Annotated in this window: 100 protein-coding genes, 1 tRNA gene and 1 riboswitch (2 of these 102 only partly in view); of the genes, 55 read left to right on the top strand and 46 right to left on the bottom strand. The window is 55.6% G+C overall.

Translation table 11 applies throughout. The annotated features are described in order from the left end of the window. On the bottom strand, positions 1-2,383 hold the 5' portion of the coding sequence (locus CLV58_RS02035; protein WP_106136087.1) for a response regulator. It extends 1,163 nt beyond the left edge of the window; 2,383 of the gene's 3,546 nt are visible here — the first part of the coding sequence; the start codon lies at positions 2,381-2,383; its stop codon lies off the left edge, out of view. 183 nt (positions 2,384-2,566) lie between these two features. Between CLV58_RS02035 and CLV58_RS02030 the strand changes: the two genes are divergently transcribed. The 3 genes from CLV58_RS02030 (at position 2,567) to CLV58_RS02020 (ending at position 5,374) form a co-directional block, all read left to right on the top strand. Further along, complete coding sequence (locus CLV58_RS02030; RefSeq protein ID WP_106136086.1) at positions 2,567-3,781, top strand: acyl-CoA dehydrogenase family protein; 1,215 nt, start codon at positions 2,567-2,569, stop codon at positions 3,779-3,781. 87 nt (positions 3,782-3,868) lie between these two features. Next, positions 3,869-5,005 (top strand): TlpA disulfide reductase family protein, encoded by a 1,137-nt coding sequence (locus CLV58_RS02025; RefSeq protein ID WP_106136085.1) that lies wholly within the window; start codon positions 3,869-3,871, stop codon positions 5,003-5,005. Between the two features lie 69 nt (positions 5,006-5,074). Next, positions 5,075-5,374: a GNAT family N-acetyltransferase gene (locus tag CLV58_RS02020; RefSeq protein ID WP_106136084.1), complete on the top strand. Its 300-nt coding sequence runs from the start codon at positions 5,075-5,077 to the stop codon at positions 5,372-5,374. A gap of 65 nt (positions 5,375-5,439) precedes the next feature. Here CLV58_RS02020 and CLV58_RS02015 read toward each other — a convergent pair whose 3' ends face one another. Continuing rightward, on the bottom strand, positions 5,440-5,868 hold the full coding sequence (locus tag CLV58_RS02015) for a response regulator (protein WP_106136083.1): 429 nt from the start codon (positions 5,866-5,868) through the stop codon (positions 5,440-5,442). 231 nt (positions 5,869-6,099) lie between these two features. Further along, complete coding sequence (rho, locus tag CLV58_RS02010) at positions 6,100-8,433, bottom strand: transcription termination factor Rho (protein ID WP_106136082.1); 2,334 nt, start codon at positions 8,431-8,433, stop codon at positions 6,100-6,102. Positions 8,434-8,923: 490 nt separating this feature from the next. On the opposite strand from rho, the gene CLV58_RS02000 reads away from it, so the two are divergent. Genes CLV58_RS02000 through lptC form a run of 3 tightly spaced genes read left to right on the top strand, consistent with a single transcriptional unit; the run spans position 8,924 to position 11,606 of the window. Next, the gene (locus CLV58_RS02000) at positions 8,924-9,736 is read left to right on the top strand and encodes a type III pantothenate kinase (RefSeq protein ID WP_342748892.1); all 813 of its coding nucleotides are present in this window, start codon (positions 8,924-8,926) and stop codon (positions 9,734-9,736) included. Further along, a complete protein-coding gene (gene bamG, locus CLV58_RS01995; RefSeq protein WP_211300806.1) occupies positions 9,693-11,003 on the top strand; it encodes a BamG family beta-barrel-assembly machinery protein in 1,311 nt (436 codons plus the stop codon). The genes CLV58_RS02000 and bamG overlap by 44 nt, the downstream gene beginning before the upstream one ends. A 42-nt stretch (positions 11,004-11,045) precedes the next feature. Next, positions 11,046-11,606, top strand: coding sequence for an LPS export ABC transporter periplasmic protein LptC (gene lptC, locus CLV58_RS01990; protein WP_106136080.1), 561 nt, complete (start codon positions 11,046-11,048; stop codon positions 11,604-11,606). 34 nt (positions 11,607-11,640) lie between these two features. Here lptC and CLV58_RS01985 read toward each other — a convergent pair whose 3' ends face one another. The 10 genes from CLV58_RS01985 to CLV58_RS01940 form a co-directional block, all read right to left on the bottom strand. After that, the gene (locus CLV58_RS01985; protein ID WP_106136079.1) at positions 11,641-12,069 is read right to left on the bottom strand and encodes a c-type cytochrome; all 429 of its coding nucleotides are present in this window, start codon (positions 12,067-12,069) and stop codon (positions 11,641-11,643) included. Next, complete coding sequence (locus tag CLV58_RS01980; protein WP_106136078.1) at positions 12,066-12,743, bottom strand: SCO family protein; 678 nt, start codon at positions 12,741-12,743, stop codon at positions 12,066-12,068. The genes CLV58_RS01985 and CLV58_RS01980 overlap by 4 nt, the downstream gene beginning before the upstream one ends. Then, on the bottom strand, positions 12,700-13,158 hold the full coding sequence (locus CLV58_RS01975; RefSeq protein WP_146141342.1) for a viral A-type inclusion protein: 459 nt from the start codon (positions 13,156-13,158) through the stop codon (positions 12,700-12,702). The genes CLV58_RS01980 and CLV58_RS01975 overlap by 44 nt, the downstream gene beginning before the upstream one ends. A gap of 40 nt (positions 13,159-13,198) precedes the next feature. Then, positions 13,199-14,872, bottom strand: a complete 1,674-nt coding sequence (recN, locus tag CLV58_RS01970; protein ID WP_106136076.1) for a DNA repair protein RecN — start codon at positions 14,870-14,872, stop codon at positions 13,199-13,201. Between the two features lie 149 nt (positions 14,873-15,021). After that, positions 15,022-15,933: a type IX secretion system protein PorD gene (gene porD / locus CLV58_RS01965; protein WP_106136075.1), complete on the bottom strand. Its 912-nt coding sequence runs from the start codon at positions 15,931-15,933 to the stop codon at positions 15,022-15,024. Beyond that, a complete protein-coding gene (gene coaBC, locus CLV58_RS01960) occupies positions 15,930-17,144 on the bottom strand; it encodes a bifunctional phosphopantothenoylcysteine decarboxylase/phosphopantothenate--cysteine ligase CoaBC (protein WP_106136074.1) in 1,215 nt (404 codons plus the stop codon). Before coaBC ends, porD begins: the two co-directional genes overlap by 4 nt. A 197-nt stretch (positions 17,145-17,341) precedes the next feature. Then, positions 17,342-17,656: a DNA-directed RNA polymerase subunit omega gene (locus CLV58_RS01955; protein ID WP_106136073.1), complete on the bottom strand. Its 315-nt coding sequence runs from the start codon at positions 17,654-17,656 to the stop codon at positions 17,342-17,344. Positions 17,657-17,696: 40 nt separating this feature from the next. After that, on the bottom strand, positions 17,697-18,605 hold the full coding sequence (locus CLV58_RS01950) for an outer membrane protein assembly factor BamD (RefSeq protein WP_106136072.1): 909 nt from the start codon (positions 18,603-18,605) through the stop codon (positions 17,697-17,699). A gap of 120 nt (positions 18,606-18,725) precedes the next feature. Further along, entirely contained in the window at positions 18,726-19,379 is a 654-nt protein-coding gene (locus tag CLV58_RS01945) for a T9SS type A sorting domain-containing protein (RefSeq protein WP_106136071.1), read from the bottom strand. 95 nt (positions 19,380-19,474) lie between these two features. Continuing rightward, positions 19,475-21,223, bottom strand: a complete 1,749-nt coding sequence (locus tag CLV58_RS01940; protein WP_106136070.1) for an OstA-like protein — start codon at positions 21,221-21,223, stop codon at positions 19,475-19,477. A 32-nt stretch (positions 21,224-21,255) separates the two neighbouring features. On the opposite strand from CLV58_RS01940, the gene tilS reads away from it, so the two are divergent. The 4 genes from tilS to CLV58_RS01920 all read left to right on the top strand — a co-directional run bounded on the left by tilS (position 21,256) and on the right by CLV58_RS01920 (position 28,164). After that, positions 21,256-22,626 (top strand): tRNA lysidine(34) synthetase TilS, encoded by a 1,371-nt coding sequence (tilS, locus tag CLV58_RS01935; RefSeq protein ID WP_106136069.1) that lies wholly within the window; start codon positions 21,256-21,258, stop codon positions 22,624-22,626. A 214-nt stretch (positions 22,627-22,840) separates the two neighbouring features. Then, a complete protein-coding gene (locus tag CLV58_RS01930; protein ID WP_106136068.1) occupies positions 22,841-25,126 on the top strand; it encodes a carboxypeptidase regulatory-like domain-containing protein in 2,286 nt (761 codons plus the stop codon). A gap of 127 nt (positions 25,127-25,253) precedes the next feature. Next, positions 25,254-25,982 (top strand): SDR family NAD(P)-dependent oxidoreductase, encoded by a 729-nt coding sequence (locus tag CLV58_RS01925; RefSeq protein WP_106136067.1) that lies wholly within the window; start codon positions 25,254-25,256, stop codon positions 25,980-25,982. A 61-nt stretch (positions 25,983-26,043) separates the two neighbouring features. Continuing rightward, positions 26,044-28,164 carry an outer membrane protein assembly factor BamB family protein gene (locus CLV58_RS01920; RefSeq protein ID WP_106136066.1) on the top strand — a complete coding sequence of 707 codons (2,121 nt, stop codon included), beginning with the start codon at positions 26,044-26,046 and terminating at the stop codon, positions 28,162-28,164. A gap of 12 nt (positions 28,165-28,176) precedes the next feature. On the opposite strand, the gene CLV58_RS01915 is transcribed toward CLV58_RS01920, so the two are convergent. Further along, on the bottom strand, positions 28,177-28,683 hold the full coding sequence (locus tag CLV58_RS01915) for a DinB family protein (protein ID WP_106136065.1): 507 nt from the start codon (positions 28,681-28,683) through the stop codon (positions 28,177-28,179). 107 nt (positions 28,684-28,790) lie between these two features. Then, positions 28,791-29,579 carry a glucose 1-dehydrogenase gene (locus tag CLV58_RS01910; protein WP_106136064.1) on the bottom strand — a complete coding sequence of 263 codons (789 nt, stop codon included), beginning with the start codon at positions 29,577-29,579 and terminating at the stop codon, positions 28,791-28,793. Positions 29,580-29,696: 117 nt separating this feature from the next. Between CLV58_RS01910 and CLV58_RS28940 the strand changes: the two genes are divergently transcribed. The 7 genes from CLV58_RS28940 to CLV58_RS01880 all read left to right on the top strand — a co-directional run bounded on the left by CLV58_RS28940 (position 29,697) and on the right by CLV58_RS01880 (position 35,134). Continuing rightward, positions 29,697-29,822 (top strand): hypothetical protein, encoded by a 126-nt coding sequence (locus CLV58_RS28940; RefSeq protein WP_281257879.1) that lies wholly within the window; start codon positions 29,697-29,699, stop codon positions 29,820-29,822. Next, a complete protein-coding gene (locus CLV58_RS01905) occupies positions 29,819-31,534 on the top strand; it encodes a sodium:solute symporter family protein (protein ID WP_106136063.1) in 1,716 nt (571 codons plus the stop codon). Before CLV58_RS28940 ends, CLV58_RS01905 begins: the two co-directional genes overlap by 4 nt. 165 nt (positions 31,535-31,699) lie before the next feature. Continuing rightward, positions 31,700-32,221: a Rieske (2Fe-2S) protein gene (locus CLV58_RS01900; protein ID WP_106136062.1), complete on the top strand. Its 522-nt coding sequence runs from the start codon at positions 31,700-31,702 to the stop codon at positions 32,219-32,221. Between the two features lie 36 nt (positions 32,222-32,257). Beyond that, the gene (locus tag CLV58_RS01895; RefSeq protein ID WP_106136061.1) at positions 32,258-32,701 is read left to right on the top strand and encodes a thioredoxin family protein; all 444 of its coding nucleotides are present in this window, start codon (positions 32,258-32,260) and stop codon (positions 32,699-32,701) included. Beyond that, positions 32,702-33,670, top strand: coding sequence for an FAD:protein FMN transferase (locus tag CLV58_RS01890; protein ID WP_106136060.1), 969 nt, complete (start codon positions 32,702-32,704; stop codon positions 33,668-33,670). A gap of 17 nt (positions 33,671-33,687) precedes the next feature. After that, the gene (locus tag CLV58_RS01885) at positions 33,688-33,915 is read left to right on the top strand and encodes a DUF4266 domain-containing protein (RefSeq protein WP_106136059.1); all 228 of its coding nucleotides are present in this window, start codon (positions 33,688-33,690) and stop codon (positions 33,913-33,915) included. 7 nt (positions 33,916-33,922) lie between these two features. Next, entirely contained in the window at positions 33,923-35,134 is a 1,212-nt protein-coding gene (locus CLV58_RS01880; RefSeq protein ID WP_106136058.1) for a DUF3570 domain-containing protein, read from the top strand. Positions 35,135-35,202: 68 nt separating this feature from the next. On the opposite strand, the gene CLV58_RS01875 is transcribed toward CLV58_RS01880, so the two are convergent. After that, entirely contained in the window at positions 35,203-36,099 is an 897-nt protein-coding gene (locus CLV58_RS01875) for a DUF2911 domain-containing protein (RefSeq protein ID WP_106136057.1), read from the bottom strand. 77 nt (positions 36,100-36,176) lie between these two features. Between CLV58_RS01875 and CLV58_RS01870 the strand changes: the two genes are divergently transcribed. Both CLV58_RS01870 and CLV58_RS01865 read left to right on the top strand, forming a co-directional pair. Continuing rightward, the gene (locus tag CLV58_RS01870; protein WP_106136125.1) at positions 36,177-36,737 is read left to right on the top strand and encodes an NUDIX hydrolase; all 561 of its coding nucleotides are present in this window, start codon (positions 36,177-36,179) and stop codon (positions 36,735-36,737) included. Between the two features lie 85 nt (positions 36,738-36,822). Further along, on the top strand, positions 36,823-37,221 hold the full coding sequence (locus tag CLV58_RS01865; RefSeq protein ID WP_106136056.1) for a hypothetical protein: 399 nt from the start codon (positions 36,823-36,825) through the stop codon (positions 37,219-37,221). A gap of 140 nt (positions 37,222-37,361) precedes the next feature. Here CLV58_RS01865 and CLV58_RS01860 read toward each other — a convergent pair whose 3' ends face one another. From CLV58_RS01860 to CLV58_RS01840, 5 genes are all read right to left on the bottom strand, one after another. Next, positions 37,362-39,014 carry a S8 family serine peptidase gene (locus CLV58_RS01860; protein WP_106136055.1) on the bottom strand — a complete coding sequence of 551 codons (1,653 nt, stop codon included), beginning with the start codon at positions 39,012-39,014 and terminating at the stop codon, positions 37,362-37,364. Further along, on the bottom strand, positions 38,968-39,636 hold the full coding sequence (locus CLV58_RS01855) for a hypothetical protein (protein ID WP_245882174.1): 669 nt from the start codon (positions 39,634-39,636) through the stop codon (positions 38,968-38,970). The genes CLV58_RS01860 and CLV58_RS01855 overlap by 47 nt, the downstream gene beginning before the upstream one ends. 234 nt (positions 39,637-39,870) lie before the next feature. Then, on the bottom strand, positions 39,871-40,926 hold the full coding sequence (locus CLV58_RS01850) for an acetate and sugar kinases/Hsc70/actin family protein (RefSeq protein WP_106136053.1): 1,056 nt from the start codon (positions 40,924-40,926) through the stop codon (positions 39,871-39,873). Positions 40,927-41,045: 119 nt separating this feature from the next. Then, the gene (locus tag CLV58_RS01845; RefSeq protein ID WP_106136052.1) at positions 41,046-42,077 is read right to left on the bottom strand and encodes a hypothetical protein; all 1,032 of its coding nucleotides are present in this window, start codon (positions 42,075-42,077) and stop codon (positions 41,046-41,048) included. Between the two features lie 157 nt (positions 42,078-42,234). Continuing rightward, positions 42,235-42,975 carry a hypothetical protein gene (locus tag CLV58_RS01840; protein WP_106136051.1) on the bottom strand — a complete coding sequence of 247 codons (741 nt, stop codon included), beginning with the start codon at positions 42,973-42,975 and terminating at the stop codon, positions 42,235-42,237. A gap of 246 nt (positions 42,976-43,221) precedes the next feature. Between CLV58_RS01840 and CLV58_RS01835 the strand changes: the two genes are divergently transcribed. The 6 genes from CLV58_RS01835 to rplT all read left to right on the top strand — a co-directional run bounded on the left by CLV58_RS01835 (position 43,222) and on the right by rplT (position 49,195). Beyond that, entirely contained in the window at positions 43,222-44,121 is a 900-nt protein-coding gene (locus CLV58_RS01835) for an RsmD family RNA methyltransferase (protein WP_211300805.1), read from the top strand. 50 nt (positions 44,122-44,171) lie between these two features. Beyond that, positions 44,172-45,419 (top strand): tetratricopeptide repeat protein, encoded by a 1,248-nt coding sequence (locus CLV58_RS01830; RefSeq protein ID WP_211300804.1) that lies wholly within the window; start codon positions 44,172-44,174, stop codon positions 45,417-45,419. 144 nt (positions 45,420-45,563) lie between these two features. Further along, on the top strand, positions 45,564-47,507 hold the full coding sequence (thrS, locus tag CLV58_RS01825) for a threonine--tRNA ligase (protein WP_106136049.1): 1,944 nt from the start codon (positions 45,564-45,566) through the stop codon (positions 47,505-47,507). A 197-nt stretch (positions 47,508-47,704) separates the two neighbouring features. Next, positions 47,705-48,262, top strand: a complete 558-nt coding sequence (gene infC / locus CLV58_RS01820; RefSeq protein ID WP_106136048.1) for a translation initiation factor IF-3 — start codon at positions 47,705-47,707, stop codon at positions 48,260-48,262. 284 nt (positions 48,263-48,546) lie between these two features. Continuing rightward, a complete protein-coding gene (rpmI, locus tag CLV58_RS01815) occupies positions 48,547-48,741 on the top strand; it encodes a 50S ribosomal protein L35 (RefSeq protein WP_106136047.1) in 195 nt (64 codons plus the stop codon). Between the two features lie 109 nt (positions 48,742-48,850). After that, positions 48,851-49,195 (top strand): 50S ribosomal protein L20, encoded by a 345-nt coding sequence (gene rplT, locus CLV58_RS01810; RefSeq protein WP_106136046.1) that lies wholly within the window; start codon positions 48,851-48,853, stop codon positions 49,193-49,195. A gap of 102 nt (positions 49,196-49,297) precedes the next feature. Here rplT and CLV58_RS01805 read toward each other — a convergent pair whose 3' ends face one another. After that, positions 49,298-49,810 carry a nuclease A inhibitor family protein gene (locus CLV58_RS01805; RefSeq protein WP_106136045.1) on the bottom strand — a complete coding sequence of 171 codons (513 nt, stop codon included), beginning with the start codon at positions 49,808-49,810 and terminating at the stop codon, positions 49,298-49,300. A gap of 126 nt (positions 49,811-49,936) precedes the next feature. Between CLV58_RS01805 and CLV58_RS01800 the strand changes: the two genes are divergently transcribed. From CLV58_RS01800 to CLV58_RS01775, 6 genes are all read left to right on the top strand, one after another. Beyond that, positions 49,937-50,506, top strand: coding sequence for a DUF937 domain-containing protein (locus tag CLV58_RS01800; protein ID WP_106136044.1), 570 nt, complete (start codon positions 49,937-49,939; stop codon positions 50,504-50,506). A gap of 276 nt (positions 50,507-50,782) precedes the next feature. After that, positions 50,783-52,711: a molecular chaperone DnaK gene (gene dnaK / locus CLV58_RS01795; RefSeq protein WP_106136043.1), complete on the top strand. Its 1,929-nt coding sequence runs from the start codon at positions 50,783-50,785 to the stop codon at positions 52,709-52,711. Positions 52,712-52,951: 240 nt separating this feature from the next. Then, complete coding sequence (locus CLV58_RS01790; RefSeq protein WP_106136042.1) at positions 52,952-55,147, top strand: PAS domain-containing sensor histidine kinase; 2,196 nt, start codon at positions 52,952-52,954, stop codon at positions 55,145-55,147. A 75-nt stretch (positions 55,148-55,222) separates the two neighbouring features. Beyond that, complete coding sequence (locus CLV58_RS01785) at positions 55,223-56,278, top strand: alpha/beta hydrolase (protein ID WP_106136041.1); 1,056 nt, start codon at positions 55,223-55,225, stop codon at positions 56,276-56,278. 40 nt (positions 56,279-56,318) lie between these two features. Continuing rightward, positions 56,319-57,800, top strand: coding sequence for a leucyl aminopeptidase family protein (locus CLV58_RS01780; protein WP_106136040.1), 1,482 nt, complete (start codon positions 56,319-56,321; stop codon positions 57,798-57,800). A gap of 111 nt (positions 57,801-57,911) precedes the next feature. Continuing rightward, the gene (locus tag CLV58_RS01775) at positions 57,912-59,120 is read left to right on the top strand and encodes an ATP-grasp domain-containing protein (RefSeq protein WP_106136039.1); all 1,209 of its coding nucleotides are present in this window, start codon (positions 57,912-57,914) and stop codon (positions 59,118-59,120) included. Between the two features lie 3 nt (positions 59,121-59,123). On the opposite strand, the gene CLV58_RS01770 is transcribed toward CLV58_RS01775, so the two are convergent. After that, positions 59,124-59,372, bottom strand: a complete 249-nt coding sequence (locus tag CLV58_RS01770; RefSeq protein ID WP_106136038.1) for a hypothetical protein — start codon at positions 59,370-59,372, stop codon at positions 59,124-59,126. Between CLV58_RS01770 and CLV58_RS01765 the strand changes: the two genes are divergently transcribed. Continuing rightward, complete coding sequence (locus CLV58_RS01765) at positions 59,371-60,450, top strand: tetratricopeptide repeat protein (RefSeq protein ID WP_106136037.1); 1,080 nt, start codon at positions 59,371-59,373, stop codon at positions 60,448-60,450. The two genes, CLV58_RS01770 and CLV58_RS01765, sit on opposite strands and share 2 nt — an antisense overlap. A gap of 132 nt (positions 60,451-60,582) precedes the next feature. Here the strand turns inward: CLV58_RS01765 and menD are convergent, their stop codons facing one another. Further along, positions 60,583-62,328, bottom strand: coding sequence for a 2-succinyl-5-enolpyruvyl-6-hydroxy-3-cyclohexene-1-carboxylic-acid synthase (menD, locus tag CLV58_RS01760; protein ID WP_106136036.1), 1,746 nt, complete (start codon positions 62,326-62,328; stop codon positions 60,583-60,585). Positions 62,329-62,573: 245 nt separating this feature from the next. Between menD and CLV58_RS01755 the strand changes: the two genes are divergently transcribed. The 3 genes from CLV58_RS01755 to trmB are packed head-to-tail and all read left to right on the top strand — an operon-like array spanning position 62,574 to position 65,488. After that, positions 62,574-63,518 (top strand): energy transducer TonB, encoded by a 945-nt coding sequence (locus CLV58_RS01755; RefSeq protein WP_106136123.1) that lies wholly within the window; start codon positions 62,574-62,576, stop codon positions 63,516-63,518. Beyond that, positions 63,519-64,817, top strand: a complete 1,299-nt coding sequence (locus tag CLV58_RS01750; RefSeq protein WP_106136035.1) for a bifunctional folylpolyglutamate synthase/dihydrofolate synthase — start codon at positions 63,519-63,521, stop codon at positions 64,815-64,817. 5 nt (positions 64,818-64,822) lie between these two features. Then, positions 64,823-65,488, top strand: a complete 666-nt coding sequence (gene trmB / locus CLV58_RS01745) for a tRNA (guanosine(46)-N7)-methyltransferase TrmB (protein WP_106136034.1) — start codon at positions 64,823-64,825, stop codon at positions 65,486-65,488. Positions 65,489-65,572: 84 nt separating this feature from the next. On the opposite strand, the gene gap is transcribed toward trmB, so the two are convergent. Beyond that, entirely contained in the window at positions 65,573-66,568 is a 996-nt protein-coding gene (gap, locus tag CLV58_RS01740) for a type I glyceraldehyde-3-phosphate dehydrogenase (RefSeq protein WP_106136033.1), read from the bottom strand. 1,147 nt (positions 66,569-67,715) lie between these two features. Between gap and CLV58_RS01735 the strand changes: the two genes are divergently transcribed. Further along, a complete protein-coding gene (locus CLV58_RS01735; RefSeq protein ID WP_106136032.1) occupies positions 67,716-68,531 on the top strand; it encodes a 2,3,4,5-tetrahydropyridine-2,6-dicarboxylate N-succinyltransferase in 816 nt (271 codons plus the stop codon). A gap of 169 nt (positions 68,532-68,700) precedes the next feature. Continuing rightward, positions 68,701-69,180: a helix-turn-helix transcriptional regulator gene (locus CLV58_RS01730; protein WP_106136031.1), complete on the top strand. Its 480-nt coding sequence runs from the start codon at positions 68,701-68,703 to the stop codon at positions 69,178-69,180. A 750-nt stretch (positions 69,181-69,930) separates the two neighbouring features. Here CLV58_RS01730 and CLV58_RS01725 read toward each other — a convergent pair. The 4 genes from CLV58_RS01725 to parS form a co-directional block, all read right to left on the bottom strand. Next, positions 69,931-71,388: a tetratricopeptide repeat protein gene (locus CLV58_RS01725; RefSeq protein ID WP_106136030.1), complete on the bottom strand. Its 1,458-nt coding sequence runs from the start codon at positions 71,386-71,388 to the stop codon at positions 69,931-69,933. Between the two features lie 147 nt (positions 71,389-71,535). Next, the gene (gene gyrA / locus CLV58_RS01720; RefSeq protein WP_106136029.1) at positions 71,536-74,082 is read right to left on the bottom strand and encodes a DNA gyrase subunit A; all 2,547 of its coding nucleotides are present in this window, start codon (positions 74,080-74,082) and stop codon (positions 71,536-71,538) included. A 260-nt stretch (positions 74,083-74,342) separates the two neighbouring features. Continuing rightward, positions 74,343-74,813 carry an RES family NAD+ phosphorylase gene (locus CLV58_RS01715; RefSeq protein ID WP_106136028.1) on the bottom strand — a complete coding sequence of 157 codons (471 nt, stop codon included), beginning with the start codon at positions 74,811-74,813 and terminating at the stop codon, positions 74,343-74,345. Between the two features lie 8 nt (positions 74,814-74,821). Then, positions 74,822-75,205, bottom strand: coding sequence for a type II RES/Xre toxin-antitoxin system antitoxin (gene parS / locus CLV58_RS01710; protein ID WP_106136122.1), 384 nt, complete (start codon positions 75,203-75,205; stop codon positions 74,822-74,824). Between the two features lie 170 nt (positions 75,206-75,375). Here parS and CLV58_RS01705 point away from each other — a divergent pair, with 170 nt between their 5' ends. After that, complete coding sequence (locus CLV58_RS01705; RefSeq protein ID WP_106136027.1) at positions 75,376-76,575, top strand: glycosyltransferase family 2 protein; 1,200 nt, start codon at positions 75,376-75,378, stop codon at positions 76,573-76,575. A gap of 1 nt (position 76,576) precedes the next feature. On the opposite strand, the gene CLV58_RS01700 is transcribed toward CLV58_RS01705, so the two are convergent. The 5 genes from CLV58_RS01700 to CLV58_RS01680 form a co-directional block, all read right to left on the bottom strand. Beyond that, complete coding sequence (locus CLV58_RS01700) at positions 76,577-77,158, bottom strand: class I SAM-dependent DNA methyltransferase (protein WP_106136026.1); 582 nt, start codon at positions 77,156-77,158, stop codon at positions 76,577-76,579. A gap of 96 nt (positions 77,159-77,254) precedes the next feature. Further along, entirely contained in the window at positions 77,255-77,998 is a 744-nt protein-coding gene (locus tag CLV58_RS01695) for a PIG-L deacetylase family protein (RefSeq protein ID WP_106136025.1), read from the bottom strand. Continuing rightward, on the bottom strand, positions 77,982-79,163 hold the full coding sequence (locus tag CLV58_RS01690) for an acyl-CoA dehydrogenase family protein (RefSeq protein ID WP_245882173.1): 1,182 nt from the start codon (positions 79,161-79,163) through the stop codon (positions 77,982-77,984). Before CLV58_RS01690 ends, CLV58_RS01695 begins: the two co-directional genes overlap by 17 nt. Positions 79,164-79,203: 40 nt before the next feature. Next, positions 79,204-79,755, bottom strand: coding sequence for an RNA polymerase sigma factor (locus CLV58_RS01685; protein WP_106136023.1), 552 nt, complete (start codon positions 79,753-79,755; stop codon positions 79,204-79,206). Positions 79,756-80,132: 377 nt separating this feature from the next. After that, a complete protein-coding gene (locus CLV58_RS01680; protein WP_106136022.1) occupies positions 80,133-81,989 on the bottom strand; it encodes a M61 family metallopeptidase in 1,857 nt (618 codons plus the stop codon). Positions 81,990-82,096: 107 nt separating this feature from the next. On the opposite strand from CLV58_RS01680, the gene CLV58_RS01675 reads away from it, so the two are divergent. The 4 genes from CLV58_RS01675 to CLV58_RS01660 all read left to right on the top strand — a co-directional run bounded on the left by CLV58_RS01675 (position 82,097) and on the right by CLV58_RS01660 (position 89,626). Further along, on the top strand, positions 82,097-85,273 hold the full coding sequence (locus CLV58_RS01675) for a tetratricopeptide repeat protein (protein ID WP_106136021.1): 3,177 nt from the start codon (positions 82,097-82,099) through the stop codon (positions 85,271-85,273). Positions 85,274-85,365: 92 nt separating this feature from the next. Then, positions 85,366-87,039, top strand: coding sequence for a hypothetical protein (locus CLV58_RS01670; protein WP_106136020.1), 1,674 nt, complete (start codon positions 85,366-85,368; stop codon positions 87,037-87,039). A gap of 18 nt (positions 87,040-87,057) precedes the next feature. Continuing rightward, on the top strand, positions 87,058-88,206 hold the full coding sequence (locus tag CLV58_RS01665) for an HU domain-containing protein (protein WP_106136019.1): 1,149 nt from the start codon (positions 87,058-87,060) through the stop codon (positions 88,204-88,206). Positions 88,207-88,381: 175 nt separating this feature from the next. Then, entirely contained in the window at positions 88,382-89,626 is a 1,245-nt protein-coding gene (locus CLV58_RS01660; RefSeq protein WP_146141341.1) for a BamA/TamA family outer membrane protein, read from the top strand. 68 nt (positions 89,627-89,694) lie between these two features. On the opposite strand, the gene CLV58_RS01655 is transcribed toward CLV58_RS01660, so the two are convergent. The 5 genes from CLV58_RS01655 to CLV58_RS01635 form a co-directional block, all read right to left on the bottom strand. Beyond that, positions 89,695-90,558 carry a sigma-70 family RNA polymerase sigma factor gene (locus tag CLV58_RS01655; protein WP_009282104.1) on the bottom strand — a complete coding sequence of 288 codons (864 nt, stop codon included), beginning with the start codon at positions 90,556-90,558 and terminating at the stop codon, positions 89,695-89,697. Positions 90,559-90,636: 78 nt separating this feature from the next. Beyond that, positions 90,637-92,772 carry a polyribonucleotide nucleotidyltransferase gene (locus CLV58_RS01650; RefSeq protein ID WP_106136018.1) on the bottom strand — a complete coding sequence of 712 codons (2,136 nt, stop codon included), beginning with the start codon at positions 92,770-92,772 and terminating at the stop codon, positions 90,637-90,639. A 159-nt stretch (positions 92,773-92,931) separates the two neighbouring features. Beyond that, positions 92,932-93,207 (bottom strand): 30S ribosomal protein S15, encoded by a 276-nt coding sequence (gene rpsO, locus CLV58_RS01645; RefSeq protein WP_106136017.1) that lies wholly within the window; start codon positions 93,205-93,207, stop codon positions 92,932-92,934. A gap of 234 nt (positions 93,208-93,441) precedes the next feature. Beyond that, complete coding sequence (locus CLV58_RS01640; RefSeq protein WP_106136016.1) at positions 93,442-94,959, bottom strand: LptF/LptG family permease; 1,518 nt, start codon at positions 94,957-94,959, stop codon at positions 93,442-93,444. A 103-nt stretch (positions 94,960-95,062) separates the two neighbouring features. Further along, the gene (locus CLV58_RS01635) at positions 95,063-95,458 is read right to left on the bottom strand and encodes an START-like domain-containing protein (protein WP_106136015.1); all 396 of its coding nucleotides are present in this window, start codon (positions 95,456-95,458) and stop codon (positions 95,063-95,065) included. A gap of 117 nt (positions 95,459-95,575) precedes the next feature. Here CLV58_RS01635 and CLV58_RS01630 point away from each other — a divergent pair. The 3 genes from CLV58_RS01630 (at position 95,576) to CLV58_RS01620 (ending at position 97,532) form a co-directional block, all read left to right on the top strand. Then, positions 95,576-95,652: transfer RNA gene (locus CLV58_RS01630), tRNA-Met, on the top strand. A gap of 874 nt (positions 95,653-96,526) precedes the next feature. Continuing rightward, entirely contained in the window at positions 96,527-97,024 is a 498-nt protein-coding gene (locus CLV58_RS01625) for a hypothetical protein (protein WP_106136014.1), read from the top strand. Positions 97,025-97,085: 61 nt separating this feature from the next. Beyond that, positions 97,086-97,532 carry a hypothetical protein gene (locus CLV58_RS01620; protein WP_146141340.1) on the top strand — a complete coding sequence of 149 codons (447 nt, stop codon included), beginning with the start codon at positions 97,086-97,088 and terminating at the stop codon, positions 97,530-97,532. Between the two features lie 27 nt (positions 97,533-97,559). On the opposite strand, the gene CLV58_RS01615 is transcribed toward CLV58_RS01620, so the two are convergent. Beyond that, positions 97,560-98,285 carry a beta propeller repeat protein gene (locus CLV58_RS01615; RefSeq protein WP_106136012.1) on the bottom strand — a complete coding sequence of 242 codons (726 nt, stop codon included), beginning with the start codon at positions 98,283-98,285 and terminating at the stop codon, positions 97,560-97,562. Positions 98,286-98,474: 189 nt separating this feature from the next. Beyond that, positions 98,475-98,571, top strand: a riboswitch (TPP riboswitch). An 89-nt stretch (positions 98,572-98,660) separates the two neighbouring features. On the opposite strand from CLV58_RS01615, the gene thiS reads away from it, so the two are divergent. From thiS to moeB, 7 genes are all read left to right on the top strand, one after another. After that, on the top strand, positions 98,661-98,864 hold the full coding sequence (thiS, locus tag CLV58_RS01610) for a sulfur carrier protein ThiS (RefSeq protein ID WP_106136011.1): 204 nt from the start codon (positions 98,661-98,663) through the stop codon (positions 98,862-98,864). A 2-nt stretch (positions 98,865-98,866) separates the two neighbouring features. Further along, positions 98,867-100,735: a phosphomethylpyrimidine synthase ThiC gene (gene thiC / locus CLV58_RS01605; protein WP_106136010.1), complete on the top strand. Its 1,869-nt coding sequence runs from the start codon at positions 98,867-98,869 to the stop codon at positions 100,733-100,735. Then, positions 100,732-101,520: a hydroxymethylpyrimidine/phosphomethylpyrimidine kinase gene (locus CLV58_RS01600; RefSeq protein WP_106136009.1), complete on the top strand. Its 789-nt coding sequence runs from the start codon at positions 100,732-100,734 to the stop codon at positions 101,518-101,520. The genes thiC and CLV58_RS01600 overlap by 4 nt, the downstream gene beginning before the upstream one ends. Further along, the gene (locus CLV58_RS01595; protein ID WP_106136008.1) at positions 101,517-102,149 is read left to right on the top strand and encodes a thiamine phosphate synthase; all 633 of its coding nucleotides are present in this window, start codon (positions 101,517-101,519) and stop codon (positions 102,147-102,149) included. Before CLV58_RS01600 ends, CLV58_RS01595 begins: the two co-directional genes overlap by 4 nt. A 78-nt stretch (positions 102,150-102,227) precedes the next feature. Beyond that, a complete protein-coding gene (locus CLV58_RS01590; RefSeq protein ID WP_106136007.1) occupies positions 102,228-103,004 on the top strand; it encodes a thiazole synthase in 777 nt (258 codons plus the stop codon). A 1-nt stretch (position 103,005) separates the two neighbouring features. Beyond that, positions 103,006-104,145 (top strand): 2-iminoacetate synthase ThiH, encoded by a 1,140-nt coding sequence (gene thiH / locus CLV58_RS01585; RefSeq protein WP_106136006.1) that lies wholly within the window; start codon positions 103,006-103,008, stop codon positions 104,143-104,145. Further along, a complete protein-coding gene (moeB, locus tag CLV58_RS01580; RefSeq protein WP_106136005.1) occupies positions 104,136-105,203 on the top strand; it encodes a molybdopterin-synthase adenylyltransferase MoeB in 1,068 nt (355 codons plus the stop codon). The genes thiH and moeB overlap by 10 nt, the downstream gene beginning before the upstream one ends. A 31-nt stretch (positions 105,204-105,234) precedes the next feature. Here moeB and CLV58_RS01575 read toward each other — a convergent pair whose 3' ends face one another. The 3 genes from CLV58_RS01575 to CLV58_RS01565 form a co-directional block, all read right to left on the bottom strand. Beyond that, positions 105,235-105,819: a thiamine phosphate synthase gene (locus tag CLV58_RS01575; RefSeq protein WP_106136004.1), complete on the bottom strand. Its 585-nt coding sequence runs from the start codon at positions 105,817-105,819 to the stop codon at positions 105,235-105,237. Positions 105,820-105,840: 21 nt separating this feature from the next. Beyond that, positions 105,841-107,739: an AAA domain-containing protein gene (locus tag CLV58_RS01570; protein WP_106136003.1), complete on the bottom strand. Its 1,899-nt coding sequence runs from the start codon at positions 107,737-107,739 to the stop codon at positions 105,841-105,843. A 64-nt stretch (positions 107,740-107,803) separates the two neighbouring features. After that, entirely contained in the window at positions 107,804-108,739 is a 936-nt protein-coding gene (locus CLV58_RS01565; protein ID WP_245882172.1) for a S1/P1 nuclease, read from the bottom strand. Positions 108,740-109,201: 462 nt separating this feature from the next. Between CLV58_RS01565 and CLV58_RS01560 the strand changes: the two genes are divergently transcribed. After that, complete coding sequence (locus CLV58_RS01560) at positions 109,202-109,435, top strand: hypothetical protein (protein ID WP_106136001.1); 234 nt, start codon at positions 109,202-109,204, stop codon at positions 109,433-109,435. Positions 109,436-109,677: 242 nt separating this feature from the next. Beyond that, positions 109,678-110,580 carry an alpha/beta fold hydrolase gene (locus CLV58_RS01555; protein WP_106136000.1) on the top strand — a complete coding sequence of 301 codons (903 nt, stop codon included), beginning with the start codon at positions 109,678-109,680 and terminating at the stop codon, positions 110,578-110,580. A 104-nt stretch (positions 110,581-110,684) separates the two neighbouring features. On the opposite strand, the gene CLV58_RS01550 is transcribed toward CLV58_RS01555, so the two are convergent. Next, the gene (locus CLV58_RS01550; protein WP_106135999.1) at positions 110,685-111,260 is read right to left on the bottom strand and encodes a hypothetical protein; all 576 of its coding nucleotides are present in this window, start codon (positions 111,258-111,260) and stop codon (positions 110,685-110,687) included. A gap of 141 nt (positions 111,261-111,401) precedes the next feature. Next, positions 111,402-113,810, bottom strand: a complete 2,409-nt coding sequence (locus CLV58_RS01545) for a TonB-dependent receptor (protein ID WP_106135998.1) — start codon at positions 113,808-113,810, stop codon at positions 111,402-111,404. Positions 113,811-114,098: 288 nt separating this feature from the next. Here CLV58_RS01545 and CLV58_RS01540 point away from each other — a divergent pair, with 288 nt between their 5' ends. Continuing rightward, positions 114,099-115,100, top strand: coding sequence for an LLM class flavin-dependent oxidoreductase (locus CLV58_RS01540; RefSeq protein WP_106135997.1), 1,002 nt, complete (start codon positions 114,099-114,101; stop codon positions 115,098-115,100). A 205-nt stretch (positions 115,101-115,305) separates the two neighbouring features. On the opposite strand, the gene CLV58_RS01535 is transcribed toward CLV58_RS01540, so the two are convergent. Beyond that, positions 115,306-115,343: the final stretch of a M48 family metallopeptidase gene (locus tag CLV58_RS01535; RefSeq protein ID WP_106135996.1), read on the bottom strand. Its footprint extends 787 nt past the window's final position; 38 of the gene's 825 nt are visible here — the last part of the coding sequence; the start codon falls outside the window, past its right edge; its stop codon occupies positions 115,306-115,308.

Here is a 115,343-nt window from a genome sequence, read left to right as displayed (position 1 = left end):
CGACGATCAGCACCCGGTCGAGACCGGTGATAATCGCGCAGTCGAGCGGCTCGCCCGGCTCGGCCCGGAACAGTACGTCGAAGAAAAAGGTACTGCCTTGATTTTCAACGCTCGTCAGTTGTAGGTGACTACCCATCAGACTCAGCAACTTGTTGGAGATGGTTAGTCCCAGCCCCGTGCCGCCGAAACGTCGGGTCGTCGATGAGTCGGCCTGCGCGAAGGCGTCGAAAATCTTCTGCTGATGTTGCGGAGCAATGCCAATCCCGCTGTCCTGCACTTCGAACCGGAAAGCGATCTGATCGGCAGTAGGGCCAGGCCGCACGTCGACGCGCAGTTCGATTTCGCCGTATTCGGTAAACTTGACCGCGTTACCCAGCAGGTTGACCAGAATCTGCCGCAGCCGGACCGGGTCGGTCCAGATGTAGCGCGGTACGTCGGGGGCAATGTTCAGCAGCATTTCCAGTCCCTTCTGGTGCGCCTGGTACTTGATCATGTCCGCTACCTGACTGCCGATGTCGTAGAGGTCTGTTTTTTCGATCGACAGGTCGAGCTTGCCTGCTTCAATTTTTGAGAAGTCGAGGATGTCGCTGATTACGTCGAGCAGGGAGTTGGCCGAGTGGTACACCGTCGACATATATTCCTGCTGTAGAGGGTCGAGCTGGGTGCGCATGAGCAGGTCCGTAAAACCGATTACCCCGTTGAGTGGCGTACGGATTTCGTGGCTCATATTCGCCAGAAACTCCGACTTCGACCGGCTGGCTTCTTCGGCATGCTGCCGCGCCCGGATTAGCTCGGTTTCGCTGTGCTTGCGGGCGGTAACATCCTGAAAATAACCGTGCCAGAGCGTACTGTCGGCCAGTTGTTCGGGTACGGAATCGGCATGAATCCAGCGCTCCCCCTGCCGGGGTAGCACGACCCGGAAGTCGGCATTCCAGTTGGTAAGCGTCGTGCGCGAGAGTCGGGAGGTCTCTATCAGAGCCGGCATATCCTCTGGATGAATGCGCGACAATAGGGTTTCGGCGACTGTATCGGTGGCGTTCAGGTCGAGTTCGAACAACTCCGTCGCACCGGTCGACAGGTAGGGGAAGGCGATATGGCCATCGTCGAACGACTGAAACAGATACAAACAGCCCGGCACCCGATCCGAAAGCTTGCGGAGCATATCCGCCGATTCCTGCGCCAGTCGCTGCGTACGTTTCTGCTCGTCAATATCCTGAAACGTGCCTATCAGCGCCACACACTGTCCGTCGACAAACTTACCCTGGCCGACGGCCCGCACCCACAGTTCCCTGCCTGTGTAGGTGCTGATCTGCAAATCGAGCGCGTACGGGGTGCCCTGTTCGATGCAGGTGGCAACGGCTTTGGTAATCGTATCCCGGCTGTGACCTTCCTTGTAAAAATTAATGGCCGTCTCCAGCGTGGGTACGTAGTCGTCGGGTACTTCGTGGATTTCCCGGGTGATGCGGGAGAAGTAGATATCCTGTGTTTGCAGGTTCAACTCCCAGCCGCCCACTCGGGCAACCTGGTTGGTCCGTTCCAGCATGTCGGAGGTGCGCTGGAGTTCGAGTTCGGCCTGCTTGCGCGCGGTGATGTCGAGACTGATACCCAACAGGCCGGCCGGCTTTCCCTGCTCGTCGTAGAGCGGAATTTTAGAACTTAAAAACCAGCAACTGTCGTGGCCATGCCGGGCGTTCAGCGTTTCCTGACCAAGCATCGGTATGCCACTGTTCATCACCAGCTGATCTTCCAGAATCGACTGGCGGGCCGACTCCGCCGGATAAAGCTCATAATCGCTCTTGCCGATGATGTCGCGGGCACTGGTGGCACCCATGTACATGTACTCCGCCCGGTTGACAAACAGCTTTCTGGATTCCGTATCCTTTATGTAGATAAGAATCGGCAGGCTGTCCATGATGGTCCGGAGCAGCGAATTGCTCGTGACCGTGTGGAGCAGCGAATCCAGGGGGGCGGTGGGCAGCGCGGGCGTATCCGCACCGGCAGGCTGGGCCGACTGGCTGGTGGGCAGGCAGGTACAGGCCGTCAGTCGGCGGGCCGACCCATCGGGGCCACTGAGCAGTCGCGTCCGGGTACGTACGGTCACCCGATGGCCGGCCTGGTGGGTAACCTGATGAACGGCTTCGCGCTCCGACTGCGTGGCCAGCGCCGTGTCCGTAGCCAGTAGCGACGCCAGTAAGCCGGGGGGCAAAGCGGTAGCATACCCCAGGGCAGTCCAGAACGCCGGACTAACGTAGGCATATGCCGAATCGGCCGGATTGTCGTAGATAAATCCGTGCAGCCCGTAGCGTTGACTGAAATCGAAAAGGGAAATATCCCCGCTCAGAAGTGTAACAAACTCCTGCTTAACCGCGCCCGTCGTTATCAATGTGTAGTAGTGCGTTATGGATGGCTTACCTGTAAAACCACCGTTTTAGTAGGCTATTTAGGGGCTGTACAAATATTGTGCAACTCGCCAATTGTGCCGTAAAATAGCCCGGCGGTTAGTGGGTATTGCCGAAAAAAGCGTATATCGCTTAACATCTGATGACCCTACCTGGTTGACGTGTTTATGCAAGCTCAGACCCCTTCTGCCACTACGGTGCGCGGCAAAACCGACCTGTTTGACGCCCCTGATTTTTACTGCCTTGACGACTTGCTAACGGCCGAGCACAAACTGGTTCGGTCGGCGGTGCGCGATTTTGTCAAGCGTGAAATGACCCCTATCGTCGAGGAGTACGCCCAACGTTGTGAATTTCCCCGGCAGCTCGTACCAAAGTTTGGCCAGATCGGTGTGTTCGGTGCGACCATTCCCGTTGAATATGGCGGTGGTGGACTCGACCAGATTTCCTACGGACTGATGACGCAGGAAATCGAACGGGGCGATTCGGGGATGCGTTCCTGCGTATCGGTACAAAGCTCGCTGGTGATGTACCCGATCTGGGCATTCGGGTCGGAAGACCAGAAGCGCAGATACCTGCCCGATCTGGCGAAAGGTAAATTGCTGGGCTGTTTCGGCCTGACGGAGCCGAACCACGGCTCTGACCCCGGCAGCCTGGAAACCAACTTTATTGAACGCAGCGATTACTACGTGCTGAACGGATCGAAGCTGTGGATTACCAACGCCCCCCTGGCCGACATTGCCATCATATGGGCGCGCAACGAGCAGGGTAAAATCCGGGCGTTGATCGTTCCCTGCGACAGCGACGGCGTTACCGTTGGCGATATTCCGAATAAATGGTCGTTACGGGCCAGCAGCACGGGGCAGCTTTCGTTTCAGGATGTGCGGGTACCCAAGGAAAACCTGCTGCCCGAAGCCTACGGGCTGAAAAGTGCGCTCAGGTGTCTCGATCAGGCCCGCTACGGCATTGCCTGGGGATCGCTGGGCGTAGCGATGGAATGTTACGAGGTCGCCCGGCGCTATGCCCTGGAACGGGTGCAGTTTCGCAAGCCGATCGCCAGTTTTCAGCTCGTTCAGAAAAAGCTGGCCGAAATGCTGACGGATATCACCCAGGCGCAGCTACTCTGCTGGCGGCTGGGGACCCTTAAAAACGAAGACAAGGCAACGACGGCCCAGATCTCGATGGCCAAGCGCAACAACGTGGAAATCGCCCAGCGGGTGGCGCGGGAAGCCCGGCAGATTCTGGGCGGCATGGGCATCGTCGGTGACTATCCGATCATGCGGCATCTGATGAACCTTGAATCCGTCAGCACCTACGAAGGCACACACGACATCCACCTGCTGATTCTGGGGAGCGAAATCACCGGAATACCGGCGTACAAGTAACGAAACAGGGTAAAGATAGGGGCGGGTGCGCCAGGTGTCCGGCCGAATCGCGTACTTGCCCGTCTAATCAGTAACCAAATAACGACCATGAAATTTCAGTCAACCGTACTGCTGCTTGCTTGTCCACTGCTTGTATGGGCACAAAACGGCTCATATACGGTGAACGGCAAACTAAACGGGGTGTCGGCACCGGCCAAGGCCTACCTGCGGTATGGGGCCGGACCGGCCATGAAACTGGATTCGAGCCAGATTCAGAACGGTACCTTCTCGTTCAAGGGAACCGTCGACAAACCAACGCAGGCAACCATCCTGATCGATCGGGTGGGTACAGGGTTCAGTAACCGGCGGCCTACCGCGTCGGAGATGATCTACCTGGAGCCCGGTACCATCATGATCACCAGCCCGGACTCGCTCGACAATGCCGTCCTGAGTGGTACACCCTTAAACACCGATTACCAGAAACTGCGTGTGGCGCTGAAGCCGTCGATAAAAAAAATGGCGCTGCTCATGAGCGATTACCAGAAAGCTACTCCGCAGCAGCGGACTGACAAAACGTTCCGCGAATCGCTCGACAATCAATACGAGGTAATCGAAGCCGAGCAACGGCAGGTGCGGGCTGATTTCATCAAGGCTAACCCCAACTCCCCCGTTAGCTTGTACGCCTTGCAACGCTACGGGGGCTATGCACCGGACTATGCCGACCTGAAGCCGAAATTCGATGGTTTGTCAGAAGCAGTCCGTACCAGTGCCGACGGGCAGGCATACGCGAAAACGCTGACGACACTGAAAGCAACGTCGGTCGGTGCGATAGCCCCTGATTTTACGCAGGCCGATACGCTGGGTAAAGCGGTTTCGCTGCGTGATTTCCGGGGAAAATACGTGCTGGTTGATTTCTGGGCGAGCTGGTGCGGTCCCTGCCGACAGGAAAACCCCAACGTTGTGAAAGCCTACAATCAGTACAAAGACAAAAACTTTACCGTACTGGGCGTATCGCTTGACCGGCCGGGGGCAAAAGATGCCTGGATCAATGCCATTCACAAGGATAACCTGACCTGGACGCAGGTGTCGGACCTGAAATTCTGGGACAACGAGGTAGCGCGGCAGTATGGTATCCGTTCGATTCCGCAGAACTTCCTGATCGGTCCCGACGGAACGATTGTCGCCAAAAATATACGGGGTGAAGCGCTCAGCAAGAAAATAGCCGAAGTAACGGGCGGCAACTAAACCGATTGGTACGGGTTATTCAGTACACGGATCATCCGTCCCGATTTTCGTACACAACGTTACCAACAAATGAGCACAACAGCCCTCACTAAAAACGAGTCGACGCGCCGGTTCGAACTGACCGTGGACGACAAGCCCGCCTTTATCGTCTACGAGCCCCTGGGCGACTCGGTCCTGGCGCTTACGCACACCGAAGTCGATCCGGCCCTGGAAGGCAAGGGTGTAGGCTCGAAACTGGTTGAAGAAACGCTACAGTATATCGACAACCAAGGTATGCGAATTGTACCGACCTGCCCGTTCGTGAGTGCGTACATCAAACGCCACCCCGACTGGAAACGGTTGCTGGCCGACGATAACGCAGTTTTTTAAGTAAGGCCAGTCGCACACCGTATCCGTCACAGCCCTGAGCAAGTCAGTTGCTCAGGGCTGTGACGTTAGCATTGACTTGCGTTGTTTGTGTCGGCATCCTGCCGGGCGATGGCTACTCCCCGGTCAATGATCAACCGCAACTGACTGTAGCTGGGCGGCTTGACCAGGTAGTCGTCTGCGCCTAGCCTGGCCGTTCGCTGCCGATCGCGCATATCATCGGATGTGGTCAGGACCACGACTGGAATCGTCTGCCACGCATTATTTTCCTTGATGACCTTAAGCGTGGCAAAGCCATCCATACGCGGCATGTTCAGATCCAGCAGGATCAGATTGGGGTAAGCGCCGGTAGTTGTTTGGGTTAAGCGGTCAATGATGCCTACACCATCCGTAAATTCGTCAATTCGGCAGGGGGTAGTATGCTGTTGGAAGGCCTGCCGCAACAATAGACGGTCGTCTTCGTCGTCGTCAACCAGGTAGATCAATAGGTCATTCATTGTTGGATAAGTTCGGTGAGTAGGGTGTCTCTCAAGGAGACAAGGGGACTGGAGCAGGCCAAACGGCCAGGCTGTAAAAGTACGTACAGTTGTATGGTATACCGGTCAATCAGAAACGTAGATGACGGACATTTCGTATGTAATTTGTTGAATTGATCTTGGAAAAATAGTATAAAAAAACCGGGAAAGCGCCTGTCTTTCCCGGTTTTTTTATGCTTGTTGCTACGGCTTCTAGCGATTCATCGAGATCAGGAATTCTTCGTTGCTGCGCGTGCCTTTCATACGTTCCAGCAGGAAATCCATGCTTTCCATCGAATTCATGTCGGCCATGTGTTTCCGCAGAATCCAGACGCGTTGCAGGGTTTCTTTATCCAGCAGCAGATCTTCCCGGCGAGTACCCGACGCTAGTACGTCGACGGCTGGGTAAACGCGTTTGTTGGCCAGTTTGCGATCGAGCTGCAACTCCATGTTGCCCGTTCCTTTGAATTCTTCGAAGATCACTTCGTCCATCTTCGAACCGGTATCGATGAGCGCCGTGGCAATGATGGTCAGCGAGCCGCCGTTCTCGACGTTGCGGGCTGCGCCGAAGAACCGCTTGGGCCGGTGCAGGGCGTTGGCGTCGACACCACCCGACAGAATTTTACCGGACGACGGGACAACGGTGTTGTACGCGCGCGCCAACCGGGTAATCGAATCGAGGAGGATAACGACGTCATGGCCGCACTCGACCATGCGTTTGGCTTTTTCCAGTACCATGCTCGATACTTTCACGTGCCGGTCCGCCTGCTCATCGAATGTAGAGGAAATAACTTCGGCGTTGACACTCCGCGCCATATCGGTCACCTCTTCGGGCCGCTCATCGATCAGCAGTACGATCAGGTACACCTCCGGGTGGTTGCGGGTGATGGCGTTGGCAATTTCCTTCAGCAGCACCGTTTTACCCGTTTTGGGCTGCGCGACGATCATGCCTCGCTGGCCTTTCCCAATGGGTGCGAACAGATCGAGCACGCGCGACGAATAGTTTTCGGGCTTGTTGCTCAGGTGCAGCTGCTCTTCCGGAAAGAGCGGAGTCAGGTATTCGAACGGAATCCGGTCGCGGATTTCCTCCGTCGTCTTACCGTTGACGGTCGTGATGCGCAGCAGGGCAAAATACTTCTCTCCTTCCTTGGGCGGACGAATCGCGCCCTGTACCGTATCGCCCGTCTTCAGACCAAACAGTTTGATCTGCGAAGGCGACACGTAAATATCGTCCGGACTGGCGAGATAGTTGTAATCGGCCGAGCGCAGGAATCCATAGCCACCGTCGGACATGATTTCCAGTACGCCCTGATTTTCGATGATTCCATCGAACTCCCGAATGTGCTGGTTATACTGCCGCCGGATGCGGTTCTGGTATTCCTGGGCCTCCCGGGATAACTGGGGTGCCGCTGGCTGAGCGGCCGTGCTGGCTGCGTCGGTTGGTTGATCCGCCTGTATGGGCTGCGCGGGTTGTTCGGCTCCATTCGCGGGCGTATCGTTCTGGGCCGGGGTGGCCTGCTGCTGATTGCCGGCGGTGTCCGCGCTGACGACTGTTGGGGTCAGGAAATCGTCCTCGGTCTGGGTGTTGAGTCGATTTGCCGACTCGTCGGTGACGGCCCGTTGCGTACGGGGCCGCTGATCGCGGTCGCGCCGGGCGAACGTGTCGCGTTGCTGCGTGTTGTCGCGCTGCTGCGTCGCATCCCGGTTGTCGCGGTTATCCCGCTGCGTATTGTCGCGCTGATCGCGGTCGCGGGGGTACCCGCCGGTAGCGTCCTGCCGAAACCGGTTGTTGTCGCGCCCGTCCCGTCCGTTACCCGATTCCCGTCCATTGCCAGCTGGTGATTGCTGACCATCCGTTCGTTGGTTACGCTGCCGGTTCTGGTTTTGATCGTTCCGCGTCGACGAATCGCGATTGACTTCATACCGCTGCCGGTTCGGATTCGACGGATTCTGATTACCTGCTCGATTGTCGACTCGGTTTGTGGGCGCAGTAGCTGGTGCCGTCGGTTGCTCAGTCTGAGCCGGTTGCGCGTCTTCCGGAAATGTGCCTGGCTTCGTTTCGACAGCCGCTGCATCCACCGTAGCAGTCATGCCGTCTTCCGGTGTCGGTGCCGGATTGTCCGACGCATCAGCGTCGCGCCGTATACGTTGCCGGGTTCGGACGGTTGGCTCGCCTTCGCCGGTTGGCGTCACGGCGGGTGTTGATGGCGCTTCGGCAACGGCTACCGGTGCTGTTTCTGCGATGGTCGGCTCCGGTGCCGGCTGGGGCGTGGCTACTTCCACAGCGGCAGTGGAAGCAGCGGTTGTGGGAGCCGCGCCCGCATCGGTAGTCGAGACTGGTTTTTTTCGGCTTCGTTTAGCCGGTGTCGTAGCCGGTTCAGCGGGGGCAGCTTCGGATGCTGCTGCTGGGTTAACCGACTGTTGGTCAAGGATTTTGTTAACTAGTTCTTTCTTCGGAAGCTTGGTGGCGTCGCGAATGCCAACTTCATCGGCAATGCCGCGAAGCTCAGAAACCAGCTTCATCGTCAAGTCGTCAATGGTATACATACAGTGCTAGGAGCAGTAAATCGTACAGAGGTGCGGTCGCACGGCGGTAGAATGAATGAAAAGGTCGAACCGGATTCGGTAAAAGAGCGGGTAAAAACAGCGAACTGACCGCATACCTGTAACAGGCAATCAGCAGCCGACATGCCCAACCACTCGCTGAGAGTCAGGTGCGTACGCAGGGGAAACGGGTCAAAGTGAAAATGTGATTTGTCTGATCCGAATATGAAAGGCTAGTGCAGCCAGACACGGACGTTGACAATGGTTGGGAAGTCAGTAGCGACAGATACGTGCGGGGCGGGATCGCTACGCGTATCATACTGACAAAGGCAAAGATAGGTTATGGTGATACGTTTGTCAATAGAAACACCGGACATGAGAAAAAGTTTGTGTCGCTCTGGAGGGTGATTGTCATGCTATTACCCTTAAAAAAGCTTAAAACGGCAAATTTTGATATGGTTTGTACCCATGTCCAGCGTTAGCCTACCGATATTTGCTGCTGGTAATTGAGCGTACGGACCATTACGGTAGCATGAATCTGGTAGTCGATTGGGGCAATTCAAGGCTGAAAGCAGGCTGGTTCGACACAACGGAATTGGTCAGGACAGACCATTTCGGTACGGCAGAAGCAATGCTGCAGGCCCTGACAACGCCGGGTCGTCCGCAGCCGGACCAGGTCATCGTATCGTCGACGAGTCGGTCGGAAGCGAGTATCCGGCAGGAACTGGCTCGGTTAACCGATACTTTGTACGTCTTTGACAACCGGATGCCGGTGCCGATTCAGAATGGCTACGAGACGCCCCAGACGTTAGGAGCCGATCGACTGGCGGCTGCGGTAGGGGCGACCGCGCTATTTCCGGACCGCGCCTGTCTTGTGCTGGACCTGGGCACGTGTCTGACGGCCGATCTGGTCGATGATACGGGAACGTTCCGGGGTGGGTTGATTGCCCCCGGACTGCACATGCGGTTTCAGGCGATGCACGAGCATACAGCCCGGCTCCCGCTGATCGAGAACCCGCTGGCTGACGCGGACTGGCCTGCGCTTACGGCCCGTACGACCCGTGATGCGCTGCGGAGCGGGGTACTGAATGGGCTTGGCTTTGAACTAAACGGCCTGATCGGTGCCCACCGGGACGTCTGGCCTGATTTAGCCGTACTGTTGTGCGGGGGCGATGGGCCGGTTTTGAGAAGTCGGCTGAAAGAGCCGATATTTGCAGTGCCGGAACTGGTACTGATTGGACTGAATCGAATTTTACGCCATAATGTTGAGAATTTACGCACGGGTAGGCCGGCTAATTGGAAGTAGTGTACTGGCAATAGTACTGGTATCGTCGCTGGCACACGGACAAGGGCTGGGTAACACACCCTATTCGGCGCTTGGGCTGGGCGATATGTATCCGGTAGGCAATGCCGCAAACCTCGGAATGGGGGGCGTCGGTATCAGCAACCCAAACCCATTTTACCTGAACCTACAGAATCCGGCTTTGCTGGCAACACGCCCGCCAGTTACCGTATTTGAGGTTGGTTTGCAGGGGCTGTCCCGTTCGCTGACGCAACAGACGGGTACGAGTACGCAGAATCAAAAAAACTTCGGGGCCAACCTGGGGTATCTGGCCGTGGCGTTTCCGGCCAATCCGCGCTGGAGCATGTCGATTAACCTGCGCCCGTTTACCTATGTCAACTACGCCACGGCGCAAACCCAGCTGGTGCCGGGAACGAACCGAACGGGTGTATATACGTACGAAGGGTCGGGTGGTCTGAACAAGGCTTCGTTTGCGACGGGGCTGAAGTTGTTCGAGAAAAAGAACGTATACATCGGTGGGGAGGCTTCGTTCCTGTTCGGAAACATTACCAACTCATCGTCGGCGTACGTGCTGATCAACGGTAACGGCACCGACACACAGATCAACCTCCTGAACCGGGTCAACTACGGCGATGTGGTGTTCAAGCTGGGGGCTGCCTGGCGTCCGAAGCTAAGTGAGAACTGGACGCTCAACCTGGGAGCAACCTACGATCCGGAAACACGGGTGCGGGGTACGCAGACCGATATCTATCAACTTACGCAGGGCGCTTCCCCGCTGGCCGTTCCCGATACGGCTCGCATCAATGCGTCGGGTAAATCAACGCTGCCGCAGCAAATCCACGGGGGCATCAGTATCGAGCGGAACAACCGCTTTACGGCAGGTGTCGACGTAGGCTATCAGCAGTGGAGCCGGTTTACGAACGCCAACAGCGTGAATGCTGGTTTGCTGGACGCCATCACGACAGCCGTTGGGTTTGAACTGACGCCTAAACCAAACTCAACCCGCTACCGCGACCTGATTACGTACCGGGCCGGTGCGCAGTATAACCAAATGCCTTACGAGATTGCGGGTGCGCGCATTAAAGACATGAACGTGAGCGCCGGCTTTTCGCTGCCGCTGGGTCGCTACCGCGTCAATCAGGTGACGATGTCGCTGATCTATGGACAGCGTGGCATGCTGGTTCCGAGTCAGGTGCGCGAGCAATACCTGCGTGTTGCGCTCGGTTTCTCACTCGCTGATCGCTGGTTTATCAAACGGGTTATCGATTAGTGTTGTTAGGTAGACGATAGCTATCAACGCGAACGAGTTACCATGTTACAAAACCACACGAAACGAGGAGTAGTGGCTGGTCTGCTTACCGGCCTGCTCATAACCCTGTTTGGGTGCGAGGAAGCCAAGACAACCAAGAAAGTAGTGCCTTTCAACGGCCCCATCGAGACGATCAACAACGTTGAGATGCACTACAGCGAGGCTGCACAATTGAAGGTGACGCTGAAAACGCCCAAGCAATTACGGTACCTAAACGACGACCGCAAGTACCCCCAGCAGGTCAATATCGTCTTTTACAACCCGGCTGGGCAACCTGTTACGACGCTGCGTTCCGACTCCGGTCGGTACGACAAGGCCAAGGATTTGTACACGGTGATGGGAAACGTTGTCGTAATCAACACGCAAAAACAGGAAAAGCTGCTGACGCCCGCGCTCAACTGGAAGCCCAGTACCAAAAAAGTATATACCGAGCAGCGCGTCACGATTATCAGCCAGCTCACGGGCGAAAAGCTGTATGGTATCGGTATGGATGCGAACCAGGATTTTTCGCAGTACTCGATCCGCAAACCCACCGGTATCTTCAACGTAGACGGCGGTATTTAACGAGGTGCCCCGGACCGTAAGCGCCGGGGTATTTTTATTGCTTCGGACGGCAGTTCTCCAGTTGGGGTTTCACCGTGTTCAGGCTGGTCAACTGCGTCTCCTTACCCCATTCATTGTAAATGTAGGTAACCAGTTCGGCTACTTCGAGGTCACTCAGCTGGGGCTGGGCAGGCATCACGCGGTTATACGTCTTGCCATTCACAACGACCGGACCCTGCATGCCGTACCGAATCAGGCAGATCACGGAGTCTTTATGCTGGAGATAATCTGAGTTGGCAATGGGGGGATAAAGAGCCGCTAACCCCTGTCCCTTGGGCTGGTGGCAGTTCGCACAGTAATTCTGGTAAAGCAGAATTCCCTCGGTAATGTATTTCTGCCGCTTGATTTCTTCATCACTCTGGCAGGAAACAAACCCCATGGTCAGGAATAACGCACTAACGAACGCGCAAAGAAGCTTCCTCATGATTTGTATTCGGTCAATAGCCGGTCTATGTCATTCAGTAGCTTGTCGGTACCGGCTGCGGTCGTGCCATCGTAAATGCCTCGTATGTGCCGGTCTTTGTCGACCAGAATAAAGGCTCCGCTGTGAACGACGCCCCCCGGTACCGACGAATCCTCCTGCGCAGTAACCATGTAGCTGTTCTGGCCAATGTCGTATATCTTGTCGCGATCACCCGTGAGGAATAACCATTGCTTACCGGTCACGCCCAGATTAGCCGCAAATTCGTTCAGCACAGAAACGGAATCGTGCCGTGGGTCGATCGAATGCGAAAGCAGCATCACGTCGGGATTTCCTTTGTATTTCTCGTATACCCGCTTGAGCTGTACTTTCATTTTCGGGCAGATGGTGGGACAACTCGTGAAAAAGAAGTCGGCCACGTAAATCTTCCCGGCTACCGTCTTCGCCGTAACCGTGTCGTTGTACTGATCGACAAAGGCGAAGTCCGGAATCTGGTGCGCTACTGAATCGGTTACGGTTTTACCGTCGACAGTGCGGGTAATGACTTCTTTTTCCCCCAGAACAGGCAACTTGTCGCCGGCTGAATTACAGGCAAACACACAACACAATAGACTGGCAGACAGCAGGCTGGCTTTAAGGGGTCGCCAGAAACTGGCGGGTATGGTCGAGACTTTCATTGACTTTGTTTTTAACGTCGGTAATGCTGGCTTTTTGCTGGTCGAGGTACCGAAGAGCCTCGTCGGTGGGTAGGGTAGCCAGTGTATCGTAGCGGTACTGCGCCATCCAGTGGGTCATCAGGCTGTCGGCTACGCGTAGATCGCGCAACAGTCGCCGGGCCTGACTACGCTCTTCGTCGAGCCGCAGGGCACTCGACGCCGTACCGGTTTCTGCCGTACTGTCGAGCGTTTGCAGCCGACTCGCCAACTGCCGTTGTGCGCGGGTAAGGTCGTCCATCTGCGGCATGACAGCATCGTGAATGGACAGTACATCTTTTTCCGCCTGGTCAACGGCTGGTCGATCCGTGTCAGAGCAGGCTGTCAGCCAGCATGCCGTCAATACTGCGGCAACCGGCAACCCTAATCGAGTGGACATAAACCAATAAACTGTATTCGAATGGTGGTAGGGGTATGCATTATTTCGCTGACACGCTGCTGCGCTGTTTCAGAATCTCGCGGGCGTTTTTCAGTGCACTCGCCGACGGGTTTTTCCCGCCGATCATCTGCGCAATTTCGTGCACCCGTTCGTCGAAGGTCAGCTTTCTGATACGGCTGACGGTTTTATCGGCCGAATGGTCCTTATAGACGAAGTAGTGCGCCGTGCCCTGCCCGGCAATCTGGTGCAGGTGTGTAATGGCAATAATCTGGTGACTACTCGACATATCGCGCATCATATTGCCCATCTTAATCGCGATTTCGCCGGAAATACCCGTGTCGATTTCGTCGAAGATAATCGTCGGAAGGGATCGTTTGCTGGCCAGAATGTATTTGATCGCCAGCATGAGCCGGGAAAATTCACCACCCGACGCGACGGCCTTAAGCTGCTGGGGCTGAATGCCTTTGTTGGCACTGAACAGAAACGAAATGGTATCGATACCAACCGGGCCGGGCTTACTGGTTTCAGCCTTGATATGCAGCGATGCGTTGGGCATACCCAGGTCGTTGAGCAAACTGCCAATCTCGGTTTCGATCAGCGGGAGTATACCCAGCCGCGATTCCGACAGTTCGTGCGCCCCTTCCATCAATTGCTTGCGGGCGGCTTCGGCTTCGGCTTTCGCTGCCGCCAGGTTGTCGTCCAGATTTAGTACCGTGTTGACTTTACGACCCAGTTCCTCGCGCAGGGTTATCAGATCGGCGACGGTAGCCGCCTGGTGCTTGGTCTGCAACTGGTAGAGCAGGTTCAACCGCTCCCGAATCGTATCGGCGCGGGTATCGTCGACCTCGACGTTGTCCTGTTCCGTGCTGATTTCAAGCGCCAGATCGCGCAACTCGATTAGCGCGCTCTGCGCCCGCTGCTGCAACTGTTCGTACTGATCCGACAATTTACTGATGTACGACAGGTTGCTCACCGCGCCCTTCAAAAAGTCGATGACCGACTGTTCGGCGTTATCGAGGTACTCGTACGCCAGTTGTAGCCGTTCCTTGATGTCGCCGGCGTTTTCCAGGATGGTCAGTTCCTGCTCCAGCGTTTCCTGCTCGGTAGCCTGTAGCTGCGCTTTAGTCAGTTCGTCGTACAGGAAGCTATTATAATCGAACTCCTTACGCATGGCTGCAGCCTCCGACTGAAGCTTGTCGTAAACAGTACGGGCGGTCCGATACGCCTGATAATCCGTGCGATACCGGCGCAACTGCGTTTCATTTTGCGCGTAGGTATCGACTATTTCCAGCTGATAGTCGTTGGAGCCCAACAGCACCGAGTCGTGCTGCGAGTGGATATCCATCAACTCACTCGTGACGCGTCGGAGAATTTCCAGATTAACGGGGGTGTCGTTGACGAAGGCGCGGGACTTTCCGCTGACGCCAATTTCACGACGAACAATACATGTATCGGAGAAGTCGAGTTCTTCCTCGTCGAAGATCTGCTCGATGCGATACCCTGAGACGGCAAACGTACCCTCGATAACGCATTTCTTGTCCGGGTTATAGAGCACGCGTGTGTCGGCCCGGTTGCCCAGCAACAGCCCGATTGCCCCCAACATGATCGATTTGCCAGCTCCGGTTTCCCCCGTGATAATGTTCAATTCACGGTCGGGGCGAAGTTCAAGCTCGTCAATCAGCGCATAATTCTTAATCAGTAGATGCGACAACATAAAGGAAGGGGTCTCACTGTATCAACACGTCGGGAAGGAGCACGGTTCAAAAACGGTATACGGTTTACAGTTTTCGGTGTGTCCCGGTTAGTAGCCCTGCTATGCTTGGTTAAACCATAAACCGTATACTGAAAACCCCAATCCGAAACCTATCCCCCAATCAACTTACGGTACGTCTCGGTCTTTGACGGGTCCAGGTACGATAACAGGTCGAATGCCTGCTTGCGCTCGGCGGGTGTGCCCTCAAACAGAATGTTGTACAGCTCCGTCGACTTTGCATCGAAGAACGAGTTAATCAGCACAGAATTAGGTAGTTGCAGGCCAATTCGGCGAATCGTGCTGAGCATGTCGAGCGTCTGCTTCCGCATTTGAATCGGGTTGGCTGCGAACTGATCCAGGCCGAGCCGGTGATACGTGTACTGCGCGTCGCGAAAGGGGAGCAGCTGCTGATTTTGCATGTTTTCGATCAGCCAGAAGCGATTTCGCCGGTCACCCCCGGTTTGCCAGGCCCCGTTCGCAGACCCCTGTTGAGCGAGGTTGGTGATGGCGTAGGCACGCTGAATGAATAGGTTACCGCCCTGCTTGCTGAAAGTGTCGTAATCCGTCGCCAGAATGACATTCGCGTAAAACCCCAGCAACGACGTCAGGTCGTCGGAATACTGGTTCTCCCGAAAATAAACCGGTGTCGTGGGCAGGTAGATGAAATTGAAGGCCCGGTCGACGTAGCTGAGCGTCGTCGTTTCGTAGTTGGTCCCGTACACGGGGCGTGTCACGACAATCTGGGCTGTAGCTTCGAAAGCGCCCTGCGTCAACGACTTGATCAGGTTAATATTCAGCGAGCAGTTGATGCGTTCGGAGGGCGTAAACTGATCGTTGCTCCACCGGCGTGTGTTCATGAACTCGCTGATGATCCCTTTCAACTGGTTGACGTAGGAAAAATCGGTTTTCTGCTGCGCGAACAACTGGTCGGAATTGACTGTCACCGTGCAGTTCAATTCCTGGGCCTGCACCGAACCGATGGTCAGGCCAAGCAGCAAACAAAGTGTACGAAGTGTTTTCATGCGGAGGGGGCCGTCATTGCCCTGGCAACAAGATCGAGCAAATCCTGCGCCACAGCATCTTTCGATTTCAACGCAAACTCATGCGTTTGGCCGGCCTTATCCATAACGGTAATCTTGTTGGTGTCGTATCCGAAACCCGCGCCGGTGTCCCGTAATGAATTCAGCACAATCCAGTCCAGGTGCTTGCGTTGTAGCTTGTCCAGGGCATTGGCATGCTCGTTGTCGGTTTCGAGTGCGAAGCCCATCAGCCACTGACCAGGCTGCTTCCGCGCACCCAGCGTAGCCGCAATATCGGTGGTTCGGGTCAGATCCAGCGCGAATTCTGATTCTTTCTTTTTGATTTTCAGATCGGCTACGTGCAGGGGGGTGTAATCGGCAACGGCTGCGTTGAGAATCAACAGATCAGCGCCGGGAAATTCCGCAGCCGTGGCGTCAAACATGTCCTTTGCCGAACGAACGTCGATCCGTCGAACGCCCGGTGCGGGTAGGGGCAGCGCCGTCGGACCACTAACGAGGGTCACCTGTGCGCCCGCCAGGGCGAAGGCTCGTGCAATGGCGTAGCCCATCTTTCCCGTCGAATGATTACTGATGTAGCGCACAGGGTCGAGTGGCTCCTGCGTTGGCCCCGCCGTGATCAGAATGTGTCGCCCGACCAGTTCGGGACGCCGGGAGAAGTGCGCCGTCAGCGTCTGTACGATGGTTTCCGGTTCGGCGAGTCGTCCTTCGCCAACCAGTCCGCTCGCTAGTTCACCGTATTCAGCATTAATGATCTGATTCCCAAACGAGCGTAGCCGAGCCAGGTTGCCCGTGGTGGCGGGATGCTGGTACATGTCGAGGTCCATGGCTGGTGCAAAAAACACCGGACAGCGCGCCGACAGATACATGGCCGACAACAGATCGTCGGCCAGGCCATTGGCGCACCGAGCCAGTGTGTGTGCCGAGGCCGGTGCGACGACCAGGACGTCGGCCCACAGCCCCAGCTCGACATGGTTTGTCCATTCACCGGTTTGTGCGTTGGCGACGAACTGCGTCAGAACGGGACGTTTCGATAGTGTTGCCAGGGTGAGTGGCGTGATAAACGTTTGCGCTGACTCGGTCATAACGACCTGTACGTCAGCGCCAGCCTTGACCAGTAGCCGAACCAGAAGGGCTGATTTGTACGCCGATATACTCCCCGTAACGCCGAGTAAAATTCGTTTTCCAGCTAACATGGGGGGGAAGAAAGAAGTGAGAAGAAAGAGAAAAGACGTTAGATGGGAGAAGGTTATTCCAAGCTGGCAGCGATAGGCAAACTGCCAATCGCTTTGTCTCCGCTTTCTTCTTTTCTCTTTCATCTACCATCTTTCGTCTAAAAAAGAACAACCGCCCGACAAGGATGCCGCGCGGTTGCCGAAACGAAGGAAGCTGACTACTGCTGTGGCTCTTCGTCGTTGTAACGCCAGTAGACTTTGCCTTCCAGAAACTCGTCGGTAGCCGTCGAGGTGGGCTTGGGCATGCGCTCGTAAAATTTCGAGATTTCGATCTGCTCGCGGTTTTCGAACACTTCTTCGAGGTTATCGACAGCTGACACGAACTCCGACAGCTTACTGCTTAGTTCTTCTTTATTTTTTACGGCAATCTGACGAGCCCGTTTCGAGATGATTGAAACCGATTCGTAGAGGTTGCCCGTTTCCTTCGCGATTTTGTCGTTGTCGCGCGTAATGATCGATTGGTTGGTTGCCATAGTCGCTGATTATCAATGCGTAGTTAATGTCGGCCTGTGCTTACTGCCGGGCGGCCGTTACTTTACCGGGGCGGTCGGCAGGGGCTTGTTTTTGCAACTGCTTTTCCTTGGCCCGCTCTTTTTCCAGTTTGGTCAGCCGATCGATTTCTTTCTGGCTTGACTCAAACATCTTTTCGGCCTGTTTCAGGTATTTACTACTTGGGTACCGGTCGATGAATCCCTGGTAGTAATTCATTGTCTCCTGATAACGTTCCTTTTGCTTTGTTTCCAGACTGTTTTTCGCCAGGCTATACTCGGCGTCGACTTTCAGGAATGCCAGTTCTTCGTTGTACTGCGAATCGGGAAAATCGCGCTGAAAATTGTTGATCGAAATAACCGACGACTTGTACGAAGCGATGTTGAAGCCGCTGGTCTTAAAATACAGCTTGGCTTTTTCATAGGCCTTACGTTCCAGTTTCTGCCGCAAATCCAGAATCATCTTCGTGGCGTCGTCGCGGTATTGACTGTCAGGATAGTTGTTGATAAAATCCTGCAAGGCTGAAGTGGCCGTCAGTGTGTTCGACTGATCGAGGTTATAGTCCGGCGCGTCTTTGTACAGCGAATAGGCGTACATATACATCGCTTCCTGTGCGTGTTCACTCCGGGCAAACGTTTCGTAAAACTTCTTGAACAGGGTAGAGCTCAACAGGTACTGCTGCTGCCTGAACTGGGTGTAGGCATAGTAAAACTGCGCCATTTCCGATTCGGTACTACCTTTCAGTACCGGAATCAGTTCTTCAAACAGAAGGCCAGCATGGTACCAGTCCTTCTTTTCATAATACTGAAGGGCGGCTTTATATTTCTGGTCGTCGGTGCCGGTTTTCTGAAGCTTGTTGAATGAGCTACAGGAAACGAGTAGGCCAAAACAACAGACGATGGCCAACAGCCGGGCAAAACGAAGGTGTTGCATGCGAGCAAAGTTACGAAAAAATACGGGCTACACCCCTAAAACGTTGGTGCAGCCCGTATAGTGCGGCCCGAACGGGCGACTAACCGTTCCGTTATGATTTTTTAAGAAGTATGGACAAGCTTACTGATGGCGCACCAGGAGTTTTTTGGTGGCCACTTTCTTTCCGTCGACTGACAGCTGGTAGAAATAGTAGCCGGTCATCAGATCGCTCGTCGCGATGCGCAGTTTGCGGTCGTTCTTCGCCAGTTCGTATTCGCCGATGGGCGAGCCCAAAACGTTAATCAGTACCAGTTTGGCTTCATTGGCCGAGCCCGTATACTGATACGAGATCTCTGCGTAATCGTTCGCTGGATTCGGGTAGATGTTCGAGACAACAATGTGTTCGTTAGCAAACATCAGGTTGTCGTCGCGGCCTTCTGCCTCAGCAGCTATCTTGGCTTCGGCAGCACTCGCAGATTCTGAACCAGCCGAGGAGCGGGACGGCGTTTTTGCGCCCGCCCGGCCTACCAGTAACGATCGGTAATATTCATTGATCGGGGCATTCTTGCTCACCGAAATAGAGCGATCCAGCGATGGAGCAGCCGGTTTTTTCATCAGCGAAAACCGCTGATTGGGAAGGCCGGCTGCGGTCGGTTTGCGCCCACCGCCCGTCCGGCCCAACTCCAGCCGACTACCCTTGTGGGCATCGGAGTCGCGCGGGGCAAGCTGCGCCCGGAGCGGGGAGTTGACCGACAGTAAGCCGGCGAGTAAACCAAAAAGTATAATTTGTTTCATGAACAGTCGTTTCAGATACACACGTACTCACCGCAAACCTATCAGGCACAAAAGAGAAAGTCAACGTGCGTCTAATTTAAATATTGTTAAATCCGTTAATTTATACTCCTTGGAACCTCTTTTTTAGCCAAAGGTTTAATGGCCGGTTTCTTTTTAATGAGTCGGCGGGTCGCCGGCTTTTCCTGCGGTGGTGTTTCCAGCCAAAGCACCTGATTCTTCGTTGGTTTTTCTTCCTCGCGCCAGCGGAATCCATCCAGTTCCTGTGTATCCGAACTGAACTCCTGCGGTGGAACAAACTGCGCGTCGGGACGGCCGTAGAACCGGATTCGTTTCACCTTGTTGTCGGCAAACTCCAGGTTCATGCGACTACATTCCACATGATTCATGCCAATGAGTTTGTTTTTGTCGTCCAGCGCGAAGTAAATGCTCTGTCCGTTCCCGTCGACTAAGACCCGTTCCAGCTCGGTGCGCTCCTGCTGACCGATCGTTACGGACCGTACCGGCGTTGTTCGGGAGGCAGGTACCGACTTACCCGCGCGTCTGGCTGTTGTCACGTTCGTTGGTTTGGCTGTCACCGGTGTCAGTTTCGTGGCGAACAGCGCGGTAATCGTTCGTCCCTTTACCTGATTGAAGTTGTTCAACGTATCGAGCGAAATCGAGAAGGCATGTCCCCGCAGAAACATGGTGTTGATCTTATCGTTCTTCATCAATGCACGCATCGAATCCGCTTCCATCTGATAACGATTCTGACTCCAGATAATCGGCTTTTTATAGAAATACAGCGTGGAGTCGATGGTATCGTAGATCAACGAGTCACACTTACTCTGCAAATCCGTTTTGTAAACGAAGACGTTTTTCTGGCCCAGCAAGCGCCGGGCATTGGTTACCTTGTTATCGAAGGAAAACAGCGTGTCGGCCCGCATGTACAGCGTGTCGTTGCTGACAACGCTCTTCGCTACGGGGTGCCCCGTCACCCGCGATACCCCGGCTTTGCCGTTGTAGCGTACGTGATCGCCCGTAATGACCGCCTTTTTGTCTTTTGCTACCATGATTACATGCCCGTTGGCAATACCCAGATCCGCCAGATTGTCGTAGTAAAGCGTATCGCCCGTCAGCCGGTATTTGGGCGTTTCGACAGTGGCCCGGCGCTGAAAATTGGAGATACCACTAACGGTATTGTACTGTCCCGCCACAGCCGTCAGCACGCCATCCTTATTGACGATACGCGTCGGGCCTTGAAACGTTGCAATTCGGGTGGTGGAATTGTACAATAACGAGTCTGCGGTCAGGGTTCCCTTGGGGTTGACCAGCTTGACATCCTGCCGGAACGTAAAGAGTTTTGTGCGCGTATCGTAAAAACCTTCCCGACTGGTCAGCACGTTTTCCTTGTCTACGATACGGCCCGGTGTGGGATAATGCGCGATACCGGAAATCAGATCGTAATCGAGTTTAGCGGTTGTTAGCGTCATTTTCCGGTCGCGCAGCACCACATGCCCACTCACGTTCGCCTGCCGCACGTTACCGTAGTAAAACATAGTGTCGCCCCGTACGCTAACCGTATCGCCCTGTACCAGTCGTACATTGCCGTAAGCCTCGATTACGTTCGTCGTTGCGTTCTGAACGGCCAGATCGCAGTACATTAGCATGCCTTTCTGACGAAACTGCACGTTGTTGTACACCCGCTTGATGACCTGACCGGGCACGTTGACACCGACCAGACTGTCGGCCCGCAGTAACTCGATCTTGTCGCCGGTTGGTCGGCCCGGCTGCGCCCTGACAATCGGCGATAGCCCGGCCAGTAGCAACAAAAGCAGAACCGTGATGCGGAATGAGTAACGTACCATAGTACAAAACTACGGCTTCGGCCTGAAACCGGATGTTTGAGCGGGATTTTTTAGGATTTATTAACGATAACCAGCTGGCTGACAGCACCACGCAGACGCTCCTGGCCGTTAGTGGTGGCCTGGATTCGACGGTGATGGCTGCGTTGTTTCAGCAGGCTGGTCTGCCCTTTGCCATCGCTCACGTCAACTTCGGCCTTCGCGGGCAGGAGTCGGACGATGATGCGCTATTTGTAGAAGAACTGGCAAACCGCTATCAGGTTCCCTTTCACACGATTCGTTTTCAGACGGCGCAAGTCGCTGTCGAGCGGGGAGAGTCCATTCAGATGGTAGCCCGTGAACTGCGTTATCAGTGGTTTGGCGAGATACGCCGACAATACGGGTACGACAGCGTTGCAACGGCACACCACCTGAACGATGTGCTGGAGACAATGCTCCTTAACCTGACGCGGGGTACGGGACTGGCTGGCCTGCATGGAATTGCCGTCCGGCAGGAACACCCGACGGTTGGGGCACTGATTCGGCCGCTGTTGTTCGCCAGCCGTGAACAACTGGAAACGTACGCAGCCGCGCGCAGCCTGAAACACCGCGACGATCGATCGAATGCCGACGACTACTACGCCCGTAATCGAATCCGCCACCACGCCGTCCCTGCATTGACTGGTATCAATCCGGGTTTGTGGGCGACGCTGCCGCGTACGGTGGAACGGCTCCGGGCGGCCGAACAACTCATGCAGCTTGAACTGAATCGCTCGTGGCAACAGCTGATTCAGACCGAGCCGGACGGCGCGATTCGCCTGCCGATCAATGGCTTACTGGCGCTGGAAGAAGGAGCTTTTCGATTGTCGGAGTGGCTACAGCCGTACGGATTTACCCGTGAGCAGAGCCGACAAGCCTGGGCGATGCTGATGCGTGAGCCGGGGCAACAGTTGCGTTCTGCTACGCATCAGCTTACGCACGAGCGGGGTTTTCTGTTACTTTCTTTGGTGAAGGTAACGGTGTTAAGTAGCTGTAAAACAACGATTCAGGGATTGTTAGAGACTCGTAACAGGCGGGTATGTGGTCAACTGATCTGTTGCTCATACCACAGTAAGCCGGATGGCTTTGTGCCAGAAACCGACAAGGCTGTTGCCTGGCTCGATGCTGACCGGCTGATCGATCCACTGACCATCCGTGTCTGGCAGCCGGGCGACCGATTTCGACCACTGGGTCTTGCCGGCACCAAACTGGTGAGCGACCTGCTGAATGAGTTAAAACTGGAACAACGCGAGCGGGCGCAAACGCTCGTGCTTGTATCGGGCGATACCATCGCGTGGGTCGTGGGTTGCCGGATTGGGCACCAATTTCGCGTTCGGGCCGGTTCCCGCCGACTGATCCGGCTGGCAGTAGCATCGACCGGTGAGTAGGATAAGCTACCCAATGCATAAAATCTATAGACCCAATTGTAACCTGCTCGCTCGGTTACGGTCAATAGAGCAGTAGGTAGTTTGGCCGTTCGCCGGCAAAAAACCGCAAACTGGCATTTTATTTGATACGTCTAGCCAGTACTTAGTAGCTAGTTCATACCGGGTAATCCATACCGTATAGTTCATACTGGGTACACCATCGTTTACTGCACACATGAATCAAATTTTCCGCTTCGTTTTGTTAATAGGGTTGGGCTTTAGCTCGCTCAGCGGCTATGCGCAAAGCGCCCGATTACGTACGGCCAACCGGCAGTTCGATAATCTGAGCTATGTGAGCGCCGTACGGGCTTACGAAGACTTCCTCCGTGTCGACCGCAAGAAAGAGCCTGCCGAGACGCGCGAAGCCCTGACCAAACTAGCGTACAGCTACCGGAAACTGGAAGATACCCGTAATGCCGAGCGCGTTTACGCGGATCTGATCAAGGAATACCCGGACCTCGACAGCGAAATCTATTTGTACTATGCTCAGGCGCTGGCGGCCAACGGTAAATACCGGGAATCGCAGAAATACTACAGCCAATACGGTGAAAAGCAAAGTCAGGACCTGCGCGGAAAACGATTTGCGGTGTCGTATATGGACATGGGGCGGTTTTATCAGGACTCCTCGTCGTACCGGGTGAGTAGCTTGCCAATCAACTCCCGCCAGGCCGATTTCAGTCCGATGTACTATAAAAACGGGCTTGTATTTGTATCGGCACGGGACGAATCGGGCGTTGTCAAGCGGGTATTCAGCTGGAACCAAACGCCCTTCCTCGATCTGTATTTCCACCCCGACACGGTTCAGCTGCGTGTCGCGCCGGCCGAGACCGTACGCAATCCGGGCACGGCTGTACTGGGTGGTGGTAACGAACCCAGCCTAACGATGCCCGAAGCGACGACCGCTGAAATGCAGACGCTTACCAAAGCGCAGGTTTTCAGCCGGACGCTGAATACGAAATACCACGAAGGGCCCATGACGTTTACCCGTGACCAGACAACGATCGTCTTTACCCGCAACAACGCCAGCAAGGGTAAATCGGGCAAGAGTTCGGACGGGATTCGGAAACTGAAGCTGTATACGTCAGTCAATCGGAACGGCAAGTGGGTCGATATTCAGGAAGTGCCGTTCAACAGCAACGAATATTCGGTGGGGCACCCCGCCTTTGCCCCCGATGACAGCAAGATGTACTTCGTATCGGACATGCCGGGTGGCTACGGTGGTACGGACATTTACGTGGTTGAGTACAACAACGGTCAGTGGGGCACGCCCGTCAACATGGGTAAAGACATCAATACGGAAGGCAACGAGATGTTTCCGTATGCCGATGCGGCCGGCAACCTGTACTTTTCGTCGGATGGACACGAAGGGCTCGGTGGCCTTGACGTATTCCTGGCTGAACTGAAAGATGGTGTTGCCTACCGGGGGGTGCAGAACCTGGGCGCCCCCATCAACTCGGACAAAGACGATTTTGGTTTTATCGCCGATCGGGGCCGTACGTCGGGGTACTTCAGTAGTAACCGAAAAAAGGGGATTAGTGATGATGATATTTATTCGTTCCGGCGTGCCTGTAAGCAACTCAATATCTTTGTCTACGATAAAAAGACGGGAGCGCCCATCGAACTGGCCGATGTTCGGATTCTGCGGAATGGCTCGAATCAGGAGTTGCAGGTAACGAACAGCGAAGGAAGTACCAACCTATGTCTGGAATCGAATACGGAGTATGAATTCCGGGCGGTGAAAGATGGTTATGCGCTGAATAGTGTCCGTTTCTCCACCCTTACGCAGTCGCCACAACCGGTGATGAGCGTATCGATCTACCTGACGAAGAGCGAGAATACCCTGGTTCGTGGGGTGGTAAAAACGGAAGTAAACCAGAAGCCAGCGCAGGGCGTGAAGGTGACCCTTCGCAACGACCGCGACAAAAGCGAACAAAGCGTAATCACCGGACCGGATGGCGGCTACGAGTTTACGACCAAGCCGAACGCGCCGTATACGATCACCGCACAGAAAGATAAGTATGCTACCAAAAAAGCACCGCTTGCCAAAGGGAAGCGTACCGGTCGGGCCGTGACGGACTCGATCGGGCTGTACGGCGTGGGCGATGTGTTTCAGTTGAAAAACATCTACTACGATCTGGATAAGTTCTTTATTCGGGCCGACGCAGCCCGCGAACTCGATCATGTGCTGGCGATTCTGAAAGAGTATCCGAAGATGAAAATCGAACTGCGCTCTCATACCGATGCGCGCGCAACCGACACGTATAACATGCGTTTGTCGGAAAACCGGGCACGGGCAGCCATGGACTATCTGGTCGCACGGGGCATCACGCCCAGCCGGCTGTCGGCGCACGGCTACGGGGAAAGTGAGATCGTCAATGGCTGCGTCGACGGGGTTGCCTGCGCCGAAAGCGAGCACCAGAAAAACCGACGGACCGAATTCAAGATTCTGGCCGTCGAGTAAAAACGACCTGACCCGTTCAGGACAGCCGCCCGATTTGGTAACGACCGAATCGGGCGGCTGCTTTTGTTCCCTATAACGGCAAACACTTGCCTGACATGACCCGTTTGTACAGAAAACAACCTGAAAAATGCGTTTTACAAACAAAGTGTGCATCGTCACCGGTGCAACGTCGGGAATAGGTCGGGCCACGGCCGAGCGAATGGGTGAGGAGGGCGGTAAAGTGGTTGTGGTCGGGCGCGCCGACGATCGGGGACACGAAGTTGTTCAGTATATCGTGGACAAAGGCAGTGACGCGTTTTTTGCCGACATCGATCTCAGCGATCCCAGCCTGATTCAGAACGTCGTCGACGAGACGATCGCACGCTGGGGGCAAATCGATATAGTCGTCAACGATGCCGCCATGATGACTTTCGACCCCATCGTAGACCTGTCGCTTGAGGACTGGGAAAAGGTGCAGACGGTGAACATGCGGTCGGTTTTTCTGCTCTGCAAACTGACAATCCCGCACATCAACGGCGGGGCCATCGTCAATGTCAGTTCGGTTCACGCGTTTCAGACCACGGCCAATGTGGTGCCGTATGCGGCCAGCAAAGGAGCGATGGAAGCCTTTACGCGGGGTCTGTCGCTGGAAAACGACATTGCTAAAGTCCGGGTCAATTGCGTAGCGCCCGGTGCCGTCGACACGCCTATGCTGTGGGACAATCCGAATGTAAAGAGCGGTAAAGAGAAAATTACCGGTGCTATCGGTAAGCCGGAAGACATTGCTTCGGCGATCTGTTACCTGGCGTCGGACGAAGCCCGGTTCATCAACGGTACGACGCTGGCTGTCGATGGCGGGCGATTAGCACAGTTGTAACCGAACCCGATCCGGAACGGTAGCAAAAGCCATCGGTTTACTTTTGGGGTAAAGAACCGACATGAACCGCATCGCTATACTCGGCGCTTTGCTCTGCTCGCTGGGGATGACTGCCTGGCTGACAGGCCGCGAACCCGACCCGGCCACGGAATGGCCTGAATACCTGGGCGGACCCGACCGCAATCATTATTCGACGCTGCGTCAGATCAACACCGACAATGTCAGTCAGTTAAAGCCAGTCTGGGAGTTTCACACGGGCGACTCGGGGCAGGTTCAATGCAATTCGATCATCGTCGGTGGTATGTTGTACGGGGTTACGGCGTCCAATCAACTATTCGCGCTGGATGCGGCTACTGGCAAAGAACGCTGGCGGTTTGCTGAGTCGGGAGGGGCGTCGTCGCTGAGCACGAATCGGGGGGTGGTATACTGGCGGAGCAGCAAGCCGGGTGATACTACTCCGGCTCGTATCCTGTATGCGTACGGTTCCAGCTTGTACGCCATCAATGCCAGTACCGGCAAGCCCATCGGCGACTTCGGCAGCAACGGACACATCAGCCTGAAGCGTGGTCTGGGGCCGACGGCCGAGCATAAATTCGTTATTTCCAATACGCCCGGCACGCTGTTCGAAGACCTGATTGTCATGCCGTTGCGTCTATCGGAAGGGGCCGATGCCGCGCCGGGCGCTATTCAGGCATTCAACGTCAGGACGGGAAAACTGGCCTGGGTATTCCACACCATTCCGCGACCGGGCGAGTACGGCTACGAGAGCTGGCCTAAAAACGCGTATAAGAACACCGACGTTGGCGGGGCAAACTGCTGGGCGGGGATGTCGGTCGATCGGAAGCGGGGTATCCTATACGTGCCGACCGGATCGGCTGCGTTCGACTTTTACGGCGGGAATCGCGCCGGTAAAAACCTGTTCGCCAACTGCCTGATCGCGCTCGACGCCCGCACGGGAAAACGGCTCTGGCACCAGCAACTCGTTCACCACGACATCTGGGATCGCGACTTGCCTGCACCGCCCAACCTGTTGACTGTCAAACAAAACGGTAAGCCCGTAGATGCCGTGGCGCAGGTGACCAAGCAGGGCTATGTGTACCTGTTCGACCGCGTCACGGGTAAGCCGCTGTTCCCGATTCAGGAAGTGCCCATGCCCAAATCAGCATTACCCGAAGAAACTACCTGGCCTACCCAGCCGATCCCGACGAAGCCGAAACCGTTTGCCCGCCAAACCCTGACCGAAGCGGACATTAACCCGTATTCCGACGACCGTGATTCTCTGCTGGCGCAGTTTCGCCGGGCGCGTAAGGGGGCTTACGTGCCGCTAAGTCTGACGCCAACGTTGGTGTTGCCGGGCGCCGACGGGGGCGCGGAATGGGGGGGAGCCGCTGTCGACCCGGACGGAATCCTGTACGTCAATGCGAACGAAATGGCCTGGCTGTTCAGCCTGCGCCCGACGCCCAAAGCCGATGAGCTGGCACAGTTGAGCCCCGGCCACCGCCTGTATACGATTAATTGCCAGACCTGTCACGGCCCCGAACGGAAGGGAAATGTTGCGAGTGGCTACCCATCGTTGGTGGCCATCGGCCAACGGCGCGACCGGGCGTATGTGTCGAACCTGATTGGGCACGGGAAGGGCATGATGCCGGGTTTCCCAACGCTATCAGCTGGGGAAAAACAGGCGCTGCTGGCGTTTTTGTTTGGCGATGAAAAAAGTGAAGCTACCCCAGTTGCAGCGGGGCAACAGGAGCCGTACGTTCCCTACAAATTCAACGGCTACAACAAATTTCTGGATAGTAAAGGCTACGCCGGTATCAAACCGCCCTGGGGTACGCTGACGGCGATCGACCTGAACACGGGCGAACATCGCTGGCAACTGCCATTAGGCGAACTGCCCGAGTTGACCGCGAAAGGTATTCCGCCAACGGGAACCGAAAACTACGGCGGCCCGGTCGTGACGGCGGGCGGGGTTCTGTTTATTGCCGCTACGAAAGACGGCATGTTCCGGGCTTTCGATAAAAAAACGGGTAAACTCCTCTGGCAAACAGCCCTGCCGGCGGCTGGCTTCGCTACGCCAAGCACCTATGCTGTCAACGGAAAACAGTATGTCGTGGTGGCCTGCGGAGGGACTAAGCTGGGTACAAAAAAAGGTGACAGTTACGTCGCCTTCGCGCTGCCATAGTCTGACCGACAGTTAGTTGTCGGGGAGTAGCCGTGCGGTGACGGATAACTGGCCCACGTGGCGCATGGTATGTTCGGCGGCATGGACCAACAAACCTAGCACCGTCGACGGGAGTTGCTGACGGCCCACGCCCCGCCAGTCGGTCAGCGTTGTTTCGTCCGTGCTTTTCAACTGCTGCATCGCCCGGTCGACCTGTTGGCTAAACCGCTCGACCAGAGCCGCTACGGGTATATCCGCCGGTGTTCCCTCCGCCGTCAACGCGTCGAGTTGGGCTGGCGAGAGGGCTTCGGCGCGGGCGTAGGTAAACGTGCGGTCGAGGACGCCGGTCAGGTGTTGCAGGTGGAAGCCTACCGAGGCTACCTCGCCACCCCGCCCGCGTGGCCGAACCCAGCTCAGTTCGTCGGGAAAGCCGGTCATCAGTTCCGCAATTTCCTCGCGGGCCTGCAATAGCGCATGTGCCACTGGTTGTAACAAAGGGGGCACATCCGGTAGCGGCCCCCGCATCCATACTTCAGGCATATAGTCGGTAGTCGGTTTTCGGTTTACAGTTTACGGAGTGCCGACTTGTGGTTGTAATTTCGGTCAGGATACAACCGTAGACTGCAAACCGAAAACTGTAAACCGGTTTAAATTACTGTGCCGCCGTCGGCGTAAAACACGGAGCCGGTGCTGTACGATGAAGCCTGTGAGGCCAGAAAGAGCGCCAACGGGCTGATTTCGTCGGTCGTGCCCATGCGGGCGATGGGTAGTCGGCCAACGAAATGATCCAGGATTTTTTCGTTTTGCCAGAGTGCCTGCGAAAACTTGGTTTTGATCAGGCCGGGCGCGATGGCGTTGACACGAATACCATCGGGGCCCCATTCTTTCGCCAGTACCTTCGTCAGCATGTTCAGCGAGGCTTTACTGACACTGTAGATGCCCAGGCCGGGGTCGGGGGTGTCGCCGGCGATGCTGCTCATCATGATAATGCTGCCCCCGCCCCGCGCCTTCAGGCTGGGGTAGCATAGCTTGCTCAGCTCGAACGGCGCTTTCACATTAGCCAGCATGATTTTGTCGAAGGCCAGCCCATCGCAGTCGAGCGAGGGGCCGAATACCGGGTTTGAAGCCGCATTGTTGACCAGAATATCGATGCCACCGTACGTAGCGATGGTCTTGTCGACGAGCTGGGCGAGCTGATCCATGTCGCCAACGTGAGCCGCGATACCAGTGGCGTCGCCCCCCTGCGCCCGAATGTCGCTGGCCAGCTCGTCGAGGGCGTCCTGCCGGCGACTGCTGACCACGACTTTCGCACCGAAGCGGGCGAACAACCGGGCGATATCTTCGCCGATGCCTTTGCTGGCACCGGTGACGATGGCTACTTTGCCACGCAGATCGAACAGATGCTGTTCGGCGGCAGAAACGGATTGTGGGGTCATGGGCGTATCGACCGGGCAAATGCCGGCTTGCTAACCTAGATCATTTTACCACGAATTCAAAGGATATGCCCCGATTGCCGTATTTTCGGCGTTCTATTTGCTGAACCTCGCCTTGCCATGACTGAAACCCCCGACGACCTGCCGCCCTTCGCCCGTTCGTGGCCCCACCTATACGCGATCGTGCTGGGTAGCCTGGTACTCGAAATCGGTCTGTTTTACGTACTGATGCACTGGCTGTCATGAGTACACTCGACTGGGGGGTGTTAGGTGCCACGTTGCTGGGGCTGGTGCTGTACGGGGTGTTACGAAGCCGGGCCGAACGCGCGCGCAACGGCCAAAACCTGGATAGCTACCTGCTGGCCGGGCAGTCGCTGCCGTGGTATCACGTTGGGTTGTCGGTCATGGCGACGCAGGCCAGCGCCATCACGTTTCTGTCGGCACCGGGGCAGGGGTTTACCGATGGCATGCGGTTCGTGCAGTTCTACTTCGGATTACCGCTGGCGATGGTGGTGCTGTCGATTACGTTTGTGCCGATTTTTCACCGGCTAAAGGTGTTTACGGCCTACGAATACCTCGAAACCCGGTTCGACACCCGCGTTCGTACGCTGACGGCGGGTCTGTTTCTGCTGCAACGGGGCTTGTCGACGGGCTTGTCCATCTACGCACCGGCGCTGGTGCTGTCGACCATTCTGAACTGGAATATTTACTGGACCAACATCATCATCGGCGGGCTGGTGCTGGTGTACACAGTGGCGGGCGGGGCAAAGGCCATTTCATACACGCACCTGCAGCAGATGGCAGTGGTGGCGTTTGCGATGGTACTGGCCGGCTATCTGACAGTCAGACTATTACCCCCCGACGTGGGTTTCGTCGATGCGTTGCACGTGGCGGGGAAAGCCGGCCGGATGAACCTGATCGACCTGCATTTCGACCCCAACAGCCGGTACAACCTCTGGTCGGGGCTGATCGGCGGTTTTTTTCTGCAACTGTCGTACTTCGGTACCGACCAGTCGCAGGTGGGGCGTTACCTGACGGGCGAATCGATCGGGCAGAGCCGGCTGGGACTGCTGATGAACGGGCTGCTTAAAGTACCGATGCAGTTTCTGATTCTGCTGGTGGGCATCCTGGTATTTGTGTTCTACCAGTACAACCCGTCGCCCGCTTTTTTCAACCGGCAGGAAACCGATAAGCTACGGAACAGTCCCTACGCCAGTGCCTATCAGGTCGCCGAAATCAAGCATCAGAACCTGACCAATCGGCGGCAGCGGGCGGTGCTGGACTTACAGTCGGCGCTGAAGACGGACGACGAAGCCGGGCAGGACCAGGCGGGCGACCAAATCCGGCAAACCGACGAGGCCCTGAAAACCGTCAAGGCCGACATTGTTGGGCTGATCAAGAAAAACAACCCTTCGGCCGATACCAACGACGTCAACTATGTCTTTCTCCGCTTCGTCCTCGACTACCTGCCCCACGGCCTGATCGGCCTCCTGATCGCCATGATCTTTCTGACCTCGATGGGATCGGTCGCGTCGGCGTATTCGTCGCTGGCATCGACATCGGTGGTCGACGTGTACCGGCGACTGATTCAACCCAATGCCAGCGATGCCCACTACCTCAATGCCTCCCGCTGGTCGACTATCGGCTGGGGCGTTTTCTGCGTCATTGTCGCGCAGTTTGCTAATCAGTTCGGCAGCATGATCGAAGCCGTCAACGTGCTGGGCTCCTTGTTTTACGGGGTCGTGCTCGGCGTATTCGTCGTTGCTTTCTACGTCAAGTCCATCGGCGGTACGGCCACGTTCTGGGCCGCGATCATCGCCGAACTATTCGTTATCCTGAGCTGGTATTTCGACCTGACAGCTTTTCTGTGGCTGAATGCTATCGGTTGCCTGCTCGTCGTCGGCATCGCCATGGTGCTACAGCAGTTTGTACGACAGCCTGCTGATTCGCAGCGCTGATCACATTTATGGCTGTGAGCCGGCAGTCGGCGCTACAAATGGGGCTGTGCGATAGTGTAAGCTGAGGGGACGGCTACTCCTGACAAATTTTTAACGGCGGCCAGTGCAACGCTGGTGAGTAGAACTACGTATTAACAGTAACAGGTTACTGCCTGTCATCTGCCTATGAATCGCTTTGATTTTTTGAAATCGCTCGGCTTTACGGGGGCTGCCCTGATGGCTGCCATGACTTCCTGTATCCGTGAAGAAGATACGGTTGTCGATGCACTGACCATTCCGGGACCACAAAGTACCGCACCGACAACGTCCACGGGGACGAGCGGCACGGCGACGTCACCTGGCTCGACAACGGGTACGACCAGCGCAGGAGTCGACCTGAGTACGATCACGAATCGCTTGCTGACGATCAACCTGGGTACGACGACCGCACTGAAGACGGTAGGCGGCTACGTTGCGCAGAGTGGTATCGTTGTGGCACAGGTTAGCACGGGCGTCTACGTGGCCGTTACGCAAACATGCAGCCATGAGCCGCAAAAGGCCATTATTTTCAACAGAACCGAGTTTTATTGCACAAAACACGGGGCGCGCTTCGACCTGACCGGTAAGGGACTGAACAGCTTCGGTAGTCGGGGACTTACCGTATACAAAACCGCTACGGATGGCAGTACACTGGTGGTGTACAGCTAGACGCTGAAAAAAAACGTCTGTTTACCTTTTCGCACGATGAACGCTTTTATTCTCCAACTACTGACCTTGCTGACGATGACAACGTCTGGCTGGCAGCTTAATTTCGAACAGGCCAGAGTCGAAGCCGAGCAGCGACATAAACTGATTCTGCTGAATTTTTCGGGCTCTGACTGGTGTGGGCCCTGCATCAAACTAAAAAAAGATGTGTTTGAGTCGGCCGAGTTTACGCAGTTTTCCGAAGAGCACCTGGTGCTGGTTCGGGCCGATTTTCCTCGTTCCTCGAAAAACAAACTGGACGCCCGGCAGGAAGCGCACAACGAAGCGCTGGCCGAAAAGTACAACAGGCAGGGTAAGTTCCCGTTTACGGTTCTGCTCGCGCCGGACGGCCGCGTGCTGAAGGAATGGGATGGCTACCCGCAGTCGCTGACGGTGGACTCATTCGTGGCGTCCATCCGGGCCGTAACGCCCGCCAGGAACTAGATGGAACCAGCCGCGCAGATCCACCAATGGGTGGGGCGACTGATGGGAAACCGGTTCGAAATCAGCGTCATAAGTCCTGATGCTGGCTGGGCGAACGAACGCCTTGCCGATGCCGTAGCGGAAATCAGCCGTATCGAACGGCTGCTGACGACATTCGACGACGCAAGCCAGACCAATCAGATCAATGCCAACGCCGGTATTCGTCCGGTGCGGGTCGATGCCGAGGTGTTCGCACTGATCGAGCGATCGCTCCGCCTGTCGGCGCTGACGCAGGGGGCCTTCGACATCACCTACGGCTCGCTGGACAAGCGGCTGTGGAATTTCGATACCACCATGACGGCGTTGCCCGACCCGGCGACGGCCCGGCAGCTGGTCCGGCTCATCAACTACCGAAACGTGGTGCTGGATCGGGGAGCGTCGACCGTATTTCTGAAAGAACGGGGGATGCGTATCGGCTTTGGCGGCATTGGCAAAGGCTATGCCGCCGAACAGGCGAAACGACGGTTACAGGCGCTGGGCGTCGACCACGGCATCGTCAACGCAGCTGGTGACCTGACAACCTGGGGGCGACAGCCAAACGGACAACCCTGGACCGTTGGCATTGCCGATCCTGATCGGCAGGGAACAGCCATGCGGGCCTTTTCGTATCTGAATATCAGCGATATGGCCATCGCTACCTCGGGAAACTACGAGAAGTATGCGCTAATCAACGGCCGACGGTACGCGCATACGATCGATCCGAAAACGGGCTACCCGGTTTCGGGCATTAAAAGCGTAACCATTATCGCGCCGAACGCCGAACTGGCCGATGCACTGGCAACGCCCGTTCTGGTGATGGGGGTAAGCGTTGGACTCGATCTCATCAACCAGTTGCGTCACGTCGCCTGTATCATTATCGATGAGGCTGACCGGCTTCACACCTCGGCTACCATTCGACTGGTGACCCAGCCGAGCATTCCGACCCACTAACAATACCGAGACTACCCATGATAAACCAAACAAAAACAGCCGCGCTGCTCGTGGTTGCGCTGGCAGGAACCGCGTTGACGGGCTGCGTTTCTGTCAAAGAATATCAGAAAAGCCGGATCAACGACGCAGACATGGAACTGTCGGCGCGTAAGTCGGAAAAGTTCGAACAGAATTTTTACCTCTACCGCGAAGGGGCTGCCGGTGCCAACGGGGGGAAAAGTGGCGGGGGCTGCGGCTGTAACTAAACGCTATATGAAAAAAATCTGCCTGTCAGTAGGAATGTTGCTGAGTTTGTGGCGGGCCGGATATGCCCAGCAAACGGCAGCGCCTGCCTACGAAAAACGTAAATTACAGGTCGCTGAAGTCAATCTGGTATCGAGTTATTACGAGCAGGGGGGCAAAAATTCAGCCGTGACGGGCGGCATCGGGTCGGAATACCTGCGGGATTATGCCCAGTCGTTCGACCTGGTACTCAAATCGACCGACCGGCGAAATCGGGAACATACCGTCGTATTCGATTTTAACCTGGATCATTACACGTCGGCTTCGTCCGATCAGATCGATCCGCTCACGGTTTCGTCCGCTTCCCGGAGCGATACGCATATTTACCCGGCCATTTCCTGGAACGTGCGCGATGATGTCAGGCGGGTGACCAAAGGGATTTCGCTGGCCTATTCAACTGAATACGATTACAAGTCGTATGGCGTCAACCTGAATTTTAGCAAGCTGTCGGCCGATAACAACCGGGAGGTATCGCTGAAAGCCGGGGCCTTTTTCGATACCTGGACGGTAATTTTACCCGCTGAGCTACGCCCGGAAGGGTATGGGTCGGGGGCGCACGGCGATCGTGATCCGGTCGACCATAAACCGCGTAACTCGTACAACCTGGGGCTGTCGGTCTCACAGGTTATCAACAAGCGATTACAGGCTTTTTTCACGGTCGAACCGGCGTTTCAGCAGGGCCTGCTCAGTACACCTTTTCACCGGATGTATTTTAACGATGGCTCGGAAACCGTAGAACGGCTGCCCGGTTCACGACTGAAACTGCCGGTCGGTCTGCGCCTGCATTACTTTCTGGGCGATCGGTTCATCGTCAGAACGTTCTACCGCTATTACATAGACAACTGGGGGATGAAAGCCCATACAGTTAACCTTGAACTGCCCATTAAAGTAACGTCCTTCGTCTCGCTCAGCCCCTTCTACCGCTACAGTAATCAGACGGCCGTGCGGTATTTCGCGCCATACGGTGAACACAAGCCGACGGACCGTTACTACACGAGCGATTACGACATCTCGGGGTTTCACAGCCAGTTTTTTGGCATGGGCATACGACTGGCACCACCGGGAGGCCTGTTGGGCATAGGCCACTGGCAGAGCGTCGAGCTTCGGTACGGACGTTATAACCGGAGCGCCGGGATGGGGATGCAGGCCAACAGCCTGACCCTGCTGGCCAAATTTAAATAGCCTGTGTACCGGAAAGGGGGCCTGGTATCGACCAGGCCCCCTTTCCGGTACACAGAAGACTGTAACGCTTATGCCCGCTTGCCCTTTTTGCCTTTGGTCGGCATCGCAGGGACTTTAGCAGTATACTCAGCAATGGCTTTCTCGATACCGTCTTTGAAGAACGGGAACGACGCGTCGTTCGACGATTGGCCCATCGCCAGTGCTTTCTGCGCAACGGGCAGTGCTTCGGCGTATTTGCCCAGCTTGCCCAGCACCTGTGCTTTGACAAACAGGTTGCGGTAGGTTTCTTTCATCGAAACCGATTTGTCGATCCAGGTCAGTGCCTGCTCCAGATTCCGGCCTTTCGACAGGTTGTAGTTGGCAGCCGCCTGCAATACGGCTGCGTCTTCCGGCTTTTCCGCAACGGCTTTCTCGACGTTGGCTGCTGCATTGGCGTTTACGTCAACACGCAACGGAGCAACTGCTTTCGCGTTGGCCCACATGAAATTCATATTGGCGGTGCTGTCGGTAACGTCGCTGAAACCAATGGTGAATGTCTGGGTCGGGTCCGCTTCTTTGGCCACTTTGATCGGTACACGCAGCGCATCCTCATCCTGCTTGTAAGTCTGTTCGGTCACGCCCATGTTCTTGCTGAAAATCAGCGTCCAGTTGTCAGCGGCTGGGATCGACAGGATGGCGTATGAGCCGGCGGGCAGCGTTTTGCCGTCGACCATCAGGTCCGTCGAGGTGGTGAAGGCCGTTGCCTGGTTGGCACCCGTCCGCCATACTTTACCGGTGGGGATGAAGGCGTCGGTGAAGGGCGTCCGGCCTTTCAGGCTGGGCCGGGAGTACTTGACGGTCAGGTCCGTCGTGCCAACGGTCTGCATGACCGTCGCGGCCGGGCTGGGGCTGGGGAGTTTAATCTGGGCAGTGGCGAGTTGAGCCGCCAGTGCGAACGTTGCACAGCTCAGTACGAGTTTACGCATGGTTAGACTTGGTTTGTAACGCGGGTTTTATGAAAAACTGGTCGAAATTGCCCCTTTTTTACCGTAAAAACCAACCCATGCACCGCCAGCATCTGCTTTCGCTGCTTCAACAGCACCTCGACAACCCCGCTACGATTGATCCCGACGAGCGGGCGATGACAAAAGCTACCCAGCAGTTTGTGCAGGAACACCCCAACTGCTTCGATCGCTCCCTGCTGATCGGTCACGTGACGGGGTCGGCCTGCATCGTGAGCCCCGACCGGCAGCAGACAGTGCTCATCCACCACGGTAAGCTCGACCGCTGGTTTCAGCCCGGTGGTCATGCTGATGGTGACCCCGATGTGGCTGCCGTGGCCCTGAAAGAAGCGCAGGAAGAAACCGGCCTGACCCGCCTGAGGCTGGTAGCAGAATCGGGAAAGCCAGCCCCTATTTTCGATGTCGACGTGCATCCAATCCCGGCGCGGGGTGACGTGCCAGCGCATCTTCATTATGACATTCGTTTTTTAATCGAAGCCGATTCGACGGAGCCATTTGTCCATACGGATGAAGTGCAGAATGTTAACTGGTTTTTGCTGGCTGATGCCAAATCAATGGCTGATTCTCCGTCTTTAAGCAGAATGCTGATGAAAATTAGCTAAAACTATAAAACTAGTAGGTGGTTTTTTGATGTTTTAATGTTGATTTAACAAGTGTATATTTGTTGAACATCAAAACCACCTGACCATGAACGCAACATACACCCTGCTGCTGGGCCTTGCCCTGGTGGCGATAAGCAACTGGAGTTGCGCGCAGGAAAAACCCTCCTGGGCAAACGACCCAACCTACTCGACTGGAAATTACAAGCATCCAAACAAAGCACGGGCTGCCCGCCAGGCAAGTACGAAAGAAGCTGTTTCGGTAATGGCTCCAACCGTGGCCGACGCGCAACTGGCGAACTACAAACAGCAGCGGCCCAATCAGGCTCCGGCTGGCGGTATTACCGTCGACCATACGCCATCGGCCTCACTGGCTGATCGCAATTACAAAATTCAGGTACCTGTCCGGGACAATGGCTCAAACGACAGCGTTATCAGCCGGCGTTCGAAACAGAAGAAGGACAGCGAATCGGGCGTAGGTAACTAGACGATAGCCTGAAAAGCCGCGCGTCGGCCTGTGCAATGGCAGTCATTGCACAGGCCGACGCGCGGCTTTTCGGACGTTTCTTACGCAAACAGGTTCTCGTGCCTGTACCCGGACCGTCCGGTGATGCTCCTTGGGCGATGCTACCGTTTAAGCACTTTCAGACTTCGTTTGTTTTCCCCGGCCACCAGCGTCAGTACGTACATGCCTGTCGACAAACCAATGTTGGGTAGGGTGAAAGCGGCAACGCCGGGTGGTGTAGTGCGCGTTTGCCAGAGCAGCCGACCGGCGAGGTCCGTAAGGGTCGCTTCGAGTACGGTATTGACGTCGAGTTCACCCCAGCTAACCATCAGCGGTTCAAGGTCGGAAAAGGGGATCGGATAGACCGTCAGCGGCTTGAATGTTTCGACAACGGTCTGCGCCCGACTGAAATCAGGAATGCCGTAGCCGAGTTGCGCGTCAGGCGTCGTGTATTGACTGCCCGACCGACGTAAGGCCGCCGTGACCTGGGCGGCCGTCAGGCGGGGATTGGCCTGCCAGAATCCCGCTGCCAGTCCAGCCAGCAGGGGAGTAGCGAACGAAGTCCCGTTGCCGGAGACGACCCGGCCGTCGGGGGCGCCAATGACGGTTCCCTGTCCCCGCGCGTCGAGATCGGGCTTGACGCGCCCGTCGGCGGAGGGACCAATCGAACTAAACGACGCCCGGTTGCCCGCCGACGTAACCGCGCCAACTGCCAGGACCGAGGCCGCATCGGAGGGGGCGGAAATGTACCGCCAGGCATTGTCCCCTTCGTTGCCAGCCGCTACAACAACGACCATGCCCGTCTGGGTGGCGATCTGTGCGGCCCGCGTGCAGATCGCCGTCTTACCGTCCATGTTGGCGTATGTGTAGTTGCTGCTGGCATCGTCGAACTGGGTGTACCCCAGCGATGAACTAATCACGTCGACGCCCGCGCTGTCGGCGTACTCGGCACCGAACAGCCAGTTGGCTTCCTCTACGCGGCTTTCGCTGGCTACGTCTTCCGTGCGCAACAAGATAAACGACGCTTTGTAAGCGGTGCCATACAGCAGGCCGCTGGACGTGGCGGCAATGGCGGCCAGGCACGACATGCCATGCGAATCGTCTTCGTAGACACTGGTTTCTTTGGCGACAAAATCGTAGGTGGCCAGCACGCGCTGTTCATCGAATAGGGGTTTGAGAAACCCGACTTTATCGGCATTCAGAAAGCCGCCATCCAGTACGCCAATCAGCATTCCTTCACCGTGATAACCCGCATCGTGCATTTTATCGGCCCCAATCTGGGTAACCTGCGTCTGCGACGGTCCGTAGTCGAGCGCGGCTATAGTGCCAAACTTCCGGTCGGGGCTGTACGCGTCGGCGCGTTGCCGGGCCCCCGACAAGGGCCGGTCGAACTCGATCCCGCTGACAAAGGGCAGTTGTCGGACGGTGGCCAGTACGGCGTCGTTTGCTTCGATCAGCACCGCGTTGAACCAGCGCGACGGAAACCAGATTTTAGCGCCAGCCTGCTGCAACTGACTGATATAAGCCGGATTAACGGGCAGATCGCGCAGCTGTACCGGAATATTCTGCCGTTGTCGGCGCAGGATGGCCCGCTGCGACAGAAACTGCTCCGGCCGGTCGACGGAGTAGGGGGTACCTGCCTTATCGCGTAGCAGCACCAGATACTTACGCGTCTGCGCCTGACCCGATGCTGTCAGGCCGATGAGTAACAGGGCGGTTAGTACCCAGTTAATTCGTACCGTATTGGCGAAGTCGGTAAACTTGTCGAAAGCCATAGTCAATCTGGTTGGTACCCACGCAGGTGGGCGTCGATGAGCAGTACTGTAGCTGAACCCGTTCGCGGTAAACGATACCTACCTGACGGGCAAATACCGTCAGCCGTCTGGTTTGCGACACCAGGGTCGAATCGTTCTGCCCAAGCACCGTCAGAGTCTGGTTGAAGGTCGTATCCGATACGCGGTAAGGCTGCCCGACGTTGCGCAGTTCGTAGGTCTCTTCGCCCAGCGCATTGTACCGATTGCCGTTCCATTGAAGTCGATCCCGAACGGGGAACAGTACCAGAACGAATGGCTGCCCATTTTCCGTACGACGTAATTCCGTGTTGGTGCGCTGAACCGCCCAGATCGAGTCGAGTTGCCAGTCTGTCGCCGGGCTGGGTCGGCGGTAGCGCAGGAGTCGGTAGGTCGTTTGTCCGGCTGCGTCGGTATAGGGAGTGCCGATAATCTCCTTAATCTGATAGGTTCGTTGAACGGGTGTTGCGTTGAGCGCATATTGCTGCTCGCTGACGTCGTATACGCAGTACCGGCCCGTCTCGATCGGCGCGTAGTCGTAGCCCGGCCCCGCATCGGTAACCGGTTCGCGCTGGCAGCTCAGCAACCATAGTAGAGAAAGTAGCAATAGGTAGCGCAAGACGGTATGTTGCCCCGGAATTGATTCCGGGGCATAGGGTAAACGGGCAATTCCCCTGCCAAAAAAACAGCTCGTTCAGGGTCATCCGAACGAGCTGTTTTTTTTTGGACCGGTGCTGGTAGCCTGGACCTCCAGGTCCGGGTGCCCGTCAGGGCAACTGTTGCAGGCGGTAGCTTTATCGGTCGCTGTCGCGCCCACCCGGACCTGGAGGTCCACCGATACCTACTTCGTTGTCAGCAGGAAGCCGATGGTGAAGTTGGCATCCCAGTCGAAGACAAACTGCTTACAGCCGGTGGCTTCGGCAATGGCTTTGTAGATGTTGATACCCGCCTTGTCTTTCGCGTTGTCGAGTTTGTAGGCGGTGGGCGCATCGAGAACCGTGTACCGCTCTTTGCCATTCCGCGATACTTTCGCCATGTCGAATGGCACCCCGCCGATGATAAAGCAGGTGTTCCGCAGGTCGTTGGGTACCTGTTTTGCCTTGGCCGCCACTTCCGTGGCTACCGTTTCGTCGCTCGTGCTATTCTGATAGTATTTGGCACCGTAGGTTTCCAGCGCTTTTGTCGCGTCGCCGTTCTTCCACGAAATCTTGGTGTTGCCCGAGCCAATGTCAACCACAAACGCTTTGTTGGCGTATTCGGCGGGCAGTACCGACCGCAGGCCAAGTGAGCCTTCCTGTTCCGGCGTTACGATGTTGACGAAGTAATTCAGTGATTTGAGGGCCTTGATAATCTTCTGCGTGCCCTCGGCCTTGATAGCGCCCGAGCTGACAACGAAGTGAATGTCGCGGCCACCCACGCCGAAGTCGAGCATCTTGCCGATGTAGCTTTTCAGCCCCTGCCGGACATCATCGTCCGTTGCCATGTTTTCCATCACCAGGCTGTTGCCGAATTCCGCTTTCTCCAGCTTCCAGCGCTTCTGATCGTCGACTTTAACAATGAACGAGTTAAAGCCACTAGCCCCCAGTTCGACAACCCCTTTCAGCTTGCCCCCCTCGGGTGCGGGTGGCGTAAACGTGAAGGCTGGTCTGCCCGAACCGGGACTGGTCATGTCGGGCCCGTCGGACGTCGCCGTCGATTCATTATCGGGGCTCACCGGCGCATTGTTGTTATCGGCACCCGGCTCGTCGGGGCGGGGCATGGTCGAGGATTGGTCGGCCTCGCGCGGGGCCAGCTTACGCAGGGCGTCGTTGCCGCCGAAATAGCGGAATCCAAAGAAAACGGCGGCCAGGATCAGGGCTGTAATCAGCAGCCGTCCGGCAGTAGTGAGTCGTTGCATATGTTTGTAGTTGTGAGGTTTTATAGTTGTAGCGTTATAGAGTCGTAAAGTTTCCATCCGGCGTCAGCCAGAACGCGCTAGCCAACTTTATAACTTTACGACTCTATAACGCTACAACTTTAGTCTAACAAATTCCGGTAGCCGGCGTCTTTGGGGGGATTGATCTGACCCGGCTGCGGGGCCGTGATGGGGTTGGGTGCTGCGTTGGTGTCGGTTTGAATCAGCCCAAACTCACCTTTGTTGTAGGCTTCCAGCAGCGCCTGTCCTTTGTCCGACAACACTCCGTTCTGAATATCGACGCCATTGATGAAATCCATCGACAGGTCCATGGCCCGCTTCATCTCGCCGAGTTTTTTGCTCATGTCGTCCTGGATGTATTCCATCGACTCGTCGAAGTAGAACCGCTTGTCGGGGTCGCCCTTGAAGATGCTGACGGCGGTTTTCAGCGCGTTCGAGCTTTCCTTGACGATCTGATACTCCGTTTCTTTCAGCCGGACTTTAATCTCGGTTTCCTTGATGATGTAGTCGGCGCTCTGGTTAACTTTTTCCATGAAGGCCAGCACCATTTTCATGTTGCGTTGCAGCGGAGCCAGCTTTTCGTTCATCTCCTGCAAGCCGGCCCCTTCAATCGTGGCCAGCTGGGCCTGCTCTTTCATGCCGGGGCGGTCGCTGAGGCTGCTGGCCTTGTTGGCTTCGGCGAATTTCTGCTTGATCGACTCGTTGTTCTCGTTGATCTTCTTGTTGAGTTTCACGAGCTGACCGGCCAATGTATCGATCTGCCCCTGCATTTTCTGCCGCTTGTCTTTCAGATCCTGCACGTAGATTTTCATGATCGCAATCGGGTTCAGCTGGATGACCGTGCCCGTGATGCTGCGCATCAGCGATTTGAAGAGAAAAAAGACGGCCGTACGTACGTCCTTGCTGGTAAACAGGAAGATCAGTACGCCCAGCGCGCCCAGGAGCAGCGATAGTTCGAGAATGTTGCTCGTTGCCCGGATAAGGAATTCAAGAATATCGTTGAGGTGCAGGAAACCGAAACCAGCGATTGCCGCCAGCACGATCATGCCGAAAATGCCCTCGGGGCGGCTCCAGAACGATTTTTTGTCGGACTCCGTGTTGCCGCCGATCTGCGAAAAATCAGGTGTTGCCATGGGGAATGAAGTTTTATCGTTGTAAAGTTGGATGGCCGTAAAGTTATAGAGTTGGATAGTCGTAAAGTTGTATAGTTGGCTGGCGCGTCAGTTCATCCGGCGGTAGCCGCATGAGGTAGCAACTTTATAACTTTACGACTTTATAACTTCGAAAACTTTACAACTTCAGATACTGTGTCAGTTTACGAATATCGTCGTTGATCTGTTCGACGAAATGAGCGTAGGTCGTTTCGTAATTCTGCTGGTTTTGCCGAATCTTGGCCCCCTGCTCGCTCATTTCCCCGGTGATCGCCTGCAATCGTTCGGTATTGGCCGCCCGTTTCTGCTCGATTTCCTGTACTTGTCGGGTCAGCGCGTCGTTTTCGGCCTGCAGTCGCTGCTGCTCATTCTCCAGTCCGCCAACGCGCTCGGTCAGTGCGGCATCCACACTTCTGGTAAACCCATCCCGGTCTTTCTGCAAAGCCGCGACGTACTGATTCGCGGTTCTCGTCAGGACACCGATGTCGGCCGGCCCACCGAGCGCTTTGAAACTGGCCCAGGCTGCCTGAAACTGCTTGTCTTCCGGTAAGCCTAAGTTCGTCAGGCTTTTAAGCGTCTCGCGGAACTCGAAATAATCGGGGCCGGGCGGGTTGTTCTGCGCCAGTACGTTCGCCAGATGCTCCGCGAATTTTGGGTCGAGGTTGCCCGATCCCGGTGAAGCGGAATTGGAACGGCCTGTCTGGGAGCTGGCCGTGGACGCAGCTGACGCTGGTGTCGGGGCCGGCGCTTCCGTCGGTGCCGGCCGGGGTGGGGCTGCGCTGGTCGTCGGCGGTGTTCCTGTAGCGGTCGACGCCGGATCTTCCTCCTTGATAAAAAAGCGCAGAATGCGATTTCCCAGTGATGATTCTTGGTCGGACATGATGTCAATCGGTGCCGGTGAAACCCGGTTGGTGAAAGCCTGAGCAATGTTACAAGGTTCCCTGCATATCAGCAACGCCGTTTTACGCCGAACGGTTAACCACCCTGATGAACTGTCGCCGAACGGGCCGAATTGCGTACCTTTGCACGCATTGAGTGATTGAGTGATTGAGTGATTGATTAAGCTGACGCACCCGTAGCGAAGGCGGATCACTCAATCACTCAATCACTCAACCATTCAATAAGTATGATTAGTCTGATTACCCCCGCGCCCTGGTCGGCTTACGAGCTGATCGATTCCGGCGATTTTTATAAACTCGAACGCTTTGGCGAGTACGTACTGGCCCGGCCTGAACCGCAGGCTGTCTGGCGTAAGTCACTCTCCGACGACGAATGGGCGGACCGTGCCCACGCTACCTTTCGGCGCGACCGCAGTTCCCCTGAGCGGGGCGACTGGCAGGTGAAACCCGGTATGCGTGATCCCTGGCAAGTCCGGTTTCAGCAGCAGGGCCTGGACCTGACGTTCAAACTGGCGTTGACGACCTTCAAGCACGTCGGGATTTTTCCCGAGCAGGCCAACAACTGGGCGTATATATACGATGCCGTGTCGGCGATGAAAAAGACCACCGAGCGGCCACGCGTATTGAATTTGTTTGCGTACACAGGTGGCGCTTCACTGGCGGCCCGGCAGGCCGGTGCCGACGTTACGCACGTCGACGCGGTGAAGCCGGTAATCAGCTGGGCGCGCGAAAACATGGACTACAGCGAACTCGACAACATTCGCTGGGTCGTTGAAGATGCCGTGAAATTCGTTCGTCGTGAAGTGCGCCGGGGCAACCGCTACAACGGCATTATTCTGGACCCGCCCGCTTATGGTCGTGGACCTGATGGCGAAAAATGGGTGCTCGAAGAGCAGATTTACGAGCTACTGGGTGCCTGCGCCGATTTGCTCGACGGCGACGATTTCTTTTTTATCATCAATCTGTATTCGCTCGGTTTCTCGTCGCTCATCGTCGACAACCTGATGGCGCAGCTCTTCGGCAACGTCCCGAATGCAGAATCGGGGGAACTGTATCTGGCCGACACGTTCAACAAACGCCTGCCGCTGGGCGTGTTTTTTCGGTTCACATCGGTCAGTGTTGACTGATTGAATGATAGACTGATTGAATGAAAATATTGATAACGAACGAGATTAGAATGTATTATCAGTGGCTGAGCAAACGATTACGTTGGTTAGCCACTCAATCATTCTATTATTCAATCATTCTGTCATTAATTATCTCCTGCACCTCCGACGAGCAGCGGGGGGCGTACATTCCGGATTATCCAAAACCCGGCGACAGCAGCCGGACGGCGGGTGCGCTACGTGCCCTGACACGGGCCATCAATCAATCGTCGTCGCCGACGGCCTATGCCAAACGGGCGGCTATCTACCTGGCGATGGGCCGGGAGGCTGATGCGCTGGACGATATCAACGAAGCGATCAGCCGGGATGGTGACGTCGGTAGCTTTTATTTGACGCGGGCCCAAATCCTGCGCGATCGGCAACAGCCCGACAAAGCGCTGGAAAATGCGCAACGGGCTGAAATACTGGGAGTTAATACGCCCGAGCTGTACACCTTGCAGGGTGACTTGTTGCAGCAGCAGAACCAGTTCGATAAGGCTCGGCTGTTTCTGGCTCGCGCCCTGCAAATGGCTCCGTATGATGGTGAAGCGTATTTTTTTCGGGGACTGATGGCGGCCCGCACCGGCGATACGGCGCAGGCGGTCAGCTTGTACGAGCAGTCACTTCGGCTGAAACCGCGCTACCTGGAAACATATAATCAACTGGCGTCGATTTACCGGACCCGCCGGGATTTGTATTCGGCCCTGAATTACATCACGCGGGCCGTGCAGTACTTCCCCCAGAACGCCCGGCTTCAGTACAGCCGGGGACTGATCTACCACACGGCCGGTCGGCTCGACAGCGCGCAGCAATGTTATCAGCGGGTCATCCAGTTGCAGCCGGGCTATTACCAGGCTTATTTTCAGTCGGGGCTGATCAACCAGCGCTTTCGCAACTACTACGCAGCCCTGGCCGATTACCAGCGGGTGCAGCAACTGCGTCCGCAGTTCCCGCGCATCGATACGTATATCGGCTACTGTCACGAGCAGATGGGGCAGTACGACCTAGCCGTGGCTGCGTACAGCAAAGCGACAAAACTCAACGTCGGCGACCGGCAGGCCACCGCTGGTTTGTGGCGTTCGCAACGCCGACAGTACCAAAACCAATATAACCCTGTATTTTTGCCCAATTCGACCGAGAAAGCCGCTAGCGATAACCGCGAACGGACCCGACTCGACACGACCCGCGTTCGCATTTCGACCATTGCGCCCAAAACAAGGGAAATCGGCGGTGGCAGTGATTCGCTTCGCCGGGCCGTCAAGCCACTCGGGCCGAATTAAAGTGTATGGTTCACGGTTTTCAGTTTACGGTGGCTGACGCGTGCGTCGCGAACAGTGAACCGAAAACTGTATACCGAAAACCAAACGGTAAGCTGTCCGCAGTTGTAGGCGGGCGGTGGGTATCTTTTAACAACCAACCAAGTTATGATTGCGCAGGACGAACAAATCCGCGTGACGCTGCCCGATGGGAGCGTAAGGCAGTATCCAAAGGGCTCGACCGGGCTGGATATCGCCACCCAAATCAGCGAAGGGCTGGCCCGCAACGTGCTGGCGGCCAAAGTGAACGGCGTTGTGCAGGACGCGACCCGACCCATCGAGTCGGACGCTAACGTACAACTGCTGACCTGGAACGACCCCGAGGGCAAGGCAACGTTCTGGCACTCGTCGGCTCACCTGATGGCCGAAGCACTCGAAGCGCTGTACCCCGGCGTGAAGCTGGGTATCGGGCCGGCCGTCGAAACCGGCTTCTACTACGACGTCGATCTGGGCGGGCAGCCGTTTTCGCAGGAAGACTTTAAGAAGCTGGAAGACAAAATGCTCGAACTGGCCCGGCAAAAACAAGCCTTCGTGCGCAAGCCGGTCAGCAAGCCCGACGCCATTGCCTACTTTGAAGAAAAGGCCGACCCCTACAAGCTCGACCTGATCGACGGGCTGGAAGATGGCAGCATTACGTTTTATACGCAGGGAAATTTCACCGACCTGTGCCGGGGGCCACACATTCCCAACACGAGCTTCATCAAGGCCGCGAAAATTATGAACGTAGCTGGTGCCTACTGGCGCGGCAACGAAAAAAATAAGCAGCTGACCCGCATTTACGGCGTTACCTATCCCAAGCAGAAGGAACTCGATGAGTACCTGTACCTGCTGGAGGAAGCCAAAAAACGCGATCACCGGCGGCTGGGCAAAGAACTCGATCTGTTTGCCTTCTCCGAAAAAGTGGGTGCTGGTTTGCCGCTCTGGTTGCCGAAAGGAACAATGCTACGCGAACGGCTCGAAAATTTCCTGCGAAAAGCGCAGCTGCGGGCCGGGTATTCGCCCGTCGTGACACCCCATATCGGTAGCAAGCAGTTGTACGTAACGTCGGGGCACTGGGAGAAATACGGCGAAGATTCGTTCCAGCCGATTCGTACGCCCGATCCAAACGAGGAGTTCCTGCTGAAGCCGATGAACTGCCCGCACCACTGCGAAATTTACAAGACGCGTCCGCGCTCGTACCGCGACCTGCCGCTGCGTCTGGCGGAGTTCGGCACGGTGTACCGTTACGAACAGTCGGGGGAACTGCACGGACTGACCCGGGTGCGTGGCTTTACGCAGGACGACGCCCACATCTTCTGCCGCCCCGATCAGGTGAAGGAAGAGTTTATGAAGGTGATCGATCTGGTGCTGTACGTGTTCAAGTCGCTGGGTTTCAACGACTACAGCGCACAGGTGTCGCTGCGTGATCCGGAAAATAAAACCAAATACATCGGCTCCGACGACCTGTGGGAAAAAGCGGAGTCGGCGATTATCGAAGCAGCCGCTGAGAAAGGCTTGCCGACCGTAACCGAGCTGGGCGAAGCGGCTTTCTACGGCCCCAAACTCGACTTCATGGTGCGCGACGCGCTGGGTCGCCGGTGGCAGCTCGGTACGATTCAGGTCGATTACAACCTGCCGAACCGGTTCGAGCTGGAATACATCGGTGCCGACAATCAGAAACACCGCCCTGTGATGATCCACCGCGCACCGTTTGGCTCGCTGGAACGGTTCATTGCGATTCTGATCGAGAACACCGGCGGTAATTTTCCCCTGTGGCTGTCGCCCGATCAAATCGCGATCCTGCCGATTTCCGAGAAGTACGAAGACTACGCCAACGAGTTGTTCTTCACGCTTCAGGAAGCCGACATTCGCGGTTTCGTCGACCTGCGCGACGAGAAGATTGGCCGGAAAATCCGCGATGCCGAAGTCAATAAGGTGCCGTACATGCTGATCGTTGGCGAGAAAGAAGCCGCCGAAGGGCTGGTATCGGTTCGCCGGAAGGGGCAGGGTGACCTGGGTAGCCTACCCGTCGACGAATTTATCAAAACCTTCCAGGCGGAGGTGAAGGTATAAGTTGGATCGGTATACGGTATACGGTTTTCAGTATGTGGAGGGACACAGGTGTCAGCTACCAAAAACAGAAAACCGTATACCGTATACCAGCATCCAGTTGCGCCAAACGCTTATTTTCAATACATTCCCGAACTTTTTAACGCCCCCGGCGTTATCAAAACGGCTTTAAAAGTCTATTTTTTCACGAAAAACACTATATGGCATTACCCCAGCGCAGACCACCCCGTCGCGTGGTTGAAGAACCCTACAGAGTCAACGAACGCATTCTGGCCCGCGAAGTGCGGTTGGTCGGTGAAAATGTAGAACAGGGAATTTACGAGGTTAACAAGGCGCAGGCGGTTGCCAAAGCGCAGAACCTCGATCTAGTCGAAGTATCGCCCAACGCGGTACCACCCGTCTGCCGGATTGTCGACTACTCCAAGTTCAAGTACGAGCAGAAGAAAAAGCAGAAAGAAATCAAGTCCAACGCGACCAAAGTCGTAATCAAGGAGATCCGGTTCGGACCAAACACCGATGATCACGACTTCGAGTTCAAGCTGAAACACGCGATTAACTTCCTGAAAGAAGGGGCGAAAGTAAAGGCATACGTACAGTTCGTCGGCCGGGCCATCGTCTTCAAGGATCGTGGTTTTCAGTTGCTGGAGCGTTTCTCGAAAGGCCTCGAAGAGTACGGTAAGATCGAATCGGAACCGAAACTCGAAGGAAAGCGGATGATCATGTTCCTGGCTCCCAAAGTCGTAACGGTAAAGAAATAAGGGCCGTATAGCCCGTGTGAACGAGCAGTCTGGCAACGGGCTGCTCGTTTTTTATGGACAGGATTACAGGATTGACAGGATTTTATGGCACGCGGATGACACGGATGAAGCTGATTTTTCACATTTAGATCATTTCGGGAAAGCAACGATCAGCGGCTATCTGCCGAAATTAGTGGCATCTTCGTGCTAGTATGAAAATCCTGCTAATCCTGTAATCCTGTCAACAGAAAAAACCGTATCTTTGCGGCCTGTTTACTTATTTCTGTTCTAAAGCGGTTACTACAATGCCAAAAGTTAAAACAAACTCGGCTGCCAAGAAGCGTTTCAAGCTGACGGGTACCGGCAAAATCAAGCGGAAGCACGCCTTCCACAGCCACATTCTGACCAAGAAGACCACCAAGCAGAAGCGTAATCTGGTGCACGACACGACCGTCAACAAGTCGGACGAGAACCGCATCAAGGCGCTGCTTAACGTCTAGTCAGTCTATTAATACGCAGGGCAAGTTGCCCGGTTTATGTTTCACCCGATTGCTGGCCAGCTAAGAACCGACTCATCTGGTCGCCAGCTGTCAAAAAACAACACACACAATGCCACGTTCCGTCAATCACGTTGCCTCGCGGGCACGCCGGAAGAAAGTAATGAAGCTGGCCAAAGGTTATTATGGCCGGCGTAAAAATGTTTGGACGGTTGCTAAGAACGCCGTCGAAAAAGGGTTGGGTTACGCTTACCGTGACCGCCGTGCCAAGAAGCGCGATTTCCGTTCGCTCTGGATTCAGCGGATTAACGCCGGTGCGCGCATCAATGGCCTGTCGTACTCGGCCCTAATGGGTGCCCTCAACAAGTCGGGCATCGAACTCAACCGCAAAGTACTGGCCGATCTGGCCATGAACCACCCGGAAGCATTTGCTGCCGTTGTGAACCAGGTAAAGTAAACAGACTATAAGTAAGAGAAAAGAGGTAAGACAAAAGAAGAAAGACACTGGCGCAAACCAATCTTTCTTCTTTTGTCTTACCTCTTTCTTCTTGTAAGCGGATCAGCTTTCCACGACGGTCGTCTGGATGCCGGCGCGGGTACCGTCGGTCAGGCGGCCCAGCAGGTAAACCGTAATTTCGGTTTTGCCCTGCCGGAATATCTGCTGACCCGTCAGTTGAGCATCGAGTATCGCTTTAAGTTTCCGAAAGGTAGCGGTACGTTTTTTCTCGTCGTCGCCGTACCAGTCTTCGTCAGTGAGGACCGGTGCCCAAAAATCATCAACGCTACCTTCCTCCACGTATACCGATGGGGGGACCATCTGCCACTCCTTAATCTGCACCTCGGTTAGGGGGGCTTCCTGGGCCAGGTAGCAAGTCACAAACGTGACCGGTTCGTCAGACTCGCTTGGGTATAGCAGATCCGTCAATAAAGGATCTACCGCTTCTTTCAATGACACAAGTGCTTTATCATCAGTAGCTTCAGTCGAAATTTGCACTGCGGCTGAGGCAGGCGTTGACGCAGGCTCCGGCGTAGCTGCTGCGTCGGTGTTACGTTTGGCAGGGTTATTCGTCATAGGCTGCGAAATAAAACGGTTGCTAAAAAAGCGGGTGGTTCTGTGAACCACTATGTACGAATTAAGTAGGTTTGACTCAGTAACCACACTCGTACTACACCGGTTATCAATAAAAACACAAAAGTCATGTTAGAGACCCTGATGAATTTGGTGCGCGAGCACGCAGGCAGTACTGTCAACAACAATCCGGCTGTACCAGCGGGCCAAAGTGAAAATGTGATGCAAACGGTTGCCAGCAGTATCCTGGGTGGCCTGGGGCAACAGGCGCAGGGGGGCGGTCTGGGCAACATCATCAGTATGATCACCAACGGCGGGCAGAATGTACAGCAGAGCCCCGTTACGCAGGGGGTTCAGCAAAACGTCGAGCAGAACCTGATGCAGAAACTAGGGATATCGCCACAGGTAGCCATGTCGATCGCGTCGGCTGTCGTCCCGATCGTACTGAGCAAACTGATGAGCAAAGCCGCTGATCCAAACGACAAGAGTGTCGATGCCAACAGCATGCTGGGCGCGGCTACCGGACAACAGGGTACCGACTGGATGGGGATGGCGTCGGCTGCGATGGCGGACGGAAAGCTGGATATGAGCGACCTGATGCGTGTGTTCAGCGGTCAAAAAGGACAGCCCGCGCAGGGTAATCAGCCGTCGTCGGGCGGGGGGCTTGGCGACATGCTGGGTGGCCTGTTCGGCAAGTAAGCGATAGTCCCGTAGTATAGAAAAAAAGCCGATCCCGCGTAGATCGGCCTTTTTTTGTTTGACGCTGCCAACGGCGCAAAAACTGCCGAGGACGTCAGTAAAAGCTGCCAACGGTGGTGTGTCCACTGCGTTCAGTAAGTCAATATGGCTATAAACGAACGATCATCTGTCATTCTGACAGCTAATTGGTAAAACCTTTGAACTGGCATTTCTATTGATATATAGCTGTCATCTGTCAGTAAGTTCGACACACACAAGTAGAAACTAAACCATAGTATGGGAAAGATCATTGGGATTGACTTAGGCACCACGAACTCGTGCGTTGCCGTGATGGAAGGGAACGAGCCGGTTGTTATTCCTAACTCGGAAGGCGCCCGGACCACTCCCTCGGTGGTTGCCTTTATGGACAACGGCAACGGCGAACGCAAAGTCGGCGCGCCAGCCAAACGTCAGGCCATCACCAATCCAAAGAATACGATTTCCTCGGTGAAACGCTTCATGGGTAAGCGCTATAACGAGGTAACGAACGAAATCAAAAACGTCGCTTACGACGTAGAAAACGGTCCGAACAGCACCCCACGGGTGAAGATCGGTGATCGTCAATATACTCCCCAGGAGCTTTCGGCGCTGATTCTGCAGAAAATGAAGCAGACGGCTGAAGATTACCTGGGTCAAAGCGTAACCGAAGCTGTTATCACGGTACCTGCTTACTTTAACGATGCTGAGCGTCAGGCCACCAAAGAAGCGGGTCAGATTGCCGGTCTCGACGTAAAACGAATCATCAACGAGCCAACGGCCGCTGCACTGGCCTATGGTCTGGACAAAACAGATAAAGATCAGAAAATCGCCGTATTTGATCTGGGTGGTGGTACGTTCGATATCTCGATCCTTGAACTAGGCGACGGTGTATTTGAAGTAAAAGCAACCGACGGTGATACGCACTTGGGTGGTGACGACTTCGATCAGGTAATCATCGACTGGCTGGCCGACGAATTCAAGAAAGACGAAAACATCGACCTGCGCCATGATCCGCTGGCGCTGCAACGGCTGAAAGAAGCGGCCGAGAAAGCGAAGATCGAACTGTCGAGTTCGAACTCGACCGAGATCAACCTGCCGTACATCATGCCGGTGAATGGTATCCCCAAACACCTGGTCCGGACGCTGAGCCGCGCGAAATTCGAGCAACTGGCCGATTCGCTGATTCAGCGTAGCCTGGAGCCTTGCCGTCGGGCCCTGAAAAACTCGGGTCTGTCGGCCGGTCAGATCGACGAAGTACTGCTGGTCGGTGGGTCGACCCGGATTCCGAAAGTACAGGAAGAGGTTGAAAAACTGTTCGGCAAGAAGCCGTCGAAAGCCGTTAACCCGGACGAAGCCGTCGCTATCGGTGCGGCCGTGCAGGGTGGGGTCTTGACGGGTGAAGTAAAAGACGTCCTGCTGCTCGACGTTATCCCGCTGTCGCTGGGTATCGAAACGATGGGTGGTGTCTTCACCAAAATGGTGGATGCCAACACGACGATCCCGAGCAAGAAAGTGGAAGTGTATTCGACTGCGTCGGATAATCAGCCAAGCGTGGAGATCAACATCCTGCAGGGCGAGCGGCCGATGGCGGCTCAAAACCGTCAGTTGGGTCGGTTTATCCTGTCGGATATTCCACCAGCCCCCCGTGGTGTACCCCAGATCGAAGTAACGTTCGACGTCGATGCCAACGGTATCCTGAACGTAACGGCGAAAGACAAAGGCACGGGTAAAGAACAGAAAATCCGGATTGAAGCATCGAGCGGTCTGACCGACGCTGAGATCAACCGGATGCGCGAAGAAGCGAAAGCCAACGAAGCGGCCGACAAAGCAGAGCGCGAAGCCATCGAGAAAGTCAACCAGGCCGACTCGATGATTTTCCAGACCGAGAAGCAACTGAAAGAATACGGCGATAAGCTGTCGGACGGTAACAAGTCGGCGATCGAAGCGGCACTGACCGAACTGCGGGCTGCCCACGGTTCGCGCGATGCGGCTGGTATCGACGCGGCTCTGGAGAAGCTGAACGGCGCGTGGGCCACGGCCTCGACCGAGATGTACAACGCGACCAACGGCGCGGGGGCTAACCCGGCGGATGGCGCGGGCTTCGACGGTGGGGCTACCGGCAACCCGAACCAGGGCCAGCCATCCGGCGACAACGTATCGGACGTACCTTACGAAGAAGTAAAGTAAGCTGACTCGGGATTCGTGTGATCCATTAATCACACCGATTTCAGAAGATAGATAAGGAAGCCCCTGCCGGAGACGGTGGGGGCTTTTGTCATACGATAGAATTTGATCCATACCGGATGGATAATCAGCGTACGCTTACCCACTAGAGTTGGTCGGCGGAGGCGAAACGGTTAACTTTGACCAGACCGACCGGGTCAAACCGCATCCCTGGTCGTGTGTTGCAGACGTAGCGATTTGTCTATGGTATCTACTGGTACACCTGTACAAGCGTACGCCTTCCTCAACGGGGGCGGAGAAATGGTTGCTCAGTTGCGTGCGTATGACTGGACGCAAACGCCGTTGGGTCCGTTCGAGCGCTGGCCCGCCAGCCTGCGTACTACCCTGGGCATTTTGTTCCACTCGCAATCGCCCATGGCGCTGTTCTGGGGGGATGAATTACGTTGTTTTTACAACGATGCGTACCGACCGGCGCTGGGACAGGCTAGCGGACAGGCTCGTCCGTTGGGCAGTCCGGCTCGGGAGGTCTTTACCGATCCGGGCGTGGAAATGTACGGTGTGATCAATCGGGTGCTGACGAGTCAGGAAGCCGTTTTGCTGGAAAATCGGCCGGTTCACATTGACCCAAACGGCCGGCCGGAAGTCGCTTATTGGACCTTTAGTTACAGCCCGGTTTATACCGAATTCGGTTTACCCGCAGGCGTATTCGTGACCTGTACGGAAACGACCCAGGCCGTACTGACGCAGCGACAACTGGATGCGAGCAAGAAACAGGCGCTGGCGGTATTCGATCAGGCACCCGTTGGTGTTGCGCTGATCAGCGCCGACCGCCTGACGTTTCAACTGGCCAACCAATGCTGTTGTGCGCTGATTGACCGGCAGGCCGACCAACTAATCGGGCGGGCCTTTCTCGACGTTCTGCCCGAACTGGCCGGACAGGGTTTCGATGATTTGTTGATGAATGTGCTTGAGACCGGACTCATGCAACGCGCCGAGGAGGTGCCGGTTACGCTCAGGCGGCATGGTCAGCTGGAAACCATCTACATCGACTACACCCTTCAACTGCTCCGGAGTGATGCGGGCGATCATGGGGAGGTGCTGGTCATGCTGACCGACGCGACGACCCGGGTCGTTAACCGGCAGGCGTTGGCGGAAACGGAAGCTCGTTTTCGGGTGTTGGTCGAGGAGGCCCCGGTGGCTACCTGCCTGTTTGTCGGCCGGGAGTTGCGCATCGAAGTGGCCAACCAGGTCATGCTGAACATCTGGGGTAAAGGGAATGGGGTACTCAACAAGCCACTGGCCGACGCCCTGCCCGAGCTGAACGGGCAACCGTTTCCGGAACTGCTCGACCGGATTTACACGACGGGGGAGCCCTACGCGACGATTGGCGTTCCCATCGATTTGTCTGTCGACGGAAAGGTGAAGCGGCATTATTTCGACTTTACCTACAAACCGTTGCGCGATACAACCGGCGCGGTATATGCCATCATCGATATGGCGATCGATGTAACGGAGCAGGTACTGGCCAAGCAGAAGCTGGAAGAAAGTGAGAACCGCTACCGCCTGCTGTCCGCCGAACTCGAAGTGCAGGTGCAGGCCCGGACGGCGGAACTGGAAGTGGCCAATGAAGAACTGCGCGGATCGAACGAAGAGATTGCCGCCAGTAATGAAGAGTACGCGGTGATCAATGAAGAACTTGAGGAAGCCAATGGCCTGTTGCTGCGGTCCAACGATAGCCTGGAGAAGTTTGCCTACGTCGCCAGTCACGACTTGCAGGAGCCGCTGCGCAAGATTCAGCAGTTCGGCGATCTGCTGAAAACGCGCTACGCGGATGCGGCCACGGAGGAGTTTCGGTATCTGGAACGTATGCAGCTGGCTGCCAGCCGCATGTCGACGCTAATTCGCGACCTGCTCAATTTCTCCCGGATTTCGGTCCACCGCGACACGAGTGGCCCCGTACCGCTGGCAACGATCATCAGTTCGGTGCTGGTCGATCTGGAACTGACCGTACAGGAAACCGGTGCCCAGATCGAGGTGGGCGCGTTACCCATGGTCGCCGGCGATCCGCTACAGCTTGGTCAGTTGTTTCTGAACCTGCTGTCGAACGCACTCAAGTTTCGTCAGCCCGATCAGCCGCCCTGCATTCGGGTTACGTCCGCTGCCGTTACCGCCCACGAACTGCCGCCGTCGATCCGGCCCAATCGGCTGGTCAACCTGTATTACCGGATCGACGTAGCCGACAACGGAATCGGCTTTGACGACAAATACGTGGACCGGATCTTTCAGATCTTTCAGCGGCTGCACGGCAAGAGTGCCTACACGGGTACGGGCATCGGCCTGGCGATCTGCGAACGGGTTGCAATTAACCACGGTGGCGGTATTACCGCCGTCAGCCAGCCCGGTCAGGGAGCGACCTTCTCGGTGTACCTGCCTGCCTGATGCCACCCGGTTGCCGTTACCAGAACGGGTTATCCCGAACAGGAACGAATTAGTCGTTCCGACGATTGCTGATGTATGCCGCTACGCTTTGACCTGACTACCCCTGAAACCGATGACCGGCCGGTGTTTCTATCGGGTGATTTCTGCGACTGGTACCCCGACCTGCCCGCGTTCCAGCTTCAGCCCATAGCACCCGGCCGGTACCAGCTCGACTGGCCATCGGACGTCGCGTTGCCCGACACACTGGTGTACAAGTATACGCGGGGCGGCTGGGATCAGGTCGAACTCGACGCCTGGGGCGGTGGGGCACCCAACCGAACCACGCGCCGAACATCAGGTAGTTGTCGGGACGTTGTGCCGCACTGGCGCTGGTACGGGCATGCCGTCAATCCGGCCTGGTGGCCCCGCCTGGCGCTGGATGAACCGATCCCGGTACCGCAACTGAATACCAGCCGCCGGGTACGCGTACTGGTCCCGTTCGATTACGAACAGACCGACCGGTCGTATCCGGTACTGTACCTGAACGACGGACAGAACCTGGCCGGTAGCGGTTCGGACTACGGCAGCTGGACGGTCGACCGGACGATGGCACTGCTGGCGGGCCAACACCGGCACGCCGTGATACTGGTGCTGATCGACCACGGCGGTACCGAGCGGGTGAGTGAGTTTACCCCCGACCGCACCCTGGCCGGGACGGGTAATGGGCGACGTTACCTCGACTTTCTAGTCAACACCCTCAAACCGTACATCGATACCCGATTCCGTACGCTGCCTGCGCCGGTGCATACCGGCATCGGGGGAAGTTCCCTCGGCGGGCTCATCAGTCTGTACGGGGGGCTGCTGCATCCGGGCACGTTTGGAAAACTACTCGTATTTTCGCCCTCACTCTGGATTTCCCAAACCGTGTACCGCGACGCCCGGCGACTAAATCTCCCACAGCCGATGACCGTTTACCTGTATGGGGGGAAGCAGGAAAGCCGGCATATGGTATCGGCCCTGAATCAACTGGTTCGGGCGTTGCAGCATGCACCCGAGCGGCTGAATCTGACACTTGTGGTCGATCCCAGCGGTCGGCATAACGAAGCCACCTGGGGACGGGCTTTTCTCCCGGCCATGCAGTGGCTGTTTTAATTCAATATCCCTACAGTTGTAAATCCGAACAGACAAGATCATGCAGCTTTCTCTGGCAACAGCGCCCATCGAATCGGGCGCGCTGGTTCTACCCGTGCTGAAACAGGCAACCGACCAGGCAACCGTTGCTTCGTTGACGGAACCGACCGGTTTGCCCGACTCGCTACTGGCGCAGTCGTTCAAGGCGGGCCTCAACGAAACGCTACCTGTACTGAAAACCGATGGCTCGGCGGTGTACCTGCTCGGGCTGGGCGACGCGCCGTCGGTGCAGGATTGGCTTAAAGCGTTTCGCAAATTCTTTTTCGCCTGGAAAACAAAACTGCCCGGTCGGGTCACGGTCGACCTGCGGCAGCTTCCGGCGGACGTGCTGACCGAATCCGCACTGGAATCGATCGGGCTGGGTATCCGGCTGGGAGGCTATGACCTGCGGCTTTACCAGACCGATCGCTCCGAAACGCCCGTGCTGTATACGAATGCGGGTCGGTTAACGGTGTTAATCGGTGCTGATCGGCAGGAATGGGCACAGACGATTCTGAATCGGGTCGAGGTGCTGGCCGATACACAACTGTCGCTGCTGGATCTGATGAACGCGCCGGCGAACTATAAAACCCCGCAAACGCTGGCCGACTGGACAACGGAGTCGGGTCGTCGGCATGGGTACGCCGTACGCGTGCTCGACAAGGCGGCTTTGGAAGCCGAGGGGCTGGGTGCGCTGCTGAGTGTCAGTCAGGGTAGTGAGGTGCCCCCCGTGTTGATTATTGCGGATTATGTGCCGACGGACGGTTCGGACAACAATCCGACAATCGGACTGGTAGGGAAGGGGGTTACCTTCGATACGGGTGGCATATCGATCAAGACGTCGACCAACATGCACCTGATGAAGAGTGACATGGGAGGAGCCGCTGCCGTACTGGGCGCGGTGGCCGTGGCCGCCCGGCTGCACCTGCCGGTGCGGGTAATCGGTATCGTACCGGCGACTGAAAATAGTATCGACGGCCGGTCGACCAAGCCTGGCGACGTGATTACCTCGTATCTGGGCAAGACCATCGAAATTATCGACACCGACGCCGAGGGGCGTGTGATTCTGGCCGATGGACTGGGGTACATGATTCGTAACTACCAGCCCGACGTCCTGATCGATCTGGCTACTTTGACGGGGAGCGTCATCACCACACTAGGGTATCACGCGGCTGGGTTGTTCACGCCCAGTGATGAATTAGCCGGTCAACTCACCCGGTCGGCCGACGCAACGGGGGAACGGCTCTGGCGGCTTCCCATCTGGGACGACTACCGGGAGGATATAAAATCGGACGTGGCCGATGTGAAAAACTTTAGTGGTAAACCGCTGGCCGGCGCGATCACCGCTGCCAAATTCCTGGAGGTGTTTACCGAGAAGCACCCCGCCTGGGCGCACCTCGATATGGCCGGTACGGCCTTCGCCGACTCAGAATTCGGCACTCAGAAAAACGCCACCGGCTACGGAATCCGGTTACTGACCAAGTTTTTACTGAGCAAATTGTGAAAGAGCGAAAGAATGAAAGAGCGAAAGAGCGTTTGCGGGTCTAATCACTCTTTCGCTCTTTCATTCTTTCGCTCTTTTAAATATCTTACCCCCGTCTCAACCTGCTAATCTATGCCGTCACTGTCGTTTTTGTGCATTGCTACGTTTTTTAAAGGAGAGGAGTTCATGCGGACCTGTAAGCAGCTCGGTAATACGGTTTACCTGCTTACCGATCGGAAACTGGCCGACAAAGACTGGCCGCGCGACGCCATCGACGATTTCTTTTACCTGCCTACCTCGGCGAATACGACGGAAAATCACAATGAAATGCTGGCCGGCCTGGCCTTTGTCATGCGGTCGCGAAAAATCGATCGGGTGGTGGCGCTGGACGACTTCGACGTAGAAAAGGCTGCCCTCATCCGGGAAACATTCCGTATTCCCGGTATGGGGCAGACGACCGCCCGCTTCTTCCGCGACAAACTCGCCATGCGCACGCGGGCGCAGAGCGAAGGAATCCGGGTGCCCGCATTCAGCGCCCTCTTCAACGATCAGGCCATCACTGATTTTCTCACGAGTACCGAAGCGCCCTGGCTGATCAAGCCCCGTTCGGAAGCCTCGGCGACGGGTATCCGGAAGGTGCATTCGCTGGACGAAGCCTGGTCGGTTATTCACCAGCTCGACAACGAGCGGTCTAACTACCTGATTGAATCGTTCAAGCCCGGTACGGTTTACCATGTCGACTCGTTATCCTGCAATGGGACCATCGTGTTTTCCCGCGCCAGTCAGTATCTGGCGACGCCGATGGACGTGGCGCACGGGGGGGGCGTATTCCGGACTATGAACCTGGCCCTCGATGCACCCGAAGCGGCAGATCTCTACACCATGAACGAAGCGGTGATGGGGGCGTTCCGGATGCTGCACAGCGCGTCGCATTCCGAGTTTATCCGCTGCGACGACGGCGAATTGTATTTCCTGGAAACCTCGTCGCGGGTGGGCGGGGCGCACATTGCCGAGATGGTCGAAGCCGCCACGGGGGTCAACCTATGGCGTGAGTGGGCCATACTGGAAAATGCCGTTGCCCGCGATCTGACCTACCTGCCACCCGTCGACCGGCCGCAATATGCCGGCCTGATCGTTTCGCTGGCGCGGCAGCAATGGCCCGATCTATCGGTGTTTACCGAACCCGAAATCTGGTGGCGCATGAACCGGGAGTACCACGTCGGGCTGATCGTGCGCGCGACGGACCCGGGCCGGGTGCGGCAGTTGCTGGATGCGTACATGCAACGAATCTACGCCGAATTTCACGCGTCGGCCCCGGTACCCGACAAACCAACCAACTGAGGGTTAGTTTAGCTCGTGCCGTTCGATCGTCGCCTGCCAGTCGGCATCCATGTCGCGGAAGCGTTCGGCAATACGTTGCAGAAACGGTTCGTCGAGCATCGTCAGAATATCGGTCTCCTCGATAACGTCGGTATCGCTGACCTTGTACGTCTGCTCGTACGGACCCGCGTCGATTTTGAGGATATATTTGCCGTTCCAGGCATAAAGACCAATCCGAAACAGGGGGTGGGGGATATCCTGAACAAAACGCATGGGACTACAAAATCAAAAAATAAACAAGGCCGGTCGGCTGACGGGCTGGCTGGCAAAGATAACAACGTACGGCTTGTTGGTACCAATTAGTCTGGTAACGGCCTGCACCGATCGCTCCGACGAAGCGGCTCAGTTTTTTCTGCGGGGGAACGTACAGTTGCAGAAGCGCGAATATCGGGAAGCTGTCCGGTTCTACACCGAAGCGCTGGAGAAAAAGCCCGATTTCGCGGATGCCTACAACAACCGGGGACTGGCCAAATTCCGCAACGACGACGTGGAGGGGGCGCTGGCTGATTACAGCCGGGCTATCGATACCGACCCGGACTTTGGCGCGGCTTACCTGAACCGGGCCGAAGCCCGCCTGGACTTGGGCGATGCCGGGGGAAGCCTGACCGACCTGCAACGAATCGAAAAGCAGTATGCCGATTCGACGTTTTACCAGCTGCGGCTGGGCGATACCCATACCCGACTCAATGAGCCGGCCCGCGCCCAGCTTGCCTATGACCGCGCCATTCAGCTCGCCCCGAACAACGTCGAGGCTTTGACGAATCGGGCCGCGTTATTTTTCAGTCAGAAAGCCTACGAACTGGCCCGGCAGGATATTGCGAACGCGTTGCGCCTGAATCCGAAGCAGGATGCCGCGTTGAACAACCAGAGTCTACTGCTGGCGCAGGCGGGTAAATTCGCCGACGCACTGACCTACGTGGACCGGGCGCTGAGCGTCAAGCCAACCCAGCCCTACTACCTGAACAATAAAGCGTACCTGCTGCTCATGCTGAACCGGCCCGCCGAAGCCCTGCCGTTGGTGGAGCAATCGATCCGGTTGAACGATCGTAATGCCTGGGCTTACCGGACGCTGGGACTGTATTACCTGAAACAGAAGCAGACCGAACCGGCACTGACAAACCTTCGCAAAGCCGAGCAACTCGACCCCTCGGTTGACGCACTCTACTATTATATCGGTAAGGCGGAAGCAGAGGCTGGTCGCCAGGAAGCTGCCTGTGCTGCCTGGGCACGGGGCGTTACGGCCGGTGATCAACTGGCTAAAGCAGAACAGCAGAAACAGTGTGGCAAGTAAAGTACTGGTTTATGACAGTCGGCGATGGACTATGTTCCGGATGAACGTCGCCGACTGTCATAAACCATTTTTTGTGCATAGTAAAACTATACCTGTAGTTGTAGTTAGTTTGACGGGCTTGCGTTACCTGATTTATGCTGGTAACGACAGGCTCGCCTTATAGCGTTGAAACTGTTCCTGATTCGCGTACTTATCCGTTGTAATCTCCAGCAACTGTGCCTTATCGGACGGGGCAAAGAAAGTGGGCAGGAGGGAAGTCAATTCCTGTGCCTCACGACAGGCATGATACAGCAGCCCGGCATCCTCGGCCGTTCGGCGGGCCGTGTACCCGTGGGGCGTTTCAAAATACGGTTCCAGTTCGGGTTGTTTGCCGGGTCCGTCGATGATGCGGAAGATATGGCCGCTGTCATTATTTACCAATACGATGCGGAGATTCGCAGGAACAGGTGCCGACCACAGCGCATTACGATCGTAAAAGAAAGCCACGTCGCCAATGACCAATGTAACCAGCTGATCCGTTTGTAACGCAGCGCCCACGGCGGTGCTTAAACAACCGTCAATGCCACTAACGCCCCGGTTTGCCCAAACCGAAATGCGCTGGTTCTCTTGTAAACCGCATAAATTGGCGTACCGCACCGGCATGCTATTCGCCAATTGTAAATGGGAGTTGACGGGTAATTGCGTCAGTACCTGTTGAACGGCCGACCAGTCGGTAAGGGATTGGTTGGCCGTTGTCAATAGCTTGTAAACGCGTTTGGCGGCCTGTTGGTCGGCTCGTTGCCAGGCGGTGAAAAATTCACTTTCCTCGCCGGGTTCATCGTCCATACCTTGCCGAAAGCGTTGATAATCAAGATCGTTAACTAACTGTTGAAGAAAGGCAATCGGTTCGGCACTGATCAGCCGGGTTAAACGCTGAAATGAATCGTTGATGCGGTCGGGGGCTGGCTGAACGTGCCAGTGTTGCCGGGCCGGGTAGCGCCGGAAGAATGTTTTGAGGCCGCGTGTCAACAGCGAATTGCCAATGGTAATTAATAAATCGGGTCGGAGGGAAGCCGCCTGTTCATCGGTCAACTGCGTTAAGATTGTATCGGTGTGGGTAATGAACAGGCCGTTCTCGCCCAGGTTCGCGGTAATTTCGCCCAGCACGGGTACGTTAAATTCCTCGCTGATGGTACGTAACGCAGTTAACAAGGCTGAACTGTACACGTGTTGCCCCACCAGAATCAGGATGCGTTCACTATCGTCCCAGTCGTCGAGTAATCGACGCCAGGTCTCGGTTGACAAGCGTAATTCCGCCGGTAGCGTCTCGATAACCCGTACCGCGCCGGGGCGGAATACCTCGTCGGGACTGGGGTAGAACGGTTCCCGGATGGGTACGTTTATATGCACCGGGCCGGGCGGAGTCAACTGACTAAGGGTAATGGCTTCGTTGACGGACCGATTGATTGCCCAATGTGAATCGGCATGGGTATAGTCGGCGGGCAGGTCGTAGCTCCGTTTAACGTGCGTACCGAAGATACCGACTTGATCGATGGTTTGTCCGTCCTGCTGGTGGAGCCACTCATGCGGTCGATCAGCCGTCAGTAACAGCAGCGGGATCTGCTGGAAAAAAGCTTCGGCCACCGCCGGCGCGAGATTATAGACCGCGCTCCCCGACGTACAGATAAGCACCACCGGGCGTTTGCTTAGTTGCGCCATGCCCAGGGCCACAAAACCGGCCGATCGTTCGTCGGCCATCACCCGTACGCGCAGGCCGGGATTCCGGGCGACGGCCAGGGTGAGGGGGGCCGACCGGGAACCCGGCGACACAACAACATCGGTAATTCCCCGGCGAACCAGCAGTTCGACCAGGTCAACAATAGGCTGGAGAATGGGCATGCGGACAAACGTAAGGTTGCAAACATAACCAAAAAGCCGCCGGGCTGGTCATACCAGCCAATAAGCCGGGACCGTAGACTGGTATTCCTACCGGATAACCCGAAAGATAGCGTCATACGGAATGGATTCCCTGCTTTTCTGTTACTTTGTTCAGTCGGCTGGTTTTTTCGGTAAACGAAGCCATCGCCAACCTACGTTATACGCTCATAAACCAACCCCCTTACAGTCGGCAACGACCTTACCCCATGAACCGCATCACCTTCGACAACGAACGCGAGATTCGTATCAAATCACTGGCGGGCGCGTTTATCATCAACGCGCTGCTGGTCGCGATCCTGCTGCTAGTTAACCTCACGCAGACGGTTCCCGACCCACCACCCATCGAATTCATCGAGGTAAACTTCGGGACGACCGACCGGGGCAGTGGAAACATCCAGACGCACAACAAACCGTCGGATTCGCCCAACCCCGTCGACGTAAAGCCGTCCAATGATCGGCCCAACCCCAGGGAGAACACAACGCCCCGCGTCGAAAAAACCAGGGTGACGCCCCAGCCGAAAATCGAGGATGCCAAACCGGCGCGTACGCCAACCGAAAAGCCGGTTATTGCGAGTAAGGTAGAAAGCCCCGTCGAGACGCCCCCGCGACCTGAACCCCGCCGGGTTGAAACCGCCAAGGCGACTGCACCTGTCGAACGGCCCGCGCCCCCCGCTCCGCCGAAGAAAGTGGAGACGGTTAACAACGATGCGCTCTTTAAAAAGTCGTCCGGCGGTGGTGGTGGCTCTAACGGGACCATCGGAAAAGCCAATGGGGTTGGTGGTAACAGCAACGGCGACGATGCCAGTGGTGTCGGCGATAAAGGAAATCCCAATGGCAGTATCGATGCCAAGAGCTTATACGGTACGCCGGGTGGTTCCAGTAAGGGCGTTGCCTTCGACGTATCGGGCTGGTCGCTGGCCAGCAGACCCAGTGTGTCTGACGACTCCGATGAGACGGGTAAAATTGTCTTTAAAATCACCGTCGATGGCGATGGAACGATTACCCGTATTCAGCAGCAACAATCGACGGTGAGTCCGGCCGTCGCCGACGTGTATCGAAAAGCGGTACAGCGACTTCGGTTACGACCGAAAGGGGGGGCCACCCCGCCAACGGCTACCGGTACCATTACCTTTATTATTACCGCCAAGTAGATGCAGTATTCGGAAGCGATCGACTACCTATACAGTCGGCTCCCCGTCTTTCACCGGATTGGAGCGAAGGCCCTCAAACCCGGGCTGGGTAATACCCTACGGCTGTGCGAAGCCCTGGGTAACCCGCAGCACCAGTTTCGGAGTATTCACGTAGCCGGTACGAATGGCAAAGGCAGCAGTTCCCACATGCTGGCGGCTGTTTACCAGTCGGCAGGCTACCGGGTCGGCCTGTACACGTCGCCCCATTTGCAATCCTTTACCGAGCGTATCCGGATCAGTGGCGTACCGATTGCCGAGGAACGTGTTGCTCAATTCGTGGTCGACAACCAGGCCCTTATTGAGGCCATCGAGCCTTCGTTCTTCGAAGTGACCGTAGCCATGGCGTTTGCTTATTTCGCCCGGCAACAGGTCGACCTGGCGATTATCGAGGTAGGGCTGGGAGGCCGCCTGGATTCGACCAACGTCATTACGCCGGCCGTTTCGTTGATCACCAACATTGGCTATGATCACACCGATATCCTGGGCGACACGCTGGCTAAGATCGCTACGGAGAAAGCCGGGATTATCAAACCAGGTGTTCCGGTGGTCATTAGCGAGACGCAGCCCGAAACCGAACCCGTCTTTTGCCAAATTGCTAATTCTGTGGGTGCCGACATCACGTTCGCCGATCAGCAGTGGCAGCTTACGGATACCGGTTTGCTAAACGGTAAGCGGCAGGTGACGGTGGGCGAAACAGGAGCGAACCTACCCTTTTCCGAAACGACACTTAGCCTTGATTTGCTCGGAAGCTACCAGCTACGGAATCTAGCCGGCGTGTTATCGACCGTGAATCGGGTAGCCGCAACCTGGCCTGTGACTACCGCACAACTGGCCGAAGGACTGGCTAACGTGACGAGGCTGACCGGGTTGAAAGGCCGCTTTCAGACACTACAGGAGCGCCCCAGGGTTATCGTCGATACCGCCCACAACGAGCCCGGTTTGGCCGCTTTGTTCGCGTCCGTGGGTTCGTTAGCCTACCAGTATTTGCACGTGGTGGTCGGGTTCGTAGCGGACAAAGATCGCCTGCCAGCCCTGCGCCAATTGCCCAGAGAAGCCCGGTATTATTTCTGTCAGGCGGAGAGTCCACGGGCGTTGCCGGTCGCCGTATTACAGCAGGAAGCCGCCGAACTTGGCCTGATCGGTACAGCATTTTCCGATGTCAACAGCGCCCTGAATGCCTCGCTCGGAGAGGCCCAATCTGACGACTTAATTGTCGTCACCGGAAGTAATTACACCATTGCCGAATTAACCAATTTATAGTAACAGTGACGCGTCGCAAACAACACCGTTTTTTACAGAATCAGGAAAGTCCCAATGTAATCGAAGTGGGCAAACCGGAATATAAATCGATTAAAGGTCGCTGGCGACTGGATCAGTTCGGGAATGAAAATCCCATTGTACTGGAATTGGCTTGTGGGAAAGGCGAGTACACCATTGGTCTGGCACAGGCGTATCCTGACACCAACTTTATTGGTGTCGATATTAAAGGAGACCGAATTGCTCGTGGCTCTCAGGCAGCGCTTTCGCTGGGATTGACCAACGCTGCCTTTCTTCGAACGGACATCAACTTTATCGAGGAGTTTTTTGAACCGGGTGAGGTTGATGAAATCTGGATAACGTTCCCTGATCCACAGCCCAGACCCCGGCAGGAGAAGCATCGGCTGACACATCCCAGGTTTTTATCGATTTACAAAAGACTATTGAAGCCAGCAGGCACTTTACATTTGAAAACAGATAGTCCACTGCTGTTCGCGTACAGCTTAGAGACTGTCGAGAAGTGCGAGTTTACAAATGTAATCAGTACGAATGATTTATATAACTCAACACTAAACGAAATTCACATCGGTATAAAGACAAAATACGAACAGTTGTTCTTTGATAAAGGGTTTACAATTAACTATTTACAATGTAAAAAGGGCACAACCGTTTAAGATTGTACCCTTTGATGTCAAATGTGAACTGAGTCGGCGAGATTTTATATAATTTACATATATGAATTCAAGCCGACTGTTCAGTTATTTAAACAGTTTAACGATCAGGTCGGCCACGCGGCTTGAATAGCCATACTCGTTATCGTACCAGCCGACCACTTTCGCCAGCGTACCATTGGCCGCTGTCAGTTGTGAGTCGAAAATACACGAGTGTGGATTACCGATGATGTCGACTGATACCAGTGGATCTGTCGCATATTCGAGGTATCCTTTCAGCGATGTTTCTGCCGCTTGCTTAATGGCGTTGTTGATTTCTTCAACAGTAGCTGCCCGTTTCAGTACAACCGTTAGGTCAGTCAGCGATCCATCTGGAGTAGGTACACGCATCGCGTTACCATCCAGTTTTCCTTTCAGCTGAGGTAATACAAGACCTACTGCTTTTGCAGCACCCGTCGATGTCGGTACGATAGAAAGAGCTGCTGCCCGAGCCCGACGCATATCCGAGTGAGGAGCATCCTGCAAATTCTGATCGGCAGTATAAGCGTGGATCGTGGTCATATAGCCACTCTCAATACCAAATACGTCGTCCAATACTTTGGCCATTGGCGCAAGGCAGTTGGTCGTACACGATGCGTTTGAAACGATCGTTTCTTCACCGGTTAGGGTGTCGTCATTTACACCCAATACTACGGTAGGAATGTTGCCTTTTGCGGGGGCAGAAATAACTACTTTTTTAGCACCTGCCTGTAAGTGCATGCCTGCACCTGCTTCATCAACGAACCGTCCGGTCGACTCCAGTACGACATCAATGTTGAGTTCTTTCCAGGGAAGATTCTTAGGGTCCCGCTCAGCGTAAGCGTTAATCCGTTGACCATTCACAGTTAGGCTTTCCTTGTCTGCTTCTACGGTGCCTGAGAAACGTCCGTGTACAGAGTCGTACTTCAGAAGGTGAGCAAGCGTCTCATTATCCGTCAGGTCGTTGATTGCTACTACTTCGACGTTTTCCTTGTTCAGTAGTGTACGAAAGGAGAGACGGCCGATTCGTCCGAAGCCATTGATGGCTACGCGTATTTTTTCCATGAACTGTTAATAGGTTTGTTCCGCTGCAAATATAAGGAACATTCGTGGGCTAGACTGTAGTATAAAGTAAGGGCAGAACCATACATAGAGTTATTTAGTAAAGAAACAGATTTTTAGTAAATATAATTAGCATAAAGACTATAATTAGCAAGATATATTAGCATTTATGTAGTTTTTTCCCATTTTTCGTAGTATTTTACGATCGTTTGACTAACATATAATAGTAATACTAATAAAATTTACTAATAGATGCACAAAAAACTAAATTTAGATTATATTACTAAAGTATCTGCAAGATTGGTATCTTGATAGTAAAATAGGTAGTATCCAATATATTGTGTTAGCACTTGTAGTATATATAAGATAGGAGAGAAGGTCTTAATCCAAGGCATAAAAAAATCCATACTTACACACCCAAACCTGCAATACAAAAACACCAATTTTGTATTACAGGTTTGGCTTTATTACACATCTTCTGTTTTGATCATAAGGATACGCTCTGTAAGCCTAGTATACTGTACTGCCTATAGCAGCCTTACAAACCCAAATTGAGTAAGATAAGAGTTCTTAAAATAATCATCTAACAAGCCAGCCTTTAAATCGGATTCACCGTTTACTAGCCGTGTAACAAAGCATTCATAACTTATACCTAATACATAATGATTCAGCACTCACTAGCCATTCAATTACACATCTAGATGTTACAACTCGTTTTTCTCGTTTAGCCCGATAGCGCTTTGTAACACTCAGCAAACTACGAGACACTGCTATATAACTGCGCACAATCTACACCAGCTTACAGAAACCCCTCTTTAATAAGTCGACCTGGCTAAACCATATATATGAGCTACATGAATTTGAACAATTTATGCAAACGCTTGCTTTTCATATAAATACTTTTACAACAAGTAATAAGCTAAATTGATCACTCATAAATAAATCCAGTAGAATCATACCACGGCTTTTGATCAGAAAAATATTTATTACAGCATATATTTAAACTATACACCTCGGGCGACTATATTTGGTTTACGATTTATGCCAGCGATAGCAGTAATTATATGTAACAGAATATTATTCTGCTTTAATATATAATTTTCTGACTATCAGCATTTTATCTACTTTAAGTAAAACAATTACTTTATTTATGATTGAACAAATTGAGCAGATTTGGTCTGACAGAAGTCTCCTTCAAGATTCTAATTCCCTAAGGATTGTCCAGGATGTAATTCATCAATTAGATAGGGGGGAACTGCGCGTTGCCACACCCCCTCAAGATGAAACAGGCAATTGGACGGTCAATGAATGGGTTAAAAAAGCTATTCTCCTATACTTCGTTTCTCAGCAAATGAAGCCTGAGGAAATTGGCATTTTTTCTTTTCATGACAAGATTCCTCTAAAAACAAACTTCGTTGAAGCTAAAGTAAGGGTGGTTCCTCCAGCCGTTGCTCGCTACGGATCTTTCCAAGCACCCGGCGTTATTCTGATGCCATCTTACGTGAACATTGGCGCATACGTTGATGAACGCACCATGGTCGACACCTGGGCCACTGTCGGCAGTTGCGCCCAGATCGGTAAGGATGTTCATCTAAGTGGGGGAGTTGGTATTGGTGGTGTGCTGGAACCACCTCAGGCATCGCCCGTCATTATTGAAGATGGCGCTTTCATCGGTTCACGCTGCATCGTAGTAGAGGGAGCACACATTGGCAAACGTGCCGTTTTAGGGGCCGGTGTCACTATAACAGGCTCCTCCAAAATTATTGATGTTACGGGTAGTGAACCTAAAGAGTACAAGGGATATGTGCCTGCTAACTCTGTCGTTATTCCAGGGAGTTATGCTAAACAGTTTCCTGCCGGCGAATTCCATGTCCCCTGTGCAATCATCATAGGCCAGCGTAAAGAATCGACCGATCTGAAAACGTCGTTAAACGAAGCTCTCCGTGAGAATAATGTGTCTGTGTAAATTGTACCACTGAGCATACTTACATCAGTCAATACACAAAAGCCAACTATTTACAGTTGGCTTTTGTCATTTTATATTGGATTACAAAGTTTATTTAACAAATTCGTTTACATTACCAGATAGATAGTATATTTACATATCTGATTCACATTTCTATAAGATTTACACTATGAATATAAATGACAAGATTAAACAGATATTGATTGATCGTAATTTCTCACCGTCGTATTTTGCTGACGAAATTGGCGTACAACGATCCAGCATATCTCATATTCTATCTGGCAGGAACAGGCCTAGTTTTGACATCATTCAAAAGATAATACGCCGTTTCCCTGATCTTGGTTACGACTGGATTATGGAAGATGAGCAACAAAATATACCCGCTACACCAGCACCACAAACAGCTTATCGACAGGGAGGGACCCAACCCGCAACCGAGCGTTATAATGCGGGTTATCCAGGTACTGCACCACAACCTCCTCAGTCGTCAATCCCCAGAAGTAGACCTCGCGAGTTAGCACCAACTCAACTCGAAGCGCCAGCTGAGGATGACTTCGGCGGAGAAGATTCCGGGACGGAGAAACGGGTAGAACGTATCTTACTATTTTACACAGATGGCTCTTTCCGTGAATTTTTACCATCCATCTAGAAACAGGCTAATTCACTACTTGCATAGCAGTTGGTCTGTTTAATGTTTTACTTTACTTACCTGGAATTGTACCCCCAAAAAAAGGCTTCAGCGATCGCTGAAGCCTTTTTTTGGGGGTATTTACATAACTAGCTGTAAAGCACCACTTTAGTGTTCCACGTGAATTTTCACGATGGCATTGCCAGTATTCGCAGCTATAACCAGTTGGTACGTATCCTGTAATGCCGATTATAGACTATTCATGTATAACCATTTTTGCCATGGATTACTGCTTGGTACAACAGCCCATTTTTTATGATTGTCTATCAGACTCATTTGGAATCCTCCAAAAAAGTGACGGTATGAGTGGCAGCGGTAAATCAGCCTGAAAAGCATTCTGGTCTGGGAGAATACCCGTATAACACTGATTTGGCCCAAGCTACCGACGAAGCAACAATGCATACTAGGCTCGAACAGTCTGGACAATTCTTACTAAGTCCTTTCGAATTCTGAACAGCGAATAAGCTATTGTGATTAGAAGACATATTTACTTCCAACCATATAGGTACCGGCACGTTAGTTCAGTTGTACACAGCTATCCTGAATTCTTACCTATATCCGTTCACGCAAACGTCAGTCAAGCTTTTTCTTACTGGTTCAGTAGCATACGAATTGTTATATAATTTATATTATGTTAAGTAAGGTTCATCAAAAAGAAGAGGACCAGCATCCGCCGGTCCTCTTCTTCCTACAACTATAATTCAGGTACGCTTAGTTTGCTGGCTCAACGCAAGCAACTTTACGCTCCTCGTATTGCTTGAGGATATTCTGGAGATTCTCCAGATTAGTTGCTACTTCCTGATCATCCTTGGCCGCCTTGGCTTTCTGGAAGTACGGCAGCGATTGTTTGAACTTACCACAAACCTGACCGTCTACTTCTTTACCACGCTTGTTGTACTCGGCCATGTCCATGGCATCAACAGCACCTTTCATACGAACGGCTTCGTTGAAGTACGTTACCCCCATGCCGAAATTGGCATCGTAGTTATTGGGATCAACAGCCAGCGCTTTTTTGTAGTTCTCGATTGCCATCATCCGATCGCTATCGAATTTCTTTTTCAGATCAGCCAGTTTCTGCTCGTTACCGGCAGCGGCTCCCGAGTTGGCAGCCGCTTCTTTCGCAGCAGCGTCCAGTTGAGCAATCGTCGCTTTCTGTTCAGCTGCCCGCTTCTTCACGTCGGCTAACTGCCGTTGCAGATCCGCGTTTTTGGGCTGCTTCTTAATGGCTGCACTCAGACGGGTAACCTCGCTGTTGTACGTATCCAGCAGGCCTTTAGCATCGGCCAGCTTCTTGGCTGGGTTGCCACTCTTCTTGGTGTCACCTTCCAGCTTGCGGATTTCATCGTCAAGCTTGGCTGCGCTGTTGTCGTAGATTTGACCGAGCAGTACCAGACTTTGTGGATTCTTGGGATCTTTCTCGACCTGCTTTTTCAAATCAGCCACAGCCTCGTCCATACGGTTCGCGGTCAGCATGATGTTGATCCGCTCGTTAACCAGATCCTTGTTGGTTGGATCAAGCGCCATACCTTTTTCAAGGGCGGCCAGTGCTTTGTCGATTTGCTTGTCGTTCCGGTATAGTTGCACTAGTGAACCATAGACAACGGCATCTTTACCGCCGTTGGCCATGTATTTTTCCAGCAGCTCTTTTGCCGTTTCGTTATCCCGAACCTGCTGCGCACCGATGGCACCATACAATGGGGCCGTCGTATCTTTCGTATTAATTTCCGATGCGATCTTCAGCGACTTCACAGCATCAGCGTAGTTCTTACCCTGAAACTTGGCAACCCCCTGCTGCATGAAGGCGTAATACATTTGCTGCGATTTCAGCGCTTCTTCCGCTTCTTTCGCTAGCCGGCCGGGACCACCTTTCTTATCTTTGTCCAGCTCGATTACTTTTTTGTAGGCGTCGAATGCTGTCGTCGCAGCCGCCGAATCCATACGAATGTACTGGTTAGCAATCGACTGGTAGGTTTTAGCCCGGTCCATCCAGGTGCTGGCCTTCGCTCCTGCCTTGGCATCGGCGATGTCTTTATCGCTCTTTTCCTTGTCTTTCTTGACGGCGTCCATCTGCGCCTGATCGAGCGTAGATGCAGCCCCTCCCTGCTGGTTCTGGGCATACGCACCCACCGACAGACAACAGGCGACTACTGCAACTGCAATTGATTTCATGTGAAATTGGGGTTGTGTTTTATCTCTTTTTAACAAACGAAATTACGGAATCTATCCGTATAAGTGCGAGACGCGTAAAAATGTTTGAGCCGCCCGCTCGATACGCATAATCGGAACAGGCGGCTCAAACGGCATATTACTTACCTACTAATCAGCTACTTCTGGCTCAGTTGAATCAACGACAGGGTTCGTTTCCGAACCAGGTTGACCATCCAGTTCGTCCTCTTCTTCCCGCTTGATTTTCGTCACGGATGAGATTTCGTCGTCTCCCCGAAGCGTAATCAGACGTACGCCCTGCGTATTCCGGCCGATGACGCTGATCTCAGCTACCGGTGTGCGAATCGCAATACCCGACCGATTGATGATCATCAGATCATCGGTATCATTTACATCGAGTACGGCTACGAGCCGACCTACTTTTTCCGTTACTTTCAACGTACCCACGCCTTTGGCACCCCGGTTCGTAACCCGATACTCGTCAATATCCGAGCGCTTGCCGTACCCTTTTTCGGATACGACCAGCAATTGAGCCGCCGGCGAGTCGATGCAGACCATCCCGATTACCGAGTCAGTGCTGTCTTCCTCATCCAGCGAGATACCGCGTACACCCGCAGCGGTACGTCCCATCGGACGAACCCGATTCTCGTGGAAACGAACGGCTTTACCGGCACTCGATGCAATGACAATTTCGTTATTGCCATTGGTCATACAGACGCCGATCAGTTGATCGTCTTCGTCGATGGTGATGGCAATGATACCATTCTGCCGGGGGCGCGAATACGCTTCGAGCATCGTTTTCTTGATCGTCCCCTGCTTCGTACACATCACAATGTAATTATTGTTGATGTAGTCCTCGTTCTTCAGGTCCGATACGTTGATAACCGCCCGCACTTTGTCGTCTCCTTCAATATTGATGAAGTTGGCCAGTGGCCGACCTTTCGAGATCCGCGATCCTTCGGGTAGTTCGTAAACGGGCAACCAGTACATTCGCCCTTTTTGCGTAAACACCAGCAGCATGTTGTGCATGGTCGCCGTAAAGAGGTGTTCGGTAAAGTCCTCCTCCTTAGTGGCTGCCGCCTTCGCACCTACCCCACCCCGGCTTTGCGCCCGGTATTCAGTCGTTGGGGTACGCTTGATATAGCCTTCGTGCGAGATGGTAATGACCATGTCTTCGTCGGCAATCAGCGACAGATCACTGATATTACCATCGCCCAGCGCGTTGATCTGCGTCCGACGGGCATCGCCATAGCGGGCGCGGATATCGATCAGCTCCTCACGGATTACCTGCCGCTTCCGGTCTTCGCTGGCCAGAATGTCTTTCAGATCCGCAATTTCACGCATCAGTTCGTCAAACTCAGCCTGCAGCTTATCACGCTCCAGCCCGGTGAGCCGCTGCAACCGCATGTCGAGAATGGCCCGCGCCTGGATTTCACTCAGCGCGAACTGATCCATCAGGCCCGAACGGGCAATCTCCGGATCGCGTGACGACCGGATCAGGTTGATAACGGCATCGATGTTATCGAGCGCAATCAGCAAGCCTTCCAGAATGTGAGCCCGTTTTTCAGCCTCCCGCAATTCGTAAATCGTCCGGCGGGTTACTACGTCGAAGCGGTGTTCGACATAGTACTTCATCATATCCTTCAGGTTGAGCAGCATAGGCCGCCCTTTCACCAGGGCCACGTTGTTGATGCTGAACGACGACTGTAAGGCAGTATGCTTATAGAGATTGTTCAGAACAACGTTCGCAATCGCATCCTTCCGAAGATCATACACGACCCGCAGGCCGTCGCGGTCCGACTCATCGCGGAAGGCCGTGATGCCTTCGATCCGCTTTTCGTTGATCAGTTCGGCCGTCTTCTCCAGCATCACCGCTTTGTTGACCATGTACGGCACGTCCGTTACGATGATCTGCGTTTTGCCTTTGTTTTCTTCGATGGTCGCATTCGCCCGCAGGACGACCCGACCCCGGCCGGTCTTGAACGCCGACTTGACGCCTTCCATCCCGTAGATCGTCGCACCAGTCGGAAAATCCGGAGCCTTGACGTACTGCATCAGTTCCTCAACGTCGATCTCCGGTTTATCCAGGTACGCGATGATACCATCGACAACTTCGGTCAGGTTATGGGGGGCCATGTTGGTGGCCATACCAACCGCAATCCCCGACGAGCCATTGAGCAGGAGGTTCGGCAGCTTGGCCGGCATCACGCTTGGCTCCTCCAGCGAATCGTCAAAGTTGGGCTGGAAATCAACCGTTTCTTTGTAGATGTCGGTCAGCATTTCCTCGGCGATCCGCTTCAGGCGAGCTTCGGTATACCGCATAGCCGCCGGTGAATCACCATCGATCGAGCCGAAGTTACCCTGCCCGTCGACAAGCGGATACCGCAACGACCAATCCTGCGCCATACGTACCATGGTATCGTACACAGAGGAATCGCCGTGTGGGTGGTACTTACCTAGTACTTCCCCGACGATACGGGCGGACTTCTTATGTGGCTTGTTATAGTTGACCCCCAGCTCGGCCATCCCAAACAACACGCGCCGGTGCACGGGCTTCAAACCGTCGCGCACATCGGGCAACGCACGGGAAATGATAACCGACATCGAATAGTCGATGTAGGCTCCGCGCATTTCGTCTTCAATGTTGATGGGAATAATGTTACTGGGCGATTCTAGGTCGGGATTTTCTTCCGCCATGAGTAAATGGAGTTTCGCAGAAAATTACTATTCCGATGCATACAAAAAGCACACACCGCTGTATAGACAAATATACAAATTTTTAGCGACAAAAGAAAAGAAATAGGCGGCAATGGGCCTAAAAACGCGCACAATGGCGTAGCTGACCGATGCTTCAGCAAACAGCTAATGGAAGCAAAGTATCCGGCTATCATCTATATCAAATACAATTCTATTTCATCAGCAACATAACGCTTGCCAGCGCGCTGAGAGAGTGTCAATTACGGCGCGGTTTTGATGCGCGGATCGAACCGGAACGGCTCTGTACCCGTCAGTTTGATCTGCGTGAAATCCGGGTGGGCGGGGTTTAGCAGGTAATTGTATTCACCCGGTATGATGGCGGATGGCACTTGTAAAACGGCGGTAGTTCCGCGTAATAACCAGTCACTACCCCGTTGCTGACAGTACCCATACTGCTGAAAGTCAGCCCAGTTGGCGGGTAAGGTTTCCAAGTCGATACGCTCGACGGGTAGCGCATCCGGAATAGCAATGACCATCACCCGGAACAGGTCGTTTAGCCCCTCCCCGCTTCTGTGGACCACGTTCTCCAGACAAGCCAGCGCCCGGCTGGCAGCCGTGTAGACAACGAACTGGCCCGGACTGGATGGGCCTCGGCTGTTCCAGCGGGCCGCCCCGCCCGAAGCCGTTAGTCGTTCGGCATACTGTGTTTTGGTAATTCGGTAAACCAGCATGTGTCGCGCTAGGCCAGGTCACCGTAGGCAATCCGGACGACTTCGTCCAGCACCAGATCAATACCGCCGGATGTGTGCAGTAGCGCAAACGGCACCTGATCGCCCAGACCGTAGGCGGGCTTATCCATCCAGCGACGAAAGGCCTCGGCCGAACCGAACACCGTCTCGCCGGTTCGGAACAAGGCCATGATCTTTAGTATCTTCTCACTGTCCTGCGGATTGAGCTTTTTCTGTTCCCGTTCATACCGCTGGAAGGTTTTCAGCGACGTATCGAATACTTCGGCCAGTTGCTCCCGACGATAGCCCGTCAACTCAGCCGTTTCGAAAAATCGGGTCGCCGACACCCCTTGCAGGGCCGACAGAACAAGAGCAGTACGATCCGGAATCATCATGGTAACAAAGCTAGTCATTTGTCCAGCAAACAAGGAAATTTGTCTGAAAGTTTACCAGTTTCTACGATTCAAATCAAGAAGCGCTCTGTTTTCTCAACAACGGGTTAAATAAGGTGTTACCTAATTACTCTCCTATATGAGTATACTATTGATTCCCCTACTTCCTCTTCATGACCATTGCTGATTCTGCTTCCTCTTCTGTATCAGAACCTGACCCCGTTATTTACGGCACTTGCCCACCACCTCACCCACAGCTGCAGGTATCGGTTATTATTCCAGCGCGCAACGAAGCTCATCACCTTATCGACACGCTCGATGCCCTGCGCAGACAATGCCGCCCTGATGGCCGTCCACTACCCGCCACACACTATGAGGTACTGCTGCTTCTCAACAATTGTACGGATTCATCAGAACAGGTAGCCCGGCAGTACCAACAGGCTTATCCAGCCTTTCCCCTGTATATCGAGGCTGTCCGGCTACCAGCTGGCATGGCCAACGTGGGAACAGCCCGGCGGTTGCTGATGAACGAAGCCTGCCGACGCCTTCAGCAGGTCAACCCGACAGGCGGGATCATTGCTTCGACCGACGGCGACACGGTTGTCGATCCGCAATGGTTGTATCAGATCATCGGTGCGATTCGGGAAGGGAACGAAGCCGTCGGTGGGCGCATACTAACCCGACCAGATGGTTGTTCGGTCCGGCTTAACCACTTGCGCGATGTAACTTACCGGATGCTGATTGCGCAGGTTGAAGCCCGGCTCGATCCGCAACCCAACGACCCCTGGCCCCGGCATTTTCAACATTTTGGGGCGAATATGGCCGTGACCTGTACGGCCTACCTGCGCGCCGGTGGATTACCCAGGGTACCGCACCTGGAGGACGAAGCCTTATACCGGGCGCTGTTACGCACCGACGCCCGCATTCGAAAGACACCAGCCGTACGGGTATTTACGTCGACGCGATTGGCGGGGCAGGCAACCATCGGGTTTTCCGAACAACTCCGCTACTGGCAGCGGCAGAACCAGCAACAACAGCATCAGCTGGCCGAACCCGCCGACGGAATCATTCATCGCTTACGCTATCGGCACGCGTTGCGGACGCTCTGGCAGGCGTACGGCGAACGTCCGGCCGACGCTGTATCGGTCAACCAGCAACTTAGTCAGGTAGCAGCTACTTTGTCGTTGGGCGCAGGTTGGCTGCAACAACTCCTGGGACGCTGCCGGTATTTCGGCGAATGCTGGGAGTTGGTCGAACAGGAGATCGGTACCAACTGGGCGGTACTTTATCCGCCGGTGTCGATCGTCCGAGCCATAACCGACCTGCGACAGTTTCTCCGCCAGCCCACCGCGACACTGACCCCGACACGCTGACTTATCGTTTCCGGAACAGGTCGAGCCGATAGGTCTCGGCCCGTTGACCCAACCGGTGTTCCAGCGGACCATCCGCTTCAGCAGCCTGGCCGACGAAATCGTGGACGGCGTCGCCCGTCAGGGGGTAGTCATGAACGAACGGGGTCCAGTGTACGAGCAACAGCTCTCCGCCGGTTTCCAGTGAATCGATCATACACTGTCGGGCAATTGTCAGGTCGTCTAGTGAGAGGTAGTACCCGACTTCCGACACCAGAATCAGGTCAAATGGGCCTTTGGGAAAATCAACCGGGATAGCCATCTGCTCCAGGCGGACATTTGGTCGGTCGGCGAGTCGCTGCCGGGCTTTGGCCAGCGGTAGTTCGCTTGCGTCGACAGCCAGCAACTGATCGCAGCGATCGGCGAGTTGTTGGGTCAGCACCCCAATCGAACAGCCAATCTCGAACGCCGATTGGTAGCGGGGTTTCGACAGTGCTGCCAGCGTAGCGGCATACTTCCGGCGTTCGTAATCGCTAGTTTCAAATGACCAGGGATCATCGTTAGCCCGGTATACATCATCAAAATAAGCAGGCGGCAGGGAGGGCATAGGGTTTACGGTATTCGGTTTACGGTATTCGGTTTACGATCGACAGAGACAATGACCTGACTGAACCGTAAACTGAATACCGTAAACCGTAAATGATTATTCCAAAAACAGTTCGTAAGGTCGCTCGAAGTGGGTAAGCAATTCAGGCGATAGGTAGAAGGCTGTTGGGTCATCGTCAATCAGCCGGGTCACCTGCGATATGTGGGCCGCAATGGCGTCGTCGCGCTGATCGATCACCGTGTCGATGGGGACCTGCCAGACGCGCCGTTCGTCGGGACGGGGCATGTCATCGGGCCTACCCAGTTCCCACAACCAGATCAGGTACTCCAGCACACGGAATGGCGTCTGACGATCTTGGGTCCGTACGGCCTGTAACAACTGCCAGGTTGCCCGATGATCCCGGTGCGGGTCACGCTCCCAGGGTACCAGCACCGTTGCCGGTTTGATTTTCCCGATCAAACCGGTCAGGGTTGCCACAGCATCGGCGAAACCAGGCGCATCGGGCATAGGCACGGCCGTGTCGGGGAGCCGCATAAACGTGCAGGCGTCAGCCTCGACACCCAGTCGATTCAGCGCTTCGCTGGCTTCGGCCTCCCGCAGGGCGCGTAACCGTTCGGCCGGATAAGCGGGCGAGTTCGGGTGCGACATCGTACCATCGCTGACAAAAACAACGTGTACGGGTAGTCCCAACTGCCGCAGGCGGATAATCGTTCCGCCACAGCCCAGCGATTCGTCGTCGGGGTGCGGAGCCAGCACGACCGTCGAGCCCAGTATCTGAATATCAGTCAGCAAAACGGCCCGCTGCGTGATCGCGTCGGCTTTTTCAATGCCAGAGTGCATGGGCGGGGGTTGGGTTTGTCAGTACGTACCGACCAATATCGACCAGGGTCGCGTCGGGGGCCGGTTGCCGCAGGTACATGGTCAGGTCGCGATGAATTCGTTCGAAGGGTTGCGGCCGCAACAGGCCCCGTGCCCCCACGCAACGTTCACACAACGGCATGACCTGTAGACAGATCGCTTCAATGGCGGTGCGGGTCATGTTTGCATAGGCCACGATTTTAGCCGGATCAGTACCGTCGGCCAGCCATTGATCGGTGTAGTCGCCCGCGCTACGCAGCCATTGATTGCCCGACTCGATCAGACAGGCAACTTCGGCCAGCCGCGTTTGCTGCAGCAGATCGTCGGTCCGGTGCATGCCCGCCAGAAACCGACGGGTGGCATCGTACATCGCTTCGGCCCCACCCAACTGGACGGCCGCAAACCGAATAGCCCCACCGCTGAAATAAGGCTGTTCGAAATATCGGTTGGGCTCGCCCAGTAAATCGTCCGCACGGAGGGTAATACCCGTAAAATCAAGTTTGAAACTAGCCGATGCGCGCATGCCCATCGGTTGCCAGAACCGATCGTCGATAGCGGCTGGGTGAACCCGTTCGGTCGGTACGATAGCCATCTGCCAGCCCCGGCGTGACGGGGTCGTCAGTTCACCCGTGATCAGCGGCCGGGTAATCCAGCCCGCTCCCGAGCAGAACGTCTTGGCTCCACTCAGCCGGTACCCATCCGCATCGTCCCGATCGATGCGAACACCGTCCTGTGCCTGCGTATTCCAGACACTGAACAGATGCCCGTGTACCCGTACATCGGTGTACCACCGCTGCTGCTGATCGGGCGTGGCGTACAAGTGGATCAGGTACAGCGCGTTGATGTGTCCTTCATAGACACGGCCCACCGCCAGGTTGGCAGCGCCCATCCGTTTTAGCAGGGTCAGCAGCCGGGCGGTTCGGCCCTGTCTGAAATCGAGCGCTTCGCCGGGCAGCGTTATGGTCAGCAAGCCCGCATCGGTAAGCCATTGAAAGGCATCGACCGGAAAGCTACCCTCAGCATCGGTATCGGGGGCGGCAGCGGCTATACGATCGATCAGCGCGTCGAACGCCACCGTACCGGGCAATACCATGCCAGCAGGTGCGGAAATAAAAGGAGAAGAAAGGTCAGGAAGAGGGAAGGTCATGCCTCTATAAGACCCGGATACGACGGATTGTTTTGGGCAATCAGGCGTCTAACTGCCGGTAACGTTCGTAGAGCCGGTCGCGCGTGCGTTTGAGCCGCATCTTCACGGCGCTTTCCGACAGTGAACACTGCTCGGCGATCTCCCGGATAGACAGGTTCTGTTCGTACTTCAATTGCAGTAGGTGTACTTCGGCAGCGGGAATGTCCTCCGCCAGCCGGGCCAGATCATTTAGCCGCTCGTCGAGCAGGTCCTGCCGATCGGTGTCGGGCAGTTCCGCCAGTTCGTCATCCGATACGGTCTCCCGAACCATCCGACGACCAATGCGGAGCTGATCCAGGCAATAATGGTGTGAAATGGCATAAAGCCAGGTCGAAAAACGGGATCGGTGCTGAAACGTACCAATACTGCCCAGCACTTTGATAAAAATGTCCTGCGTGAAGTCTTCGGCAACGTCGGCATCCCGGGTTATCGACAGACATTTATTATATACTTTCCCGACGTATCGGTTATAAAGGGTTTCGAAGCAGTCGGGTGCCTGCGTGTCCCGGTATAATTCTACCAGGGTTTCATCGGGTAGTATGGTCTTCTTCATACGCATTCACACGGTAAGGAGGCTAAGCAATACTCCAAATATAACGCCTTCCTAAAAAAGTAACTACCTGGTTACGAAACATGTGTTCAAACGGTACAGTAATTGAGTACGAACGTGGTTTCCGATTGACGTAGCTACACCAAATAAAGCGAGATTCAGTAAAAAAAACGACTTAAATACCGCTTAATCAGTATGTTATTGTTTTTACCCAGCGGTTCCTCTTTTGCCGAAGGCCGGCCACTGGTTGATGCTAGTTTCGTATGGTACAGTAATTGATCGGAACTGTCTCCCCGTTATGAGGTAATGGGCTAACAAGAAGCGCCATCTCACAACGAGATGGCGCTTCTTGTTAGCCTGCGGCTACGCGTGTGGACTGTCTACTTGATGTAAAGCCATTTCCGATACAGATTTTTCTGCGCATCCGTCGGATTGCTGACCGGCTCCAGGCGGTAACTGACCAGCGGATTAGCGCCCAGCGTGACGTTGATCAGACGCAACAGCCCGGCCCGGTTGACCAGCACGTTGAGCGTATCGCCGACGGGTCGTCCGGCCACCAGCCGGTTCAGGTCGTCGCCCACCCGCACCTGATCGACGGCTACGATCTCGTCGCCTACGTTCAGACCATCCTGATAAGCCCCCGACCCACGGCGAACTTCCCGGACGATTGTCCGGCCATTCGTCACGGTGGTACTTGCCCCCAGAAAGCCATCGCCACTTTTTGCGGCAACGTTCACCAGTTGCAGGCCAACGGCATTGAAATACGCATTGTAATCGATCGGCTCAGCGGAATTGACGCCTACGCTGAAAAAGGCGTCCAGCGACCGACCGGCTATTTGTTCGGCCGCCCGGCGGAATTCATCGTCCGTGAAACCGCGCTGCTGTTTTTTGTAGTATTCCTGATACAGGTAGCGCATCAGGTCGTCCATGTTCCGAGTGCCGTTACTGCCCGATAGAATGGCCAGGTTCAGTAAGGTACCCAATACACTTCCCTTACTATAATAGGAAATAGTGCTGTTGTCGGAGTTCTCGTTGGGCCGGTAGCCTTTGATCCACGCATCCCAGCTCGACTCCGCAGCCGACTGTACCCGGGTTCCCGGCTGATTCTCAATCTGATTGATCTGGTAGGCAACCAGACTCAGGTACGCATCGGGCGTATAGAAGCCGGCCCGGCGCAGGATGTATTCCTGGTAGAACGAGGTGCAGCCTTCCGATAGCCAGAGCAGGTGCGTGTAGTTTTCGTTCTCGTAGTCGAACGGCCCCAATGCGATCGGCCGGATACGTTTCACGTTCCAGAGGTGAAAATACTCGTGCGCGACCAGACTCAGGAAACGCTTGTAGCTGGCTTCCGTGTCGTAGGCCGTGCGGGTCACTTCGAGCGTCGTCGAGTTCAGGTGCTCCAGCCCGCCCCCACCCGGTGGGATGTGGTGAACGATAAAGGTATACTGATCGCAGGGATGCTCACCGACGACCGAAGCAGCCGCTTCGCACACGCGGGTGTAATCGGCCGCCAGTCGCTTTTCGTCGTAATCAGCCAGCCCGTACATCGCTACGGTATGCGGTACGTTGGCGGCTGTAAACGAAAACAGTCCCTGATTCCCGATTTCAATGGGCGAATCGACCAGCAGATCGAAGTTGGGTGCATCGAAGGTATTCGCCTGACCAGCCACGGGTTTCAGCGCCGTCGTCACCGTTTTCCAGGTCTTGTACGGTTCCACGGCCACGCGTAACGGCTGCGCTTTCAGCGCGTCATGGTACATGAACATACTGGCCGGCGTGACATAGCCGTGGTCGATGTCCACAAAACTGGTCCGCACGGTGAGTTCGTTGGCGTACACCCGGTAATGAATCGTCAGGTTATCGGCACCGGTGTAAACGCGCCAGGCGTTCTTACGAATCTTCTCGCTCCGCACCGGCTGATTACCCGTCATAGCCGTGAACCCCTCGACGTTCTTGGCGTATTCGCGGATCAAATACGAACCGGGCGTCCATACCGGCATCCGGATGTCATAGTACCCATTCTTGCGTGCCCCCGTGGCCGTGGCGGCATTGGTCAGCGTCATGTCGACCTCAAAATAGTGGGTCTGGGGTTCCGGCATGCGCAGCCGGTAGGTGATTGTGGGGGTTAGGGCCGACGGATTTTGGCCATCGTCGGCGCGACTGTCGATGAAGAAAGGAGGGAAAAGAAAAAGTGTCCAAACGGTAAGTAAATAAAGAAACCGGGTGTTTTTTTTCATACGGAAACGGGAATACCTTCGTTTTTTGTCCAGATTTAACGTGACTTTTGCCAAACGCCAACGAAGCTACAACGCTTCGCAGGCTTTCACAACCGCTGTTTTCGTTTATGCCCATTCCTTTTCCCCAACCGGATTCCGATGGACCAGGGCCCGATGGACTGGGTTCATCCAAACCGGGTCTCGCCGGACCGGGTTCCTCCAAACCGGACCCTACCAACGTGGGGCTTGCCAGTTTGAGTCTCACCCAACCAAACCAACCACGGCCAGTCGGCTCCTCCGCCAATCGATGGCTCCTGTCGCTGACCCTGGGATTGGCCAGCCTGCTGCCGGCCACGGCCCAGCGTACGCTCAGCTACGCCGAACCCGACTACCACTACCGTAACGGCCTTGAACTCTTCGAACGGGCCAACTACGCGGCCGCCCGCTACGAATTCCGGCAATACCTCGACCCCCGCCGTGGCAACGGTGCCCAGACGACCTTCAACACGGCCGACCAGAATGCCGTCGAAGCCGAGTACTACATCGCGCTGACCAGTCTGTATATCGACGAGCCGGGAGCCGAAGTACTGGTCGACCGCTTCGTCAAGAATCATAGCGAGCACCCGAAAGCGGGGCAACTCTACGGCGATCTGGGTTCCTATTATTATACGCGGCAGGATTATCCGAAAGCGATCAACTTTCTGGAGAAGGCTGTCGCGCAGGGCGGGGGTGCCCGTCAGCTGGCGTATTCGTACCAGTTAGCCGTTGCTTACTACAATACGCAGGATCTGCAAAAGGCCCTGCCCCTCTTCAATCAGGTCAAGACCGACCCGGCTTCACCGGATGCTGCATCGGCTTCCTACTATGCCGGGGTAATCAACTTCCGCAACCGGAACTACAACGAAGCGGTCGCCGATTTCCGGCGTATCGAATCGAATCCGACCTACCAGAATCAGGTTCCGAACTGGATCGCGCAGGCTTACTACCGGCAACGGCGCTTCGACGAGTTGCTGGCGTATACCGAACCACTGCTACGGCGCAACACCGGATCGGCCCTGAGCGAAGTGGCGCTGTTTACGGCGGAAGTCTACTACCAGCAGAATCAGTTTGCCAAGGCGATTCCGTACTACAAACAGTACATCAATGCCGCCGGAGCCAAAGCACCCGGAGCCGTTCGGTTCCGGTATGGCCAGTCGCTGTTCCGCACGGGTGCGTACCCCGACGCCATCACGCAGTTGAAAACGGTGGCCGGTGGCCGCGACACGACAGCGCAGTATGCCGCCTACACGCTGGGCATCAGCTACCTGCAAACCCAGAACCCGACCTACGCCCTGAACGCCTTCGATCAGGCCGGCCGGTTGACGTTCAACCCGTCGATTCAGGAGGAAGCGCGGTTTAACCACGCAAAACTCCAGCTCGATCAGAACAACGGGGCCGATGCGGTGAAAGAGCTGACCGGTTTTCTGAAACAGTACCCCGACAGCAAGTTCGAAAGCGAAGCCAACGAGCTGGTCGGCGAAGCCTATTTCGCGTCGAACAACTACCCGGCAGCCATCGCCTATATCGAAGGGTTGAAACGCCGGACGGCCAAAATCAACGCTACTTACCAACGGCTCACCTACAACCAGGCCGTCAGCGATTTCAACGCCGAGCGTTACCCGACCGCCATTGCCAATTTCGACAAGTCGCTCCGCTACCCGGCCGACGCGAAGCTGCAACAGGGGGCGCAGTTCTGGAAAGCGGAATCGTATTCGGCCCAGAAGCAGTACGAGCAGGCGATTCCGCTCTACGCCAGCGTTAGCAAGGGTGGCGATGAAGAGCTGGCAACGCGCAGCCTGTACGCCTTGGGGTATGCGTATTACAACCAGAAAAATTACAGCCGGGCTATCCCCTACTTCCGGGATTTCGTCAGCCGGGGCGGGGAAGCCGCGCAGGTTGCCGACGCGACCATCCGCCTGGCCGATGCCTATTTCGCGACCAAGCAGTATGATGCCGCCCTCCGCGCCTACGATCAGGCCATTGCCCGCAATGCGCCTGATAAAGATTACGCGTCGTACCAGAAAGCTGTTATCCTGAGTTATGTCGGCCGTGACGCCGAAGCAAAAGCACAGTTCGAGCAGGTCCAGCGGCAGTACCCAAACTCCCGCTTTGTCGACGAGTCGCTCTTCCAGACGGCCAATGTCGATTTTGAGAAGGGGGCCTATCAGGCTGCGATTCGTGGGTTCACGCGCCTGATTCAGGAAAAGCCCAACAGTACGCTGATGCCGGCCGCACTGCTCAAACGGGCCATCGCGTACGGAAACATCGAACAGTACGACCCCGCCATCGCCGACTACCGCCGGATTCTGAGTAACTACGGCAATTCAGAGCAGGCGCAAAGTGCCCTGCTCGGTATTCAGAACACGCTGAACGACGCAGGTCGCCCCGAAGAATTCTCGCAGGTGCTGGGTCAGTTCAAGAAAAGCAATCCGGGTAGCTCGGACGTCGAGCGGGTTCAGTTCGACAACGCCAAGAATATTTATTTCAGTCAGAAATACGCACAGGCAATTCAATCGTTGACGTCATTCATTCAGGAATATCCGGCCAGTCCGAACCTGAGCGAAGCCCGCTATTACCTCGGCGAAGCCTACCGGCAGACCAACGACCCGGCAGCGGCCCTGAAAGCCTACGAACCGGTACTGGCCGACCGGCAGTCTGATTTCTTTGTCCGGGCCGCCACACGCGTGGCCGATCTGGAATCGAAGCAGAAAAACTACCCGCGCGCCGTACGGGCCTATCGCCTGGTGATGACGCAGGCTAACAGCCGCCCCGATCAGGTGACGGCGCAACTGGGGCTGATGGATACGTACTTCGCCGGTGGCAAGCCTGACTCGGCGGCTGTCGTTGCCCGCGACCTGGTGTCGGGAGGGAATGTGGTCGCGGGGGCGCAGAACCGGGCGCAGCTGATGCTCGGCAAGGTAGCCTTCGCCAAAAACGACTACGCCACGGCCAAAACCGAGTTCGACAAAACGATTGCCTTGGGCAGTGATGTCAACGGTGCCGAAGCGCAGTACTACCTAGGCGATATGCTGTACCGGCAGAAAAAGTACAAAGAGTCGGTCGCGACACTGCTGAAGTTCAACGAGCAATTCGCCGAATTTGAATACTGGAAGGGCAAAGCGTTTATCCTCGTCGCCGACAACAACGTCGCGCAGGATGAACTGGCGCAGGCCAAAGCCGTCCTGAATTCAATCATCGAAAACTCAGGCGATCAAACCATTGTCGCCGAAGCCAAACAGAAACTGGCCGGGCTGGAAACTAAATAGGTTTTCGGTCTACGGTTTACAGTGCACGGTGGTTGAATCACTCCACTATCGGTACCTGTAAACCGTAGACCAAAAACCGAAACCTACACGCTATGCATCGCATTCCCTCCATACTCCTCCTCTCCTCGTGTTTGTCGCTGCCCGCCCTGGCTCAGCAGCGCCAGCCAGCGAAAGAAGGAGAAGTCGACAATCAGGAAATCACCGTCGAGAAAAGCCGGAAGATCGAGCTTCCACCGGCGAATCGTCTGTTCGATAAAATCCAGTCGGTCCGGCCGACACCCGAGCAGCGGAAAATGACGTTCGAGTTCGACGACCGGAAACTCACCGTCGGCGATCCGAAGATTACGCCCAACGTGCTGGCCCCCACCACCGGACAGGCCGACAACACGCCCGCCTTCGGCAACTATGTCCGGCTTGGGGCGGGCAATTACAGTTCGTTCCTGGGCGAAGGCTATTTCGGGCTGAACACCCTGTCCAACCTGGCCCTCGAAGGATCGGTACGGCACCTGTCGTCCGGCATTGGTCCGGTCGACGGTAAAAATTCCGCGCAGGCTGACACCAGGGTCAAGCTGACGGGCAAGTACCTCACCGACGCCTTTAAGCTACAGGCCGATCTGGGCTACGACCGCAACGCTTACAACTTCTACGGATACAGCCGCGAATATGTGGCTCAGTCGACCTTCAATCCCGACCTGATCAAGCAGCAGTTGAACACGGTCAGTCTGCGGCTGGGTATCGAGAATGCGAAATCGGAAAACGCGATCGACTACTCGCTACGCACCGGTATCACGAACCTGCGCGATCGCTTCAACGCATCGGAGTTCGACTGGGGAACGAACGTTAACAGCTCGCTCGGTATCAGCGACAACATCGTCGCCCTGCTCTCGGCCGATGCGTATCTGACGCAGCGCAGCGATGGCTCCATTGTCGACAACCGGAACCTGTTCCGCATCAAGCCAACGTTTAAATACACGTCCCCCCTGTTGACCGTAACGGCTGGCGTCAACGTTGCCAACCAAACCGACAAGCGGCTGGGCATCAACGACACCCGCGCCTTCCCGGTCCTCAACATCGACCTCGTACCAGTTAGCACGATTCACTTCTTCGCCGGTGTCGATGGCGACATCAACCGGAACACGCTGCGTACGCTTCTCTCCGAGAACAAGTGGCTGGCTCCGCAGGTACTGCTGGCAAACACCGTTAAGTCGCTCGACATTTACGGTGGCTCGAAGGGTGATCTGGGTGGTGGTTTCGGTTACGAAGGAAAAGTGTCGTTTGCCCGCTACCGTAACTTCGCCACCTTCAACAACAGCCTGCCCGACAGCTCGAAATTCTTTGTGCTCTACGATGGTGGCGTTTCGCGCGTACTGACGATCTCGGCCCAGCTGGGGTATAATCTGAAAGACCGGTTCCGCTCGTCGTTGAAAGGCGAATTTTTCAGCTACGGGCTCGACCGGCTCGAAGCGGCCTGGGGACGCCCGCGCATAGCCGCCACCTGGACCAACTCGTACACGCTGAACAAAAAGCTGTTCGTCACGGCGGACCTGTACTATTACGAAGGTATTCAGAACAAAAACTTTACGTCGGGTCAAACGTTCACGCTGAAACCGATTTACGACGCGAACCTGAAAATCGACTATTTTCTGGGCGAACAGATTTCGGCCTTTGTCTCGATCAATAATATTATCGGGCAGAACTACCAGCGCTATTTGTATTATCAGTCGATGGGACTTAACTTTCTCGGCGGAATCAGTTATTCGTTTTAATCGACCGCTTTACTCGACATGGCAACCGTTACCGATTACCTGAAAAAACTGCTGTACCAGTACGATTGCGTCGTCGTACCCGAGTTGGGTGCGTTTCTGACGCACTACCAGCCTGCCTCGTTTTCAGAATCGACCGGTTTGTTTTTGCCCCCCCGCAAGCGTGTCGCCTTCAACGAAGCGTTGCGACTCGACGACGGGATTCTGGCGAACTACATCATGCTGCACGAACCGGTCAGTCGCGAAGGTGCCCAGCGCCTGATTAGCCAGTTCGTCCAGGCACTGCACCAGACCATCGGCAGCAGCGATCGCTTCGACCTCGACGGTATCGGCAGTTTTACGACCAACGAAGAAGGTCGGCTTCAGTTTGAACCCAGCCTGCGCCACAACTTTTTCGGCGAAGCCTACGGCCTGGGTGAACTACCCGTACAACTAATCAATCGGCAACCGGTTCAGGAGCGGGTACTGGAAGCCGTACCGATGCCTGTTACGGCACTTGGCCCGGTTCGGGTACGCGACGAGGCCGATGCCGTCCTGACGCCCCTGCGCCGATCGACGCCGTACTGGCGCATTGCGGCTTCGCTTCTTCTGATCGGTTCGTTAGGAGCCGTCAGCTACTTTACGGTTATTGAGCCGGGCGCACCCCTACGCAGTGGTCTCGATCCGGCCAGCCTGTTCCGCTTTCCAGCCACAACGACGGTCACGAGCGTAGCAGCACCAACACCCGTATACGTAGCCACAGCTGCTGAGACGACACCCGCCGAACCAGTAGTTGCGCCAGTTCCTGTTGCGGCTCCTGCACCAGTGAGTGCTACCAGGCCAGCGGTGGCAACAACGTCGACCGTCAAACCGGCTGCGAGCGAAGTAGTTACGCCGACCGCTATTGTTGCCGCGCCGAAACTCGCTCCTAAACGAATCATTCGTTCAGCTGATGACGACGACTCGTTTACGATCATTGCCGGTAGCTTTGCCAGCAAGCGGAACGCCCTTCGGCTTCGGCGCCGGCTGGTAAAAGCAGGCTATACGGAAGCATACGTTATTCCGCCTTATACGCGCAAGCAACTCTATAAAGTAGCGGCAGCCGGCTTCGATGACCGGCAGGAAGCACTGGACAACATCGATATGGTCAGCCGGCTGGCGCGCACATCTCCCTGGATTTTTACGCACTAATCAATACTTGTCTACCGTGAAAAACGCCGGCGATACGTCGGCGTTTTTTTTTGCGGTGTAGAAGCGTACTCAGCACGATTTCTTGATTTTAACAGCTTATTAATCGTCGATTGGCCCCCGTTTTGCGGCATATTCCGATTTTTGGGCACAACTGTCTTGTTTGTAATCCGGTCTGATGAACCGCCTGCGTCGCTCTTTTTCCTGGCTGCTGCTGATCGGATGGCGCTACTTATCCGCTCCGCTTGCTGCCCAGTCGATACCACCGCTCCCTGGTGACTTCGCCGATACGACGACAGCCCATGCAGACACGGTAGCTGCTGCTGACATCGTTGATTTTCTCCGGACGAGCTGCCGGCTACGGCTGCGTCCGCACGAAGCCGATAAATTAGCCTCGGGTGGTCATTTTGTTTGGGTCATTCCGCAGGTCGGCTATTCACTCCCAACGGGGGTATTGGGTCAGGTCTTAGGAAACGTAACCTTTCGGCGACCCGGTGCCAACCTATCGTCAATCATTAGCAGCGCGACATACACGCAAAATCAGCAATCGCTGTTAACCATCACGTCAACAGTCTGGACACCAAGTAACCGGTGGGTCTTTATTGGCGACTGGCGACTGATGCACTACCCGCAGGCTACCTACGGCCTGGGCATGTACACGTCAACCGAGCGGGTTGTCAGTATGGATTATTCGTACCTGCGATTTTACCAGGGGGTTTTGCGTCGCGTCCGGCCGTCGTTGTACGCGGGCTTTGGGTATCAGTTCGATGACCATTGGGATATTCGTAGCTGGGATGGACGTCACGACCGAACCAGAATTTCGGGCTACGAGTACGGCATCGAAGGACGATCCATCTCGTCGGGCGTTGCCATGCAACTGCTTTACGACAACCGATCGAATTCGGTCAACCCGACGGGCGGGCAGGTGTTGAATCTCCTTGTCCGTACGAATAAGACCGCGCTGGGTAGCGACACGGACTATTCCTCCCTGCTTATCGACGCCCGTACGTACCTTCACCTGCGACCGGGTTCGCCCAACATCCTGGCGCTCTGGTCGTACAATGCCCTGACCCTGTCGGGTAACCCGCCGTTTCTGGACCTGCCCAGCACGGGTTGGGATGCAACCAGCAACCTGGGCCGTGGTTATATTCAGGGGCGCTTTCGGGGCAAGCGATTGCTGTACGCCGAAGCCGAATATCGATTTCAGATTAGTCGAAGCGGGCTGTTGGGGGGCGTCGTTTTCGCCAATGCACAATCGGTCACGCAACCCCTCACCCAACAATTCGAGCGCGTTGCCCCGGCCGGTGGGTTAGGTCTGCGCATCCGCATGAACAAAGTCACGCGGGCGAACTTGTGCATCGACTACGCCGTTGGTGTCGGTGGTTCGCACGGCCTGTTCTTCAACCTGGGGGAAGTTTTCTGAACTGTGGTAAAAGCAAAACGGCCTCCACTGATGCAGAAGCCGTTTTACCAAAAAACAAACAGGATCGTTTAGCCCAGATACGTCTTCAACGCCTTCGACCGTGAGGTGTGGCGCAGCCGACGAATGGCTTTTTCCTTAATCTGCCGAACCCGCTCACGGGTCAGGTTGAACTTCTCACCAATCTCTTCCAGCGTCATTGCGTGTTCACCGTTCAGGCCGAAGTACAGCGTGATGACATCGGCCTCCCGCTGCGTCAGCGTCGACAGGGCGCGTTGTACTTCTTTGCGCAACGAATCGTTGATCAGCCCGGAATCCGGCTTGTCTTCACCATCGTTTTCGAGCACGTCGAGCAGGCTGTTTTCTTCACCCTGCACGAATGGTGCATCCATCGATACGTGACGACCCGAGATTTTCAGCGTGTCAACGACTTCAGCCGCTGATATTTCCAGCACGGCGGCCAGTTCTTCAGGCGACGGCTCCCGCTCGAACTTCTGCTCCAGATCCGAGAAGGTCTTGGAGATTTTGTTCAGCGAACCGACCCGGTTGAGCGGCAACCGCACAATCCGCGACTGTTCAGCCAACGCCTGTAGAATCGACTGACGAATCCACCAGACGGCGTACGAGATAAATTTGAACCCCCGGGTTTCGTCGAACCGCTGTGCGGCTTTGATCAGACCCAGGTTTCCTTCGTTAATCAGATCACCTAATGAGAGCCCCTGGTTCTGGTATTGCTTGGCCACCGACACAACGAAACGCAGGTTGGCTTTGGTAAGCCGTTCCAGCGAGAGCTGATCGCCTTCCCGAATCTTCTGGGCAAGCGTTACTTCTTCGTCGGGCGTTAGCAGATCTACCTTACCAATTTCCTGGAGGTACTTGTCGAGTGACTGACTTTCCCGGTTGGTAATCTGTTTTGAAATTTTTAGCTGTCTCATGATTTATTGGCCCAGTGGGGGTAGCTACAAAACGTGTATTTAGGACATGCCGGTACACGAAAAAGTAACACAGCCTTTTTAATTTTTGTTCTCTGGCTTGGGAAGCAGTACTTTACGCGACAACCGATACTTTCCGGTCTTCTTGTCGACGTCGATCAACTTCACCGTTACTTCTTCGCCGACCTGCAGCACGCCGTCCATCGTTTCCAGCCGCTCCCACTTGATCTCCGAGATGTGCAGCAATCCATCTTTACCCGGCATGAACTCAACAAACGCGCCAAACGGCTGAATGGTCTTCACCTTACCGACGTAGGTTTCGCCTACTTCGGGGATGGCAACGATTCCTTTCACGCGTGACACCGCCCGGTCCATGCTTTGCTGATTGGTTGCGAAGATGCTAACCCAGCCAGCATTATCGTGCTCGTCGATATTGACGACCGCACCCGAATCCTTCTGAATATCCTGTACGACTTTACCACCGGGTCCGATAACGGCTCCGATCTGGTTGGTGTCGATCTTGATGACGATGGCACGGGGGGCGTGGGGCTTGAGGTCAGGGCGAACCGTGTCGATCCCCTTCTTCATCTCACCCAGAATATGCAACCGGCCCCGACGCGCCTGATCCAGCGCCTGCGCCAGCACTTCATACGACAGACCATCCACTTTCAGGTCCATCTGGCAGGCAACGATCCCGTTTTCGGTACCCGTCACTTTGAAGTCCATATCGCCCAGGTGATCTTCATCGCCCAGGATGTCCGACAGAACGGCGTATTTATCAGAACCCGGCTCGGTATCCTGGATCAGACCCATGGCGATACCGGCAACGGGGGCCTTGATTTTGATACCCGCATCCATCAGCGCCATCGTACCCGCGCAGACCGTCGCCATCGACGACGAACCGTTCGACTCCAGAATGTCGGAGACGATCCGGATCGTGTACGGGTTTTCGTCACCCGTCGGCAGTACTTTCTTCAGCGAGCGGTGCGCCAGGTTACCGTGACCAATCTCGCGACGGCCAGCACCCCGGTTTGGTTTTACCTCACCCGTCGAGAAGCCGGGGAAGTTATAGTGCAGCAGAAATTTGCTGTAGCCCTGGTGCATTGCCTGATCGACAATCTGCTCGTCCAGTTTGGTACCGAGCGTACAGGTCGTCAGTGACTGCGTTTCGCCCCGGGTAAAGAGCGCCGACCCGTGTGGACCGGGCAGGTAACCAGCCTCGGCCGAAATCGGGCGGATCTGGTCGAGTTGACGACCATCGAGCCGGGTACGCTCGTCGAGCACCAGCCGACGGGCTGCTTCCCATTCCAGGTCGTGGAAATAGGTTTTCACCAGGCCAACGTTCACAACCGCGTCTTCGGGGAATGACGCCAGATACTCATCCCGTACGGCGCGGAAGCTTTGTGCCCGGCCTTTCTTGCTCGGGTTCTGCTGCGCAGCAACGGCGTAAATTTTATCGTAACAGGCAGCCCGGACAGCCGCACGCAGTTCTTCGTCGTGCGTTTCGTGATTGTACTCCCGCTTCTCCGTCTTGCCGACTTTTGCTTCGAGTTCTTTCTGCGCCTGACACTGTACTTTGATGGCTTCGTGTGCCGCTTTGATCGCTTCGACGACTTCGGCTTCCGAACATTCGTTCATCTCACCTTCCACCATGCAAATATCTTTTTCGGTAGCCGCCACAATCAGATCGATCGTTGCCCGCTCGATATCCGTCGTCTTCGGGTTGATCCGGTATTCGCCGTCGATTTTGGCAACGCGTACTTCCGAGATCGGGCCATTGAACGGGATGTCCGACACGGCCAGGGCCGATGATGCCGCCAGCGCAGCCAGCGCATCGGGTTGTACTTCGGGGTCGGCCGAAATCAGCGTAATCATTACCTGCGTGTCAGCGTGGTAATTGTCGGGGAAGATGGGCCGCAGGGCGCGGTCAACCAGCCGGCTGATGAGAATTTCGTGATCGCCCAACCGACCTTCCCGGCGCTGAAAGCTTCCCGGAATGCGGCCCGCCGACGCGAACTTTTCCTGATAATCAACGGAAAGCGGCAGAAAGTCGACGCCTTCTTTCGCTTCTTTACTGGATACAACGGTAGCCAGTATCATACAATCGCCCAGGCGGACGACCACCGAACCATCGGCCTGACGAGCCAGTTTGCCGGTTTCGATGGTGATTTCCCGCCCGTCGGGCAGCGCAACGGATTGCGTGGTTATTTCGAACATACAGTTAGTTATTTCTCCCTCTTACAGCTTTTCGACCTGCCCAGCTCCGTTCGAACGACACTGAGCGGTCATACCTCTTGTACAGATGCACATCAAAAACGACAAAAAGGAGGGAATCTACTGATGGCCGCAGATTCCCTCCCCTTTCCATACGGATCGTTATTTCCGCAGACCCAGCGCAGCCAGGACAGCCCGGTAACGAGCGATGTCTTTCTTCATCAGGTAATTCAGCAGACGCCGACGCTTACCGACGAGTTTCAACAAACCCAGTTGTGTGCCGTAATCGTGCTTGTGAACTTTCAGGTGTTGCGTCAGGTGACTGATCCGGTAAGTAAACAGCGCGATCTGGGATTCGGCCGACCCGGTGTCAGTTGCTGATTTAGCAAACCCCGAGGTAGAGAAAATCTCTTGCTTTTTTTCGGTCGTTAGATACATCTTCAGACAGCTAATTAAGTAATTAAAAAAACGGTTTCGGCCGCAAAGATACCAATTTTATTGACAGGATTACAGGATGAACGGGATTTTAATAAGGATACGCAGCCAAACATGGATAGGGCTGATTTTTCACGAATCAACTCGTACAACTATATATCAATTTACACCTAGCGCATTCGGCTAATTCGCATCACCCGGATTAAGCCATAAATCCTGCCAATCCCGTCATCCTGCCTAACTTACTGTTTTCGCCGGAAACCACCGGGCGCGGAATCGATTCCAGGCAATGATATACACGTCTTTGTCGAACAGCCGCGAATCGTGACGGGCGCGCTGCATCAGGAATAAACCAATCGGAAACAAAACCAGATTTGCCATCCAGGCACCGGCAGGTACCCAGATTAATCCGTCTTTGGCGTATTTGTCGCCGACAATCGTCAGCACGTACAGGAAGATAAAAAAGATGATCGCAATCAGCACGGGTACGCCGAAGCCCCCCTTTTTGATAATGGCTCCCATCGATGCACCGATCAGAAACATGACAAAAACCGACACCGACTGGGTGAATTTGTGCTGACTCTCCAGTTGATACCGCCAGATATTCTTTTCTTTCTCGTTCAGGTACGTCACATTCGAAGTCGCATACGACAGCATATTCTGCGCCTGACTGAGCGCCATTTGTGCCATGTCGGGACGCGGGGGCCCCGCCTTTTTCAGCACCTTATCGACCCAGGGGCCATCTTTTACGACCACAGGCTTCGGCCCGGTGGCGGCCTGTACCGTCGGCACCGGCGCGGGCTTGAACTGATAGTTGTAGTACTGGCGGGATGTACTGGCCACGCTCAGCCCCGTTGTGCGGAAGTCCCGGCTCAGGGAATCGGTCAGCTGATTCAGCTGACTTAGATCCTTCATGAATTCGTGGTACTCGAACTGGTTTTCGTCGGTACGTTTCAGGCCAAACGACTCCAGACTGATTACGAGCCGGTAATCACGGAAGCTGTTCCGCATAAACTGCCCGCTCTTCTGCCCCGACGGGCCGCTGCTGGCAAACGACACCGCCCCGTTGTCGGCATACTCCTGGTAATCGTTCCCGTTGAACAACTCGAAGACCAGGTAAGCACGGTCCGGGCTGGTATACATCCGCCCGGAGTCAGCCAAGATCACCTCGCGATTTCCCTGGTCAACGCCATTTGTGTTGTGCTTGTAGATAATCAGCCCTTTCAGCAGATCACCGTTTTTACTCTCCTTGTTCGTCTTGATCTTCTGATCGACCTTGATACTGTAACCGGGCAGGTCATTGTAGAAAATACCTTCTTTCAGGTTCAGGGTCGCCTTGGCCGTCTTTATATCATACAGCAGACTGTAGCCTTTCAGATTGGCCCAGGGCGATACCTTATTGTTGAACCAGAACGAGAACGCGCTGATCGCTACGGCGACAACCAGCAACGGCTGCATGGCCCGGGTCAGTGAAATACCGGCGCTCTTGAGAGCAGTCAGCTCGAAAAATTCGCCCAGATTACCAAACGTCATCAGCGACGATAGCAGCACTGCCAGCGGTAAAGCCGTTGGAATCGTTAGCAGCGAGAAATAAAAGAGCAGCCGGCCGAAGGTAGCCAGATCAAGATCTTTGGACACGAACTCGTCGATGTACGACATCAACAGCCGCATCAGAAAGATGAAGATGACAACGCCAAGCGTCAAAAAAAACGGCCCCCAAAACGAGCCGAGTATTAGTTTGTCAATTTTTTTCATGAACAGACAACAGCCTTCAGGATAGCGTTTCGCGGGTGGGTGGCGAAGCGGCCTTGTTCGTTAAACGCATCCGGCGCGGGTTTAGGTCCGCTGTTCACATTTTTTAACTACCCACGATTTCTTTCAGCTTATCGATCAACCCATCCCACAGGTCGACCAGTTCTTCATCATCGTTGGTGCCGGAATAGTCGGTGATGCGCAGGTACGTCGACTGGGTGAGTTCGGACTGGTCGACGCGAAAGTCGATGTAATTGTTGTCTTCGCTTTCGTCGGCCGCCGTATCGAGGAATTCGAAGCGAACACCTTTGTTCTGGCGCATCGATACCTGGCGGGCGATGTGGCTTTCGTTGTCCCACTGAAAATCGAATCGCTGTTCGGGCATGGTGTTGACCTTGGTCGCGAACCATTGCGACAGACCGGAGGCCGTACTAATGTAAGGAAACAGCATTTTGGGCGACGCCCGGAGTTCATACTCGGTAACGAACTTGTGTTTTTCCATGCCGCTGACTGTCAAGGGTGAAGGAGGGTATAAAGCAAAGATAAACGATTTTTTTTGCGAAAGTCAACGCAGTTATTTGCACAGCGTCAAATTTTGCGTACTTTTGTGGCATCAAACGGCGGGGTAGCTCAGATGGTTAGAGCGTAGGATTCATAACCCTAAGGTCGGCAGTTCGATCCTGCTCCCCGCTACCAAAGCCTAATTAGTTGTTCATCAATTAGTTAGGCTTTTTTTATTGCCTTTTTCTACCGTAAGTCGGCAGCAGCACGGCATTTGTTGCCTCATTGATGCGTTGGCTGCATCTGTTGTCTTTCGCTCAAGTATACTTCTTTTTTTGGTTATACCGACTCAGCTATCGCCTGACTGGGCAGTTGCAACTGCAGTAACGGGCTGGCATAAACGTTGACAGCCAGTAGATCCGTTAGGACAGTCTCACAGCTATCGCCCCGAGTGATGCCCACTCAATAAGTAGTATTAACGAAGTAATTATTCTTAGGTAATATTACGGACCACATAAACGTATATACCTGTGCTGTCCAACTGGAACTTCACTTATCAGCCGCCGAACCACTACATTTCCGTCTGCGCCTGTGCGCACCTGTCCGTCGTGTTGACCGGACGCATTTATTTAAACTGATGTCGGTGCTACACACTACGACTGAGCCCTGTGATCGGGGCTTTTTTTATTGGTTTAGCGTGACCAGAAGCCGCTAGTCCGGATACCGCAAACGGTAAACCCCAGCTTTGTGGGCCGGGGCTCGTACCATTCATGGGTTAGTCAACGATTGATCCGTTTTACAGTAATGAGACGGATTAGGTGTTTCACGTCACAAACCAACGTGTCCCGGTTTAACCGATCAACGTTTTCCTGTCGCTCAAAACCGATAGGCTTACCCTGCGGGCAATCCCGGAAATTTGTCGTATACGCCAACATTTTTGGCACTGTCGACTTTAGTGACTGTAACGCACACTCCAGCTACAACGCCCTCCCTACCGTTTCCTTCGTCGGGTGAGTTGTTGTTCATAGAAGTAGTGGTCGCTTTTTGTCACCTTATCACGATACGCCGTATGACTTCGCATGCTTACCTGCCCTACCCTGGTTACCGGCTTCGGCTGGGTTTATTGTTCACCCTACTGATTGGTTGCTGGCTGTTCGGCAGTGCGGGTAGCCGGGCGCAGTCGGTACCCGATGGAGCCGCGCGCATCACCATTAAAACGGACCTGTCGGACTCGTTGCTTTTCGAACGCGTCGTGACGCTGTTGCAGGCCGACGGCTATTCCGGAAATTTTCGTACGGAGAAAGCGAAGATCGTTACCGATAGCCGCCCTATTGATGCCGGTAGCTGGACAGCCCGCATCGTAGCTGTACTGGAAAACGGTACGGTTCAGTTGCTGACCGAAGGCAGCGACAAAACAGCCAATCCCCCGGTAACGAACGAACGGCTAACCTACAAAGGCAAGCCCGAGGGTCCGGCCAAAGCGGGATTCGCCCGGCTGGATGCCTTCGCCCATCACCTGGCCAAGTCGATTCTGGGTTCGACACTGACGTATCAAGTTTTGCCCTGATGCCTCAGATTCCGTTACTTTGACACGAAGACAAGCGTTGCATCACCCTTGTCTTCGTGCTATGCGCCACCGTTTTTTGTCGTCTACCAACCATGCATCGGCCGTTAAAACCGGGCCATTTTCCTTGTCTGTAGTCTTCTTCGTCAGCCTGTTGATGGGTGCTCAGTCAGGGTGTCAGTCGAGTACGCAACAGCCGAATGCCGTCCGGGATTTGTTGATCGATCGGATTGGCTGGGAGACCTACCCGACGACGAGTGATTCGTCCCGACAAGGCGTCGAGCACCGATTTGCAATTACAAATACGTCGGGCCGGGCCAGTTACCGGGCCATTCAGCTTTGTATCGATTACTACACGCAGACCGGTCAACGGCTTGGGTCAGACACGACGGTCGTCGATACACTGATAACACCGGGTACGCTTGTCAAGCTGACGAATCAACGAGTCGGCACCTTACGGCCGGGCACGGACCGGACGGATATCCGGGTGTTACGCGCTGAGGTCGACTAGCACAGCAACCCGCTTCGCGTTGTCGGTTCAGGGCAGTGGCCGTTTAGACACATACACGATGCCCCGCCCCCCTTTACTGTTGCAGAAGGCGAATGGCTCGTTGGTACCGGCGCGGCTGCACACGGCGTCGGTACCGGCAATGTACAGCCGTTGCTGTTTATCCAGGTACAAGCTGTTCAATTGATGCAGGTGCGGCAAATCGATTCGCCGACCTGTGTTGGTGACGATACCGGGCGTTTCGATGTATCCCTTTATCGGCACCTCATTGATCGTATACGACGCGCCATTGGAGGCCAAGACCGGGTTGATCTCCAGATAGCGATTGACGACGCTCTGACTGGGTTGGTACTCAAGTCCCGGATTATACCGGCGATACGGATACCACGTCTTTCCGTCGTCGACACTGTAGTTGTCTGGATTGTTCAGGACTTTACTGTTACGAAGACCACTCATCGTGAACAGTGTATCGTTGTACTGAACGATACCAAGCATACCTATCGACTGCCGTTTAACAGACTCCCAGTGTTGCCCCCGATCTGTTGAGCGGTATAGGGTAGCCATGGTGGATATGAGGATCGTCCTGTCGATGTCACCCCAAACACCTTCTATTTCGCGATCGACAGGCGCTTTCAGTACGTACCAGTCCGGGTATTCATTCGCAACCGTGTCGTTTTCCGGCGACACCACGGATGTATCCGCGCGGCTACAGGCTAGTGCGGCCAGTGCCAGCAGGCAGTAAGCAAGTAATTTCATGGTACGTTGATGGTTATGAGCTGTTTGGCGCGTTGCCGTTGCCAAAACTAAAAATTAAAATAAGATTAACGTACCGGTAAAACAATACTTAACATACTGATAATACCTTGCTACGACATTCGTGTACTAATTGACTTTTAATAGCGCATTATTCAGACGGGCGGCTATCTTTGCCGCAGCTTAGTACAAGCCAGACTTTAGGGGTGCCTGCCTTCGGGCGGCTGAGATGATACCCTTTGAACCTGAACAGGGTAATGCCTGCGAAGGGAAAAGTGACCGGTCCGATCAGGACGATGTGTGCTTTTTCGGGCACCCGTCTGATCGTACTACCATCCTCCTCTGCTGTTTGGCCCAACCGTATCCGGTAGCCAGACCATGCTCGTCCATCTTAATCGCCAACCCGTCGACTGCCCAACAGCCAGCACCTTGCTGGAACTGCTCGATTCGCTCGGCCTGTCCGACCGAACCGGCATTGCCGTCGCCCGCAACGACCTCGTTGTTCCCCGCCCCCGCTGGTCTCAGACCGCACTTCAGGAAAACGATTCAATTACCCTTATTCAAGCCACTCAGGGCGGATAACCATGAGCCAGAGACCCGAAAAACTCCCCACGTCGGAGACCATTACGCGCCAGCCCCTCAGCGGCTCGCGCAAGGTGTATGTACCCGGTCAGTTGCACGACATTCAGGTGGCGATGCGCGAAATCAGCGTAACCGACACGGTCAGTCACACCAGCGGTCGACGGACGCCCAACACGCCCGTTACGGTATACGATACCAGCGGCCCCTATACCGATCCGTCGGTCGTGATCGACCTGCAGAAAGGACTGCCCCGCCTGCGGGAAGCCTGGATTCGCGACCGGCAGGATGTGGAAGACCTGTCCGACTTCTCGTCGACCTACTGCCAGCAACGCATGGCCGATCGCTCGCTCGATGCACTGCGGTTTGAGCACATCCGTACCCCCATGCGAGCCAAAGTGGGCCAGAACGTGACGCAGCTGCACTACGCCCGGCAGGGTATCATTACCCCGGAAATGGAGTACATCGCCATCCGGGAAAATCAGCGAATCAATGAGCTCGGCAACGATCCGCTGGCGGTGCAGCACACGGGCAACAGCTTCGGGGCCAACACGCCCGCAGGCTATATCACGCCGGAATTTGTGCGGCAGGAAGTAGCCAGCGGACGCGCGATCATTCCGGCCAACATCAATCACCCCGAAAGTGAGCCCATGATCATCGGCCGTAACTTTCTGGTCAAGATCAATACCAACATCGGCAACTCGGTCGTCACGTCGAGTATCGAAGAAGAAGTTGAGAAAGCGGTGTGGAGCTGCCGGTGGGGTGGCGATACGCTGATGGATCTGTCGACGGGCAAAAACATCCACGAAACCCGCGAGTGGATCATCCGTAACTGCCCGGTCCCCATCGGGACGGTACCCATTTATCAGGCGCTGGAAAAAGTGAACGGCAAGGCCGAAAACCTGACGTGGGCCATTTTTCGGGATACCCTCATCGAGCAGGCCGAACAGGGGGTCGACTACTTTACGATTCATGCCGGGGTGCTGCTGCGCTACATTCCGCTGACGGCTAAACGCGTAACGGGCATCGTCTCGCGCGGGGGGAGCATCATGGCCAAGTGGTGTCTGGCGCACCACCAGGAAAACTTCCTGTACACGCATTTCGAAGAGATCTGCGACATCATGAAAGCCTACGACGTGGCGTTCTCGCTCGGCGACGGTCTGCGTCCGGGCTCGATTGCCGACGCCAACGACGCAGCCCAGTTTGCCGAACTCGAAACTTTGGGTGAACTAACCAAGATTGCCTGGAAGCACGACGTACAGGTCATGATTGAGGGCCCCGGTCACGTGCCGATGCACATGATCAAGGCCAATATGGACAAGCAGCTGGCGCACTGCGATGAAGCCCCGTTCTACACGCTCGGCCCCCTGACGACCGATATTGCACCCGGCTACGACCACATCACCTCGGCCATTGGCGCGGCCATGATCGGCTGGTATGGTACGGCCATGCTGTGTTACGTAACGCCCAAGGAACACCTCGGCCTGCCCAACAAGCAGGACGTGAAAGACGGCGTCATCACCTACAAGATTGCGGCCCACGCGGCCGATCTGGCGAAGGGCCATCCGGGCGCGCAGTACCGCGACAACGCCCTGAGTAAGGCGCGGTTCGAGTTCCGCTGGGACGATCAGTTCAACCTGTCACTCGACCCCGACACGGCCCGCGCTTTTCACGACGAAACCTTACCGGCGGAAGGAGCCAAGATCGCGCACTTCTGCTCGATGTGTGGTCCGAATTTCTGTTCGATGAAAATTACGCAGGACGTACGCGACTATGCCGAGCAACAGGGCCTGACCGACGCCGATGGGCTGGACAAGGCCATGGCCGACAAAGCCAGGGAATTCGTCGAGCAGGGCAGCGAAATCTACCAATGACGACGGCGCTGCCACCGATTCAAACCGAACGGCCCTACGTGCTGTCCATCGCCGGACTAGACCCCAGTGCGGGGGCCGGCCTGTTGGCTGATGTCAAAGTGTTCGAAGCCAGTCGGGTCTACGGCCTGGGGGTCTGTACCGCGCTGACGACGCAGCACGACAGCGACTTCCGGGCCGTAGACTGGGTACCGCTCGACCGGATTGTGGCGCAGTGCGAGCCGCTGTTCGAGCGGTACCCGATCCGGGTAATCAAGATCGGGCTGACTGAGTCGCTGCCGGTTCTGGCTTCGCTCCTCGACTGGCTGCACCGGACAGTGCCCGATCCGGCCATCATCTGGGACCCGATTCTTAAAGCCTCGGCTGGCTTTGCTTTCCATGCTATCGACGACCGACAACCAGTGGTTCATCTGTTACGTAAGCTGACGTTGCTGACGCCCAACGCGCCGGAGGCCAGTCAGTTGACGGGTACCGATCAGCCCTGGGCTGCGGCCGAACAGTTGAGCGCCCACTGTCCGGTGTACCTGAAAGGGGGCCATCTGCCGACGCAGGACGGGCAGGTGGCCGATTATCTGCTGGTGGATGGCTACGGCATACGCTCGTTTCCGGCCCCGTTCATTGCCAGTGGCGAAAAGCATGGGAGTGGCTGTGTGCTATCGGCCGCCATAGCGGCCGGACTGGCGCAGGGACTACCGCTACCCGATGCCTGCCGACAGGCCCGACGTTATATGAATCAGTACCTGGCCAGTTCGCCCACGCGCCTTGGCTTTCATTCCAAAATCGCATGAGTCCGCCTAAACCGATCAGTACGTTACACTACATCACCGACCGGCCCGAACAGACCGAACGAGCCTGCCGGGCGGGCATCGACTGGGTACAGCTGCGCGTCAAAAATCACACGTATGCCGACTGGAAAGCTCTTGCCGTCGACACGCTGGCCATCTGCCGGGCGTTCGGTGTCCGGCTGATTATTAACGACAACGTTACGCTGGCGGGGGAAATCGGGGCCGACGGTGTCCACGTGGGCCTGACGGATATGCCCGTCGCCGACGCCCGTCGCCTGCTCGGCGCATCGATGATCGTCGGCGGAACGGCCAATACACTGGACGACATTCGCCGGCATCACGAGGCTGGGGCCGATTATGTCGGGCTGGGGCCGTACCGATTTACGACAACCAAAGAGAAGCTTAGTCCCATACTGGGCCTGACGGGCTACGATCACATCCTGACGGCCTGCCGGCATGAAGACATCGCGTTGCCGATTATTGCGATCGGAGGTCTCGACGTGGCGGACGTGCCGAACCTGATGCAGATCGGTCTGCACGGCATCGCGGTATCGTCGGCCATCAGTCGCGACCCGGCCGGGCAGGTGCCAGCGTTTCAGCAGGCCCTGCGTACCAATTTGATGATCGGCTAGCTGTCACAGACAACATTCTTGCCGATCGGCAAGGACACTGTCGCAGATAAACTGAGAAGACTAGTAACCCAATCAACCATGACTACGCAATCGCTGCGCATAGCCGACCGGACGTTTTCGTCGCGGCTGTTTACCGGCACGGGCAAATTCAGTTCGACCGGACAAATGGAATCGGCGCTGCTGGCGTCGGGCTCCGAACTGGTCACGGTGGCGCTGAAACGTATCCATGCGGGCGACAAAGCCGACGATACGCTCCGCCACCTGACCGCCCCGCACATGCACCTGCTGCCCAACACGTCGGGTGTCCGCACGGCTCGTGAAGCGGTCTTTGCTGCGCAGCTGGCCCGCGAAGCCCTCGAAACGAACTGGCTTAAACTGGAAATCCACCCCGACCCGCGTTATCTCCTTCCCGATCCGATCGAAACGCTGAAAGCCGCCGACGAACTGGTCCGGCTGGGCTTCGTCGTGCTGCCCTATATCCACGCCGATCCGGTACTGTGCAAACGACTCGAAGAGGTGGGCGTGGCCGCCGTGATGCCACTGGGTTCACCCATCGGGTCGAACAAGGGGTTGCGCACCCTCGACTTTCTGGAGATCATCATCAGTCAGAGTCAGGTTCCGGTGGTTGTCGACGCGGGTATTGGCGCGCCCTCCCACGCAGCCGCAGCGATGGAACTCGGTGCCGACGCCGTGCTGGTCAACACCGCCATCGCCGTCGCCGATAACCCGGTGCAGATGGCGACCGCCTTTAAACTAGCCGTCGAAGCCGGACGGCTGGCCTACGAAGCCCGGCTGGGGAGTACGTCGTCGGTCGCCGTTGCCAGCAGTCCGCTCACCGCTTTTCTGGACGAATAATATGTTCACCGACCTACTGAATCAGTACGATTGGGCCACGGTCAGCCGGCTGATCGACACGGCAACAGCGACCGACGTGGAGCGGGCGCTGTCGCGCACGGCCCGCACACTGACGGATTTTGCCGCCCTGATTTCGCCAGCCGCCCGACCGTACCTGGATGTAATGGCCCGCCAGAGTCAGCAGCTTACGCAGCAGCGTTTCGGCAAAACTATGCAGTTGTACGCGCCACTCTATCTGTCGAACGAGTGCCAGAATATCTGTACCTACTGTGCCTTCAGCCTGGACAATAAAATCCGACGACGCACGCTGGCCGACGACGAAATCGACCGCGAAGCCGACGCGCTGAAGGCGATGGGGTACGATCATGTGCTGCTGGTGACGGGTGAAGCCAATCAAACCGTTGGCGTACCGTACATCAAAAACGCCATTCGGCTGCTGCGCGATCGGTTTGCCCATATCTCGATGGAAGTACAGCCACTCGACCAACCCGCCTACGCGGACCTGATCGCCGAGGGGCTGCATACGGTGCTGGTGTATCAGGAAACCTACAACCGCGACAGCTACCAGCTCCATCACCCGAAAGGCAAGAAAGCCAGCTATCGCTACCGCATCGAAACGCCCGACCGGCTGGGGCAGGCGGGCATCTACAAAATCGGTCTGGGTGCCCTACTGGGCCTTTCCGACTGGCGGACCGACAGCTTTTTCACCGCGCTTCACCTCGACTACCTCGAACGAACGTACTGGAAAACGCGCTACAGCCTGTCGTTCCCCCGGCTACGGCCCATCGACGTACTGGGGGCGTCGGGGGTTCAATCGCGCGATTTTGGCCAGTGCATGACTGACCGCGAGCTGGTACAACTGATCTGCGCCTACCGGCTGTTCAAGCCCGACGTCGAACTGTCGCTGTCGACCCGCGAGAGTCCCCGGTTCCGGGATCACGTCATCCGGCTGGGTATTACGAGCCTGAGTGCCGGTTCGAAAACGAATCCGGGAGGGTATGTGGTCGAGCCGCAATCGCTGGAGCAGTTCGAGATTTCGGACGAACGGACACCGGCCGAGATCGCTGCCGTTATCCGCCGGGCCGGTTACGAGCCGGTCTGGAAAGACTGGGACCCAACCCTGATGACGCTATGCCGCTAACCCCTGCCGAACAAAGCCGCTATAGCCGCCACCTGCTACTCCCCGAAATCGGCACCGCCGGACAGGAGCGCCTGCGTAACGCACGCGTGCTGGTCGTCGGTGCGGGTGGCCTGGGTTGTCCGGTACTTCAGTACCTGGTGGCAGCGGGTGTCGGCACAGTGGGCATTGTCGACGGGGATACGGTGGCGGACAGTAACCTGCACCGGCAGATTCTGTTCGGTCCCGCCGACCTGGGTCAGTCGAAAGCGTCGGTAGCCGCCACCCGGCTACAGGCCCAGAACCCACTGATTCAGGTACAGTCCCATCCGACATTCCTCACCCGCGACAACGCCCTTGACTTACTGCATCAATACGACCTGATCGTCGATGGGTCGGATAATTTCGCCACCCGCTACCTGGTCAACGATGCCTGTGTGCAGTTGGGCAAACCACTGGTATTCGGCTCGATCTATCGCTTTGAGGGACAGGTTAGCATCTTCAACGTCGGCGACGGACCAACCTACCGCTGTCTCTACCCTGATCCCAGCGACCTACCGGCCTGCGCGGAAGCGGGCGTTTTGGGCGTTTTGCCCGGTATCGTGGGTTGCCTGATGGCCAACGAAGTCATCAAACTGGTAACGGGCGTGGGCGAACCGCTGATCGGCCGACTACTGCTGCTCAACGCGCTGACCATGCAGTTTCAGACCGTGCGTTTCGCCACCGATCCAGCCAACAAACACATCACCGAACTACCAGCGGGGCTACCGGTCTGCCCCCCCGTCCCCAGCCTGTCGTACGCCGATTACCTGACCTGGAAAGCGCGCGACGAGACGGTTCAACTCGTCGACGTACGGCAACCCGACGAAGCGGCCCGGCGATCGCTGGGCGGGCAACTGATTCCGTTGCCGGAACTGTTGGCTCATCCAGAGCAGATCCCCGCCAACGGACCGGTTGTCATTCACTGCCAATCGGGCGGGCGGAGTCAGCGGGCGGTTTCGTTTCTGCGCGAACGGGGACACACGCAGGTCTGGAATCTGACTGGGGGGATTGATGGTGTACCGCTTCAGGACCAGGCCTAAACGGTTTGTAAAACCGTTCAGGCCTGGAAAATCAGGTCAATTTCTTAAACAATTCCTGCACGACAGCGACGGGGTCAGGGTCTTGCCAGAGCGTACCGAGTACGGCGGCTCCGTCGAAGCCTGCGTCCTGCACCCGTCGGATCGTGTTAGTCTGTACACCGCCCAATCCGATCAGCAAGGGCAGTTTGTCTGTCTGCTGGCGGATGTGGGCAATCTGCCGGGCAATGACATCGATCGACTGCACAGGGCCATAGCCGGGCTTGCTGATGCTGGCGAACACCGGGCTGTAATACACCAGTTCAACCCGACCGGCCAGCAGCGGCCAGTCGGTAAGGGCGTGAACGCTGGTGGAAAAGGCGCGTTCACCGGGCGATGCGGCCATACGATCCGCTTCTTTCCAGTGCCGACCAAATTGACCGGCGACCATCGGAAACGGTACGAGTAGTCTATGCTGAAACGGTTTCAGAGCATCGTCCGTGAGTCGTTGCCATACCTGTTCACTAGCTGCCTGCCGAACATACAGGTACGACAAGCCAGCGGCAAACAGATCAGGGACGACAGCCCACTGTGCTGCCGACAGTACATCCGGTGTGATACCAACCAGTTGAAAAGCCATATGAACAGTACGACAACGCGTTTACAACCACTCCCAGGCGCTTCGGTACGCATCGTGTTCCTGCACGTAGGCCACCAGGTCCGCGTAGAAGCTGTGGGTCGATAAGGTCGCGCTGTCGCCGACCATAACCAGTTTCTTCCGCGCCCGCGTCATGGCAACATTCATCCGGCGAATGTCGGCCAGAAAACCGATCTCCCCCGCTGCGTTGCTGCGTGTCAGCGAAATGTAAACGATGTCGCGTTCCTGCCCCTGAAAACTGTCGATGGTATTGACCGAGATACTGTTGAGGTAAGGCTGTACCTCCGGCGTAGCCAGCAGGTGCTGATTCAACTGGGCCAACTGCTGTTTGTAGGGCGAGATAACCGCGATACTCGGAAAGTCAGCCGGCGCATAGACAGCACTCAGTTCGGCCACGGTCTGACTCAGGTGGCGAATCAGGAAAGCCGCTTCGTCGGGGTTGATCGAACTGGTCCCGTCGAGCTGATCGTCGAAACCACAACCCGCCGTATCGATAAACAACATCGGCTGATCGTCGGACTGGAGCGTGTGCCCGGCCACCGACCCGTGGGCCCGCAGCTGACCGCCGTAAAATACCTGCGATGAATAGCCCATGATGCGTTCGTGCATCCGGTACTGCTCGTTCAGCAGCCGAACCGCTTCGGGATGCAGGCTTACGTTCTTTTCCAGCAACGTTTCACTCAGTCCTTTCCGGGCCGCTTCAGCCGATTTGATCGTCGGTGGGAGCTGACAGTGGTCGCCTGCCAGCACGACTTTTTCTGCTTTCAGGATGGGAATCCAGCAGGCCGGTTCGAGCGCCTGCCCCGCTTCATCGATAACGACAGTATGGTAGCGCCGGTCGCGAATCAGGTAGTTGTTTGACCCTACGAGCGTCGCCGTAATAACCTGCGCCTGCCCCAGCACCTCTTCGATGATGTACTGTTCCGACTGCGCGACGTCTTTCATGATCCGGTGGGCCTCATCGAACAAGGCTTTCCGTTGCGCCCGCTCAGATGGGCCAAACTGTCGCTTGTACTTATGCGCCATCGACTTGAATTCGTTGGCCTGCTTGCGGCTTTTCTTGATGTCGCGCATCAGTCGGTGATCGGCCATCTGCTGATCGAGCGTCAACGCGGCCAGTCGCTCGGACACGCGGGCCGGATTCCCCACCCGCACGACGCGTACCCCTTCGGCATGCAATTTTTCGCTCAACAGATCGACAGCCGTGTTGCTGGGCGCAACGACCAGTAGTTGCCGGTGGTCCTGTTGCAGTAACGCGTTGACGGCCTGTACGATAGTAGTCGTTTTTCCGGTACCCGGCGGGCCATGTACGACGGCTAACTCGTTGGCCGCCAGTATGGCCTCCACGGCGCGCTGCTGACTCTCGTTGAGTTTCCTTAGCGGAGGCACAACAGGCTGCGGGTGAAACGTCGGTGCTTTCTCGCCAGCCAGGATACTGATGATACGGCTTTCGTGCTTGTCGGCAAGCAGACTGGCCTGCTTGAGCGCGTCCTCCATCTGCTCGTAGCTCTGATCGTCGAACAGTAGCTCGACGCCCAGTTTCCCATCGCGCGACCAGTCGGGTAACTCATCGGTGAGTAGCGTGATGCGGAGCCGGTTTCCCCCCTGATAGGCGATGGTTCCCTCGACGCGGTCGGTCTGGGGCGCGTGGTTGCTGAAGAAGACGGCGGGCATGCCAACCCGAAACTGATGGGCCGTATCCTGGTGCGTCGTTCGTTCCACCTCGACGGTCAGGTAGTCGCCCCGTCCCAGTTCCGACCCGCGAATGGCAATGGGGTACCAGGTCAGGCCGTTGGCCCGGCGCTCGGTTACCGAAGTCGACTCGGTCAGTCGCCGGTACTGCGCCCGGTCTTCATCCCGCTCTACCTTAAGGAGTTGGAGCAGGTTCTTAAAGTAATCCATGAAAACGTGTTTCAAACAGCCCTGTAGACCTAAAAGGTTTTGAAAACCTTTTAGGTCTGTCAATTCAACTACCCAAATCCGTTACCAGCTCGTCGGCGAGTCGGTAGCCGGCCAGGGCAACCTGCCGCTGGGCGATGGGTCGTACGGTGGCGACATAGTCTGGGGGTAGTAGCGACCCTTCCTGAGCGGTACCCGGCTGGAGCGTGTTACTGCGGTAGGCGTTGTCCTGCGCCAGTTGAAAGCTTTCCTTCGACCAGGCCGTAACGTCCGGATTGCCGAGCTGCGGCAGTTGCTTCCGGGTAAAATCACGCTGTTCGCCCACGGCCATACTGTCGACCGATGCGTAGGTGTCGGTATGAAGCAGCATACCATCCCAGAACGAGTGTAGGTTACTAGTCGGGCTGCTCATCATCACCTTGATGCGAAACAGGTTACCCCCTTTATCGCCCTGCGGAAACTGCGGATCGACCAGCGCCGTCGTGTGCAGCGGCATGTGCACGTCGCCCGTCAGGTGAAAGAGCCAGCATAGCGCCACTGCTTTGGCGCTGTCGGGAGCCGGGCTGGTCAGGATCTGCCGGTTTTGGGCGTAGGCCTGTAGGATCGTCTCGCCCGTTGCCAGAGTCGTGTCCGTACGGGCCATCCCCTGTTTCGGGGCATAGATGTAATTGATGAAGTGCCAGTTCGGCTTATCGTGGTACGGATCACGGTTCCGAATGTCGTCAGGCCAGCGGGCCGCCAGCATGAACAGGTACTCGTCGCGCTGGGTGGCGGGCAGTTGCAGGCTGTCCATCAGCGGTAGCCACTGCCGCTGGTAATACGGATGCTGGCGCAGCAGCGTGACAACCCGGTCGACGGTTTGGGGCGATGCGCTTTGCAGATCGTGATAGGCAATGGCCCCGATGGCCATGTGGGTGGGCTTATTCCAGCCGTAGGCGGACGGATTGCTGCTAAACAGGGCCAGCGTGAGGCACAGCCAGCCGGTTACTTGACGAAAAAACATACGTTGACGAGTAAATCTCATCGATACGACACCCGCCATGGTCAATGGGTTCCCGATCAGGTTAATCTACGGCAAAACGGGGGCTGTTAAGTTCTCAATTTGATGCTGATTGTGGCCAAATTTTCTTCGGCCCGTCTACCCCCCAGCCCCCTAAAGGGGGAGTAGTTTCTTCGTGGAACGCTCCCCCTTTAGGGGGCTGGGGGGTAGACGGACTAGAACTTAACAGTCCTGCCTAAAGGGGGAGCATTTTGCGGATGAACGGCTCCCCCTTCAGGGGGCTGGGGGGCAAGGGTAAGAACTTAACAACCCTCCCCCCCAGCAGTTGTTATCAGCGTTTAAATTAACAGTGTTAATGAACTCAAAAAATGTACACTTTTTACAAAGAAAAGGGGCTTTTCCGTGCTGAAAACGGCTTTTTCTTTGTTATTTATATACAACAACAGCAGTTAACAACAACAAACGATGAACGCAACGTCTGTCAGCCCTGAAAATGCTACCCAAAAATCAACCCGCCGGTCGACCCGTCGCCGGGCCGACGGACAGGCCACAGCGGCCCTACTGATTCAGATGGCCACCGAAATTCTGTCAGCCTCACCTACCCTCCGCCAGAAAGCCAACATCACGCTGACGGATCTGGCAGCCGCCGACAAGGTGCGTAAACAGCTGCTCAAACATCACCTGACCCAGCTTAGCTAGGGTACCGCAAACGGGAAATAAAGCGGGTACGGACAAGCGTCGTACCCGCTTTTTGGTGTACCTGCTTACGTACCAGCCAATCCGAAAATAATGGTCCGGCTTCGCTAACCATATACTTACTCGACAAGTTACGTCGACATGTATCACGTGGCGTTTCACCCACGAATCATGAAATCAACCAGTAATACGACAGCCGGTAAACCGGCTGTAACCTGGTTTTTTCTCAACGGACTGACCTGCTGATGTATAAACAAGTTGACACCGAACTGTTATCCGTTGCCTATCGGGAACGCGGCCCTGCCGATGGGCCGGTCGTATTACTGCTTCACGGCTGGCCCGACGACGCAACGACCTGGGATGGGGTGCTACAGCCGCTGGCCGATGCCGGGTACCGGGTGCTAGCACCCTGGCTGCGCGGATTCAGCCCCACGACCTTTCGCCAGCCGGATACGCCCCGGACCGGCAATGCCGCCATGCTGGCGCTGGACATGCGCGACTTTCTCGACGCGCTGGGTATCGATACACTCAGCGTAATCGGTCACGACTGGGGCTCAAACATCGGCGAAGCCCTTGCTGTTGGCCGCATCAGCCGCCTGGCGCAACTGTCGACCCCACCCCGGTTGGGTGGGCTTAAGACGCCACCCTTTCAACACGCGCAGTTGCAGTGGTACCACTGGTTTCAGGCCACTAAACGCGGGCAGGAAGCCGTGAAGGCCGACCCGATTGGTTTCGCCAAAATCATGTGGGACAACTGGTCGCCGAAGGGCTGGTACGAGCAGGCTACGTTCGACAAAGCGTCGCTAAGCTGGCGAAACCCGGATTTTGTACCCGTTACGCTGCATTCTTACCAGGCGCGCTGGGATGAAGCCGAGCCGGACCCGCGTAGCCGCCCGCTCGACGATCAGGTGAAGGCCACCCAGACGTTATCGCTACCCGCCCTGTACGTGCAGGGCGCAGTCGACGGGGTAAATCCGCCCTGGGTCAGCGAATCGGTGCACGAGAAGTTTACGGGGCCGTTCACGCGGGTGATACTGCCGGGCGTCGGGCATTTTCCCAGCCGCGAAGCACCCGGCCAGCTCACCCAATACCTGCTGCGCTTCCTGGCCGATCAACCCGTAACTGACCAGTCCTCCCGACCGGCTTAACTGCCACGCTCTTTCCTGTCGGCAGACCGACAGAAAAATACGACGAGCCCCATTCCTCACTGGCGAGGAATGGGGCTCGTCGCGTTGACAATATGCTGTCAACCTTACTTAATCACGACAGGAAACGAGGTGTCCAGATCAGACGAACCGGGCGTAGCCGTACCATCTTTGCTGTTTGGCTGGTGGCGCAACACGACATGCATTGACCCTGAACCGGCGGTCGCCCCTGTCTGCATCCGGGTGGTCAGCCCAACCGGATACGGCCCCGGCGCTGGATTGGTATCGCGGTCGGTGAGCGTTACCGACATAGTCGATGTCGTGGTTCCGGTGGGCATGTACATATACACAAACAGGTGCTCATTGGTCTTTTCCCGAATTTCTTCCGTCGCGTCGACCGTTGGCGTTTTGGTTTTGTCGAGCAGCGTGATCGACCCGTTGTAAGTCGTGTTCGCTTTCAGATTCAGCGTTGCGTTGGTGAAGGTAGCCGAGGTGTTCAGGTTTTCGATCGTTCCCGTCACGACGTCCGTTGCCGACGCCGTATTCGTCAGGGAAAGCGTGGCCGTGGTGATGGCTTCATTGTCGTCAGTCGGATCGACGTTCTGTTCATCTTTCTTACAGGCACCAGCCAGTAGGCCAACGGCCAGCAAAAACAATAGCGAGGATTTTTGTACGGGTTGCATAGACTTGTTTGTTAGAAGAAAAAAGATGTAAGAAGAAAGAGGAAAGAGGAAAGAGGAAAGACATGAGAGGAAAGAAAAAGGACGGATTAGGCCAGCGACTGACGTCTTTCTTCTCATGTCTTTTCTCTTTCGTCTATAAAATCAGCTTTTCCGCTGGCCCAGGGGCATCCGCAGCTTCAGCATGATGTTGCGACCGGGCTCGTCGGCGAAGTAGCGGAACCGGTCGAGGTAATCGCGGTACGCTCGGTTCAACAGGTTCGAGCCCGTCAGAATGATACTCAGTGGATGCCCGGCCACCTGCCAGCGCATGCCCGCTTCGGCACCGACCAACGTGTAGGCGGGGGGCGGGGGCGCAAAATCACCCGTGAAAATGAGCTGCCCATTTTCCTGCCGCTCACTCACTGCCGGGGCCCGGTTCTGCCGGGCTACATACAGCACATTGGCACTGACATACAACCCCGACACCCGGCGCGACGCGCTACCGTCGGTACCGATGAAGTCGTAGCGCAGGCCGTTGTCGGTTCGGTTGGGCGGAATATAGACCAGGTAGTCGTTGTTGGTATGGTCGTACGCAAACAGCAGCGAGGTCTTGGAAACAAGCGTCAGCCGGGGCAGCAGTTTGTACTGAATCGTCGCGTCGACACCGCGAAACGTGGCCAGCACCTGGTTGTAGGTGTACGCCGGAAATGCCCCCCGCTGCCGCACAATCGGGACGGAGTCTGGTTTAAGGTAGATGTAGTTGTTGATCCGGTTGTTGTACAGCCCCAGGTCGACCCGCAGCCGGTTTCGGTTGTATTCGACGTTCAGGTTGGTGTTGTACGCGTATTCCGGATTCAGATTTGGATTGCCGCGCTCGTAGGCTACCGCGCTCTGATGCAGCCCGTCGGAATATAGATCGCTGACGTTCGGTGCCCGCCAGGCCGTACTGAAGGTCCCCGTCAGGGCCAGCTCGGGCGTCAGTTGAACCGTTGCGCCCAGCGAGCCCATCACGTTCTGCCAGTCGCGGGTTTGGTTGGTGACGCGGTCCGTGACCTCATCCCGGAAATAGGCGCGCAGCCAGCGGTAGTCGTAGCGCAGGCCACCCTCCACCGTCCAGCGCCCACGGGCATAGCGTTCGATGGCAAACAGCCCGGCTCCGTAGTTGCGAAAATTCGGAATCAGGAACAGAAACCGCCGGACGTTTCCCTGCGTGATGCCGCTGAAGCCCGCACTACCCGTCCAGCGCCCGCCGTTTTTCGTCGGCACCGGCGCGTGTTCCCACACCAGATCGGCCGTGTGCGTCACCAGTTTCAGGTACAGTTCCGGATCGGTTGAGCGGCTAAACGACAGCAAATCGTACTCCTGCCGAACGTTCTGCTGCCGCGCGACAGTCGCCGTCAGCGTACCCCAGCGGTCGGAGCGAACGAAGGCCCGCAGCCGAAACAAATCGTGCTGCACGTCCTGATACGGCCGATCGAGTGCGTACGAAAAACCCGGCTGACGCAATGGTTCGGTACGGGCGATGGCCGCGTAAAAATCGGAAAGGCTACCGACCTGCGCTCCTCTGAACAAGCCAATTCGCGTGGCAAACTGGCTGTAGAACAGATCGACACCGACGTTCTGTCGGGTGTAGTTCAACCCCGCCGAATAGTTTGTCTCCCGGTAACTGCTGTTCTCCAGAAAGTAGTCGGGCGTTCGGGCATAGCCAACCTTTTTAAGCGTTCCCTGCACCCGCCAGCTTAACCCTTTTAGTGGGCCACCCAGCGCCTGCTCGATCAACCCCGAGGCTGTCTGCTGTCGCCCGTTCGTCGCGCCGACCAGATTCAGTTCACCACCCAGCCCGATGGCAGTAGGCATGGCGGCCGGCTCGATCAGAATGACGCCCCCGATGGCATCGGACCCGTACCGGATACCGGCAGCTCCCTTAATGACGGTGATGCGCGTCGCCAGAAACGGATCGATCTGGGGGGCATGCTCAGTACCCCACTGCTGATCTTCCTGCCGCACGCCATTATTCAGCGTAATGATCCGGTTGCTGTACAGGCCATGAATAACTGGTTTCGAGATCGACGGTCCCGTCTGAATCGAATACAGGCCGGGCAGGGTTTTGAGGCTTTCCCCCAGTGACTGTCCCCGCGTGGCATTGAGCGCGTTACCACTCAAGCCCGCCTGCACCTGCAATAATTTCTGGGCTTCCGACCGGTGTTCGGTCACGACCACTTCCTGCAAGGTGTGGTTGTCGGGCACTAGCCGGATGGTGGCCAGCGTCGTTAGTGAATCGGCACCAACCGTCGCCGGTATGGTCAGGGTTTTATAGCCGATGTATTCGATGGTGAGCGTGTAGGTACCGGGACAAAGCGGGCTGATACGAAATACGCCGACGGTATCGGTAATGGCTCCGGTTTGCCGCTCCCGCACGTACACCGATGCGCCGGGCAACGGTTGCCCGTTGTCCTGCCCCGTAATCCGGCCGGTCAGCGCACCCGTACAGGTCGCCTGTCCCAGCACCGTCAGCGGCAACAGGCTGACAGTAACGAAAAGAAGTGTGTATGCGAAACGATGAATGGGCATGAACGCTAGTGCAGCTTGCTTGGCCACATTTGCAACGATGTTGCAATATTAACGAAAAAGTTCGGGTTTGGTTGCAGAGCGGGGCAAAAGGTATTCAATTCACGGTATATGGTTTACGGTGAGCGGCACGAGAAATTACTCAACGAAGGGTAACCGATAGCAGCCATTACGCAACTGGCTACCTCGCCAGAAACTGTAAACCGAATACCGTAGCAAGAACCTTTTCCCGCGCCCCCACCGTTTTCATCCAAACAGACAGTCGCTAGGCTGTCGCTCTTTCACTCGGTTATGATTCCTTTTTCAATTCTTGATTTATCGCCCGTCGTTGCCGGCAGTACGCCAGCAGATTCGTTCCGCAGCACACTGGCGCTGGCGCAGCGGGCCGAAGCACTGGGGTACAATAGATACTGGCTGGCCGAACACCACAATATGCCCGGCGTAGCCAGTGCCGCTACCTCCGTCGTGATCGGGTACGTGGCGGCAGGTACGAAAACGATACGCGTTGGGTCGGGGGGTATTATGCTGCCCAATCATGCTCCCCTGGTTATTGCCGAGCAGTTCGGCACGCTGGAATCACTTTATCCCGGCCGGATCGATCTGGGACTGGGCCGCGCACCGGGTTCTGACGGGTATACCGCCCAGGCGCTTCGGCGCAGCAACACGCAGGCCGACAGCTTTCCGCAGGACGTGCTTGAGTTGCAACGGTACTTTGGCGATGCGGAAGACGGGCAACGCGTACGGGCCGTGCCGGGCGAAGGGCTGAACGTGCCGATCTGGATACTGGGGTCGAGTCTGTTCGGGGCTCAACTGGCCGCTTATTTGGGTCTCCCCTACGCCTTTGCCTCGCACTTTGCGCCAACGCATCTGCTACAGGCCATCCAAACCTACCGCTCGCAGTTTCGCCCGTCGGCAACGCTGTCAGAGCCGTACATGATGGTGGCGCTGAACGCCGTCGCTGCCGATACCGACGCGGAAGCCCGGCGGTTGTTCACGTCGGTGCAGCAGCAGTTTCTGAACATCCGACGTGGCAAAGCCTCGCAGATGGCCCCGCCCGTCGACGACATCAACCGGCTGGCATCGCCCGACGAACTGGCGGGTATGGAACAGATGCTGCGGTATTCGGTCGTTGGGTCGCCCGACACTGTCCGGCAGGGGCTGTCCCGCATCATCGACCAGACCGGTGCCGACGAACTGATTATGACCGCGCCTGTCTTCGATCAGTCGGCCCGCCTTCGTTCCATCGAACTGGTCGCCCAGGTCCGGGAAGAACTGGCCGGAGTGGTGGTTTAAGTTACCCGATTTACGGTATACGGTTTTCGGGTCACTGTGTATGTGGGTCCAACAGATCGATTTACGGCAAACACAACGAAGCCGCCCTTCTGATGCGAGGAGCGGCTTCATTTATTTATATGCTGTTGATTATTTGCTGTCTTCAGTACAGAGCCCCTACCCATGAGAACTACCGAAAACCGTAAACTGTATACCGAAAACTAACCTACCGTTTATAATACTTCATCGCTTCCGGCAACAGGC

Origin of the sequence: Spirosoma oryzae, assembly GCF_003002825.1 — a bacterium.
Lineage (GTDB): Bacteria > Bacteroidota > Bacteroidia > Cytophagales > Spirosomataceae > Spirosoma > Spirosoma oryzae.
Note: the sequence above shows the minus strand (reverse complement) of the source record. Positions and strands in the feature narration are given on the sequence as shown.

Bases quoted from the DNA above. Each gene is read 5' to 3' on its own strand.
- CLV58_RS02030 (WP_106136086.1), top strand. From the start codon at position 2,567: ATGCAAGCTCAGACCCCTTCTGCCACTACGGTGCGCGGCAAAACCGAC.
- CLV58_RS02025 (WP_106136085.1), top strand. From the start codon at position 3,869: ATGAAATTTCAGTCAACCGTACTGCTGCTTGCTTGTCCACTGCTTGTA.
- CLV58_RS02020 (WP_106136084.1), top strand. From the start codon at position 5,075: ATGAGCACAACAGCCCTCACTAAAAACGAGTCGACGCGCCGGTTCGAA.
- CLV58_RS02015 (WP_106136083.1), bottom strand. From the start codon at position 5,868: ATGAATGACCTATTGATCTACCTGGTTGACGACGACGAAGACGACCGT.
- rho (WP_106136082.1), bottom strand. From the start codon at position 8,433: ATGTATACCATTGACGACTTGACGATGAAGCTGGTTTCTGAGCTTCGC.
- bamG (WP_211300806.1), top strand. From the start codon at position 9,693: ATGTTGAGAATTTACGCACGGGTAGGCCGGCTAATTGGAAGTAGTGTA.
- lptC (WP_106136080.1), top strand. From the start codon at position 11,046: ATGTTACAAAACCACACGAAACGAGGAGTAGTGGCTGGTCTGCTTACC.
- CLV58_RS01985 (WP_106136079.1), bottom strand. From the start codon at position 12,069: ATGAGGAAGCTTCTTTGCGCGTTCGTTAGTGCGTTATTCCTGACCATG.
- CLV58_RS01980 (WP_106136078.1), bottom strand. From the start codon at position 12,743: ATGAAAGTCTCGACCATACCCGCCAGTTTCTGGCGACCCCTTAAAGCC.
- CLV58_RS01975 (WP_146141342.1), bottom strand. From the start codon at position 13,158: ATGTCCACTCGATTAGGGTTGCCGGTTGCCGCAGTATTGACGGCATGC.
- recN (WP_106136076.1), bottom strand. From the start codon at position 14,872: ATGTTGTCGCATCTACTGATTAAGAATTATGCGCTGATTGACGAGCTT.
- porD (WP_106136075.1), bottom strand. From the start codon at position 15,933: ATGAAAACACTTCGTACACTTTGTTTGCTGCTTGGCCTGACCATCGGT.
- coaBC (WP_106136074.1), bottom strand. From the start codon at position 17,144: ATGTTAGCTGGAAAACGAATTTTACTCGGCGTTACGGGGAGTATATCG.
- CLV58_RS01955 (WP_106136073.1), bottom strand. From the start codon at position 17,656: ATGGCAACCAACCAATCGATCATTACGCGCGACAACGACAAAATCGCG.
- CLV58_RS01950 (WP_106136072.1), bottom strand. From the start codon at position 18,605: ATGCAACACCTTCGTTTTGCCCGGCTGTTGGCCATCGTCTGTTGTTTT.
- CLV58_RS01945 (WP_106136071.1), bottom strand. From the start codon at position 19,379: ATGAAACAAATTATACTTTTTGGTTTACTCGCCGGCTTACTGTCGGTC.
- CLV58_RS01940 (WP_106136070.1), bottom strand. From the start codon at position 21,223: ATGGTACGTTACTCATTCCGCATCACGGTTCTGCTTTTGTTGCTACTG.
- tilS (WP_106136069.1), top strand. From the start codon at position 21,256: ATGTTTGAGCGGGATTTTTTAGGATTTATTAACGATAACCAGCTGGCT.
- CLV58_RS01930 (WP_106136068.1), top strand. From the start codon at position 22,841: ATGAATCAAATTTTCCGCTTCGTTTTGTTAATAGGGTTGGGCTTTAGC.
- CLV58_RS01925 (WP_106136067.1), top strand. From the start codon at position 25,254: ATGCGTTTTACAAACAAAGTGTGCATCGTCACCGGTGCAACGTCGGGA.
- CLV58_RS01920 (WP_106136066.1), top strand. From the start codon at position 26,044: ATGAACCGCATCGCTATACTCGGCGCTTTGCTCTGCTCGCTGGGGATG.
- CLV58_RS01915 (WP_106136065.1), bottom strand. From the start codon at position 28,683: ATGCCTGAAGTATGGATGCGGGGGCCGCTACCGGATGTGCCCCCTTTG.
- CLV58_RS01910 (WP_106136064.1), bottom strand. From the start codon at position 29,579: ATGACCCCACAATCCGTTTCTGCCGCCGAACAGCATCTGTTCGATCTG.
- CLV58_RS28940 (WP_281257879.1), top strand. From the start codon at position 29,697: ATGACTGAAACCCCCGACGACCTGCCGCCCTTCGCCCGTTCGTGGCCC.
- CLV58_RS01905 (WP_106136063.1), top strand. From the start codon at position 29,819: ATGAGTACACTCGACTGGGGGGTGTTAGGTGCCACGTTGCTGGGGCTG.
- CLV58_RS01900 (WP_106136062.1), top strand. From the start codon at position 31,700: ATGAATCGCTTTGATTTTTTGAAATCGCTCGGCTTTACGGGGGCTGCC.
- CLV58_RS01895 (WP_106136061.1), top strand. From the start codon at position 32,258: ATGAACGCTTTTATTCTCCAACTACTGACCTTGCTGACGATGACAACG.
- CLV58_RS01890 (WP_106136060.1), top strand. From the start codon at position 32,702: ATGGAACCAGCCGCGCAGATCCACCAATGGGTGGGGCGACTGATGGGA.
- CLV58_RS01885 (WP_106136059.1), top strand. From the start codon at position 33,688: ATGATAAACCAAACAAAAACAGCCGCGCTGCTCGTGGTTGCGCTGGCA.
- CLV58_RS01880 (WP_106136058.1), top strand. From the start codon at position 33,923: ATGAAAAAAATCTGCCTGTCAGTAGGAATGTTGCTGAGTTTGTGGCGG.
- CLV58_RS01875 (WP_106136057.1), bottom strand. From the start codon at position 36,099: ATGCGTAAACTCGTACTGAGCTGTGCAACGTTCGCACTGGCGGCTCAA.
- CLV58_RS01870 (WP_106136125.1), top strand. From the start codon at position 36,177: ATGCACCGCCAGCATCTGCTTTCGCTGCTTCAACAGCACCTCGACAAC.
- CLV58_RS01865 (WP_106136056.1), top strand. From the start codon at position 36,823: ATGAACGCAACATACACCCTGCTGCTGGGCCTTGCCCTGGTGGCGATA.
- CLV58_RS01860 (WP_106136055.1), bottom strand. From the start codon at position 39,014: ATGGCTTTCGACAAGTTTACCGACTTCGCCAATACGGTACGAATTAAC.
- CLV58_RS01850 (WP_106136053.1), bottom strand. From the start codon at position 40,926: ATGCAACGACTCACTACTGCCGGACGGCTGCTGATTACAGCCCTGATC.
- CLV58_RS01845 (WP_106136052.1), bottom strand. From the start codon at position 42,077: ATGGCAACACCTGATTTTTCGCAGATCGGCGGCAACACGGAGTCCGAC.
- CLV58_RS01840 (WP_106136051.1), bottom strand. From the start codon at position 42,975: ATGTCCGACCAAGAATCATCACTGGGAAATCGCATTCTGCGCTTTTTT.
- CLV58_RS01835 (WP_211300805.1), top strand. From the start codon at position 43,222: ATGATTAGTCTGATTACCCCCGCGCCCTGGTCGGCTTACGAGCTGATC.
- CLV58_RS01830 (WP_211300804.1), top strand. From the start codon at position 44,172: ATGTATTATCAGTGGCTGAGCAAACGATTACGTTGGTTAGCCACTCAA.
- thrS (WP_106136049.1), top strand. From the start codon at position 45,564: ATGATTGCGCAGGACGAACAAATCCGCGTGACGCTGCCCGATGGGAGC.
- infC (WP_106136048.1), top strand. From the start codon at position 47,705: ATGGCATTACCCCAGCGCAGACCACCCCGTCGCGTGGTTGAAGAACCC.
- rpmI (WP_106136047.1), top strand. From the start codon at position 48,547: ATGCCAAAAGTTAAAACAAACTCGGCTGCCAAGAAGCGTTTCAAGCTG.
- rplT (WP_106136046.1), top strand. From the start codon at position 48,851: ATGCCACGTTCCGTCAATCACGTTGCCTCGCGGGCACGCCGGAAGAAA.
- CLV58_RS01805 (WP_106136045.1), bottom strand. From the start codon at position 49,810: ATGACGAATAACCCTGCCAAACGTAACACCGACGCAGCAGCTACGCCG.
- CLV58_RS01800 (WP_106136044.1), top strand. From the start codon at position 49,937: ATGTTAGAGACCCTGATGAATTTGGTGCGCGAGCACGCAGGCAGTACT.
- dnaK (WP_106136043.1), top strand. From the start codon at position 50,783: ATGGGAAAGATCATTGGGATTGACTTAGGCACCACGAACTCGTGCGTT.
- CLV58_RS01790 (WP_106136042.1), top strand. From the start codon at position 52,952: ATGGTATCTACTGGTACACCTGTACAAGCGTACGCCTTCCTCAACGGG.
- CLV58_RS01785 (WP_106136041.1), top strand. From the start codon at position 55,223: ATGCCGCTACGCTTTGACCTGACTACCCCTGAAACCGATGACCGGCCG.
- CLV58_RS01780 (WP_106136040.1), top strand. From the start codon at position 56,319: ATGCAGCTTTCTCTGGCAACAGCGCCCATCGAATCGGGCGCGCTGGTT.
- CLV58_RS01775 (WP_106136039.1), top strand. From the start codon at position 57,912: ATGCCGTCACTGTCGTTTTTGTGCATTGCTACGTTTTTTAAAGGAGAG.
- CLV58_RS01765 (WP_106136037.1), top strand. From the start codon at position 59,371: ATGGGACTACAAAATCAAAAAATAAACAAGGCCGGTCGGCTGACGGGC.
- CLV58_RS01770 (WP_106136038.1), bottom strand. From the start codon at position 59,372: ATGCGTTTTGTTCAGGATATCCCCCACCCCCTGTTTCGGATTGGTCTT.
- menD (WP_106136036.1), bottom strand. From the start codon at position 62,328: ATGCCCATTCTCCAGCCTATTGTTGACCTGGTCGAACTGCTGGTTCGC.
- CLV58_RS01755 (WP_106136123.1), top strand. From the start codon at position 62,574: ATGAACCGCATCACCTTCGACAACGAACGCGAGATTCGTATCAAATCA.
- CLV58_RS01750 (WP_106136035.1), top strand. From the start codon at position 63,519: ATGCAGTATTCGGAAGCGATCGACTACCTATACAGTCGGCTCCCCGTC.
- gap (WP_106136033.1), bottom strand. From the start codon at position 66,568: ATGGAAAAAATACGCGTAGCCATCAATGGCTTCGGACGAATCGGCCGT.
- CLV58_RS01735 (WP_106136032.1), top strand. From the start codon at position 67,716: ATGATTGAACAAATTGAGCAGATTTGGTCTGACAGAAGTCTCCTTCAA.
- CLV58_RS01730 (WP_106136031.1), top strand. From the start codon at position 68,701: ATGAATATAAATGACAAGATTAAACAGATATTGATTGATCGTAATTTC.
- CLV58_RS01725 (WP_106136030.1), bottom strand. From the start codon at position 71,388: ATGAAATCAATTGCAGTTGCAGTAGTCGCCTGTTGTCTGTCGGTGGGT.
- gyrA (WP_106136029.1), bottom strand. From the start codon at position 74,082: ATGGCGGAAGAAAATCCCGACCTAGAATCGCCCAGTAACATTATTCCC.
- CLV58_RS01715 (WP_106136028.1), bottom strand. From the start codon at position 74,813: ATGCTGGTTTACCGAATTACCAAAACACAGTATGCCGAACGACTAACG.
- parS (WP_106136122.1), bottom strand. From the start codon at position 75,205: ATGATGATTCCGGATCGTACTGCTCTTGTTCTGTCGGCCCTGCAAGGG.
- CLV58_RS01705 (WP_106136027.1), top strand. From the start codon at position 75,376: ATGACCATTGCTGATTCTGCTTCCTCTTCTGTATCAGAACCTGACCCC.
- CLV58_RS01700 (WP_106136026.1), bottom strand. From the start codon at position 77,158: ATGCCCTCCCTGCCGCCTGCTTATTTTGATGATGTATACCGGGCTAAC.
- CLV58_RS01695 (WP_106136025.1), bottom strand. From the start codon at position 77,998: ATGCACTCTGGCATTGAAAAAGCCGACGCGATCACGCAGCGGGCCGTT.
- CLV58_RS01690 (WP_245882173.1), bottom strand. From the start codon at position 79,163: ATGACCTTCCCTCTTCCTGACCTTTCTTCTCCTTTTATTTCCGCACCT.
- CLV58_RS01685 (WP_106136023.1), bottom strand. From the start codon at position 79,755: ATGAAGAAGACCATACTACCCGATGAAACCCTGGTAGAATTATACCGG.
- CLV58_RS01680 (WP_106136022.1), bottom strand. From the start codon at position 81,989: ATGAAAAAAAACACCCGGTTTCTTTATTTACTTACCGTTTGGACACTT.
- CLV58_RS01675 (WP_106136021.1), top strand. From the start codon at position 82,097: ATGCCCATTCCTTTTCCCCAACCGGATTCCGATGGACCAGGGCCCGAT.
- CLV58_RS01670 (WP_106136020.1), top strand. From the start codon at position 85,366: ATGCATCGCATTCCCTCCATACTCCTCCTCTCCTCGTGTTTGTCGCTG.
- CLV58_RS01665 (WP_106136019.1), top strand. From the start codon at position 87,058: ATGGCAACCGTTACCGATTACCTGAAAAAACTGCTGTACCAGTACGAT.
- CLV58_RS01660 (WP_146141341.1), top strand. From the start codon at position 88,382: ATGAACCGCCTGCGTCGCTCTTTTTCCTGGCTGCTGCTGATCGGATGG.
- CLV58_RS01655 (WP_009282104.1), bottom strand. From the start codon at position 90,558: ATGAGACAGCTAAAAATTTCAAAACAGATTACCAACCGGGAAAGTCAG.
- CLV58_RS01650 (WP_106136018.1), bottom strand. From the start codon at position 92,772: ATGTTCGAAATAACCACGCAATCCGTTGCGCTGCCCGACGGGCGGGAA.
- rpsO (WP_106136017.1), bottom strand. From the start codon at position 93,207: ATGTATCTAACGACCGAAAAAAAGCAAGAGATTTTCTCTACCTCGGGG.
- CLV58_RS01640 (WP_106136016.1), bottom strand. From the start codon at position 94,959: ATGAAAAAAATTGACAAACTAATACTCGGCTCGTTTTGGGGGCCGTTT.
- CLV58_RS01635 (WP_106136015.1), bottom strand. From the start codon at position 95,458: ATGGAAAAACACAAGTTCGTTACCGAGTATGAACTCCGGGCGTCGCCC.
- CLV58_RS01625 (WP_106136014.1), top strand. From the start codon at position 96,527: ATGACTTCGCATGCTTACCTGCCCTACCCTGGTTACCGGCTTCGGCTG.
- CLV58_RS01620 (WP_146141340.1), top strand. From the start codon at position 97,086: ATGCGCCACCGTTTTTTGTCGTCTACCAACCATGCATCGGCCGTTAAA.
- CLV58_RS01615 (WP_106136012.1), bottom strand. From the start codon at position 98,285: ATGAAATTACTTGCTTACTGCCTGCTGGCACTGGCCGCACTAGCCTGT.
- thiS (WP_106136011.1), top strand. From the start codon at position 98,661: ATGCTCGTCCATCTTAATCGCCAACCCGTCGACTGCCCAACAGCCAGC.
- thiC (WP_106136010.1), top strand. From the start codon at position 98,867: ATGAGCCAGAGACCCGAAAAACTCCCCACGTCGGAGACCATTACGCGC.
- CLV58_RS01600 (WP_106136009.1), top strand. From the start codon at position 100,732: ATGACGACGGCGCTGCCACCGATTCAAACCGAACGGCCCTACGTGCTG.
- CLV58_RS01595 (WP_106136008.1), top strand. From the start codon at position 101,517: ATGAGTCCGCCTAAACCGATCAGTACGTTACACTACATCACCGACCGG.
- CLV58_RS01590 (WP_106136007.1), top strand. From the start codon at position 102,228: ATGACTACGCAATCGCTGCGCATAGCCGACCGGACGTTTTCGTCGCGG.
- thiH (WP_106136006.1), top strand. From the start codon at position 103,006: ATGTTCACCGACCTACTGAATCAGTACGATTGGGCCACGGTCAGCCGG.
- moeB (WP_106136005.1), top strand. From the start codon at position 104,136: ATGCCGCTAACCCCTGCCGAACAAAGCCGCTATAGCCGCCACCTGCTA.
- CLV58_RS01575 (WP_106136004.1), bottom strand. From the start codon at position 105,819: ATGGCTTTTCAACTGGTTGGTATCACACCGGATGTACTGTCGGCAGCA.
- CLV58_RS01570 (WP_106136003.1), bottom strand. From the start codon at position 107,739: ATGGATTACTTTAAGAACCTGCTCCAACTCCTTAAGGTAGAGCGGGAT.
- CLV58_RS01565 (WP_245882172.1), bottom strand. From the start codon at position 108,739: ATGTTTTTTCGTCAAGTAACCGGCTGGCTGTGCCTCACGCTGGCCCTG.
- CLV58_RS01560 (WP_106136001.1), top strand. From the start codon at position 109,202: ATGAACGCAACGTCTGTCAGCCCTGAAAATGCTACCCAAAAATCAACC.
- CLV58_RS01555 (WP_106136000.1), top strand. From the start codon at position 109,678: ATGTATAAACAAGTTGACACCGAACTGTTATCCGTTGCCTATCGGGAA.
- CLV58_RS01550 (WP_106135999.1), bottom strand. From the start codon at position 111,260: ATGCAACCCGTACAAAAATCCTCGCTATTGTTTTTGCTGGCCGTTGGC.
- CLV58_RS01545 (WP_106135998.1), bottom strand. From the start codon at position 113,810: ATGCCCATTCATCGTTTCGCATACACACTTCTTTTCGTTACTGTCAGC.
- CLV58_RS01540 (WP_106135997.1), top strand. From the start codon at position 114,099: ATGATTCCTTTTTCAATTCTTGATTTATCGCCCGTCGTTGCCGGCAGT.